The organism is Micromonospora okii (genome assembly GCF_020884795.1).
Taxonomy (GTDB): Bacteria; Actinomycetota; Actinomycetes; order Mycobacteriales; family Micromonosporaceae; genus Micromonospora; species Micromonospora okii.
On record NZ_BBZF01000027.1, the window covers coordinates 1 to 113,234 of the forward strand.

Here is a 113,234-nt window from a genome sequence, read left to right on the forward strand (position 1 = left end):
CCCCGTAGGCGTTAACGGGGGGCCCTTCCTTACACCTCAGCCGTCGCGCTTGGTGGTCCAGCGGAAGGTGGTCAGGCAGAGCACCAGGCCGATCACGCACCAGAGGGCGAGGACGAGAGCGACCCGGCCCAGCTCGAACGAGCCGCCGGGCTCCTGCGCACCGAAGCTCTCCGGCAGGAAGACCGCCCGCAGCCCCTGGCACATCCACTTCAGCGGGAACAGCGCCGCGACCTGCTGCATCCAGCTCGGCAGGCTGGTGAAGACGAAGAAGACGCCGGAGATGAACTGGAGGACCAGGGCGACCGGGGTGACCACGGCCGAGCCGCTGCGCGCCGTCCGGGCCAGCGAGGAGATCGCGATGCCGCAGAGGGTGCACGCGGTGACGCCCAGGACGGAGACCCAGCCGAAGGTGAGCCACCTGCCGGCCGTGCCGGGCAGTTCCAGGTCGAACAGGGCGACCGCGACGGCGAGCAGCAGGGCGGTCTCGGCGATGCCGATGGCCACCACCATCAGCACCTTCCCGGCGAACCACACCCACTTCGGCATCGGGGTGCCCCGGTACCGCTTGAGCACCCCCCGGTCCCGCTCGATCGGGATCCAGATGCCGAGGTTCTGGAAGCTGACCGTCATGAGGCCGGTGGCGATCATGCCGGTGATGAAGTACTGCGTGTAGCTCACGCCGGGGGCGATCTCGTCGCTGAAGATGGCCGCGAAGATCAGGATCATGATGATCGGGAAGCCCATCGTGAAGACGACGGACTCCCGGCTGCGCAGGAACTGGGTGATCTCCAACCGCCCCTGGCGCAGGGCGAGCGCGCCCGCCCCGAGCCGGCGGGCCGGTGCGGCGGCGACCGGGGCCGCCGGCCTCGTGGTGGTGGTCATGAGTGTCCGATCATCCGCAGGTAGACGTCTTCCAGGGTCGGCCGGGTCACCGTGAGGCCGGGGACCTCGCCGCCGTAGCGCGCGGCCAGCTCCGCCACAAGGGCCGTCGGGGTCGCGGTCTCCGCCGCCTCCGGGGCCCCCTCCGGGGTACGCCAGGAGACCGTCGCCAGGGACTCCTGCCGGTTGCCGAGCCGGTTCGGCGGGGCCACCTCGACCACCCGGCCGGCGGCGATCACCCCGACCCGGTCGGCGAGCGACTCGGCCTCGTCCAGGTAGTGCGTGGTGAGCACGATGGTGGTGCCGGCGGCGGAGAGGTCGCGGATCAGCTCCCAGAACTCGCGCCGGGCCTCGGGGTCGAAGCCGGTGGTCGGCTCGTCGAGGAAGAGCAGCTCGGGGCGGCCGATGATGCCCAGCGCCACGTCGAGGCGGCGCTTCTGCCCGCCGGAGAGGGTGTGGGTGCGGGCCTTCGCCTTGGCCCCGAGGCCGACCCGCTCGACCACCTTCGCCGGGTCGTCGGCGTCGGGGTAGAAGCCGGAGAAGTGGCGGACCACCTCGGCGACGGTCAGCTCGTCGAACTCGCCGGTGCCCTGGAGGACGATGCCGACCCGGGAGCGCCAGCCGGCGTCGGGGCGGGCCGGGTCGGAGCCGAGCACACGTACCTCACCGGCGTCGCGCTGCCGGTAGCCCTCCAGGATCTCCACCGTGGTGGTCTTGCCGGCGCCGTTCGGGCCGAGCAGGGCGAACACCTCGCCCCGGCGGACGTCCAGGTCCACGCCCGCCACCGCGACGTTGTCGCCGTACGCCTTGCGCAGCCCCCGGACGGAGATCGCGAGCTCGTCATCCATGCCGTCAAGTGTGCGCCGCGCGGGCGGGCCGGCGGCCCCCGGGGTGTCCGGCGCGACATGGGCCTGTGCGGTTTTTCACCCCCGCAGGTGACTTAACGGTAACTTAGACTCCCGTCCATGGACGAGAAGGCTCCCCCCGGCCGACTTCCCGAGCGCGACCGCCCCTGGGTGATGCGCACCTACGCCGGGCACTCCTCGGCCGCCGCCAGCAACGCGCTCTTCCGGCGGAACCTGGCCAAGGGGCAGACCGGCCTGTCCGTCGCCTTCGACCTGCCGACCCAGACCGGGTACGACCCGGACCACGAACTGGCCACCGGCGAGGTCGGCCGGGTCGGCGTGCCGGTGACCCACCTCGGCGACATGCGGGCCCTCTTCGACGGCATCCCGCTGGCCGACACGAACACCTCCATGACGATCAACGCGCCCGCGATGTGGCTGCTCGCCCTCTACGGCACCGTCGGCGCGGAGCAGGGCGCCGAGCTGGCGCGCTGCGCCGGCACCACGCAGAACGACATCATCAAGGAATACCTGTCCCGGGGCACGTACATCTTCCCGCCGGCGGCGTCGCTGCGGCTGACCGCCGACGTCATCGCGTACACGCTGCGCGAGATGCCGCGGTGGAACCCGGTGAACGTCTGCTCGTACCACCTCCAGGAGGCCGGCGCGACGCCGGTGCAGGAGGTCGGTTTCGCCCTCGCCACCGCCGTGGCCGTGCTCGACGCCGTGCGCGACGCCGGCCAGGTGCCGGCCGAGCGGATGGGCGACGTGGTGCAGCGCATCTCCTTCTTCGTCAACGCCGGGGTGCGCTTCGTCGAGGAGAGCGCCAAGATGCGCGCGTTCTGCGCGCTCTGGGACGAGATCACCCGCGACCGGTACGGCGTCGACGACCCCAGGCGGCGCCGGTTCCGCTACGGCGTGCAGGTCAACTCGCTCGGGCTGACCGAGGCCCAGCCGGAGAACAACATCCAGCGCATCGTGCTGGAGATGCTCGGCGTCACCCTGTCCCGCGACGCCCGCGCCCGCGCGGTGCAGCTCCCGGCCTGGAACGAGGCGCTCGGCCTGCCCCGCCCGTGGGACCAGCAGTGGTCGCTGCGGATGCAGCAGGTGCTCGCGTACGAGTCGGACCTGCTGGAGTACCCGGACCTCTTCGCCGGCTCGCACGTGATGACCGCCCTGGTCGACGAGATCGTCACCGGGGCCCGGGTCGAGCTGGACAGGGTGCTGGAGATAGGCGGCGTGGTGGCGGCCGTCGAGTCCGGGTACCTCAAGAGCGCGCTGGTCGCCTCGCTGGCCGAGCGCCGCCGCCGGATGGAGGCCGGCACCGACGTGGTGGTCGGCGTCAACCGGTTCACCGAGACCGAGCCGTCACCGCTGACGGCGGCCGGCGCGGAGGCGGTCGAGCAGGTGGACCCGGCGGTCGAGGCGGCGGCCGTGGACGCCGTACGCCGGTGGCGGGCCGACCGGGACGACGCGGCGGTCGGCGCGGCCCTCGACCGGCTGCGCGCGGACGCCGCGACCACCGCGAACCTGATGGCGGCCACGCTGGAGTGCGTGCGGGCCGGCGTGACCACCGGCGAGTGGGCCGGCGCGCTGCGCCAGGTCTTCGGCGAGTACCGGGCCCCCACCGGGCTGGCCGGCGGGGCCGGGGTGGGCGGCGACGCCGGCCTGGCCGGCGTGCGGGAGCGGGTCGCCGCCACCGCCCGCGAACTGGGCAGCGGGCGGCTGCGGCTGCTCGTCGGCAAGCCCGGCCTGGACGGGCACTCCAACGGCGCGGAGCAGATCGCGGTGCGTGCCCGCGACGCCGGGTTCGAGGTGATCTACCAGGGCATCCGGCTGACCGCCGGGCAGATCGTCGCCGCCGCCGTGGAGGAGGACGTCGACCTGGTCGGCCTGTCCGTGCTCTCCGGCTCGCACCTGGCCGCCGTGCCGGCGGTGCTGGACGGCCTGCGCGCCGCCGGTCGGGGCGACCTGCCGGTGGTGGTCGGCGGCATCATCCCGGCCGCCGACGCCGAGGCGCTGCGGGCCGCCGGGGTGGCCCGCGTCTTCACGCCGAAGGACTTCGCGCTCACCGGCATCGTCGACGACCTGGTGACCGTCATCCGCACCGCCAACGCCCTGGGGTAAGGAAGGGCCCCTTGTTAACGCATAACGTTGTACAAGGGCCCCTTCCTAACACCTCGGGCCAGCGTCCGGGCCCGGCGGCGGTCAGCGACCGTCGTACGTCAGGCAGTCGGCCATGTCGTTGTCCGGGCCGACCCGGATCGCCGGGGCGTGGCACTCCAGGCCCGAGTTGTGCCGGCAGTCCGCGCGCTTGCACGCGCCGACCTGAGCGGTCATGGCCTCGACCCCGCCGCGTACCGGCATCTCGACGAAGGTGTGGCAGTGCGCGTGATCGGCGCTGCCGATCGTGATGGCGAACGCGTGACAGTCGCCGGTGTGGTTGTACGCGCAGGTCGCGACCACGCATTCCTGGACGGGTGGCATCTCCATCGCCGTCGCCATGACGACCTCCTCCGGGACTCTCGCCGAATCTCCTTCCGATATTAGGCTTATGCCCGGTTCTAGGCGGGGGATCTGCCGAGCGGGTCGATCAGCCGGGCCGGGACGGGTCGAGCACCTCCGACAGCGGCGCCGGCGACAGGCCACGGGCCGCGAGCCCCGCCAGGATGTGCGGCAGGGCCTCGTCCGTCATCGCCGCGTTCGCCTCGGTGACGTGCAGGACGACGACGGAGCCGGGACGAACCCGGGACAGCACCGCGTCGACGATCGGCCGCCAGGACTTCGCGAACGGATCTCCGCTGATCACGTCGCCGTCCACGACCGTGACGCCCAGCGGGGCGAGCTCCGTCAGCGCGGCCCGGTCGTGGCAGAGCCCGGGGAAGCGGAAGTACCGCGTCTGTCGCCCGCCGTAGGGGGCGATCACGTCGAACGTCCGGGCCACGTCGTCCGCCATCCGCCGCCGGGGGATCGCCGGCAGGCCGTAGCAGGCCGAGGTGAAGGCGAGATGGCCGTACGTGTGGTTGGCCAGCTCGAAGCGCGGGTTGGCGGCCAGGCGGCGGGTCACGTCGGGGTACTCCTCGACCCACTTGCCCGTCAGGAAGAAGGTGGCCGGCACCCGCTCGCGCTCCAGTCGGTCCAGGATCGCCAGGTTCGCGTACGACCGGACGGCGCCACTGCGCAACTGGTGCCGCATCGCGTCGGTCATGTCCGCGTCGAAGGTGAGCGCCACCCTGTTGCCGGTGCGAGGCCCGTGGTCGACCACCGGCGGGCGTGTTCCGGGCCGGCTCGCCCCCGGCACCGCCGTCGTCCCGGGCCCGCTCGACCCCGCCCGGTCGGGCGTCGGTGACTGTTCCGTCCGCTCCGTCCGCGGCGGTTCCGTCTGTCCCCGGCTGTCCCGGGCCGGCGGATCGCCCGCGGTCTCCGAGGGGGTCGGCAATCCGGCGAGGGAGGCGTGGCGGTCGTCGCGCAACGGGGTCGGCACAGCGAGCAGGGCGACGACACCGGCGAGGGAGGCGAGGGCGGCGACCGCCGCCAGCAGGGGGGCGCGGGAGTTCTTCGCGGGCACCGGAAGATGATCTCAATCGAGTACGGATTGCGAGGCCCCGCCGCGACCCCGGCACCTGTCCCGCGTTTCCCCGACGTGCGTCGTATGGCCGATATGTCGGGAATCATGTCGTCCGGTTCTATCTCGTCTACGTCCCTCGGAAGGGGTTGGCCGGACGCTCGCTCAGGCGATGTGACCGGCGGCATCGTGGGGTCGGAATCGTGGCGGGCCCGGGGTGGTTACACATGGCGTACGACCGAGTAGCGCAGTGCCTCTGACCTGCGCCGACGCCCCCACCCCCCGGGTTGCCGCTTGGGAATGACGGTGGGTGGCCGGTCGTTACACATGGTCCCCGGGCCGCGAGTCGGCCGGGCGAAGACTTTCCCTCGTGATTTCTTGTTGGGCGCCGTGCGTGGTGCTCACACCCACCCTGTGCTGATCCCCTTTGGGGTGGGTGTCGATCCCCCGAATGGAGCTTTGTCATGAACACGATGCTGCGTAAGAGTGTGCTGGGTATCGCTGGTCTGGCCTTCGCCGGTGGTCTGGCCGCCGGTCCTCTGAACCACGACACCACCGCCCCCGCCGCTGCGGTGGATGCCCGGCCCGTCGCCGCCGCGGTGCAGGCCGACAAGCCGGCGGTGGAGACCGGGAAGCTGGTTCCGCACGGTGTGCAGGGTGAGCAGTCGCGTATCGACCTTGACGACGAGCAGACGGCGAACGTGAAGGCGATCATCGCCGCGACGAAGAAGGCCGGCATGGACGAGCGTGCCGCCGTGGTCTCGATCGGTACGGCGTTGCAGGAGTCGAAGCTGGAGAACCTGGGTCACCTGGGTGACCGCAACGACCACGACTCGCAGGGCCTGTTCCAGCAGCGCCCGTCGTCCGGCTGGGGCAGCGTGGAGCAGATCACCGACCCCGAGTACGCGACCATGGCGTTCCTGAAGGGCCTCAAGCAGGTCGACGGCTGGCAGGACATGCCCCTGACCGAGGCCGCCCAGACGGTGCAGGTGTCGGCGTACCCCGACCACTACGCCCAGTGGGAGCAGCAGGCCGCCGACCTCGTCGCCCAGCACTGGAACAGCTAAGACCCACCCGCACCACCCCGCCTACCGGCCGGACCCCGACCCACGGGGGCCCGGCCGGTTGGCGTGTTAGCAGGGGACCCTTCCTATACCGAAAGCGTTAACAAGGGGCCCTTCCTTACTAGGCGGCGCGGGCGGGGCGGCGGTCGCGGCGGCGGTCCCTGCGGCGTCGGACGAACCAGTACACGAAGAGGGCGAGGCCGACGAGGAACGCCAGCACCAGGGCGGGCAGGATGATCGCCACCACGGACATCACCACGCTGGTGGCGTCCTCGGCGGTGCTGGCCACGGGGGCGCCGAAGCCGGCGGTGGTCGCGTTGACCACCGGGCGGGCGGCGGACTTGAGCAGGTGCACGCCGAGGGCGATGAGCACGCCGGTGACCACCGGCACCCACTGGCTCGACGTGAAGAACTGGCCGGGGTCGCTGACGGTGACGGTCTCGGAGGCGGAGCCCGCGCCGAAGGCGAGGCCGCCGGCGGTGGGGCGCACCACGGTCTGGACGACGTCGTTGACGTGGTCGACCACGGGCACCTTGTCGGCGACGACCTCGACGGCGAGCAGCACCGCGAGGATGACGACGACCCACCCGTTGCCGAGCCACTGCCACCCGCTGGGCAGGTCGATCAGGTCGGTGTAGCGGGCCAGGAGCCCCATGGTGAGCAGGGGGATGTAGGCGTTCAGGCCCGCCGAGGCGGCCAGCCCGGTACCCGTCAACACTTCGAACACCGTCTCAGCATTGCACCGGCACGCCAGTGCCGCTCGTCGGCGGACGGCGGGCACTCCGCTACCCTCGTCGGGTGCGGCTGGTTATTGCGAAGTGCTCGGTGGACTACGTGGGACGGCTCTCGGCGCACCTGCCGCTGGCCACCCGTTTGCTCATGGTGAAGGCGGACGGCTCGGTGTCGATCCACGCCGACGACCGGGCGTACAAGCCGCTGAACTGGATGAGCCCACCCTGCCGGCTGGAGGAGGCCCCCGGCGTGTGGCGGGTGGTGAACAAGGCCGGCGAGGAGCTGCGGATCACCCTGGAGGAGGTCTTCCAGGACACGTCGTACGAGCTGGGCGTCGACCCGGGCCTGCGCAAGGACGGCGTCGAGGCGCACCTTCAGGAGCTGCTGGCCGCCAACCCGGCCGTGCTCGGCGAGGGGTACACGCTGGTCCGTCGGGAGTACATGACGGCGATCGGGCCGGTGGACCTGCTCTGCCGGGACGCCAACTCCGGCGCGGTCGCCGTCGAGGTGAAGCGGCGCGGCGAGATCGACGGGGTGGAGCAGCTCACCCGCTACCTCGAACTCATGAACCGCGACCCGCTGCTCGCCCCGGTCACCGGCGTCTTCGCCGCCCAGGAGATCAAGCCGCAGGCCCGGGTGCTGGCGACGGACCGGGGCATCCGGTGCGTCGTGGTCGACTACGACAAGCTGCGCGGGATCGAGCGCGACGAGCTGACCCTGTTCTGACCGGGCCCGCCCGCCCGTCGGTCAGCGGCCCCGGCCGTACAGGAGCTTGGCGACCTTGACCAGGCGGGCGACGTCGGCGGGGGTGCGCTCGAAGGTCATCGCCGGCAGCAGCGACCGGGCCCGGCGGCGGGTCGTGGCCTTGCTCCGGGCGAACTCGCGCAGCCCGTCGTCGCCGTGGATGCGGCCGAAGCCGGAGTCGCCGACCCCGCCGAACGGCAGGGTGGACATCCCGACGAAGGTCAGGGTGGAGTTCACCGCGGCCATCCCGGAGCGCAGCCGCCGCGCGATGGACACGGCCCGCCGGCGGCCGAAGACCGAACCACCCAGGCCGTACGGGAGGGCGTTGACCCGGGCGACCGCCTCGTCGGCGTCGCGGACCCGGTTGACGGTCAGCGTCGGGCCGAAGGTCTCCTCCCGGACGGCGGCCGAGTCCTCCGGCACGTCCACCAGGACGGTCGGGTGCACGTACGGCGGCTGCACCGCGTCCGCGCCGCCGAGCACCGCCCGCCCGCCCCGGGCCAGCGCGTCGTCGATGTGCCGGCGGATCACGTCGACCTGGGCGGGCATGGTGATCGGGCCGATGTCGCCGTCGGCGCCGACGGTCAGCCGGCCGGCCTTCTCCACCACCTTGCCGACGAAGGCGTCGAAGACGGGCTCGACGGCGTACACCCGCTCGATGCCGATGCAGGTCTGGCCCGCGTTGGTGAGCGCGCCCCAGACGCACGCCTCGGCGGCGGCGTCCAGGTCGGCGTCGCTGTCGACGATCATGGCGTCCTTGCCGCCGGCCTCCAGCAGCACCGGGGTCAGCGACCGGGCGCACTCCGCCATGACCTTCCGGGCGGTCGCCGTCGAGCCGGTGAAGGCCACCTTGTCGACCCCGGAGCGGCACAGCGCCGCGCCGACGTCGCCGAGACCGTGCACGGCCGTGAAGACGGGGTGCTCCGGCACGACCTCGGCGAAGGTGTCGACCAGCCACTGCCCGACGACGGGCGTGTACTCGCTGGGCTTGAGGACGACGGCGTTGCCGGCGGCCAGGGCGTACGCGCTGGAGCCGACCGGGGTCACGACGGGGTAGTTCCACGGGCCGATGACGCCCACCACCCCGTACGGCTGGTATTCGAGGTGGCCGGAGAACTCGGCCAGGATCAGGCGGGATCGCACCCGGCGCGGCCCGAGTACCCGGGGGGCGTTGCGGGCGGCCCAGTCGATGTGCTCGACGGCGGACAGGACCTCGACGATCGCGTCGGCGACGGGCTTGCCGCCCTCGGCGTGCATCAGCTCCGCCAGTTCCTCGATCCGGCGGGCGATGGCGCCGCGCCAGCGCAGCAACCGCTCCCGGCGGCGGGCGAAGCCGAGCCCGGCCCACCAGGCCGCCGCCTCCCGGGCCCGCGCGACCGCCCGCGCGACGTCCTCCGCCGACGCCGCCGCCGGCCGCCCGACCTCCGCGCCCGTGGCGGGGCTGGTCGAGATCAGCAGCCCGTCCTCGACGATCGGGGTACCCGCCACACGCGCAGCCGTCATGGCGGCAGTCTAGACCCGGAAGCTACTGATCGGTAGGCACTTGGCCGGCACCCCGGTGGAGGGGCGGGCGGCCCGCCCGGCGACGGCGGGGTGACCGAACCGGTTAACCGGAGTTGACCGGCCGGTGACGCGGCGGTGTCCGCGCGGCTCTGGGGGTCGTTACCACGGGATGGCAGGCTGACGCCGGATCTCGCTGGCTGGAGGCTGACCGTCCATGGAAGACCTTCCCGAACTGATGCCGCTGCTGACGGTGGTGGCCGGGCCGATGCGTGGGGCCAGCTTCCGGCTCAGCGTGGTGCCGCAGGTGATCGGCCGTTCGGCGCGGGTGGACATCGTCGTCGACGACCCGCACCTGAGTCGTCGGCACGCCAGCGTGCGGCTGGCCGGCGACGGGGTGGCCCTGGAGGACCTGGGGTCCACCAACGGCACCTGGCTCAACGACCGACGGGTCGACGGGACGGAGCAGCTCTGCGACGGGGACGTGGTCCGGCTGGGCCGCACCGAGCTGCGCTTCTTCGACCCGGGCCTGGCCCGCACCGAACCCGTCGGGCTGTGGCTGGGCACCGGCCGCCGGGACCGCCGCCCCACCCTGCCGCTGCCCATCGCTGCCCGGGTCTGACGCCCCGACGGGCCGCCCCACGCGGGCGGCCCGTGAAATATCCCACCGCACCTCGACAACGCAGCGTGGGGTGGCAGACTCGCGCGCAGAACCTAGGGACCGTTCAGGCGGTCCTGCCGACATCGGGGAGGCCGGTCGTGGCGCGCGAGTTCACCAGCGTGGGTGTCGTGGGGCTGGGCACCATGGGCGCGGGCATCGTGGAGGTCTTCGCCCGAAACGGCGTCGACGTCGTCGCGGTCGAGATCTCCGAGGCCGCCCTGGAGCGCGGCCGGGCCAACCTGACCGGCTCGACCGACCGGGCCGTCGCCCGGGGCAAGCTCGCCGAGGCCGACCGGGACGCCCTGCTGTCCCGGGTGAACTTCCAGGTCGGGCTGGACGCGCTGCACTCGGTGGACCTGGTGGTCGAGGCGGTTCCCGAGCACCTCGACCTCAAGCAGCGGCTCTTCGCGGAGCTGGACCGGGTCTGCCGGCCCGAGGCGATCCTGGCCACCAACACCTCGTCGCTGTCGGTCACCGAGATCTCGGTCGCCACCGGTCGGCCCAACCAGGTCATCGGCATCCACTTCTTCAACCCGGCCCCGGTCATGAAGCTGGTCGAGGTGGTCCGCACGGTGGTCACCTCCGCCGAGGTGGTCGCGGACGTCGAGGCGCTCTGCGCCCGGCTCGGCAAGGTCGACGTGACCATCAGCGACCGGGCCGGCTTCATCGCCAACGCGCTGCTCTTCGGCTACCTCAACCACGCCGTGTCGATGTTCGAGGCGCACTACGCCACCCGCGAGGACATCGACGCCGCCATGAAGCTCGGCTGCGGCCTGCCGATGGGCCCGCTCGCCCTGATGGACCTGATCGGCCTCGACACGGCGTACGAGATCCTGGACACCATGTACCGGCGGGGCGGGCGGGACCGCCGGCACGCCCCGGTGCCGCTGCTCAAGCAGATGGTCACGGCGGGGCTGCTCGGCCGCAAGTCCGGCCGGGGCTTCTACACGTACGAGCGGCCGGGCTCGCCGAAGGTCGTACCGGACGAGCGGACGCCCGTGGCCGCGCAGCCGGCGGCCACCGACGGCGCGCGCGCCATCACCAAGGTCGGGGGCGGGAGCGCGAGGAGTGAGCTTGCGAGCCCCGCAGTCGTGACCAAGGTCGGCATCGTCAGCGCGAGGAGTGAGCTTGCGAGCCCCGCAGTCGTGACCAAGGTCGGCATCGTCGGGTCCGGGACGATGGCCACCGGGATCATCGAGGTCTTCGCGAAGGCCGGCTACGAGGTCGTCTCGGTGACCCGGGGCGCGGAGAAGTCCGCGAGGGTCTGCGAGGCCGTCAAGACCTCGCTCAACAAGGGCGTGGTGCGGGGCAAGCTCAGCGAGGCCGACCGGGACGCCGCGCTGGGCCGCATCAACTGGTCGGCCACCCTCGACCACCTCGCCGACGTCGACCTGGTCGTCGAGGCGGTGGTCGAGGAGCTGAGCGTCAAGAAGGCCCTGTTCGCCAGCCTCGACGAGATCTGCAAGCCGGGCGTCGTGCTCGCCACCACCACCTCCTCGCTGCCGGTGATCGACGTGGCCATGGCCACCCAGCGGCCGGCCGACGTGGTGGGGCTGCACTTCTTCAACCCGGCCCCCGTCATGCCGCTGGTGGAGATCGTGCGGACCATCCGCACCTCCGACGAGACCGTCGCCACCGCCCGCGCCGTCTGCGACCGGCTCGGCAAGACCGGGGTGGCCTGCGCCGACCGGTCCGGCTTCATCGTGAACGCGCTGCTCTTCCCGTACCTGAACGACGCGGTGCGGATGCTGGAGGCCAGCTACTCCACGGCCGACGACATCGACCACGCGATGAAGCTGGGCTGCGGCTACCCGATGGGCCCGTTCGAGCTGCTCGACGTGGTAGGCCTGGACGTCGCCCTGGCCATCCAGCGCGAGCTGTACCTGGAGCTGCGCGAGCCCGGCTTCGCCCCCGCGCCGCTGCTGGAGCACCTGGTGACGGCTGGCTACCTGGGCCGCAAGAGCGGGCGCGGCTTCCGCGACCACACCCACCGCTGAGGCGAGCGGACGGCCTCCACCCACCGACCGTAGGCTTGACGGCCGTGAGCCCCCGCCGCAACCGACCCCGCCGGGACGAGCACGCCCACCTGGACTCCGACCGGGCCCGCCAGGGCGTGCCCACCGTGCAGCAGTGGCGTGACGGCGACTGGCAGGTGCGCGGGGTCAGCGGCGGGGCGTCGGTGAAGACGTACCGCTGCCCCGGCTGCGACCAGGAGATCCGCCCCGGGGTGGCGCACCTGGTGGCCTGGCCGGCCGACGACCGGGGCGACCTCACCGACCGCCGCCACTGGCACAGCGGCTGCTGGCGGGCCCGGGACCGGCGCGGGCCGACGGTCCAGCGCGGCCGGGGCGCGCCCCGGCACGGCTGAGTGACGCCCCGGCGGCCGGGGGCGCGGCGGACCGGGACGGCCGGGTGACGCCCCCGGTTGGGCGGAGCGGTCGGGGGCGCGGCAGACTGGGGCGGTGAGCACCCCGATCCGTGCGTCGTCGATCCTGCCCGGGCACCGCGAGGACATCGAGCTGCACACCGCGGACGGCCTGCGCCTCGTCGGTGAGCTGGCCCGCCCGGTCGACCGGGAACCGGTCGGCACGCTCGTCTGCCTGCACCCGCTGCCCACCCACGGCGGGATGATGGACAGCCACGTCTACCGCAAGGCGGCCTGGCGGCTGCCGGCGCTGGCCGGCCTGGCCGTGCTGCGGTTCAACACCCGGGGCACGAGCAGCCTGCGCGGCACCAGCGAGGGCGCGTTCGACAACGCGGTCGGCGAGCGCTTCGACGTGGCCGCCGCCATCGAGTACGCCGAGTTCGCCGAGCTGCCGAACGTCTGGCTGGTCGGCTGGTCGTTCGGCACCGACCTGGCGCTGAAGTACGGCTGCGACCCGGCGGTGGCCGGGGCGATCCTGCTCTCCCCGCCGCTGCGCTACTCCCACCCCGACGACCTCACCCGCTGGGCGGAGTCGGGCAAGCCGCTGACCGCCCTCGTGCCCGAGTTCGACGACTACCTGCGCCCCGACGAGGCCCGCGAGCGGTTCGCGGTGGTGCCGCAGGCCGAGGTGGTCGGGGTGCCCGGCGCGAAGCACCTGTGGGTCGGCGACGCCGAGACCGTGCTCGACGAGATCGTCCGCCGGGTCGACCCGGCCGCCTCGCTGCCCCTGCCGCGCACCTGGGACGGGCCGATGGAGACCGGCGATGCCAGCGCGTACGCCGACCGGACCGTGGCCGCGTTCGCCGACACCCCGAGGCCGGGTCCGAGCGTCGACTAGCGACCGGGGCCGGGTCAGCGGGAATTCTGGCGGGGCAGGACCACCTCGCGCAGGATCAACTGGAAGGCGGCCACCGTCGGGATCGCGATCAGCGCGCCCACCACGCCCAGCAGCGACGCGCCGAGCAGCGCGGCGAGCAGGGCGGCCACCTCGTTGACCTCGACCGCCCGGCGCATGATCTTCGGGTAGACCAGGTAGTTCTCCACCTGCTGGTAGATCACGAAGAACACGACGCAGGCGATGCCGACCGGCAGGGCCGTGGCGACGCCGACGAGGCTCACCACCACCGCGCCCAGCGTCGCGCCGATCTGCGGGATCAGGTCGGTCACCGCGACCACCACGGCCAGCGCGAACGGGTACGGCAGGCCGACGGCGAGGGCGAACAGGAAGGTCGCCGTGCCGGCCAGCACGGCGATGCTCAGCGCGCCGACCAGGTACGCGCCCACCCGGGTGAGGATCTCGTCGCCGATGAGCCGCACCCGCTCCCGGCGGGAGCGGGGGACCAGCGCGTACCCGAGGCGGCGCAGCCGGTCGAAGTACGCCAGGAAGTAGATCGTGAGCACCAGCACGGTCAGCACCCGGAAGAGGGTGCCGAAGACCAACTGGGCCCCGCCGAGCACGCCGCCCAGCGCCCGCCCGATCGTGTCGGCGTTCGCCGCGGCCTGGACCTTCTCCGCCACCTTGAACCGCACGACGAGGTCGTTGACGGTCTCGTTGCGCCGCAGCTCCTCCACGTAGCTGGGTAGGTGCGCGAGGAACTGCCCGGACTGGGTGACCACGGGCGGCACCAGCGCGACCAGCCCGCCGACGATCAGCAGCAGCACGGAGAGCGCCACGACCGCCACGGCCAGCCCGTTCGGCAGGCCCCACGAGCGCAGCCGGACCACCGCCGGGTTGAGCCCCACGGCCAGGAAGAGCGCGATGACCACCAGCACCAGGATGCCGGCCGCGTTGCGCACCCCCAGGAAGACGGCGTACGCCAGCAGCACGCCGAGCGCGCCGGTGAAGCCGACCAGGAAGCTGCTGCGGCGCAGGGGCCGCCCCGGCTCACCGAACCGCCCGCCGCTCCCCGCGTCGTCGGGCCGGTCGCCGTCGGCCCGTGCCTGGTCGGGCCGACCGCCGGTGGCCCGTCCTCCGCCGGACCGGTCGCCACTGGCCCGTGTCTCGTCGGGCGGCCGGTCGCCGGCCTCCGGCGCGTCGCCGGGGCCGTCGCCGGCCGCCGGCCCGTCCTGGGTCACCGGACCTCCTCCGCGGGTTCCGCCTCGCCGGCCGCCCGCCACCGCCCCCCGTGCGGGCGGCGGGCGTGGCCGGGGCCGGACGCCGGCCGAGGGGGAGTGGGCGGCCCGGACGGGCCGCCCGCCTCACTCGGACTCGACGCGCACCTTGCTCGGCTTCGCGCTGCGCTCGTCGGTGGTCGGCTTGCTCGGCCGCTTGCCGTTCTCGCCGGTACTGGTGATCTTCGTGGGGGTGGCCCCCCGGCCGCCCTCGCCCGGCACGGCCGCCACCGTGGGCTCGCCGTCCACCCCGGCGCTCGCCGCCGAACCGTCGACCGTGGTGACCGGCTCGGCCACGGGGCGGGCCGGGGCCGGCCCCGCGCCCTCGGCGGGCGTCACCTTCGCCGCCCCCTCGGCGGGCGCAATCTTCGCCGCGCCCGCGTCGGCCGTCGCCTTGACGGTCGCGGCCTTCACCGGCGCGACCCCGGGCTTCGCCGGCCTGCCGCCCGGCAGCCCCGGGCCGTCCCCGTCGGCGGCCGGGTCCGCCCCGTTGGTCGCCCTGATCGGGGCCACCCCGTTCGTGGCCTTGACCGGGACCGCGCCGCTGGCACCCTTGGCGGGGCCCGCCCCGTCGAGCGCCGGCGCAGAACCCGCGCCGTCCACCGCCTTCGCCGGGCCCGCGCCGTCGAGGGCCTTCGCGAGGCCCGCCCCGTCTGCGGTGGCGGCCGGGGTCGGGGCCGACAGGCGCGCGCCCGCGAGCTGCTGCCGCAGGTCGAGTAGTTGTCCCTGGAGTTCGTCGGACTCCTGCCGGGACTGCCAGGTCTCCTGCCGCAGGTCGGCGAGCTGCTGCTGGGCCTGGGCGATGTCCAGCATCACCTGGGCCAACTGTTGGCGGCCGGCGGCCACCTCCTGCTGGGTGGCCGCGAGGTGCTGCTGGGTCGTGGCGAGGTGCTGCTGGGTGGTGGCCGCGTACTCCTCGAACTGGCGGCGGGACGTGGCGACGTGCTCGTCGGCCCGGCGGCGCTTGTCGGTCGCGTCGGCCTCGGCCCGGCTCAGCAGCTCGGCGGCCTCCTCCTCGGCGCGGCGGCGCATCGTCAGGGCGTCCTGCTCGGCGGCGCGCCGGATCTCCGCCGCGCCCTCCTCGATCTCCGCCCGCCGGGCGGTGTACTGCTCCTCCAGTTCGGCCTGCCGGGCAATGTGCTGGGTGTCCAGCTCGTCGCGGCGCTCGGCGTACCCCCGCTCGGCGGCGGCCTTGCGCTGGGCCAGCTCCCGGTCGGCGGCCTCCCGCCGGTCGTTGACCTCCTTCTCCACGCCGGCCCGCCAGGCGCCCAGTTCCTGCTGGGTCTGCGCCCGCGACTGCTGCACGTACGCCTCGGTCTCGGCGCGCATCCGCTGCACGTACGCCTCGGTCTCGGCGCGCTGGCGCTTGCTGGACTCGGTGGCCTGCGTGGTGAGCCGCTCGGCCTCCTGCCGGGCCCGGTCGCGGGTGCCCTTCGCCGCCTCCTCGGCCTCGTCGGTGATCCGCTTGGCCTCCTGCAACGCCTTGGCGTGGGTGGCGCGGCCGGCCTCGGTGGCGGAGTCGGTGAGCCGCTTCGCCTCCTGCTGGGCCTTGGCGTGCACCTCCTTGGCGGCGTCCCGGAGCTGGGTGGCCTCCTGCTGGGCCTTGGCCAGGGCCTCCTTGGCCGCCTCGCGGAGCTTGGTCGCCTCCTGCTGAGCCCGCGTGTGGATCTCCTTGGCGGCGTCCCGGAGCTGGGTGGCCTCCTGCTGGGCCTTCGCGAGGGCCTCCTTGGCGGCCTCGCGGAGCCGCTCGGCCTCCTGCCGGGCGGCCTCGCGGAACCGGGCCGACTCCTCCTGGGCGGCCTTCAGCGTGGCGTCCGCCTCGGCACGGCGGGCGGCGGTGTGCCGCTCCTCCTCGGCGCGCCGGGCGGCCAGGGCGATCTCGAAGTCCTTGAGCGCGTGGGCGGCCTGCTCCTTGGCCTCGGCGACGATGTGCTCGGCGGCGGCCCGCCGGGCCTCTATCTCCTCGCTCGCGGCGGCCAGGATGTCGTCGGCCTGCTCCTCGGCGAGGGCGAGGATCTGCTCGACGCGCGGGCCGAGGTGCCGGAACGAGGCCCGGTCCACCACGCCGGCATGCTTGCGCACCTGGGCCAGGTCGCGTTGCAGCACCTCGACCTGGCCGGCCAGCTTGTGGATCTGTGTGTACGCCTGTTCCCGCTCGGCCGCCAGTGTCGCGATCTCGTGCTCGGCGCGAGCGACGTACCGGTCGACCTGTCGTTTCTCGTACCCCCGGAGCGCGGACTCGAAGCTGGGCTCCGTGGTCACGTCCCCCCCGAGCGCGAACAGTTCCTCGCCGTGCGACATGCCCTCATCCTCACACGCATCCGCTCCGGCTGGGGCGATACGGACGCCCCGGATGGGAGCTACTTCACGGGTGTCGCCGACCCCCGTGTCAGTGGGTGGGAAACGGATACGGCGCGGGGTCCCACCGGTCACCCGGTGTCACCCCGCGCCGTGTCCGTGCCCCGGCCGTCGGTGGGTCAGCCGGCGGGCTCCGCGGTCGCCCGCTCGTCCTTGGCGTCGGTCTTGGCCGGCTCCGGCTTGGCCTGGGCCGGCGCCGACGGCACGCCCGGCACGATGCCGGCGAGGCCGGAGAGCATCTGGCCGAGCTGCGAGGTGACGGCGTCCTTCTGGCGGGTCAGGTCCTCGACCTCGCGGCGGGCGGCCTGGGTGGTCAGGTCGGCCTCGGTGCGGGCCTCGGTGAGCAGCCGCTTCGCCTCGGCCTTGGCCTCGTTGAGGGTCTTCTCGGCCAGCGACTTGGCCTTCTCGACGGTCTCGTTGGCGGTGCGCTCGGACTCGACCCGGCGGGCCTCGGCGCGCTGCTCGATCTCCTTGGCCCGTTCCTGGGCGCCCCGGGCCCGCTGCTCGGCCTCGCCGACCAGCTTCTGGGTCTGCGCCACCTGGGCGGCGTGCCGCTCGGACTCCTCGCGCTCGGCCTTCTCGCGCCGCTCGGCGAGCTGGAGCTCCAGGGCCTGCAGGTCCTTGTCGCGCTTGTCGCGGGCGTCGGTGAGCAGCTTGGTCGCCTCGGCGCGCTTCTCCTCGGCCTCCCGCGCGGCCTTCGCCCGCTGCTGGGTGATCTCCCGCTCGGCGGTGGCGCGCAGCGTGGCGACCTCCCGCTCGACGGTCGACTTCAGCTCGGCGACCTCGTGCGCGGTGACGGTGCGGAGCTGCTTGGTCTCCCGCTCGGCGTCGGTGCGCAGGGTGTCGGCCTCCCGGCGGGCCTGCACGCGGACCTCGGCGGCCTCCCGCTCGGCGGCGGTGCGGACGCTGCCGGCCTCGCGCTCGGCGGTGGCCTTCATCGCGGCGGCCTCGGCGCGGGCCTTGTCGGTGATCTCGCGGGCCTCCAGGCGGGCCGCGGAGAGGATGCCCTCGGACTCGCGCTTGGCCTCGTTGCGGTGGTCGTTGGCCTGCTCCTCGGCCAGCCGCAGGATCTGCTCGACGCGCGTGCCGAGCCCGGAGAGGGTCGGCCGGCTGTTCTCCTCGAGCTGCTTGTTGGTCTCGGCGAGCTTCTGCTCCAGCGCGGTCTGGCGCTGCTCGGCCTGGCGGAGCCGACGCTGGGCGTCGTTCATCCGCTGCTCGGCCTCGGCGCGGGCCTGCTCGGACTGCGTCAGCGCTGCGGTCAGCCGGCCGATGAAGTCGTCGACCTGCCCGACGTTGTATCCGCGCAGGCCAACGGTGAAATCTGGCTGCGAGTTCGCGTTATCGAAGAACGCGAGAGGGGAGGGCTGCTGCTGGGGCATTGGGACATACTCGCAGACCCCCCGGGGTGCTTCGCAAGAGCGGTACGGGGCTTTCGTGTCCTCTTTACATGGTCAACAGGCCACCGTCACCCCGGCCGGACGGACAGCGATCTTGGCAGCTCCCGGGCGGGGTGATCCGGCCGCCGGACGGGCGGCGGGCCGGCGGGAAAAGTGCCTCGGGTGTGACCCGCGACCCTTTGTCGACCCGTAGCGGTATCGCGCGAAACGGCGGTCTGGCGGGCCGGTGGAAAGTGCAATGCGCCGACCACCGCAATGGCCGTGCGGGCCTGCCCCGGCCGCCGGGCCGCGCCGCCGTTCGGGTGACGCGGCCGGGCGGGACGGGTCACCGGCCCCGGAACCTGTTGATGGCGTCCTCGTGCCGGGAGCGCAGCTCGGCGTCGCGCACGCCGAGGCCGTCGGTGGGGGCGAGGCAGCGCACCCCGACCTTGCCCTGGTGCAGGTTGCGGTGCACCTCGTACGCGGCCTGGCCGGTCTGCTCCAGCGGGTAGGTCCGGGACACGGTCGGGTGGATCTGGCCGAGCGCCACGAGCCGGTTGGCCTGCCACGCCTCGTGGTAGTTGGCGAAGTGGCTGCCGACGATCCGCTTGAGGTGCATCCACAGGTAGCGGTTGTCGTACTGGTGCTGGAAACCGCTGGTCGAGGCGCAGGTGACGATCGTGCCGCCGCGCTTGGCGACGTAGACGCTCGCGCCGAAGGTCTCCCGGCCGGGGTGCTCGAAGACGATGTCCGGGTCCTCGCCGCCGGTCAGCTCCCGGATGCGCTCGCCGAAGCGCCGCCACTCGTCCGGGTCCTGGGTGTGCTCGTCGGACCAGAACCGGAACCCCTCGGCGGCCCGGTCGATGACCAGCTCCGCGCCCATGCGGCGGCACAGCTCGGCCTTGTCGGGAGAGGACACCACGCAGACCGGGATCGCGCCGCCGTTGAGCGCCATCTGGGTGGCGTATCCGCCGAGCCCGCCGGAGGCGCCCCAGATCAGCACCACGTCGCCCTGCTTCATGTTCGCCCCGTGGTGCGAGACGAGCTGCCGGTACGCGGTGGAGTTGACCAGCCCCGGGCTGGCCGCCTCCTCCCAGGACAGGTGGCGGGGCTTGGGCATGAGCTGGTTGGCCTTGACCACGGCCAGCTCGGCCAGCCCGCCGAAGTTGGTCTCGAAGCCCCAGATCCGCTGCTGCGGGTCGAGCATGGTGTCGTCGTGGCCGGGGGCGTCCTCCAGCTCCACCGACAGGCAGTGCGCCACGACCTCGTCGCCGGGGGACCACTTCGTCACCCCGGGCCCGGTGCGCAGCACCACGCCGGCCGCGTCCGAACCGACCACGTGGTACGGCAGGTCGTGCCGGGCGGTCAGCGCCGAGAGCCGGCCGTACCGCCGGAGGAACCGGAACGTCGACACCGGCTCGAAGATGCTGGTCCAGACGGTGTTGTAGTTGATCGCGCTGGCCATCACGGCGATCAGCGCCTCGCCGGGCCCCAGCTCGGGGGTCGGCACCTCCTGGACGTGCAGCGACGTGCGCGGGTCCTTGTCGCGGGCGGCCAGGCCCTCGAACATCCGGGTCTCCTCGGCCCGCACCACCACGCCCCGGTAGCTCTCGGGCACGGGCAGGCCGGCGAGGCCGGCGAGTTCCCGTCCGGGCTGCTCCGAGCCCTCCGCCGCCATGATCGCTTCGAGGATGTCCTGCACCATGTGCCCTCCCCTTCGTCCGCGCCACGCCGCGGCCCGGCGGGTGCGCCCGCCGAAGCGTCCGGTCACCCGCCCTCGCGGGCGCGGTACGCATCGACGGTCGTGCCGACGCGCGACGCGTCCGGCGCAGGCCGAGCCCTTGTTGGGGGCGGACGTTACTGAACGGTAGCTAGGGCGGGAAGGGCTCTGTGAAAAACCGCATCGGCCGATGCGTGGAGCTGCCCGTAGGGTCGCTCCACCGCGCAGCGGCGCGCTCGCCGTATCGATCGACGCCGTGTCGGCGACCCGGGGGTGTCCCGCCCGCTGGGTGCCGCGCTGTCGCCGACATCGGGTCGATCGTGCGTCGACGGAGGTCGTTCAGTCCCGGGCCGGCTCGACGAGTTCCACCAGCACGCCGCCGGCGTCCTTGGGGTGGACGAAGTTGATCCGGGAGTTCGCGGTGCCCCGCCGGGGGGTCTCGTAGAGCAGCCGCAGGCCGCGCTCGCGCAGGGCGGCGCAGGCGGCGTCCACGTCCGCGACGGTGTACGCCACCTGCTGGATTCCCGGCCCCCGGCGGTCGAGGAACTTGGCGATGGCCGACTCGGGGGTCAGCGGGGCGAGCAGTTGCACGCGACCGCCCTCGGCGGTCGGGCCGACGGCCAGCATCGCCTCCCGCACGCCCTGCTCGGTGTTGGTCTCGATGTGCACGCAGCGCATCCCGAAGGTGCGCTCGTGGAAGTCGATCGCCGCGTCCAGGTCGGTCACGGCGATCCCGACGTGGTCGATGCGGAGCAGGCCGACGTCTGTGAGAAAGTCGGCAGCGGCCTCGGCGGGGGAGTCGTCAGTCATGGAGTTAGTCTGACCGAACACCCCGGTAACCGAACAATCGTTAAGGTGTACAGCTCGGCATCCCCCCTCGGAGGCAGGCAATGGCTTCGGTGATCGTCAGCGGCGCGCGGACCCCGATGGGTCGCCTGCTCGGCAACCTCAAGGACCTCCCCGCGACCAGGCTCGGCGGCGTCGCCATCAAGGCCGCGCTGGAGCGCGCCGGGGTGGCGCCCGAGCAGGTGCAGTACGTGATCATGGGGCAGGTGCTCCAGGCCGGCGCCGGCCAGATCCCCGCCCGGCAGGCCGCCGTCGAGGCGGGCATCCCGATGTCCACCCCGGCGCTGACCATCAACAAGGTCTGCCTCTCCGGCCTGGACGCCATCGCCCTGGCCGACCAGCTCATCCGGGCCGGCGAGTTCGACATCGTGGTGGCCGGCGGCATGGAGTCGATGACCAACGCCCCGCACCTGCTGCTCGGCCAGCGCTCCGGCTACAAGTACGGCGACGTGACCGTGAAGGACCACATGGCGCTCGACGGGCTCACCGACGCCTGGGACTGCTGCTCCATGGGCGAGTCCACCGAGCGGCACGGCGCGCGGCACGGCATCACCCGCGAGGAGCAGGACGCGTTCGCCGCCGCCAGCCACCAGCGGGCCGCCGCCGCGCAGAAGGACGGCCGCTTCGCCGACGAGATCACCCCGGTGATCATCCCGCAGCGCAAGGGCGACCCGCTGGTGATCAGCGAGGACGAGGGCATCCGCCCAGACACCACGGTCGAGTCGCTGGGCCGGCTGCGCCCGGCGTTCGCGAAGGACGGCACCATCACCGCCGGCAGCGCCTCGCCGATCTCCGACGGCGCCGCCGCCGTGGTCGTGATGAGCAAGGCCAAGGCCAAGGAGCTGGGGCTGACCTGGCTGGCGGAGGTCGGCGCGCACGGCAACGTGGCGGGCCCGGACAACTCCCTGCACTCGCAGCCCTCGAACGCGATCAACCACGCCCTGAAGAAGGGCGGCCTCGGCGTCGAGGACCTGGACCTCATCGAGATCAACGAGGCGTTCGCCGCAGTCGGCATCCAGTCCACCCGCGACCTGGGCGTCAGCCCGGACAGGGTGAACGTCAACGGCGGCGCGATCGCGCTCGGCCACCCGATCGGCATGTCGGGCGCGCGGCTGGTGCTCACCCTCGCGCTGGAGCTCAAGCGGCGCGGCGGCGGCACCGGCGCGGCGGCGCTGTGCGGCGGCGGCGGCCAGGGCGACGCGTTGATCATCCACGTCCCCAGCGCGGGCGAGAACCAGTGAGCGCGAGGAGTGAGCGGGGTGTGCGAGCCCCGCAGTCGCGAACGAAGGTCGAAGAGTGAGCGAAGCCGTCGGGCCGGGCCCGGCCGGGGGCGCGCCGTCGGTGCGTCGCAGCCGGGACGTGCCGATGCTGGTGGAGCGGGCCCGCGCGGGTGACCCCCGCGCCGTGGCCCGGCTGATCACCCTGGTCGAGTCCGGCGACGAGGTGCTGCCGCGCGTCGCGGCGGCGCTGGCCCCGTACGCCGGTCGGGCGCAGGTGGTCGGGCTGACCGGCTCGCCCGGGGTGGGCAAGTCCACCACCACCAACGAGCTGGTCCGGGCGCTGCGCGCGCGTGGGCACCGGGTCGGGGTGCTGGCCGTCGACCCGTCCAGCCCGTTCACGGGCGGGGCGATCCTCGGCGACCGGGTGCGGATGCAGGACCACGCGACGGACCCGGGCGTCTACATCCGGTCGATGTCCAGCCGGGGCCACCTCGGCGGGCTGTCGGCGGCCACCCCGCAGGCGGTGCGGGTGCTGGAGGGCGCCGGCTGCGACGTGGTGCTGGTGGAGACCGTCGGCGTCGGGCAGGCCGAGGTGGAGGTCGCCTCGCTGGCCGACACCACGCTGGTGCTGCTCGCCCCCGGCATGGGCGACGCGATCCAGGCGGTCAAGGCCGGCATCCTGGAGATCGCCGACGTGTTCGTGGTCAACAAGGCCGACCGGGACGGCGTCGACGCCACCGTGCGCGACATCCAGGGCATGATCGCCCTGGGTGAGCGCGGCCCCGGCGAGTGGCGACCGCAGGTGGTCCGCTCCGTCGCCGCGCGGGGCGAGGGGATCGACGACGTCGCCGCCGCGATCGACAAGCACCGCGACTGGCTGGAGCGCCACGACGAGCTGCGCCGCCGCCGGGAGGCGCGGGCCGCCGCCGAGATCGAGGCGATCACCCTGGGCGTGCTGCGCGCCCGGATCGGTTCGCTGCGCGACGGTACGGAGCTGCCGGCGCTCGCCGCGAAGGTGGCCTCGGGGGCGCTCGACCCGTACGCCGCCTCCGCCGAGCTGCTGTCGCAGATCGGCTCCTGACCTGTCCAACCTGGATCTACGACGAGTACGCTCGCACCGCTTCACGGCAGCCGTGGGGCGGTGCTTGCGTACTGGGGGAGAGCGATGGGCGACGAGGCGACGCGCGAGCTGTCGGTGACGCCGGATGCGGTGGCGGGCGGGACCACCCACGTCTCGGACGAGGTGGTGGAGAAGATCGCGGTGGCCGCCGTGAAGTCGGTGCCCGGGGTGGCGGAGCTCGGCGGCGACGTGGCCCGGTTCTTCAATGCCGTGCTCGACAAGGTCGGGCTGGACCAGGTGGGCGACGCCCGGCGCGGCTGCTCGGCGCACGTTACCAATGGCGCGGCGGTGGTCAACCTGGTCCTCGTCATCGAGGCGGGCCGGCCGGTGCCGCAGGTGACCCAGGAGGTCCGGGCGGCGGTCACCAAGGCTGTCGAGGCGTACGGACTGCGGGTCGACGAGATCAATATCCGGGTGGACGACGTGGCGTTGGGCGATCCCGTCGTACCGGCCGGGCCGCTCGCCTGAGTCAGTGTTGGGCGGCTGGCAGCCGATCGTGATCGGCTGCATGCCGGCGACATGGGGTGGCCTGAGACGGGCCGAAGGTCCAATGTCGCCGACATTGCGTGGACCCCGGATCGACTGGGTGTTGCTACCCCTGAATCAGTGCTCCGGGCCCAGGTGACTGCGTTCGCCCTCGTGGTCGAGGATGCATAGGATCTCGGCCGGGCCGCCGTGCGCGCCGAACGCGTGCGGGACCAGGGTGGAGAACTCGGCCGCCTCGTTCGTGCCGACGAGGATCGTGCGCTCGCCGAGGCGCAGCTCGATCGTGCCGGAGAGCACGGTGAACCAGTCGCGCCCCGGATGCACCCGCAGGTCGGCCGGCACGCCTCGGGTGACCCGCATCTTGCTGACGGTCTGGTTGCTGTCGCGGGACAGCAGCCACGTGGTGATGCCGCGTTCGTCGTTGCGGTGCGGGCGGATCACCACGTCGTCGTCGGCGTCGGACTCGACCAGCCGGTCGAGCGTGGTGCCCAGCACCCGGGCGATCGTGGCGATCTGGTCCAGGGCGATGCGCCGGTGACCGGTCTCGATCCGGCTGAGCGTGGACGGGCTGATCAGACAGCGGCCGGCCAGCTCCTCCAACGACCAGCCGCGCGCCATGCGCAGGCTGCGGATTCGCCGCCGGACCAGGGCCTCCAGATCCGCGTCTTGCTTCATACGCAATATGCTATGCCGATCCAGCAAGAGCTGGCTACTGTCGCCGGTATGGCACACGACCACATGATCGAGTTGCTCGACCTGGACGCCGAGGTCCTCAGCGACTACTTCCGCGAGGTGATCGGCTGGGTCGGCCGCGAGGCTGTCGATCGTCCCCGCATCGTCGACCTGGGTGCCGGCAGCGGCACCGCCTCTCTGGCACTGGCCCGGCAACTACCCGGCGCCACGGTCACCGCGGTCGACATGTCCCCGGAGATGCTGGCCCACCTGCGCGGCCGGGCCGCCGCTGCCGGGCTGGGCGACCGGATCCAGACGGTCGAGGCCGACCTTGACCAGCCCTGGCCCGATTTCGGGCCGACCGACGTGATCTGGGCTGCCGCCTCGATGCACCACCTGGCCCACCCCGCGACGGCGCTCGCGTCGGCGTACGGGGCGCTGCGGCCGGGCGGGCTGCTGGTGATCGCCGAGCTGAAGTCGTTCCCGCGCTACCTCGCCGGCACAGCGGGCGAGGACGTGGAGCTGCGCGGCCATGCCGCAGCGGCGGAGCGCCGACACGAGGCGGGCATGCACATGCACGAGAACTGGGGTGACCGGGCGACCCGGGCCGGGTTCGCGTCGGTGATCGAGCGGCACTTCGACATCGACCTGCGCCCGCCGCTGCCCGCCGCCGCCACGCGCTACGCCCAGCTCTCGCTGGCTCGGATGCGGCACGGACTGACGGACCGGCTGTCGGAGGCCGACCTCGCCGCACTGGACGCGATCGTCGCGGGTCTGGCCGACCGCGACGACCTCGGCGTCCGCACCGAGCGAACGGTCTGGCTGGCCCGCCGCTGACCGCACGTCCCCGCTCTCTTCGGCCACCGAGGCCACCGTCTCCGGGCGCCCCTGCTGCCGGGTGCGCCCGGAGCCGGTTACCGGACGGTACAGGTTTCCTTATCGATCGTTCAGGATCGGGCTCTACACTCGGTCCTGATGACGAGGACCCGAGGAGGAGCCCCGCGCATGAACGCCGACGAGATCGCCGCCGGACGGGACCGCTGGCAGGCCCGCTACGACGCCGCGCGCAAGCGGGACGCCGACTTCACCACGCTCTCCGGGATGCCCGTCGACCCGGTCTACGGCCCGCCGGAGGGCGTCGCGTACCCCGGGTTCGAGCGGATCGGCTGGCCGGGCGAGTTCCCGTACACCCGGGGGTTGCACCCGACCGGCTACCGGGGGCGGACCTGGACCATCCGGCAGTTCGCCGGCTTCGGCAACGCCCGGCAGACCAACGAGCGCTACAAGATGATCCTCGGCGCGGGCGGCGGCGGGCTCTCCGTCGCGTTCGACATGCCCACCCTGATGGGCCGCGACTCCGACGACGCGCAGTCGCTCGGCGAGGTCGGTCACTGCGGCGTGGCGGTGGACTCGGCCGCCGACATGGAGGTGCTCTTCGACGGCATCGACCTGGCCGGCGTCACCACCTCGATGACCATCTCGGGCCCGGCCGTGCCGGTGTTCTGCATGTACCTGGTCGCCGCCGAGCGGCAGGGCGCCGACCTGTCCACCCTGGACGGCACCCTCCAGACGGACATCTTCAAGGAGTACATCGCGCAGAAGGAGTGGCTGTTCGACCCCGAGCCGCACCTGCGCCTGATCGGCGACCTGATGGAGTACTGCGCCCAGCAGATCCCCCGGTACAAGCCGCTGTCGGTCTCCGGGTACCACATCCGCGAGGCGGGCTCGACCGCCGCGCAGGAGCTGGCGTACACCCTCGCCGACGGCTTCGGCTACGTCGAGCTGGGGCTGTCGCGCGGCCTGGACGTGAACGTCTTCGCCCCCGGGCTCAGCTTCTTCTTCGACTCGCACGTGGACTTCTTCGAGGAGATCGCCAAGTTCCGGGCCGCCCGCCGGATCTGGGCCCGCTGGCTGCGCGACGTCTACGGCGCGACCAGCGAGAAGGCGCTCTGGCTGCGGTTCCACACCCAGACCGCCGGGGTGTCGCTGACCGCCCAGCAGCCGGTCAACAACGTGGTCCGCACCGCCGTCGAGGCGCTCGCGGCGGTGCTCGGCGGCACCAACTCGCTGCACACCAACGCCCTCGACGAGACCCTGGCCCTGCCCACCGACGAGTCCGCCGAGATCGCCCTGCGCACCCAGCAGGTGCTGATGGAGGAGACGGGCGTCGTCAACGTGGCCGACCCGCTCGGCGGCTCCTGGTACGTCGAGGCGCTCACCGACCGGATCGAGGCCGAGGCGGAGGAGATCTTCGCGCGGATCCGGCAGCTCGGCGGCGACGGCCCGCACAAGATCGGCCCGATGACCTCGGGCATCCTGCGCGGCATCGAGGACGGCTGGTTCACCGGCCACATCGCCGAGTCGGCCTTCGTCTACCAGCAGGCGCTGGAGAAGGGCGAGAAGAGGATCGTGGGGGTCAACTGCCACACCGGCACCGTCGCCAAGGACCTGGAGATCCTGCGTATCTCGCACGAGGTGGAGCTGGAACAGCGCCGGATGCTGGCCGAGCGCAAGGCGGCCCGGGACGACGCGGCGGTCACGGCGGCCGTGGCGCGGATGGTCGAGGTCAGCCGCACCGGGGAGAACATGATCCCGGCCATGCTCGACGCCGTGCGCGCCGAGGCCACCCTCGGCGAGATCTGCGACGCGCTGCGCGCCGAGTGGGGCGTCTACCGCGAGCCGGCCCGCTTCTGAACGGGTGGTCGCCGCACCCTCGGTGGGGGTGCGGCGACACGCCCGGTGACCAGCCGCGAGAGTCACATTTGTCGCCGTCGCGGTTGATCTGAGTTGGGCGGCGGGCGTGCGAGACTAGGTAACCATGAGCGACCCACGGATCACCTCGTCGATCTTCACCCGCGGCGCGGTCGACCTCAGCGCACTGCGCGGCACCGCACCGGCCTCCACCCGTTCCAGCACCCCGGCCCAGGCCGGTTCACCGTCCGGCCTGCCCGGTGGCGGCGCCCCCGGCGGCAGCGCCGCCGTGCTCGACGTGACAGAGGCGACCCTCCAGTCCGAGGTGCTCGAACGCTCCATGGCCATGCCCGTCGTGGTCTTCTTCGGCGCGGCCGGCTACCCGGAGAGCGACGAGTTCGCGCCGGTGCTGGAGCGGCTGGCGGTCGAGGGTGGCGGCGCGTGGGCGCTGGCCCGGGTCGACGTCCAGGACAACCCCCGCATCGCCCAGATGTTCCAGGTCCAGGGCATCCCCACCGTCTACGCGGTCGTCGGCGGGCGGCCGGTCGACGCGTTCTCCGGGGTGGTCCCCGAGGCCCAGTTGCGGCAGTGGATCGGCGCCGTGCTCAAGGCCGGCGGGGTCAGCGTCGCCGAGCCGGAGGACCCGCGCCTCGACGAGGCCGACGACGCCCTGATGAGCGGCGACCTGGACGCCGCCGAGCGCGCGTACCGGAAGATCCTGGCCGAGTCGCCGGCGGACGCCGCCGCCGAGGCCGGGCTGGCCCAGGTCGGCCTCGCCCGCCGGGTCGCCGGGGCTGACCCGGGCGCGGCGCTGGCCGCCGCCGACGCCGACCCCGACGACGTGGCCGCCCAGCTCCTCGCCGCCGACGTCGAGGTGCTCAGCGGCATGGCCGAGCAGGCGTACCAGCGCCTCGTCGGCCTGGTCCGCCGCACCTCCGGCGAGGACCGGGAGAGGGCACGCCAGCACCTCGTCGGCCTCTTCACCGTCGCCGGGCCGGACGACCCCGCCGTCGCCTCCGCCCGCCGGGCCCTGGCCAGCGCCCTGTTCTGAGTTCCGCCGCACGCCAGCGCGGGCCGGCGTTCGCCGGCCCGCCCGACCACGAGGACGGGAGCCCATGATGCGCCGGATCGCCGTCCTCGACGCGCCGTCCAACCTCGGGCTGCGCCCGCCCACCCCCACCGCCGTCCCCGGCTGCGCCAAGGCCCCGGGGGCGCTGCGCGACCAGGGCCTCGTGCCCCGGCTGCGGGCCCGCGACGCCGGCTGCCTCACCCCGCCCCGGTACGACCCGGGCGACTGGCGTCCCGGCGACGGGGTCTGCCACGCCCCCGAGATCGCCGGGTACTCGGCCGCGCTGGCCGACCGGATCGGGGCGGTCATCGACCGGGGGGAGTTCCCGCTGGTGCTCGGCGGGGACTGCTCGATCCTGCTCGGCTCCGCGCTGGCCATGCACCGCCTCGGCGAGGCGGTCGGCGGGCGGATCGGGCTCGTCTTCGTCGACGGCCACTCCGACTTCCGGCACCCCGGCAACGCCTCGTACGTGGGGGCGGCGGCGGGGGAGGACCTGGCCCTGGTGACCGGGCGCGGGCAGGCCGACCTGGCCGCGATCGAGGGGCGGCGGCCGTACTTCCGGGACGTCGACGTGGTGGTCCTCGGCATCCGCGCCCAGGACGAGTACCGCCTGGACCTCCAGGCCGCCGGGATCACGACCCGGCCGGTGCCGGCGCTGCGCGCCGAGGGGGCCGCCCGCACCGCCCAGTGGGCGCGGGAGGAGCTGGCCGACTGCGCCGGGTACTGGGTGCACATCGACGTGGACGTGCTCGACCCGGCGGTGATGCCGGCGGTGGACGCCCCGGACCCGGGCGGGATCGCCTTCGCCGAGCTGGAGATCCTGCTCGGCGGGCTGGTGGACACCCCGCACTGCCTCGGCGTCGAGCTGACCGTCTTCGACCCGGACTACGACCCCGACGGGGTGTACGCCGCCGAGATCGTCAACACGGTCGTGGCCGGGCTGGCCCCGGTGACCGCCCCGGCCGCGCCCCGGCCCCGCCTGTTCCCGGCCGCCCCCCTCGCGTCCGCGCCGCGCCCCGGGGGCGGGGCGTCGGGCGGCGGGGCCGCTCCGGACGGCGGGGGGCTTCCGCCCGGCCGGGCCGACGCGCCGGACGCCTCGCGGCCCGCCCCCGAGATCGCCTGACCCCCGAAATCGCCTGACCACCGGACCCGCCTGTCTTCGCGCGCCGGGGCCGGCGGCGGTCAGGCGAACAGGACCAAGGGCTGCGTCGCGGTGCGGACGCCGACGAAGCAGGCCGCGGTGACCCGGGCGCCCCGCTCCACCCGCCGGACGCCGTGCACCCGCGCCGCGTCGAACATCAGCAGGTCGCCCTGGCCCGGCCGGCAGGACCAGACGGGCTCGCCCAGGGCGTCCCGGTCGAGGCCGTAGTCGGCGCGCCGCTCGGCGTCGTACGACCGCTCGTCGCGGTACACGCCCCAGAAGTCGACGTGGCCGCCGTCCTCCGGCGGGGGCACCTCCAGGTACACGTTCGTGCCGATCCGCCGCCGCAGCCCGTACCCGGCCAGCAGGGGCACGTCCCGCTGGTCGATGTGCGGGTTCGCGTGCCCGCCCGCCGGCCACCGCCGGATGATCCCGGGCAGCAGCATCGCGCCCTCGTGGCGGGCCACGGTCGCGCCGGCCGGCCAGAGCTCGTCGAGGACCAGCCGCAGCCGGTCGAGCGGGGAGAGCCGGCCGGCGAAGATGCGGCCCCGGATCAGCTCGCAGGTGGCGGCGGCGGTGCGCAGGTAGCGCCGCCGGTTCTCCGCCGACTCCGCCGCCTCCCCCATCGAGGTGCCGATGCTCTGGAAGTCGTCGGTCAGCGTGTAGCTGGCCCGCTCGCACGCCTCGATGATCGGGGGCAGCGCGGCGCGGCACTCCTCAGCGGGGTGGAAGGCCCGGACCCAGATGGCGTCGACGACGCCCTCGGCCAGGTCGAGCAGGGTGGCCGTGGTCAGCTCGTCGGCGTGGCGCAGGCCGGCGACCGGCTCAGACCGCAAGGCGGCCCTCCCAGACCGTGACCGCCTGCCCGGCCAGCCGGACCCGGTCGCCCCGCCGGGAGAGGCGCAGCGTCCCGCCGCGCGGGGAGAGCTGCGCGGCGAGGAGGTCGTCGGCCTGTCGCCGGGCCGACCACCAGCTCGCCAGCGTGCAGTGGGCGGAGCCGGTGACCGGGTCCTCCGGCACGCCCACCGCCGGGTAGAAGCACCGGCTGACCACGCGGTCCCCGGCGTCGTCGTACGCGGTGACGATCACGCCGCGCACGGGTATCCGGGCGAGCGCCGCGAGGTCGGGGCGCACGCCGCGCACGTCGTCCGGGCCGGGCACCTCCACCAGCAGGTCGGACACGCCACGGGCCACCGCGACCACGGGCGTCCCGCCGAGCGCCGCCGCCAGCCCGTCCGGCGCGTCGACCGGGGTGGGCGGATCGGCCGGGAAGTCCATCTCGATCCAGCCGTCGTCTGTGACCGTGCACGTCAGCCGCCCGCTGCGGGTCTCGAACGAGCTGGTCCCGCCGAGCACGTGGGCGGTGGCGAGGGTGGCGTGCCCGCAGAGGTCCACCTCGACGGCGGGGGTGAACCAGCGCAGGTGCCAGCCGCCGTCCCCGGCGGGCCGGACGAACGCGGTCTCGGAGTGGCGCATCTCGGTCGCCACCGCCTGCATCCACTCCGCGTCCCGCTCCTCGTCGAGCAGGACCACCCCGGCGGGGTTGCCCCGGAACGGGGCGTCGGTGAAGGCGTCGACCACGAAGGCCCGCGCACCCGGGGCCGTCATCGGCCCGAGCCGCCCGGCCCGTCGACCGACGCCCAGCCGGCCGCCCGGGGCGCGCCGACCGCGTGCAGGCCCGGGTTCAGTTCCAGGGTCGACTCGTACGCGTCCGACATCTCCCGGGCGATCTGTCGGGCCAGCTCCGTCTCCCACCCGAGGTGCTCCGTCGGAACCGGGCCCGCGACGGGATTCGGAACGATCAGCAGCGGCGCATCGGTGAATGCCCCGTTCTCGCCTGTGGACATGGTGCCCCCCGGGTCGCGTCGACGTGGAAACGTGATACCAGCGTGGCGGTGCTCGATGACCGCGGGCAACGGTCGACTGGTCGGATTATGCGCCGACGGCGGTCGGTGGGATGGCATTCATCCGACACCGGCGGGTGCTTGCGCCATTCCCGCAGCGACCCGCGCGCCTTTCCTCAATCCTCATCCTCGTCGCCCGCCGCGACGCGCGGAGCGGGCAGCTTGCGCAGCGTCGCCTCGGTCTCCAGCGTCTCCGGGTGGGCCTCGCCGAGCACCCGGCGGCGGTCCTGCCAGAGCCGGGACAGCTCCGCGCGGGCCTGCGCGGTCCGCCCCTGGGCGAGCAGCACCTGGGTCCAGGTCCAGCGCAGCCACAGCACCTGGGTGCGGTCCCGGTCCCGCTGCTCCGGCCGCACCGTGTCGAGCGCGTTGCGCACCTCCCGGTCGGCCTCCTCCAGGCGGTCGAGTTCGTAGAGGCAGCGGCCCAGGCTCTGCCGCACGAAGAGGGTCTCCGGGTCGTCCGGCGCCCAGAGCCGCAGCCGCACCGCGAGCACCTCGCGCAGCATCGCCTCGGCCTCCTCCGTCCGCCGTTGCAGCAGGACGGCGCGGGCCAGGCTATGCCGGACGACCATCGTGTCGGAGTGCTCCGGCCCCCGCACCTCCCGCTCGGCCTCCACGATGGCCCGCAGCTCGGCCTCGGCCTCGGCCCAGCGGTTCTGCGCCATGATCGCCCGGGCCAGCTTGTGCCGGCTGGCCAGGGTGTCGGCGTCGTTCGCGCCGAGCACCGCCTCCCGCCCCTCGATGACCCCGCGCAGGAGCTTCTCGGCCTGGGCCGGGCGGTGCTGCTCCAGCGCGCTGCGGGCCAGCTCGTGCCGCAGCGCCAGCAACTCCCGCTCGCCGGGGTCGAAGCCGTACGACCCGCAGGCCGCGACCACCGGCGCGAGCAGCTCCTCGGCGATCACCGTCAGGCCGGTGGCGAGCAGGTAGCGGGCGGTCAACCGGCCCAGTTCGAGCGCCGCGCGGACGGCCCGGCGGTCGTAGCGGATGCCGCTGGCCAGCAGGTAGTCGCGCACTGCGCCGACGGTGTGCGGGGCCAGCAGGTCCCAGCCCTGCCAGGCGTCCGGAGCGTCCGGGTCGCGGCCCCGGACGGCGGCGGTCAGCATCTCCATGATCAGGCTGTAGTACTCCGGCCCGCGCCGGCGGATGTCCGGGTGGTTGCGCATCATGCCGTGCACCAGCGGGTGCAGCGTGAGCACATGGCGGAAGTCCCGGTTCTCCGCCCGGATGTCGGTCATCTCGTACGGCTCGATCATGGCCAGGCCGGCGAGCCCCTCCAGCACGGTCAGCCGCTGCTGGCCGGTCAGCTCGGTGAACAGCGGCGAGCGGACGAGCGCCTCCTGGTTCAGGACCACGTGGTACGGCACCGGGGCCACGTTGAGGCAGGCGAGGACCCGCAGCAGGTTGCCCGCCTGGGTGAGCCCGCGCCCGGCGAGGAGGTCCAGCGAGATGTCGAAGACCTGCCGGATCATCTCCAGCCCGCGCGGCTCGTCGAGGTCGGCACCCCGGTCGCCCGGGGGCAGCTCGAAGCGGTGGTGCAGCGCGGAGCGGTAGCTGCCGTAGTCCCGCAGCACGTGGTCGCCCTGCCACACCCGGGTGGTGTGCACCGACTTGAGGTAGTCGCCGACCGCGCGCAGGGCCAGCGGCAGCCCGCCGAGGGCGCGGGACAGCTCGCCCGCCTCGGCGGCGGTACCGGCCGCCGTGCCGGCCCGGTCGAGCAGGACCAGGGCGCCGTCCTCCGCGCCGAGCGGCTGCACCGCGTGCGGTGTCGTCCAGGACGGCCAGCGGGTGGGGTCGCCGTCGCGGGTGGTGACGACGACCATGTTCTCCGAACTGGCCGGTGGGCGCAGCCAGCCCGTGCCGTCGCCGACCTCCCCGGTGTCGGGCGCGAGCAGCCCGGGCTGGTCGACGTTGTCGATGATCAGCACCCAGCGCACGGTGGCGTCGTTGAGGAAGCGCCACACCAGGTCGGTCGCGCTCGCCCCGCCGGACCAGGCCCGGTCGATCAGGCTGGCCGGCGCGCCGAGCTGGCTGGCGACCTCCCGCATCCCCGAGCTGAGCCGCAGCGCCTGCACCCACCAGACCAGCCGGCCCGCGCGCTGGAAGCGACGGGCCACCTCCAGCGCGACGTGGCTCTTGCCGGAGCCGGCCAGCCCGTGCAGGACGTGCACCGGCGGCTGCCCGGTCAGGACGCCCCGGCCGGACATGATCTCGCCGATCAGCTCCTCCCGGCCGTAGAGCGGCGAGTCCAGCCGGCCGACGGGCGGCTCGACCGAGACCCCGGCGGCCCGCTCGGCCCGGTCGGCGGCCGGCTGCTCGGGCGCGCCGGGCGTCTCGCTCACCGCCAGGATCTCCGCCCTGAGCGCCTTGTACCGCGAGTCGTCGCGGTTCGCGGGCCGGATCACCGTGAAGTGGTCGCCGTCGAGCACCCCCGTCAGCGGGAACGTCCAGTTGGCCACCGCCGGGGGGACGATGTTGTCGGACATCCCCGCGTACGTGGAGAGCGGGATCGGCCACTCGTGCGGGCCCCGCCGGCGGGCCTCGACGACGCCCCGGGCCACGGCCCGGTGGGTCTCGATAATGGACTCCTGCAAGGGGCGCAGCTCGCGTTCCTGGGGGTTGCGCCAGCGCATGGTGAGCCGGCGCAGCGAGCCGAGGAACTCGGAGCCGGAGTTGGGGCAGGCGAACATCACCACCCGCCGGATCGGGGCCAGCTCCGCCCCGCCGCCCCGGGCCAGCGTCCGGGCCAGGAACCGCTGGACCACCAGGCCGCCCTGGCTGTGGGTCACCAGCACCACCCGGCTGTCGGCGTCGAACTCGCCCCGCAGGTAGGTGTGCAGCCGGTCGGCGATGTCGTTGAGGTGCGGGATGCGCCGGTCCGGCCGGAGCTGGATGACCCGGGAGTCGTACTCGAAGTGGTGGAGGGTCACGTGGGTCAGGGCCGGGTCGCCGGTCAGCAGCTCGGTCATCGGCGCCCACGCCCGGCGGGAGGAGAAGAGGCCGTGGACGAAGACGACGGAGACGCTCACCGTGGCCCGTCCCCGGCGGCCGGGTCGGGCGCGGCCCGTGGGGGCTGCGGTCGCGGCCCGGGGGCGGCCGGCGCGGCGGGTGCGTCGAGGCGCGCGGCGGTCGCGGCGGGCTCCGGGGGGTCGAGGCGTGCGGTGGCCGCGACGACGTCCACCACGATGCGGGTCAGCAGCGTGGCGAGGGCCAGCACCATGCAGCCGGTCAGCGCCGCGCGCACCGCCGGGGCGTCCGGCACCGCGCCGGCCAGCACGAGCACCGCCACGCCCGTCCCGCCGAGCAGCACGGCGGCGACCGAGATCGAATACGCGCGCACCCGGGGCCGGGTCCAGAATCGCACGCCGGCGATCGGGTCCTCCCGCCGCGACAGTCGTCGATCGTCACTCAGTTTTTCCAGGAAACGGGATTCCCATATCAGGGCGAGCATCAGGACCGGCAGCACCTGGGCCGTCGTCGAATAGAATTCGAGGGACACCGAAAACCCCTCCTCCGCGTGGGCCGGGCCCATTGTCCGGCGGTTATCGGACGCGCAGGCTCACACGAATGGATGCTAATGCATAGGCGCACGTCCCCCCGCGCGCCGATTTCCGGCGGGCGGGGGGACGTGCGCTGAAACAATCGGCGGACGGAACGCCGGACCGATCGGCCGTTCAGTCCTTCGCGGCGAGGGCGCGCAGGAAGCGCTCGCTGATCGGCACCGCGCTGGCCGTGCTCGACCCGCCCTGCTCCACGAAGACCGCGAACGCCACGTCGCCCTGCCAGCCGACGAACCAGGAGTGGGTGTGCGCGGGGTCGTTGTCGTACTCGGCGGTGCCGGTCTTGCCGTGCACCGGGCCGCCGGGGGCGTCCCTGAGCGCGCCGGCGGTGCCCTTCGTGACGACCTCGCGCATCATCGTGCGCAGCGGCTCGACCGACTCCGGCTTGAGCTGCGGCCCGGCGGGCGCGGCCTTCGCGGGGGCCGGGTCCGCGACCAGCTTCGGCTGCTCCCAGCGGCCCCGGGCCACGGCGGCGGTGGCGGCGGCCATGGCCAGCGGGCTGACCACGGTGGTGCCCTGCCCGAACGCGGCGGCGGCCTGCTCGGCCGGGGCACCGTTGGCGGCGACCTTGCCGGCGAACGCGTCGAGGCCGAGGTCCCACTCCGCCCCCAGGCCGAGCGACCGGCCGGCCTGGGCGAGGCCGTCGGGGCCGAGCTTCGGGGCGAGGGCGGCGAAGGCGGTGTTGCAGGACTTCGCGAAGTCGGTGCGGAACGGCACCGAGCCGAGGGCGAAGTTGTCCGAGTTCTTGAACGGGCGACCGTCCACCGTGAACGTCTTCGGGCAGGCGACCGGGCCGTCCAGGGTCACCGCGCCCCGGTCGAGCAGGCCGAGGGCGCTGACCATCTTGAACGTCGAGCCGGGCGGCACCTGGGCGGTGAAGGCCAGGTTCTCCCCGGCCGCGCCGGGCCCGTTGGCGGCGGCCAGCACCGCGCCGTCGGCGACCCGCACCGCCACCAGGGCGGAGCGGCGCTTCTCGCCGCGCAGCGCGGCGTCGGCCGCGTTCTGGGTGGCGACGTCCAGAGTGGTGCGCACCGCCTGGCCGGGCTTCGGCTCCTCGCGGAACAGCTCCGCCCCGGTCGGCACGAGGCTGCCGTCCGGGCCCGGCCGCTCGCTGAACACGGTCAGCCCCGGCGCGCCGCGCAGCCGCTCGTCGTACCGGCCCTGGAGGCCGCCGTGGCCGACCAGGTCGCCCCGCTGGTACCGGTCGGGGTGGGCGGCCAGGTCGTCGGCCTGGGCCTGGTCCACCGAGCCGAGCAGCGCGCGGGCGAACTCGCGGGTCGGGGCCAGGTCGAGCTTCTCGGACCGGAACTTGGTGCCGGGCAGCTCGTAGACCCGGGACCGGATCTGCCGGTACGCCTCCTCGCGCAGCGTCACCACCTCGACGAACGCACCCGGGTCCGCCTCGCGGAGGCGCTCGGGCAGGTCGGAGAGGTCCACCGGCGGGGTGATGGCCGGCCGGACCGCCCGGAACGCGGCGTCGAGCTGCCGCGACACCTTCTTCGCGTCGGTGACCTCGCTCGGTTGCAGCCCGACCCGGACCACCGGGCGGGGCGCCACGAGCGGCTGGCCCTTGCCGTCGAGCACCCCGGCGCGGGGCGCGGCGTCGCGGCGCACCGCGAGCCGGTCGCCCCGGGTGAGCTGCTCGTGCACCACCTGCGGCTCCCAGATCACCCGCCACCCGTCGCCGCCCCGGGTGAGCCGCACCGGCCGCTCGTACGCCCAGCGGGCTCCGCCCGGCAGCGCCCACTCCACCCGCACCCCGGCGGTCGCGGTGTCGGCGTCGACCTTCGGGTCGCCGACGCGGCGCAGCACCGGCGGGGTGGGCGCCAGCTCACCGGCCAGCTCCCTGATCTCCCGCGCCACGTCGGCGGCGGGGAGCTTCGCCCCGGTCGGGTCGACGAGGCCCACCGACTGGAGGTCGCCCGTCTTCCAGCCTGTCAGGAAGGCGTCGACGGTGGCTTCCGGACCGTCGTCGGCCGAGCAGGCGACCAGCGCGCTGGCGGCCAGCACGGTGGCCGCCAGCGCCGCCAGCGGCGGCCGGAAGCGGGCGTGACGAATGGGGTGCGGCAGGCGCATACGGGCGGTCCCTCCGGTCGCGAGCTGTCGCCACGGTAGTACGCCCCCGCTTCGCGCACCGCCCCGCTCCGCGCCGACGTGCGGAAAGTCGGCCTGCGGGGGTGTGATGAACGTCCCGCGTTCGGGGTACTCCTCTTCCGGTCGACCGTGAATGTGCAACGGGCGAAGGGGCACATGTCTCGAACCGGACGTCCAGCCTGTGGTCCACCGACCATGCGCCAGAAGAGGGCATAGGCTGGGCGGCAGAGTGATCCACAACGCAGTGGATCGAGGGGAGTGGCACCGATGGACCGGCGTCCGGCGATCAAACCGGGACCCGACTTCCGGCAGGATGACACCAGCCGGGATGACAGCTTCGACTCGGCGACCGACGGGGACGGCTTCGGCCGGCTCGACTCGGGCGCGACCGGGGTGACCGGTTCGAGTATCGACACGCTCTACGATCTCGGCCTGCCCGCCGAGGCACTGGCCGACGACGCCGAGGACGCCGAGCTCGACGAGCCGGTGCCGAACGCGGAGCGCCTCGTCGCCCAGGCGGTCACCGCCGCCGGTGACGACCACGACGCGGCGGCGCTGGTCAGCCGCTTCTGGCGGTTCGCGCCGGACGAGGAGTTGATCGGCTTCACCGCCGAGGAGATGCTGGAGGCGGCCCGGGCGCACCGGGACCTGGCCCAGCAGCGGGTGCCGGGCGAGCTGAAGCTGCGCATCCACGAGCCGGACGCCGACCAGCACCACACGGTCATCGAGATCGTCACCGACGACATGCCGTTCCTGGTCGACTCGGTGACCTCCCTGCTCAACTCCCACCACCTCGACGTGCACCTGCTGGTCCACCCGCTGGTGGTGGTGCGCCGGGAGCCGCTGGGCCGGCTGACCGGGGTCTCGGCCGACGTGGAGCCCGACGACGCGGTCGACGGGGACCTGGTCGAGAGCTGGATGCGGATCGAGATCGACCCGGTCCGCGACGCGGGGGAGCGGGAGAAGCTGCGCCGCGAGTTGCAGCGGGTGCTAACCGACGTGCGGGAGGCCGTCGAGGACTGGCCGAAGATGCGCCAGCGGGCGCTGGCCCTCGCCGAGGAGCTGGCCTCCGCGCGCACCTCCGAGCGCCGCCCGCCGGTGCCGGAGAAGGACATCACCGACTCGGTGGAGCTGCTGCGCTGGCTCGCCCACGACCACTTCACGTTCCTCGGCTACCGGGAGTACCGGCTGGTGGACGCCCCCGAGGGCGAGGGGCCGGCGCTGGAGGCGGTGCTCGGCACCGGGCTGGGCATCCTGCGCTCGGACTCCCCGGACACGCGGGCGCTGTCGTCGATGACCCACGAGGCGCACGAGAAGGTGATGGAGAAGCGCCTGCTGATCATCACCAAGGCGAACTCCCGGGCCACGGTGCACCGCTCGGCGTACCTGGACTACATCGGCTTCAAGGTCTTCGACGACGCCGGTCAGGTGGTCGGCGAGCGGCGCTTCCTCGGGCTGTTCTCCACGGCGGCGTACCGGACCAGCGTCCAGGAGCTGCCGGTGGTCCGCCGCAAGGTCGCCGAGGTGCTGGACCGCTCCGGCCTGAGCCAGCGCAGCCACTCCGGCAAGGACCTGTTGCAGATACTGGAGACGTACCCCCGCGACGAGCTGTTCCAGATCAAGACCGAAGACCTCTACCACGCGGCGGTCGGCGTGCTGCGGATGGCCGGCCGCCGGCAGTTGCGGGTGTTCCTGCGCCGCGACGCGTACGGGCGGTTCATCTCCTGCCTGATCTACCTGCCCCGGGACCGCTTCACCACGCAGAACCGGCTGCGGATGCAGGACATCCTGCTGCGCGAGCTGAACGGCATCGGGGTGGACTACACCACCCGGGTCACCGAGTCGATGCTCGCCCGGGTGCACTTCATCGTCCGTACCGACCCGACCCGCCCGCCGGGCGACATCGACGCGGACCTGCTCGCCGAGGAGCTGGCCGACGCCACCCGGCTGTGGGACGACGACTACCGCCTCGTGCTGGAGCGCAAGCTCGGCGACGAGCAGGCCAAGCACCTCTTCTCCCGGTACGCCGACGCGTTCCCGGAGGGCTACAAGGACGGGCACACGCCGTACGAGGCGATGAAGGACCTGGCCAAGCTGGAGCTGCTGGAGGAGCCCGGCCAGCTTGAGATGCACCTGTTCCGCAAGCAGCTCGCGCCCCGCGTCAACGCCGCCGGCCGCCCGGCCGACGCCGACGAGCCGATGGACGTCCGGTTCAAGGTCTACCGGTACGGCGAGCCGATGATGCTCTCGGCGGTGCTGCCGGTGCTGCACTCCCTCGGCGTGCGGGTGGTCGACGAGCACCCGTACGAGGTGGAGCGCGTCGACGGCCGGATCTGGCTGTACGACTTCGGCCTGCGGCTGCCCGAGGGCCACCAGGACCTGGCCGAGGTGCGCCCGCACGTGGAGAACGCCTTCGCGGCGGCGTGGCGGGGCGAGGCCGAGGTGGACGGCTTCAACGAGCTGGTGCTGCGCGGCGGCCTCACCTGGCGGCAGGTCGTGGTGCTGCGGGCGTACGCGAAGTACCTGCGGCAGACCGGGGCCGTCTTCTCCCAGGAGTACATGGAGCAGACGTTCATCGCCTACCCGCGCGTCGCCGCACTGCTGGTGGAGCTCTTCGAGGCCCGCTTCGAGCCCGGTGAGTGGACCGACGAGCAGCGCAAGGAGCGCAGCGGCGAGCTGGTGGCGGCGATCGGGTCGGCGCTGGACGACGTGACCAGCCTCGACCAGGACCGCATCCTGCGGTCGTACCTGACGCTGATCCAGGCCACCCTGCGGACCAGCTTCTACGCCAAGCCGGTCGGCGGCCGGCCGAGGTCGTACGTGGCGCTCAAGCTGGACCCGCAGGCCATCCCGGACCTGCCGGCCCCCCGGCCGAAGTTCGAGATCTTCGTCTACTCGCCCCGCTTCGAGGGCGTGCACCTGCGGTACGGGCCGGTGGCCCGGGGCGGGCTGCGCTGGTCCGACCGGCGGGAGGACTTCCGCACCGAGGTGCTCGGCCTGGTCAAGGCGCAGATGGTGAAGAACGCCGTGATCGTGCCGGTGGGCGCCAAGGGCGGCTTCGTGCTCAAGCAGAAGCCGGGGGACCGGGACGAGGCGGTGGCCTGCTACAAGGAGTTCGTCGGCGCGATGCTCGACGTCACCGACAACATCGTCTCCGGTGAGATCGTGCCGCCGGAGGACGTGGTCCGGCACGACCCGGACGACCCGTACCTGGTGGTGGCGGCGGACAAGGGCACCGCCACGTTCTCCGACATCGCCAACGAGATCTCCGAGTCGCACGACTTCTGGCTCGGCGACGCGTTCGCCTCCGGCGGCTCCGCCGGCTACGACCACAAGAAGATGGGCATCACCGCCCGGGGCGCGTGGGAGTCGGTGAAGCGGCACTTCCGGGAGCTGGGCCACGACACCCAGAGCCAGGACTTCACGGTGGTCGGCGTCGGCGACATGTCCGGCGACGTGTTCGGCAACGGGATGCTGCTGTCCGAGCACATCCGGCTGGTGGCCGCGTTCGACCACCGGCACATCTTCCTCGACCCGGACCCGGACGCCGCCACCTCGTACGCCGAGCGCCGGCGGCTGTTCGACCTGCCCCGCTCGTCGTGGGAGGACTACGACGAGAAGCTGATCTCGGAAGGCGGCGGGGTGTACCCGCGCGCGGCGAAGTCGGTGCCGATCTCGCCGCAGGTGCGGGCCGTGCTCGGGCTGGACGACGACGTCACCCAGCTCTCGCCGCAGGAGCTGATGAAGGCGATCCTCACCGCGCCGGTCGACCTGTTCTGGAACGGCGGCATCGGCACGTACGTCAAGGCGTCCTCGCAGACCAACGCGGAGGTGGGCGACAAGTCCAACGACGCGATCCGGGTCAACGGCAAGGACGTGCGCTGCCGGGTGGCCGGCGAGGGCGGCAACCTGGGCTGGACCCAGCACGGCCGCATCGAGTACGCCCGCGCGGGCGGCCGGATCTACACCGACTTCATCGACAACGCGGCCGGGGTGGACTGCTCCGACCACGAGGTGAACATCAAGATCCTGCTCAACACGGCGGTCGCCGACGGGGCGCTGACCCGGCCCGAGCGCGACGAGCTGCTGGCCGGGATGACCGACGAGGTCGCCGAGCTGGTGCTGCGGGACAACTACGACCAGGCCCGCGCGGTCAACAACTCCCAGGCGCAGGCGGCCTCGCTGCTCCCGGTGCACCGGCGGATGATCACCGACCTGGAGCGCTCGGGCGCGCTGGACCGGGCGCTGGAGGGGCTGCCGTCGGACGAGGAGCTGGCGACCCGCACCGAGTGCGGGCTGACCGCGCCGGAGTTCGCGGTGCTGCTCGCGTACACGAAGATCGTGCTGGAGCGGGAGATCCTGGCCGAGGGGCTCGCGGACGAGGACTGGACGACCGACGTCCTGGTCAACTACTTCCCGACCCCGATGCGCGAGCGGTTCGCCGACCGGATGGGCCAGCACCGGCTGCGCCGGGACATCGTCACGACGGTGCTGGTGAACGAGGCGATCAACCGGGGCGGCATCACGTTCGTCTTCCGGGTGGTCGAGGAGACCGCGGCGTCGGCGGCCGACGTGATCCGCGCGTACGTGGTGGTCCGCGAGGTGTTCGGGCTGCGCGAGCTGTGGGACGCCGTCGAGGCCCTGGACAACAAGGTCGCGCCGGAGTTGCAGACCGCCGTCTACCTGGACACCCGGCGGCTGCTCGACCGGGCGGTGCGCTGGCTGGTGACCAACCGGCGGTCGCCGATCGACGTGCCGGCGGAGATCGCCCGGCTGCGCGACGGGGTGGCCCGGCTGCTGCCCGGCCTGGAGAACCTGTTCCACGGCAGCGAGCGGGAGGCCATCGCCGCCCACGCCGACGAGATGGCCTCGCGCGGCCTGCCGCGCGGGCTGGCCGAGCAGGCGACCCGGCTGATGTACAGCTTCGGCCTGCTCGACATCGTGGAGACGGCGACGGGCGGCGGACGGGACGTCGGCGAGGTGGCCTCGGTCTACTTCGTGCTCTCCGACCGGTTCCGCGTCGACTCGCTGCTGTCGAAGATCTCCCTGCTGCCCCGGGAGGACCGCTGGCAGACGCTGGCCCGGATGGCGCTGCGCTACGACCTGTACGCCGCGCTGGCCGCGCTCACCGATGAGGTGCTCAACTCCACCCCGGCCGGGCTGCCGCCGCTGGAGCGGGTGCTCCAGTGGGAGCAGTCGAACACCACCTCGATCCACCGCGCGCAGCGGGCGATGGGGGAGTTCGACGACTCGCGGGGCGACCTGGCAGCGCTGTCGGTGCTGCTGCGCCAGATCCGCACGCTGGTGCGGACCTCCGCGGCCTGAGCGAGGCGGACGCGCCGCGGCCGACCGGCCGCGGCGCGTCCGCGCGGAGTCAGCCCGTCATGGTCGCGAAGACGACGACGTTGTCCACGTAGCTGCCCGCCTCCTCGTCGAACTGGCCGCCGCAGGTGACGACCCGCAGGCCCGCCCGGTCGCTGGGGCCGTAGACCAGCTCGCTGGGGAAGTCGTTCTTCGGGTACGACCGCACGTCGTCCACGGTGAACGTGAGGCGGCTGCCGTCGTCCCGGGAGACAGCGATCGTGTCGCCGGTGCGCAGCGCGCCGAGCTGGAAGAAGACGGCGGGCCCCCCGACCTTCGCCGAGTCGACGTGGCCGACGAGCACCGCGTTGCCGATCTCGCCGGGGCTCGCCCCCGGGGAGTACCAGCCGGCGCTCATGGCCTGCTCCAGCGGCGGCACCTGGACCGTGCCGTCCGGGTTGGTGCCCAGGGTCATGACCGGGGCGTCGACCCCGATCCGGGGGATCGAGACGGTGGTCGGGGCGGCCCGGCCCACCCCGACCGCCGGCTGCCCACCGCTCGTCACCGGCCGCTCCACCCCGGCCTGGGCCAGCGGCTGGGGCGGGCGGGGCGCGGGGACGTCGCGCAGGGAGACGCCGAGCGTCCCGACGCCGGCCAGGGCGAGCAGGACGACGACGGCCGCGCCGGCGGCGCGCCACGGTCTCCCGTGACGGCCGCCGGCCGGTGTCGCCGTCACGTCAGGCGAGGGACCCATTGGTCCGACGCCGCCGCATCAGCACGATCCCGCCGAGCGTCGCGGCGCCCAGCATGCCGGCCCCGGTGGTGGCCAGCCCGCGGTCGACGCCGCCGGTCGCGCCGCCGTCACCGCCGTCGACGCCCCCGCGCGGGAGCACGACCAGCTCGCCCTCGCCGCAGGAGCCGTGGATCTTGTAGCGGCCCGGCTCGGCGTCCGAGTCGACCCGGGCCTCGCCGTAGTAGACGAAGTCCTTCCCGTGCTCCCAGGAGTCCTCGTCCTCGCCGTGGCGGCCCGACTCGTCGTCGTTGTCGCCGTTGTCCTTGCCGTGGCGGTCGGACTCGCCGTTGTCCTTGCCGTGGCGGCCGGACTCGCCGTTGTCCTTGCCGTGGTGGTCCGACTTGTCGTCGTTGTTGCCGTGGCGGCCCGACTTGTCGTCGTTGTTGCCGTGGCCGCCGGACTCGCCGTTGTCCTTGCCGTGGCGGTCCGACTTGTCGTTGTTGTTGCCGTTCTCCTTGCCGTGGCGGTCGGACTCCTCGTCCTTCCCGTTGCGGTTCGACTCCTCGTTCTTGCCGTAGCCGGAGCCCCCGCTGGTGTTGCCGTACTCCTTCTCGGACTGCTGGTCGGACTCGTAGCCGCTCCACTCCTCCTCACCGTAGGAGTCGTCGGGGGCCCCGCCGCCCTTGCCGTCCTGCTTGCCGTTCTCGTTGTCCTTGCCCTGGTCCTCGCCGGGCTTGCCGTGCCCCTCGCCGGGCTTGCCCTGCTCGTTGCCCTTGCCCTGCTCGTCGCCGGGCTTGCCCTGCTCGTTGCCCTTGCCCTGCTCGTCGCCGGGCTTGCCGTTCTCGTTGTCCTTGCCCTGGTCCTCGCCGGGCTTGCCGTGCCCCTCGCCGGGCTTGCCCTGCTCGTTGCCCTTGCCCTGCTCGTCGCCCGGCTTGCCGTGCTCGTCGCCCCGGCCCTGGTCCTCGCCCGGCTTGCCGTGCTCGTTGTCCTTGCCCTGCTCGTCGCCGGGCTTGCCGTGCTCCTTGCCGTCCTCGCCCTGGTCCTCGCCGGGCTTGCCGTGCTCGTTGCCACCCCGGTCTTCGTCGCCCCGGTCACCCCGGTGGTCGCGGCCCTCGGCCGGGCGCAGGTCGACCTTGCCGGTCACCTTGGACCAGACGAAGACGTCCTCCTTGCGCTCCGTGCAGATCTCCAGGAGCGTGACCTTCTCGCCGGGCTTGACGACGTGCGGCTTGGCGTAGATCTTGCCCTCGCGGGCCTCGCCGTCCTGGTGCCCGTCCGCGAACGCGATCCCCGGCGTGAACACCAGCAGGGACGCGCCGCCGAGGGCCGCACCCGCGACAACCTTCCCGAGCATCTTGTTTGCCATGACCTGCGTCACTCCATCCCTCTTCGTCCTGAGCCCGACGTCAGTCGAGCTACTGACGACGTTAGACCTTTTCGCGAGCTATCAGGGGAAAGATTCGCGTTTTACGTTATGCGGGCATTGATCAGAAAGGAGTGTTAGGGGCGGTTCGCCCCTGCTGGTGGCCGTCGCATCCGGGCCGGCGGGTTGCCGACCGCCTGGGCGTGCCGCACTCTTTCGGGCACCGGGGGTGCAGCCGCGCGCGCCACCCCGTTCGACGGCTGGCCGGCCCCGCTCGGCGACACTGTCCGGTTCTCCAACCTGCGGACGCTCATAGAGCCATTGCTATGGAAGCGCTCCCATGCAAGAATTCCCCTACGCGGTACGGGGAGCCACACCGCGCGGCGCGGACGTCGAGGGCACCGGTCGCCACCGGACGACGTCGGCCTTCCGACCGGCCTGGAGCGCCGGTCGCGCACCACCACCACAACGCCCGTCCGGGTCGGGCAACCCGAACCCCCATTGGCACGCGTCGGCCGTCCGCAACCAGCGACGCACGCGCGCCGTTCCGCCGGGCCGCGAGTCCGGTCTCGCCCAAGGAGATCAGTGGCATGAGTATGAGGAAGAGGCTGTCCGGTAGTCGCCGGGCGCTCGCACTGTCCGGTGCGGGTGTCCTGGTCGCTGGCGGCATGGTGGCCATCCCGGTCACCGCGGCCCAGGCCGCGACCCAGTGCAGCGTCGACTACACCACCAACGAATGGCCCGGCGGAATGACCGGCAACCTCACGATCAGGAACCTGGGCGACGCCCTCAGCTCCTGGAACCTCGGGTTCACCTTCCCGAACAGCGGCCAGCGGGTCGTGCAGGGCTGGGCGGCGAAGTGGAACCAGAGCGGGCAGAACGTCACCGCCGCGAACGAGTCGTACAACGGCGCGCTTCCCAGCGGCGGGAGCGTCAGCATCGGCTTCAACGGCACGTGGAGCGGGAGCAACCCGAAGCCCACCTCGTTCACCCTGAACGGGGTGGTCTGCAACGGCGGCAACCCGAACCCCACCACGCCGCCGCCGACCACGCCCCCGCCGACGACCCCGCCGCCCACCACGCCACCGCCCACCACGCCGCCGCCGACGTCGCCCCCGCCGGGGCAGAAGGTGGACAACCCGTACCTGAACGCCAAGGGGTACGTGAACCCGGAGTGGAAGGCCAAGGCCGAGTCCGTGGCCGGCGGCAACCGGGTGTCGAACAACCCGACCGCCGTCTGGATCGACCGGATCGCCGCCATCAACGGCACCCCGGACAGCAGCTCCAACGGCGCGATGGGCGTGCGTAACCACCTGGACGAGGCGCTGAAGCAGGGCGCGAACTACATCCAGTTCGTCATCTACAACCTGCCCGGCCGGGACTGCTCCGCCCTCGCCTCCAACGGCGAGCTGGGCCCGAACGACCTGCCCCGGTACAAGGCCGAGTACATCGACCCGATCGCGGCGATCCAGCGCGACGCGAAGTACGCCAGCCTGCGGATCATCAACATCATCGAGATCGACTCCCTGCCGAACCTGGTGACCAACACCTCGGGCAACCCCGGCGGCACGGCGATGTGCGACACGGTCAAGGCCAACGGCGCGTACGTCAACGGGGTCGGCTACGCCCTGGCCAAGCTCGGCGCGATCGGCAACGTCTACAACTACATCGACGCCGGCCACCACGGCTGGCTGGGCTGGGACAGCAACTTCAGCCCGAGCGCCACGATCCTGCGGGAGGCCGCCGGCGCGTCCGGCAGCACCCCGGCCAACGTGCACGGCTTCATCGTCAACACCGCGAACTACTCGGCCCTCAAGGAGCCGCACTTCAAGGTCACCGACTCGGTGAACGGGACCACCGTGCGGCAGTCCAAGTGGGTCGACTGGAACTTCTACGTCGACGAGCTGTCGTTCGCCCAGGCGTTCCGCAACGAGCTGGTCTCCAAGGGCTTCGACTCGAAGATCGGCATGCTGATCGACACCTCCCGCAACGGCTGGGGCGGCTCCGCCCGGCCCACCGGCCCGGGCGCGACGACCAACGTGGACACCTACGTCAACGGCGGTCGGGTGGACCGGCGCATCCACGCCGGCAACTGGTGCAACCAGGCCGGCGCGGGCCTCGGCGAGCGTCCGAAGGCCGCTCCCGAGCCGGGCATCGACGCCTACGTCTGGGTGAAGCCCCCGGGTGAGTCGGACGGCTCCAGCAAGGAGATCCCGAACAACGAGGGCAAGGGCTTCGACCGGATGTGCGACCCGACCTACACCGGTAACCCCCGCAACGGCAACAACCCGAGCGGCGCCCTGCCGGACGCCCCGATCTCCGGCGCCTGGTTCGCGGCGCAGTTCGCCCAGCTCATGCAGAACGCCTACCCGCCGCTCTCCTGATCAGGCGGAAGGCCCGTCCGCCGTCGCGGGAGTGAGGCACCGCGGCGACGGGCACCCGGCCCCTGGTCCGACCGCACACCGGTCGGGCCAGGGGCCACCCCCTGTCCGCCGCCCCGCGTCCCCGGAAGACTGCGGGCGGGAGGAGGCAGGCGGACGGTCAGGGGACGGTCCGCTCCACCGCCTCCCGGCCGTGCTCGGCCAGGTCCCGGCGGGCCCGCTCGACGTTGCCCGGCGTCACGTCCTGGCCCCGGGCCCGCACCAGGTCCTCCGGCTCCCACGGCTGCTCCGCGCCGGTGCGGATGTTGTCCCCACCGGCACCCGTGCCCGCCCCGTACGGGTCGCCGATCAGGTCCTCGGTCGAGCCGGCGCCCTCCGGGGCGTCCCCCGGCTCGGCGAAGGACGGGGTGTCCCGGTCGGCCCCGCCGCCGGTGCGCAACTGCGGCACGGTGCTCTCGTCGTCCACCGCGGCGGCCACCTCGGGGCTCTCCTCCAGCGGCGGCCCGCTGTTCCGGTCGCGTCCGGTCATCCTGCTGCCCTCCTGTCCGCAGGCGTTGCCTGATCCCCCCGGCCTACCCTCCAGCGTCGCGAACATGCCGTCGGCGCGGCCCAGCGACCCGGACCCGGTGAGGGAGCGGCGGACGGCTCAGCCCCGGTCACCGGTCGACTCGGGCGGCTCGGCCGGCCGGAGCCACTGCCAGAGCAGGAAGAGCAGACCGAAGGCGAGCATCGCCAGCCCGGCCCACAGGTTGATCCGTACCCCCTGGGCCTTGTCGATCTCCGCCGGCCCGTCGAAGATCCCGACCACGCCCACGACCAGCCCGTACGCGACGAAGAGCCCACCGATCACCCGGCGGATGTCGAACAGCCGTGCGGCGGCCGACCTGCTCCGCTCCGCCTCGGTCTCCTCCACCAGCGGGTCGTTCGCCTCCTCGGCGTTCTCCGACACGGCTGGCCTCCCTTCTGATCGTTGCGCGACGGGCTAGAAGACCGGCAGGTAGAGCAGGGCGGCCAGTACCAGGGCGATGCCGCCGAGCAGCACCGGGGAGCGGTACCAGGCGGTGTCGCCGGCCAGCACGTCGCCCTTGAGGTCGACGCCGCCCATCCCGTACACGAGGCCGCGCAGCTCGTCGTCGCGCTTCGGCGCGGTCAGCGGGGTGAGGACCAGCGCGACGACGGCCGCCGTGACGAACGCGATCCCCGCGCCCCAGAAGCTCTCCTCCAGGTCCGAGTTGAAGTGGATCACCCCGCCCTTGTAGAGCAGGTACGTCGCCAGCGCGGCCAGGGTGCCCAGCAGCAGCGACCAGAAGCCGGCCACCGCGCTCATCCGCCGCCATAACATGCCGATGATGAACGTGGCGAAGAGGGGGGCGTTGAAGAGCGAGAACAGCGCCTGGATGTAGTTCATGATGTTGCTGAACCCGGCCGCGATGAAGGCGGTGCCGATGCCCACCACGACGCCGCCGACGGTGGCGTACCGGCCGATGCGCAGGTAGTACTCGTCGCTGCGGTCGCGCCGCACGTACGCCTGCCAGATGTCGTACGTGAAGACGGTGTTGAAGCCGCTCACGTTGGCCGCCATGCCGGCCATGAAGGAGGCGAGCAGGCCGGTCACCGCCACCCCGAGCACCCCGTTGGGGAGCAGGTCGCGCATCAGCAGCGGGATGGCGTTGTTGTAGACCAGGTCGCCGGACTCGGCCCCCAGCCCCTTCACCGTGACCAGGGCGATCAGGCCGGGGATCACCGTGACGGCCGGGATCACCAGCTTCGGGTACGCCGCGATGATCGGCGTGCGCCGGGCGGCGCTCATGTTCCGGGCCGACAGCGCCCGCTGCACCTCGGCGAAGTTGGTGGTCCAGTACCCGAAGGAGAGCACGAAGCCGAGGCCGAAGACGATGCCGATCCAGTGCGCGCCCAGCGGGTTGTCGGTGGTGCCGGTGCCCTGCCAGGCGTGCAGCCCCGCCTCGCCCAGCTTCGAGCCGCGCACCGCGTCCATCAGGCCGCCGACCCCGCCCACCTTCACCAGGCCGATCACGGTGATCGGGATGAGCCCGGCCAGGATCACGAAGAACTGGAGCACCTCGTTGTAGATCGCCCCGGACAGGCCGCCGATGGTGATGTACGCCAGCACGATGGCCGCCCCGACGATGATCGCGATCCACAGCGGCCAGCCGAGCAGCGCCTGCATCACCAGCGCCAGCGCGTACAGGTTGACCCCGGCGATGAGCACCTGGGCGACCGCGAAGCTGAGCGCGTTGAGCAGGTGGGTGGGGCGGTTGAACCGCAGCCGCAGGTACTCGGGGACGCTGCGGACCTTGGAACCGTAGTAGAAGGGCATCATCACGATGCCGAGGAAGACCATCGCCGGCACGGCGCCGATCCAGTAGTAGTGCACGGTCATCATGCCGTACTGCGCGCCGTTGGCGGCCATCCCGATGATCTCCAGCGCGCCCAGGTTGGCCGAGACGAAGGCCAGGCCGGTGACCCAGGCGGGCAGCGAGCGCCCGGAGAGGAAGAAGTCGACGCTCGTGCGGATAGCCCGGCGGGCGGCGAACCCGACGCCGAGGACGGTGACGAAGTACAGCGCCAGGATGCCGTAGTCCAGCGCGTTCATGCTCAGCCGCAGGCCGCCGCCGTCGCCCATGCCGTCACCCCTCGTGCCGCCGCTGGTTCGCGCCCTATTACCCAGGGTGCAAACTTTCATGCTCTGCGTCACGGTCGCGGCGTGGCTTCCTCAGGCCGCCCCGAGCGCGGCGGCGAGCTGGACGATCCTGGCCGGGGCGTGGGGGTCGCGCGTCAACCGGGCGAGCAGCTCCCGGGCGGCGGGGCGGTGGCGCACCTCGGCCGGCGCGGTGCGTTCGGCGTCGAGCACCGCCCGGCCCGCGCCCGCCGGGTCGTCGGCCGCGAGGTACGCGCGGGCCGCGTCGAGCAGGTGGGCCGCGCGGTGCTCGGCGGGCAGCCACCGCCAGGCGTCCCGCCGGACCGTCCTCTCGTGCCAGCCGACCGCCCCGCCCGCGTCGCCCAGGTCGAGCGCGGCGGCGACCCGGGCCAGGTCGACCGCCGTCGGCCCGAAGGCGGTCCGGTGGTGGTCGTGCCCCTCGCCCACCCGCCCCGCCAGCTCGGCGGCCTCGCCGAGCAGGTCGGCGGTGGAGTGCTCGTCGCCGTCCCGGGCCGCCGCCAGGGCCGCCTGGGCGAGCAGCGTCCCGCACAGCGACAGCTCCGCCGGGCCGGCGGCGTCCGGCACGGGCGGGGCGATCCGGTACGCGGCGGCCAACGCCGCCGACATGGCCGCCCGCGCCCGCCCCGACGCGCGCAGCGCCTGACCGAGCTGCACGGCGGCGGCGGCCACCAGCACCGGGTCGCCGGCCGCCACGGCCATCGCCCGGTCGGCGGCCAGCCAGCCCAACTCGGCCTCGCCGAGCTTCACCAGCAGCGCCGCGACGATCCGGTACGCCTCGACCAGCGGCGCGCGCCCCGCCCCCGGGACGTCGGCGTGGCAGCGCTGCGCGTCGGCCAGCACCCCTGGCACCAGCGCGACGACCTGCGGGTACCGGGCGTGCTGGAAGGTGGTCCAGGCGTGCGCGACCTCCTGCGCCAGCCGCTCGGGCGGCAACCGGGGCAGGTGGGCCGCCCCCGACACACCCACGACCGTCTCGTACGCCGACAGCGCCGCCCGGACGCGCTCGACGCCCTCGGCGCGCGTGGTCACGTCGGCGGGGCGGGCGTCCCGGCCGAGCAGCACCGCCGGGTCGATCCGCAGCACGGCGGCGATCTCGTGCAGGGTCGACACCTTGTCCAGGGCGCGGACCCCGCGCTCGACCTTGTCGACCCAGCTCTTCGACTTGCCGACCCGGTCGGCGAAGACCTGCTGCGACAACCTCCGCCGCGCCCGCCAGTACGCCACCCGCCGACCGACGGGGAGGTCACTTCTGTCCACGCCGCCACCGCCGGTCGGGCACCGCCCGGGTGGTCTCCTCGGCCGGTATCCGCTCGGCCTCGGCCAGGTCGAGGATCCGCCGCCGGGCCGCCTCCCGCTCCGCCTCCTGGATCTGCTCGCCCACGCTGCCCACGCTGCCCTCGCGGGGAGGCGCGTCGATCGTGCGGCGTCGCGCCTGCCGATCCCGCCAGGTCTCCAGCGTTCTGCGCGCCCACGCGAGCCTCGGGCATCCGTCGTCGGTGCACTTGGAGCAGGCGTTGCGGCTGTGGAAGTCGAGCGCGTAGCCGGCCAGGATGACGCTGAAGGGCTTCCCCGACGGGCTCCGGCTACCCACGCCGCCCCTTGCCCCGGTTGCGATCCGTGACGTCCGGGCACGCGCGCTCGACGGCGTTCGGTTCTTCGGGCTGTTGTGGGGGACCCGCTTCGCCGTACGCCCGGGACTTTCGGGAAGACGTCGAGCTTTCGACGACGTCGATTGGCTCGTCCTGACGCTGGAACCATTTGACCTTTGCCACCTGCGGCCTCCCGGAAAAGAGGGGCGCGGCGGCGGGATTCTCGGGGAAGGGAATGACGACCGCCGCGCCCGGCTGAGGGACGCGGTTGGCAGCCGTACCAGTTGGGAGATTCGTGCCAGTCGCGCCCGGAACTGGACGTTACGGGCGTCGACCAGGTGCGACGGTGATGATCCGTACCCCTGTGGTTACTACCAGTTGATGCCCATTGCCAGCGCCAGTTCTCGGGCATCCTCGCCGGTCGTGCCGCGTCGGCTCGTTAGTTCCAGGGTGGCGGCTCGCGCGAAGGGGTTGTACCGGACCGTGTCCGTGCTCTCGCGCAAGCCCCGCCCGAGCAGGTGCACGGCGGCAATCTCCTCACGGCGCGCCAGGTGTGCCCGGGCTGCGTCGATCAATGCGGCGGCTCGACGGGTCCGGGACGGCAAGGCCAGGTAGTCGATGGCTGCCGCGCGGCGGATGGACTCGCCTGGCCTGCACAGGTCCGCCTCCATCGTCGCTGCGGAGATCGCGCAGACGGTCTCCCCGAACATCAACCAGGGATGCGCGTAGCCGCTGCCGAGCCGTCTGGCGGATTCCTCGGCGAGGTCCCAGGCGCGCCATGCCTGTCCGGCTCGGCCAGCCTTGCTATGCCCGAGCGCCACCCCCAGGTGTAGCTGACCCCAGCGGGCGCGAGAGTCAGCGTCGGCGTCGGGATCAACGGCGGTCAGCGCCTCCCTCAGTACTTGCTCCGCTGCGTCAACCATGTTGGACGATCGGTAGACGTGGGCGTAGTACCAGGCGGCGACGGCGACCGCTCCCGGATCGTCGGCCTCCTGTGCCGCGGCCATTGCGCGGTCGGCTGCCAGCCACACCAACTCCGGGTACGGCTGGTGGGCGAGGTACAGCTGGGCGAGATGGTAGACACGGGCCAACTCGACCAGGGCGCGCCGCCGTTCGACACCCTCCAGCCGCCAGGTGCTACGACGCGCGTCGTCGAGCAGACTCGGCAACACCCCGGCGATGGCGGTCCTTTCCGTGGTGGATCCGTGCCAGATGCGCCATGCCTGGTCGACCAGGCCCGTCAATGTCTCCGCCGGGGCCGGGGTGCCCGCCGGGGCGGAGGGGCGCTGCATGGTGGTAGCGATCTGGGCGATGTCGGGATGCCCGGCCCTCGTGACCGACGCAACCGGAAGAGACTGCTCGCCGGTCAGGTCGGCCAGGTCGGAGATACCGAGCACTTCGGCGAGACGAAGAAGCATCGGCAGCCGAGGGACGAGCAGGCGGCCCGTCTCCAGCGCCTTGACCCACTCGCTGCTGCGTCCGACGAGCCCGCCGAGGACTGCTCTCGTCTTGCCGACTCGTTCGCGGTGGGCACGTAGACGAGCACCAAACGTCTCAGCATCGCTCATGACGTCGCTCCCAGGTAAGCGGGCTCGGCGGCGGCACCGCACATTTCCAGCGGGCCACCACTTCGGACGGTACACCGGATACGTCCGAGGTGGTGACACTGCGCACTCGGAGGGAAACAATGGGGTATGGGTCCACGTCGGCGTGGCGCGGCAGCCCTGATCGCGCTTCGCGCCGCCCAAAGGCCACACGTCGCGCGTGGTGCCTGGGGGATTGATCGAGAAGAGGTTGCGATGACTGATCTGGCCGGCGCGTCCTGGCGTAAGAGCAGCCGTAGCGGTAACGAGGGTGAATGCGTCGAGGTGGCCGACAACCTGTCCGGCGTTGTCGGCGTGCGGGACAGCAAGGACGCCAGCGGCCCTGCTCTCGTCTTCGCCCCCGCAGTCTGGTCGGCTTTCGTCAGGGGTGTGCGGGCAGACGCCCTGAGCTGAACGCCGACAACAGTCGAGCTGGCCGAGGGCGGGCCGGGCTCCGTCAGCGGGGTTCGGCCTGCCCTCGACTCGCGCTGCTCAGGGGCTGCGCAGGCGGCTTCGGGCTCGGAGTAGGGCGGGTCGCGGGTGCGGCAAGGGCATTTCGGGCGCGCTCTCATGTCGCGGCCCCTGGCTGACGCTGGATCGTCCCGCGTCAGCCCCTTGATCGACTCCGTGTCGGCGACATTGCGCCTTCATCCGTTTTTGATCGCCCCATGTCGGCGACACGGAGTCGATCAACGGAGTCGCTACGGCTTCCGGCCGCGCGGTGCGCCCCGGCCGCGCGGCCGGAGCGTACGGCGCGGCCGGTGCCGCCCCGTCAGGGCCGGGCGTCCTCGTCGTCGAACTCGGGCGGGAGGTCCCCGGAGAGCAGGTCCTCGGCGTGGCCCTCCACCATTGTGGCGAACTCGGCGGAGCGCGGCAGCATCGTGCTCTCGTAGGTCTGGACGGCCTCGTCGACGGTGGTGGAGCCGGCGAGCGCGAGCGCGAGTTCGCTGGCGTCGAGCATGGCGAGGTTGACCCCGAGGCCGAGCGGCGGCATGAGGTGGGCGGCGTCGCCGAGCAGCGTCACGGTGGGGTTGCGCTCCCAGGTGTGCGGGGCGGGGAGCGCGAAGATCGGCCGGTCGACGTACGCACCCTCGTTGTCGGTGATCATCTGCTTCGTCCGCGGTCCCCAGGCGGCGAACTCGGCGAGCAGGTGGGCGCGGATCCCGGCGGTGTCGTCGGGCCGGAGGCCCGCCCGGGTGATCCAGTCGACCGGGGCCTTGCGCAGGACGTAGACGCGGATGTGGTCGCCGCTGTTGCGCTGGCCCCAGAGGGCGCGCTCGCCGTCGGCCGCCGAGGCGCTGCCCGGGCCGACCAGCGCGGCGAGTTCCGGGTGCCGGTTCTCCACGTCGTGGAACCAGGCTTCGGTGAAGCTGATGCCGACGTACCGGGGGACGGCCGGCGAGACGGTCGGGCGAACCCGGGAGAACGCCCCGTCGGCGCCGATGACGAGGTCCGTCCCGACGGTCGTGCCGTCGGCGAAGTGCAGGGTGCGGGGGCCGGCGGCGGGGCCGCCGACGCTGCCCAGTTCGTGGCCCCACCGTACGGTGCCGGGCTCCAGGGAGTTGAGCAGCAGGTCGCGGAGCTGGCCCCGGTCGATCTCGGGCTTGAACAGCTCGCCGTCGTCGGGCACCAGGTGCGCCCGCAGCTCGCCGTGGACGTCCATGATGCGGTTCTCCTGGCCTTCGGGGCGGCACAGCCGGAAGAACTCGTCGAGCAGGCCGGCCTCGCGGAGCGCGATCTGGCCGTTGTCGGCGTGCAGGTCCAGGGTGCCGCCCTGATTGCGCGCGTCGGGGTCGGGGTCGCGGTCGTAGACGGTCACCGCGAGGCCGTGCCGTTGCAGGATGCGGGCGCAGGTGAGCCCGCCGGGCCCCGCGCCGACGATGCTGATCCTGGCCTGCCGGGGGTCTGGTGAGGTCATGCGCTGTCCTTCCGTGGGCCCGGACGTCGTCCCCTGACGGAGACGGCCGGGGAATCTGGGGCGCGCGCTCCCGCCGAGCGGCAGGTCGAGGTGGCTCGGGGTGTCGCGCCGATCCAGAAAACCATACTGAGTTCAAAAGTGCAACGAGTCAACTTATTGCCTCATGCCGCGATCGACTACACTCGGCTCATGACCCAGAACCCCGTCGGTCGGCGCGAACGCAAGAAGGCCGCCACCCGGCAGGCGATCGCCGACGCCGCCCTGCGCCTCTTCCTGGAGCGGGGCTACGACCAGGTCAGCATCCGTGACATCGCCGATGCGGCCGACGTCTCGACCACCACGCTGTTCAAGCACTTCACCGGCAAGGAGGCACTGGTCTTCGACCAGGACCAGGAGAACGAGGCGCAGTTGATCGCCGTCGTGCGGCAGCGCCCCGACGGGCAGGGCATCATCGACGCCCTCCGCGAGTACGTCCTGGGCGCGCACCTGTCGACCGCACTCCACCCGCAGATGGCGGAGTTCAATGAGCTGGTGGAGTCCGTGCCGGCGCTACGCGCGTACGCGGAACGCATGTGGACCCGGCACACCGACAGCCTCAGCACGGCCATCGCCGGCGAGCTCGGCGTCGCGCCGGACGACGTCGCCTGCGTCGCCCTGGCCCGGTTCGTGCTCCAGATCCCGAGCCTCACGCGCGGGCGGGCCGACCGCCGCGCCGCCGTCGAGACGGTCTTCGATCTCCTCGCCAACGGCTGGGCGTCCCTGAAGGGTCCGGCACCCGCCTCCCCGCCGCCCGCCGGTCCACCGGCAGGCAGCAAGTTCACTGAAAGTGGGTCCTGAACGGCGGAGATGGCAGCACTTACCGTGAACTTGCGGGGATCGTGCCGGGCACGGCGGGACGCGCGCCGAAGGAGGGCGGGTACGGCCCGGCCATGCCCTGAGCAGAACCGCGTCCGAGGCGTGCGAAAAGCTGCGCGCCGTCGCTGTGCCGGTCGGTCGGCCGCAGCCGACACTTTCACTGAAACTGTGCCCTCAAGCGGCGGAGATGACGACACTTTCCCTGAAGTTGTGCGGATCTTGACCTGTCGCGGGGGTGCTCGTGGGGAGAGTGGGGCGGCGCGGGGTGCGGACGCGCACACGCCCCGGCCAACGTTGGCCGGGGCGTGTGATCGCGCCCAACGCGAGCACTGCTCGGTGAGGTCGAAGGAGTCGACCTCACCGACCGCGCGGTGCGACGGTGACCTGGGCGGCGACGGCCGCGACCTGCTCCTCGGTCAACAGCGCCGGCGCCTGAAGGTGGAAGGCGGTCCCGTCGGGCAGCGGAACCTGGAGGAACCACCCGTCGAGCGTCTGCACCAGATCGCTGTCCCTGCCGTTGACCTGCACCGTGCCGACCCGCTTCGCGCCACTCACCAGGCTCATCGGATCTTCCGCGGGAGCCTCGACGAGATTGACGCTGAGTTCCTCGCCGGACGCGGGATCACGGAGGGTCACGGTCTTGTTGTCCTTGAAGGCCGCCAACTGCCAGCCGACCGGAGCGAGACGCACCTGCAACGGCACCGGCTGGCTGTCGTCCACCACGGTCGAGGCGAGCGCCCGCACCGCCGTTTCGCTGCCGAAGCGACCATTGCCGGTGAGCGTGACCCACTGACCGGGCCGGCGCTCCCAACTCAGCACCACCGACCTGCCGGACTGCGCCTGACGCTCGACCACGAAGCCGGGCTCGTCGCCCTTCACCGAGACGGGCCGGACCCGCTCAGCCGCGTCCGGGGGCACGTACCGATCGCCGACGGCGAGGTATACGTCGCTGACGCCATCAGTCGCCAGGAAGACCGCCGTCATCACCGGCCGTTCGTTTCCCTGCTCGTCGCGGGCGACACCGCCACTGAAGGTCGGCGCGGCCAGGCCACCGGGGCGAGCCTGCAAGCCGATGGGATACACCGGCGCGTCGAACGCCACGAGCTGCACGGCCGTCGACCGGTCCGCCGGCGCACGATGCTCCGACAACACGAACAGACCGCCGGCCGCCGCGGCGACCACGACAGCAGCGGCGAAGCCGAGGCCGACCCGCCGATGGTGAAGCCCTCCACCCGCACGTCCCCAGCCCCACCGACGGCGGGCCGACGCGGCCGGGGCCACCTCGGCCATCAGTCGGCGGCGAGCACCGGACAGGGCCGCCGAAGACGCCTCCGGCGCGTCCGGACCATAGTCGCGCAGCAGTTCGAGATCGTTCACAGCAACTCCTCATTGATCATCGCCGAGCTGAGGGATTCACGGGTCAGGCGTCGCGCCCGGTTGAGTCGGGACCGGACGGTGCCGACAGGTATGGCGAGCGCCGCGGCAATCTCGACGTAGGACAACCCGGCCCACGCCGTCAGCAACAACACGTCCCGGTCCCCGCGTTTCAACCGCGCGAGAGCCGCAGCCAACTGCTGGCGCAGGGACTGCGCATCGACGCGTTCGACCGCCTCGTCGTCGTTCGACATCGCATCGTCGGTGGCAACGGTCAACCGGGCCAACATGCGGTAGCGGCGCTCCTCCTGCCGCCTATGCCGATGCAGCACGTTCGTCGCAATGCCGTACAACCAGGCCCGCGGATCGGCGCCCTGCGATCGATAGGTCGCTCTCCGCCTGAAGGCGATCAGGAACGTCTCGGCCAGCAGATCGTCGGCCGCGCTACCGACCCGCCGCGCCAGATATCGGTGTACGGCCACAGCATGCCGGTCGAACAGCGTCGCGAACCGCTCCGGACACCCGACCGACTCGCGCATCAACACGTCGTCGTCCACGAGCTGCGACGGTGCCACGAGCTGCGACGGTGCTACGAGCTGCGACGGTGGAGGTCGCTCCGACCGAGGGCCGAGCGGCTCACCCAAAGAAAGATCCCTCACCTCGTACGTTGCGCTCACACCTGTTCATGCCCGCAGAGCCCGACCGGGTTCACGACGGCGGCTGGCAACGCCGCACGCCCCGGCCGTCAGGGGGCCGGGGCGTGCGTGGAGCGGTGTCGGGAGGCGGTCAGCGGCCGAGCACCCGGTCGAGGAAGTCGCGGTACCGGCGTACCGCGATCCGGAGCTGCTCCGTGTCGTCGCCGTCGCCCTGCTGCCAGTCGCCCAGCTTGTTCTTCTGGGCGGCGAGCGCGTCGGCGAGCGCCGCGATGGCCTCCTCGACCAGCGACTCGGCCTGCCCGGCGGCGGCCTTCGGGTCGTCGACGAAGCGGAGCTGGACGTCGCGCCAGCGGTCCCGGAAGCCCTGGGCGGCGTCCGGCTCGAAGAGGGTGGTGGCGTCCGCCGGCACCGCGCCGGGCGTCGACCGGGCCGCCTCCGTGACCCCGGCCGCACCCGTGCCGACCTGGCCCGCACCCGTGCCGACCTGGCCCGCACCCGTACCGAGCCGGCCCGCACCTGTGGCGACCCGGCCCGCGCCGGGCGCGTCGGTGCCCGTCGCGCCCGCCCCGGCCACGCCCGCACCGGCGGCGGCGGAGGCGCTGTCCGGGTCGACCATGCCCGACTCGGCCTGGCCGTAGCCGGCCGCGCCGGAGGCGACGGCGGCCCGGGTGTCCCGGTCCGCACGGTCGTGCCCCGCCGTGTGGCGGACGTGCTCGGGCCCGCGACCGGCGTGCTCGTGCCCCTCGCGTACCTGGCTGTGCTCGCCGTGCTCCCGCAGCCCCTCGCCGTGTTCGCGTCCCTCGCCGTGCTCCCGCAGCCCCTGGCCGTGTTCGCGCCCCTGGCCGTGCTCGCGCCCCTCGGCGGCGTGGCGGGCCCCGGCGTGCTCGCCGGCCTCCCAGCGGTCGCGGTCGTGCAGGCGGTCGGCGGCGGTCGGGTCGGCCCGCTCGGCGTCGAACGCGTCGGTGCGCCCCGGCGCGCCGTCGCCCGGCCGGGCGGTGTCCTCGTTGCGGGGGTCGCGCTTGTCCTCCGGCCGGCCGCCGGCCATCGCCGAGGCGGCCACCGCGTCCCCCACGGTCGTCGCGCCGAACGCGGTCGGCAGCGGGGCCGGCTCGTGGAACTCGGGCGTGCCGTCGCGGTCGGCGTCCCGCACGTCGTACGGGCGGGTGTCGTCGCGGTCGTCCCGGCCGCGCTCGCCGGGCACGACCGGGCTGTCGAAGGTGCCCCGGTCGTCCAGCACGTCCTCGGGGACCTCGCTCCGGCCGTCGGCGTCGCGGCCCCGGCGGGCCGCCGCGTCGCCCGGGGGCGGCACGGGCACCGGCGCGGACCGGACGGCCTCGGGGTGGTCGCTGCTCACCTGCTGCTCCTGGCGCATCGTGGCTCTCCTCAACGGCTCGTGGCGTCGTGCGGGCGGGCGGTCGGGGCGTCCTCCGGCCGGTGCGCGGAGGTCTCCTGCGGCCGGTGCGCCGGGGCGTCCTCCAGCCGGTGCGCCGGGGTCTCCTGCGGCCGGTGCCCGCCGGTCTCCTCCGGTCGGCGCGTCTCCTCCGGTCGGCGCGGCTGCGGCGCGGTGGGCACCGGGTCGTCGCCGAGCAGGTCGGCGAAGAGCGCCCGGTAGTGGACGACCGCCTGGCGCAGCTCCTCGGTGCCGGCCTCGCCCCGCTCGTTGCGCAGCCGGATCTCGTGGGCGTCGCGGTAGTGGGACAGCGTGCGGGCGTGCTCGACCGAGAGGTGGGCGACCTGGTCGGAGAACTCCCCGGTCGGGTACCCGCGCTCGGCGATCAGCCGGCCGACCAGCTCGTCGGCGTCGCTGACCGTCTCGGCGGGGGAGTCGACGAACCGGACCTGGAGCTCCTCCCACGCGGCGGCGTACCGGGCCCGGGACTCGGGGGTGAGCGGGGTGAGCGTCAGCTCGGCGTGCCGGCGTTCCCGGTCGCGCAGCTCCCGCTCAGCGGCGGAACGGCTCTCCCGCTCCGCGACCACCCGGTCGTACTCGGGGCCGAACCGGTCCCGCAGCGCGCGGCGGCGGGCGGCCTGCCGGAGGACGACCGCGAGGGCGGCGACCACCACGAGTACGACGAGAACGATGACGATTACCTGCGTGGGCGACATGGCTCCTCCTTCGCACTCCGGTATTCCCTCAGGCCACTGATCGCCAATCCCGATCCGGTCGATTTTCCCGGTCGATCCCGGGTGGCGGGGGCGATTTGGGCGGATGCTGCCCCGCCGCGCCGGTTGATCGACACCTTGTCGGCGACATGGCGGCATCCCAGCGGCGGGGAAGCCGCCATGTCGCCGACATCGCGCCCGCAGTCGATCAAGGCCGGGCAGCGAGGCCGGGCAGCGAAGCCGGGCGGCAGGGCTGGGCGGGCCGGCGGAGCGGGCCGGCGAGGCCGGGGCATGACGCGAGGCACACCCCGAAAACTTGACTCGTTCCAGAAAGCGAGCCAGGGTTGGGGCATGCCGGTCGAATCAGACGTCGAGCGCCTCCGGGCGGCCGGGCTGCGGGTCACGCGGCCCCGCCTCGCGGTGCTCGCGACGGTGCGCGACCGGCCGCACCTGGACGCCGACACGATCACCCGTCTCGCCCGCAGCAGCCTCGGGCGGCTCTCCGGGCAGGCGGTCTACGACGTCCTGCACGCCCTCACCGGGGCGGGCCTGCTGCGCCGGTTCGCCCCGGCCGGCGGCCCCGCCCGGTACGAGGTGAGCGGGGCGGACCACGACCACCTGGTCTGCCGGGAGTGCGGCGCGATCAGCGACACCGGCCGCGGCCCCGAACCCGGGCCCTGCCTCGACCCCTCGGTGGCGGCCACCTTCGCGGTGGAGACGACCGAGGTCACGTACTGGGGGCGATGCCCCGACTGCCAGCAGCGACAGCGAACCGGAGGAGAGCGATGAGCGACCCGCAGGCCAGCAAGCCGATCCTCACGACCCGTCAGGGTCACCCCGTGCACAACAACCAGCAGCAGCGGACGGTCGGCTCACGCGGCCCGGCCACGCTGGAGAACTACCACTTCCTGGAGAAGATCAGCCACTTCGACCGGGAGCGCATCCCCGAGCGCGTGGTGCACGCCCGCGGCTTCGTCGCGCACGGCGAGTTCGAGGCGTACGGGACGATCGGCGACGAGCCGGCCTCGAAGTACACCCGCGCCAAGCTGTTCCAGACCAAGGGCGAGAAGACCCCGGTCACCATCCGGTTCTCCACCGTCATCGGCGGCCGGGACTCCTCCGAGGCGGCCCGCGACCCGCGCGGCTTCGCGGTCAAGTTCCGCACCGAGGACGGCAACTGGGACATGGTGGGCAACAACCTCCAGGTCTTCTTCATCCGCGACGCGATCAAGTTCCCCGACGTGATCCACTCGCTGAAGCCGGACCCGGTGACCTTCCGCCAGGAGCCGAACCGGATCTTCGACTTCATGTCGAACACGCCCGAGTCGATGCACATGCTGACCTGGCTCTTCTCGCCGTACGGCATCCCGAAGAACTACCGGACCATGCGCGGCTCCGGGGTCAACACGTACCGGCTGGTCAACGCCGAGGGCGAGGCCGTGCTGGTCAAGTTCCACTGGATGAGCCAGCAGGGCGAGCACAACCTCACCGAGGCCCAGGCCGCCGAGATCCAGGCCAAGGACCTCGGCCACGCCTCGAAGGACCTCTACGAGGCCATCGAGCGCGGCGACTTCCCGAAGTGGGAGCTCAACGTGCAGGTCATGAGCGACGACGAGCACCCGGAGCTGGACTTCGACCCGCTGGACGACACCAAGATCTGGCCGGAGGAGGACTTCCCGTACCTCCCGGTCGGCATGATGACGCTCAACCGCAACATCACCGACCACCACAACGAGAACGAGCAGATCGCCTTCGGCACCGGCGTGCTGGTCGACGGCATCGACTTCTCCGACGACAAGATGCTGGTCGGCCGGACGTTCTCCTACTCGGACACCCAGCGGTACCGGGTCGGCCCGAACTATCTCCAGCTCCCGGTCAACCGCCCCCGCGAGGACGTGCAGGTCAGCACCAACCAGACCGGCGGCCAGATGTCGTACGGGGTGGACAACCGGGGCGGCAACCCGCACATCAACTTCGAGCCGTCCTCGGTGGCCGGCCTCCAGGAGGCCGACGAGTCCTACCGGGAGTACCGCCCGTTCGTCTCCGGCCACGTGGTGAAGGCCCCGATCGAGCGGGAGAACAACTACTCGCAGGCGGGCCGGCGCTACCGCGAGATGGCCGACTGGGAGCGGGACGACCTGATCCTCAACCTGGTCACCAACCTGGCCCAGTGCGACAAGCACATCCAGGAGAAGATGGTGTGGCACTTCAGCCAGTGCGACGCCGACTACGGCCGTCGCGTCGCCGAGGGCCTCGGCCTCCCCGTCGACGCCTGACGGAGCCGGCCACCTGCCCGACGACGCCGGCCCACCCGAGACCGGCGCCCACGAGCGCCCCGCCCGCACCGGGCGGGGCGCTCGCGTCGTCGGCGGGGCTCGCGTCGTCCGGACGGTCCACGGCGGAGACCGGCGGGGGTGGCGTGGCCCGGCGCAAGGGCCGGTACCGCAACCGGCGACGATTACGTATCCTGCCCAAGGCGCCCGTGCCGGTGCCCCGGTGCCGTGGCCGGCGAAGCCCGGTCGACGCCGGTGCCACCCGCTGCCACACCTTCCGGGCGAGGTCTGATGAACACCCGCGACTGGCCGATTCGCTGGAAGCTGACCGCGTTGGTCGTCGCCCCGGTGAGCGCGCTCCTGGCGCTCTGGATCTTCGCCACGTCGCTCACCCTCGGACCGGCGCTGGACCTGCTCTCCGCCCGCACCCTCCTGACCGACCTCGGCCGCCCCGGCGAGGCGGTCGTCGCCGAGCTGCAACGCGAGCGCCGGCTGACCGTGGTGCAGCTCGCCGGCACCGGGGAGCTGCTGGCCCTGACCGAGCAGCGGCGGCGCACCGACACCGCCATCGCCGAGCTGCGCGGCCGGGTCTCCCACGAACGGCTCCGCGACGCGACCGGCGACGTCCTCGACGCCCGCATCGACCTGCTCCTGGGCGAGCTGGGCTCGCTGCCCGTCGGCCGGGGGTTCATCGACCGGCGCGCGGTCGACCGGGCCGGCGCCATCGGTCTCTACAGCGGCATGGTGGGCGCGGCCTTCCAGGCGTTCACCGAGCTGGCCGCGCTGCCCGACGACGACCTCAACCGGCAGGCCCGCGCGTTGACGGCGCTCGGCCGGTCCCGGGAGCTGCTCTCGCAGGCGGACACGCTGCTCGCCGGGGTGCTGGCCGCCGACCGCCTCACCAGGGGCGAGCACGCCCAGCTCGTGCAGATCATCGGCAACCAGCGGTTCCTGACCGAGATGGCGGTGGCCGACCTGCCGGCGGATGCCCGCACGGCGTACCAGCGGCTGGCCGGCGGCGGCGGCTTCGCCCGGCTGCGGGCCCTCCAGGACTCGCTGGTGCGGGCCGAGCCGGGCCGCGCCCCCGACCTGGACGTCCCGGACTGGCAGGCCAGTCAGGAGGCGGTCCAGAAGGGCCTGCGCGAGTTCGAGATGGCCCAGGCCGACGGGATCGCCGACCGCACGGTGCCGGTGGCCACCGGCATCCTGGTCCGGCTCGGCGCGGCCGGCGTGCTCGGGCTCGCCGCCGTCCTGGTGTCCGTGGTGGTCGCGCTGCGGGTCGGCCGGTCGCTGGCGCGGCGGCTCTCCGGCGTACGGACCGACGCGCTGGAGATGGCCGAGCGCCGGCTGCCGGACCTGGTCGCCCGGCTGCGCCGGGGCGAGGAGGTCGACGCCGAAGAGGAGGCACCCCCGCTGGAGTACGGCGCGGACGAAATCGGCCAGGTCGGCCACGCCTTCAACGAGGTGCGCCGCACGGCCGTGCGGGCCGCCGTCGACGAGGTCACCCTGCGGCGCGGGCTCAACGAGGTCTTCCTCAACATCGCCCGGCGCAGCCAGGGGCTCGTGCACCGGCAGCTCGCCCTGCTCGACCGGATGGAACGGAAGGTGGAGGACCCGGACGAGCTGGCCGAGCTGTTCCGGGTGGACCACCTGGCCACCCGGCTCCGCCGGCACGCCGAGGACCTGGTCATCCTCGCCGGGGCCGCCCCCGGCCGGGGCTGGCGCAACCCGGTCGCGATGTTCGACCTGGTCCGGGGCGCGATCTCCGAGGTGGAGTCGTACGACCGGGTGGACATCGCCGACGTGCAGCCCGCCGCCACCGCGGGCCGGGCCGTCGGCGACGTCATCCACCTGCTCGCCGAGCTGATCGAGAACGCCACCGCCTACTCCCCGCCGGGCACCCGCGTGACCGTGCGCGGGCAGAACCTCCCCAACGGGTACGCCATCGAGATCATCGACCGGGGGCTGGGTATGCCCGAGGCGGCGATGGAGGAGGCCAACGGCCGGCTGGCGACGCCGCCGGAGTTCGACCCGGCCGACAGCGCCCGGCTCGGGCTGTTCGTGGTGGCCCGCCTCGCCGCCCGGCACGGCGTCCGGGTCCGGCTGCGGCCCGCCGCCGAGGGCGGCGTCAAGGCCGTGGCGCTGATCCCGCCGGACCTGGTGACCACCGAGCCGCCGCTCCCGAAGCCCGGGGCGGGGCCGCGCGACTCCGCCGACGACCGGCGGATGGCCAAGGTCACCCGGCTCAGCACCGTGCCCCGGCCCCGGGGCGGCCGGACCGGCCGGGAGCGCGTCGAGGCGCAGACGGCGGTGGTGCCGCTGGTGCCCAGCCGATCCTCGGTAACCGACGCCGACGGCCTGCCCCGCCGGGTGCGCCGGCGCGGCCCCGCCGCCCGGTCCTGGCCGGTCGCCCAGGACGCCCCGACCCCGCGCAGCCCGGAGGAGGCCCGCCGGCTGATGTCCGCGCTCCAGTCCGGCACCGCCCGGGGCCGGCGGGACGGCGCCGCCGCCGGCCCGCCGCCGTCCGCCGGGACCGCCGCCGCGACCCCCGCCCCGGAGACCCCGGCGGCGCTTCCGCAACCCCCGACCGCAGATGAGAGGGATGCCTAGTGCGGCACACGACGAAGCCGAACATCGACCTCGGCTGGCTGCTCGACGAGCTGGTGGAGCGGGTGCCGAGCGCCCGCCAGGCGGTGGTGCTCTCGGCGGACGGGCTCCTGCTCGGGGCCTCCGCCGACTTCGACCGCACGGAGGCCGAGCACCTCTGCGCGCTGGCCTCCGGCTTCTCCAGCCTCGCCAAGGGCGCGAGCCGGCACCTCGCCGCCGGAGGCGTCCGGCAGACCGTGGTGGAGATGGAGTCCGCGTACCTCTTCGTCACCGCCGCCGGGCAGGGCGCGTGCCTGGCGGTGGTCGCCGAGGCCGACGCGGACATCGGCCTGGTGGCGTACGAGATGGCGATGCTGGTGGTTCGGGTGGGCGAGAACCTCAGCGCCCCGGCCCGGTCCGGGGCGGGTGCCGCCGATGCGGGCTGAGCCACCCGGGCCTCGGCACGAGTGGCTGGACGCGGACGCGGGGCCGGTCGCGCGCCCGTATACCCTCACCGGCGGCCGGGTTCGGCCGTCGGTCGGCCTCGACCTGGTCGCGTTCGTGCTCGCGGCCAGGGGCGCGGACCCGGCGGGGCAGTCGCGGCTGCACCCGGAGCACGTCCGCCTGGTCGAGCTGGCCCGGCGGCCGGTGCCGGTCGCCGAGTTGGCCGCCGAGCTGGACCTCGCGGTGGGCGTGGTCCGGGTGCTGGTCGGCGACCTGCTCGCCCGGGGCCTGGTCTCCGTGCACCAACCGGCCGGCACCACGTTCCTACCCGACGACAACATCCTCAAGGCGGTGGTCAGTGGACTCCGTGCGTTATGACCGTGACGGTTCCGGGGTGCGGATTCCGCTGGCCCTCAAGATCCTGATCGCCGGCGGTTTCGGGGCCGGCAAGACGACGCTGGTGAGCGCGCTGAGCGAGGTCCGGCCGTTGCAGACCGAGGAGATCCTCACCGGGGCGGGGATCGGCGTTGACGACCTCTCCGGCGTGGAGGGGAAGTCGACCACCACGGTGGCGATGGACTTCGGCCGGATCACGATCAACGAGGATCTCCAGGTCTACCTCTTCGGTACCCCGGGGCAGGACCGCTTCTGGTTCCTCTGGGACGAGCTGGCCTTCGGGGCGCTCGGGGCGGTGGTGCTCGCCGACACCCGCCGGCTGGCCGACTGCTTCCCGTCGATCGACTACTTCGAGCAGCGGGGCATCCCGTTCGTGGTCGGGGTGAACTGCTTCGACGACGGCCGGCGGTTCAGCCTGGACGCCGTACGGCACGCCCTTGACCTGGACCCGGAGGTGCCGCTGGTGTTCTGCGACGCCCGGGACCGGCAGTCCGCGAAGATGGTGCTGATCTCCCTGGTCGAGCACGTCGCCCGCCAGCGCGGCGAGCCGGTGCCGGCCTGACCGACCCGGCCTCGGCCCAGGGGCGGGGCGGGTCGCGGGCATCAGGGCCGCCCCGGTGGGTATCGGGAAGCTAACGCAGGCACCGACGGGAAGGCGGATCGGGTGAGCGGGCAGCAGGAGATCGTCCACATCGGGGGCTACACGGCGGACGGCGGGGGGCGTGGCGAGGGGATCGTCGCGGCCCGCCGCGACCCGGCGACCGGGGCGCTGACCCCGCTCGGCACCGCCGCGGCGACGCCGTCGCCGTCCTTCCTCACCCGGCATCCCGCCCTGCCGGTCCTCTACGCGGTCAACGAGCTGCCCGCGGGCGGGATCAGCGCGTTCCGGGTCGGCCCGGACGGCGGGCTGACCCCGCTCGGGACCCGGGGCACCGGCGGCGCGGGGCCCTGCCACCTCGCCGTCACCCCCGACGGCGGGCACCTCGTCGTCGCCAACTACGGCGGCGGGAGCGTGACCGTCCTCCCGCTCGACCCGGCGGGCGTCCCCGGTGAGCGCAGCGACCTCGTGGTCCACTCCGGGCACGGCCCCGACCCGGAGCGCCAGGAGAAGGCGCACTGCCACATGGTCTCCCCGACGCCGGACGCCGGGCCGCTGCTCGCCGTCGACCTCGGCACGGACTCGATCTACCGGTACGACCTCGACGCGGCCACCGGGCGGCTGGTGCCCCGGGCCCCCCGGGTCCACACGCCGGCCGGCACCGGCCCCCGGCACCTGGCCCGGCACCCCGACGGGCGGCGCTGCTGGGTCACGGGCGAGCTGGACGGCACGGTGACCGCGTACGAGCTGACCCCGGACGGGGCGCTGCACCAGCGCGGCCGGGTCGACGCCAGCGCCCGCGCCGGGCACGTCCAGCCCTCCGAGATCGCCGTCGGGTCGGACGGCCGCTTCCTCTACGTCGGCAACCGGGGGGTCGGCACGGTGTCGGTCTTCGCCGTCGCGGGGGAGCTGCCCGAGCTGGTCGCCGAGGTGGAGACCGGCGGGGAGTGGCCCCGGCACTTCGCCCTGGCCGGCGCGCACCTCTACGTCGCCGACGAGCGCGCCGACATGGTCCGGGTGTTCCGGGTGGACCCGGCGACGGGCGTGCCGGAGCCGGTCGGCGAGCCCGTCCCCGTGCCCAGCCCGACCTGCGTCCTGCCCTGAGCGTGAGCCCCGCCCGGTGACCCTGGCCGGCCCTGCCCGGCCTGGCAGGCGGCGGACAGCACGCTCCGCCCCTGGTCAGGGCCGTTTGCGTGACGATCGAGGGTGTTCCCGTCACGGATCGTGGCGGGAACGCTCCGTAGATGTTCCTCGTCGGTAACTTTCGTCCGAACGGCCGTGGCAACCTGTGCGACCAGGTACGCAAGATGGTCGCGTGTCGGGCCGTCATCGCATGCGTTCACGTCTTCGGGGGGCCGGTGCCGTCGCATCGGCGACGGCGCTCGTCGCCGTCGTCGCGGGCACCTGGCTGGGCTACCGGGAGCTGGCCCGGCCGGCCTGCTCGGGGAGGCTCTCGCTCTCGGTCGCGGTGGCCCCCGAGCTGGCTCCGGCGGTGCGGTCGGCGGCCGAGCAGTGGGCGGCCGACGGCGCCGCCGTCGACGGGACCTGCGTCGCCGTGAGCGTCTCGGACGCCGACCCGGTGGACGTCGCCGCCGCCGTGGCGGGCAAGCACGGGGTGCAGCTCGCCGGGGTCGGCCAGGCCGGCGGCGCGGCGGTCACCCCGGACGTCTGGGTGCCGGACTCCTCGACCTGGCTCCAGCGGCTCAAAAGCGCGGGGGCCACCGCGTTCGCCCCGGGCAACGGCGCGTCCGTCGCCCGCAGCCCGGTGGTGGTGGCGGTGCCCGAGCCGGTGGCCGAGTCCCGGTTCGGCTGGCCCGAACGGAAGCTGACCTGGTCGGACCTGCTGCGCCAGGTCGGCGACAGCAAGCCGCTGCGCACCGGGATCGTCGAGCCGACGCGGGACGCGGCCGGCCTCTCCGGGCTGCTCGCGCTGACCGCCGCCGCCGGCTCGTCCGGGGGCGACGCGCAGGAGTCCACGACCGCCGCGCTGCGGGCGCTGGCCACCGGCCGCTCCGCGCTGCGCGAGGACCTGCTGGCCCGCTTCCCCCGCTCCGCCGACCCGTCGACGGTGGCCGCCGGCCTCGGCGCGGCCACGCTGTCGGAGGAGGACGTGATGGCGTACAACGCGCGCAGGCCGCCGGTCCCGCTCGCGGCGCTCTACCTCGAACCGACCCCGGTCCCGCTCGACTACCCGTACGCGGTGCTGCCCGGGATCGAGCCGGCGAAGCAGTCCGCCGCGAAGGGGCTGTTCGAGGTGCTCGCCACGCCGGGCTTCCGCAACCGGCTGGCCGAGCGGTCGCTGCGCGCCCCGGACGGCAACTGGGGCGACGGCTTCCAGGCGTTGCGGGGCGCGCCGAGCCCGGGCGGCGGCGGTGCCGCCTCCCCGGCCCCGGGCGGCGGCGCCCCCGCGACCGTGGACCCGGCCGTGACGGAGCGCGCCGTCTCGACCTGGTCGATCGCCACCCAGTCCGGCCGGATGCTCTGCGTCATCGACGTCTCCGGCTCGATGAAGCAGCCGGTGCCGAGGGCCGGCGGCGCCACCCGCGAGCAGGTCACGGTGGCGGCGGCCAAGCGGGGTCTGAACCTTTTCGACGACTCCTGGTCGATCGGGCTCTGGACGTTCTCCACCGAGCTGGTCGGTGCCCGGGACTACCGGGAGCTGGTCCCGATCGGCCCGCTCTCCGGCAACCGCGCCCGGCTGGAGCGGGGGCTGGGCACGATCCGGCCTTCCAGCGGCGGCACCGGCCTGTACGACACGATGCTCGCCGCCTACCGCACGGTCCAGGAGGACTGGGAGCCGGGGCGGGTCAACTCGGTCGTGCTCTTCACCGACGGCAGGAACGAGGACGCGAACGGCATCTCCCAGCGGAAGCTGCTCGCCGAGCTGAAGCGGATCGCGGACCCGGACCGGCCGGTCCAGGTCGTGATCATCGGGATCGGCGGCGACGTGAGCAAGGCCGAGCTGGAGTCGATCACCAAGGTCACCGGGGGCGGCAACTTCGTCACCGAGGACCCGACCCGCATCGGTGACATCTTCCTCAAGGCGATCTCGCTCCGCCCGACCGCACCCCGCTGAGTCACGAGTCAGTCACGCTCGATAATCCCGCAGGTGGGGGCCGGTGTGCCGGGTCGGCCCGACCTCGCCGGGAAACTGACGGCAATACGTCCGAACTATTCGGCGACCCCACTCGTCAGGCAAGATGTCGGGGTGCTCCGGCGTCGCCGGTCCCGTGTGGGGAGACCGGCCGCCGACCGGGGCCGGCTCGGCAGAGTGGGGAGGGCCGGTGACGTCGGCGACGTTGTTGACCGCTACCAGGACGCCGCCGGGGCGGCCTGGTCCTGACCGGACGGGGCCCGTGCCCCGGGTCGACGAGCGCGCGTACGTGCGGATGCTGGTGGTGCTCGACACCGCCGTGCTGGCCGTCGCCGTGCTCGTCGCCTACGTCGTCCGCTTCGGCGACGAGGAGCCGATCGGGTCGAAGATCCCGTACGTGCTGGTCGCCCCCGCGCTGGTCTGCACCTGGCTGCTCTCGCTCAAGGTGCTGCGCTGCTACGACGACCGGGTGCTCGGCTACGGCGCCGACGAGTACCGCCGGGTCGGCACCGCCAGCCTGCGGCTCGCCGGCGGCACCGCCATCGCCGGCTACATCGCCGACGTCGGCGTCTCCCGGGGCTTCCTGGCGCTGTCGTTCGCGCTCGGCATGCTGGGCCTGGAGGTGGCCCGGTTCGCCGCCCGCAAGCGGCTGCACCACGCCCGCTCCCGGGGGCGCGGCTGGTCGCGCAAGGTTCTCGTCGTCGGCGACACCGCGCACGTGCTGGAGCTGGTGCACCAGCTCCGCCGCGAGCCGTACGCCGGGTACCACGTCGTGGGCGCCTGCATCCCGGACGCGCTGCTGGCCCCGGTGCCGCAGCGGCTGGGCGACGTCCCCGTGGTCGGCTCGTTCCGGGGCATCCCGGAGGCGGTCACCGCGATCGGCGCGGACACCGTGGCGGTCACCGCCTCCGGCGAGCTGACCGCCACCCGGCTGCGCCGGCTCGGCTGGCAGCTTGAGGGCACCGGCGTCGACCTGGTCGTCGCGCCCGCCCTGACCGACGTGGCCGGCCCCCGCATCCACACCCGGCCGGTCGCCGGGCTGCCCCTGATCCACGTCGAGGCCCCCGAGTTCCGGGGGGCCCGCAAGCTGGTCAAGGGCTTCGTCGACCAGGCCGTGTCGTTCGTGGCGCTGGCCCTGCTGCTGCCGCTGCTGGCGGCGATCGCGCTCGCCGTCAAGATCGATAGCAGGGGGCCGGTGCTGTTCCGGCAGACCCGGGTCGGCCAGGGCGGCCGGGAGTTCGGGGTGTTCAAGTTCCGCACCATGGTGGTCAACGCCGACGCCCTGCTCGCCGAGCTGACCGCCCGCAACGAGACCGACGGCCTGATGTTCAAGATGCGCGACGACCCCCGGGTGACCCGGGTGGGGCGGGTGCTGCGCAAGTGGTCGCTGGACGAGCTGCCGCAGCTCGCGAACGTGCTGCTCGGGCACATGAGCCTGGTCGGGCCGCGCCCGCCGCTGCCCTCCGAGGTGGCCCGCTACGACGGCGACGTGGCCCGCCGGCTGCTGGTCAAGCCCGGCATGACCGGCCTGTGGCAGGTCAGCGGCCGATCCGACCTGAGCTGGGAGGACGGCATCCGGCTCGACCTGTACTACGTGGAGAACTGGTCGCTCGCCGCCGACCTGACCATCATGTGGAAGACCTTCGGCGCGGTGCTGCGCAGCCGGGGCGCGTACTGAACCGGCGCGCGTACTGAACGGGCGCGCCCCGGGGCCGACCCGGGGCGCGCGGTGCCGGCCCCGGGCCGGTCAGGGGCGCGGGCCCGTCCAGTCCAGACAGACCACCACCGCGTCGTCGATCAGGTCGCCGGCGACGAACGCCCGCAGGTCGCCGATCAGCGACCGGACCGCGTCCAGCGGCTCCATCGGGCCGGTGCGGCGCAGGAACCGCTCCAGCGCCGTCTCGCCGTACCGGGCGTGCTGGCCGGTGGCGTCCACGACGCCGTCGCTGAGCACGAAGAGGCGGTCACCGGGGCGCAGCGTGACGTGCTGCTCCCGGTAGTCGGTGCCGTCGAACATGCCGAGCGGGAACTGCGCCTCCAGCGGCTGCTCGACCACCTGGCCGTCGCGCAGCAGCACCAGCCGGGGCGACCCGGCGTCGACCACCGTCAGCTCCCCGCCGGCCAGGTCCAGCTCCAACAGCAGCGCCGAGACGTGCTGCTCGCCCCGGTGCAGCGCGTACACGGCCTGATCGGCGAGGGCGGCCTGGTCGGCCAGGGCCAAACCCGCCCGGCGGGCGTTGCGCAGCGCGTGGGTGGCCAGGGCGGTGAGCACGGAGGCGACGACACCCTCGCCCATCCCGTTGATCGTGGACAGCCACAGCCGGCTCCCGTCGTCGGACCAGTCGAAGCTGTCGCCCCGCACCGCGTACGCCGGTTCGAGCTGGCCGGCCAGGCTGAACGACGGGCGCACCCGGCTGCGGCCGGGCAGCAGCTCCCACTGCATCTCGGCGGCGAGGGTGAGCCGGCGGCTGCGGCGGGCGGTGCGGTAGATGTCCGTGCCCTCGTTCACCGTGACCAGCTCGTGGCCGAGCGCGGTGGCGATCCCGAGCAGCTCGGCCAGGGCCGCCGGGTCGCCGGGGACCGGGGTTACCCGGAGCACCCCCCGGCGCTCGCCGCGCATGCTGACCGGGAGGTAGCCGGTGCGGTCGACGACGATCGGCTCCTGGTGGTCGAAGCACCGCCAGGCGGGGTGCCCCGGCCCGGAGACCGGCTCACCTCCCGAGAGGGGCAGCAGCGCCGCGAGACGGTAGTCGACCTGGAGGAGTTCGACGGCCGTGATGCCGTACGACCCTTCGAGTTCCGCCGCGAGCCGCTCGACCAGCAGGTCGGCGGGAGCCTCGGTGAGGGCACGGCGGGCGCGGTCCTCCGCACCGATCATCGTCACTCCTGTAGTTCGGACGGGCCGGCGACCAGGGGTGCCGGTAGTCTCTTGGTCAACATGGCCGAGGAACACGGCCCACGCGGGCCAGAAGCGAGTATGGCCGCCGCCCTCGACGCGGCGGCCGGCACCCTGCTCACGGTCTTCGAGGCGGCGCGCGAGCGCACCACCAGCCGCATCTCCGGCGCCCAACTGCGCGTGGTCATGATGGTCGAGCGGCACGACGGCATCAACCTGCGGCGGCTGGCGACGCAGCTCGACATGCTGCTCTCCTCGGCCAGCCGGCTCTGCGACCGGCTGGTGGCCGCGGGCATGTTGGAACGCGAGCCGGGTCGGTCCGACCGGCGGGAGATCTCCCTGCACCTCACCCCGGAGGCCGAGCGCCTCCTCGCCGAGATGCGGGCCGACCGCCGACAGCGGCTGGCCGGCATCCTGGCCGGGATGACCCCCGAGGGGCGGCAGGCCCTCCTCGCCGGGGTCCAGGAGTTCGACGAGGTCGCCCGCCTGCGGAACGCGGAGCCGCCGGAGACCGGGCCGACCGCCGAGACCCGGGCGGACGGGTGGGGGCCGCAGGTCGCCCGGGGTGACTGGCGCGACGAGACGACCACGGGTGGAGGCTGGCCCGGCGAGGGCGTCGCGGGCGAGGGCTGGTCGACCGGCAGGGCCGCCCGCTCGGCCTGACCGCGCCACACACCGCTCCCAGGGCGGGGCGGGGCCCAGGGCAAGGGCCGGGGGCGCGGGGCGCGGGGCGCGCCCGACGGTCAGCGGCCAGCCGCGTGCACGACCAGCATCGCGATGTCGTCGTGGGCCTTCCCGCCGAGCCACTCGTCGACGCGCCGGAGCACCCAGTCGACCAGGGCGGCGGGCGGCAGCCCGGCACCCGACGCCACCGCCCGGCGCAGCCGCCGGTCGCCGAACGCCTCCATGCCGCCCGCGCCGCCCCGGGCCCCGGTGACCCCGTCGGTGTAGGCGAGCAGCAGCTCGCCCGGGGCGAGGTGGACCTCCACCTCGGCGAACCGGGGTGCGGCGAGCGCGCCGACCGGCGTGCCGCCGACCCGCAGCGGTGCGACCCGGCCGTCGGCCCGGACGACCAGCGGCGACGGGTGCCCCCCGCCGGCCACCCGGACCAGCAGCCCGCCGTCGGGCCCGGGGGCCAGGGTGCCGAGCAGCAGGGTGGTGAACTGGCTGCGCCGCGCGGCGTCGGGGGCGTCGAGGAGCGCCCGGTCGAGCAGGCTCAGCAGCTCCGTCGGCCGCCGCTCGACCATCCGCAGCGTCTGGAGGGACTGGCGGACCCGGTTGGTGAGCACCGCCGCGCCCACGCCCCGGCCGCACACGTCGCCGAGGGCGAACAACGCGCCACCGGGGGTGGGGAGGACGTCGTAGAAGTCGCCGCCGATGCGCAGGCTGTCCCCGGCCGCCCGGTAGCCGCCGGCCAGGGCGACCCCCGGGATCTCGGGCAGCTCGGGGGGGAGCAGGCTGTGTTGCAACACCCGGGCCAGGTGGGCCTGCTCGCCGTAGAGCTCGGCGGTGGTGAGGGCGGCCCCGGCCCGCGCCGCGAACTCCCGGGCCAGCTCGACGTCGCGCTGCTCGAAGCCGGGACGGTCGGCCCGCCGGACCAGCACCAGGGCACCGGCCCGGCCGCCCGCGTCGGGCATCGGGCTGACCAGCAGGGCCCCGGGCCGGCCGAAGCCCGCCGGCAGCACCGTGCCCAGCTCGACGGGCCCGCCGGCCGGCTCGGGGCCGAATCCGTCCGCTTCGCCCCCGAGCACCTCGGGGCCGAAGCCGCCCGCGTCGCCGCTGAGCACCTCGGCCAGGCCGGGCACCACGGCGCACAGGTTCGCCGGGCCGGGCTCGGGCGTCACGCCGGGGTCGCCCTCGGCGTACCGGAGCCAGCGCGGGGCGTCCTCGGCCGGGGCCGGCGGCCGGTGCACGACGAGCGCGGCGTCGGCCAGGTACGGCACCGGCAGGGTGGCGGCGGCGCGCAGCGCCTGGTCGCGGTGCAGGGCGAGCCCGAGCCGGTTGCCGGCCCGGGCCAGGAAGGCGGTGCGCGACCGCTCGACGAGCAGGGCGTCGGCGCGCGCCCGCTCCTCGGTGACGTCCCGCACGTACCAGGCGCACCGTCCGCCGCGCAGCGGGCGGCGGACGCCGCGCAGCCGCCGGCCGCGGTGCTCGGTGTCGAAGGCGTCCGCCCCGGCGGCCGTGGCCCGGGCCAGCGCGCCGACCGCGCACCGGGCGAGGTCGGCGCCCGGGGCGAGCTCCGGCAGCAGCTCACCCGCCGTCGCGTTGAGGAGGGTCACCACCCCGGCGTGGTCCGTGGTGATGACGGCGTCGGCGAGCCCGTCCAGCAGCTCCCGGGCCAACCGGAGGTCGGCGGACGGCGGGGGCCCGGGGCCGGCGGACGGTTCGGGGCCGGGGCTGGGCGGCAACGCGGGCCCGGGGACGGCCGGCAACGCGGGCCCGGGGATGGCCGACGGCGCGGACGCCGGGGAGCGGCGGCGCGGTGGGCGGGACACCGGCTCGGCGTCGACCGGCCCGGCGAGACCGTCGCGGCGGACGGACGTCACCGCGGACCGCCGGTCGGTCGACCTGTGTGCATGCTGGTGGTGCGCTCCTCCGCATCGGTGCCCCTGACCTCCGGCAAAGCGTACCGATCCGCTCCGGCGCGCGCCCATCGAGGAAACGGCGGGGTCAGCCGGCATCGCGTCGGCGGATCAGCCGGGGCGGCCGAGCCAGCCGGCCGGGTCGGCAACGATCCGCCGGACGACCGAGCCGGCCGCCCCGACGACGGCGGCCTCCGGGCCGAGCGCCGACGGGCGTACGGTGACCGGCGACCACCCGGCGGTGATCACCCGCCGGGACACCTCGGCGAGCACGGGGGGTCGCAGCCACGGCGTGAGCAGGGCGTATCCGCCGCCGAGGACCACGGTGTCCAGGTCGAGCAGGTTCACCACGGCGGCCACGGCCACCCCGAGCGCCCGCCCGGCCTCGGCCAGCGCCGCCCGGGCGGCGGGGTCTCCGACGGCGGCGAGGTCGGCCAGCCGGGCGGCGGCGGTGTCCGCCGGCAGGTCCGCCCCCGCCAGCCCGGCGGCGGCGAGCACGGCCTCCTGGCCGGCGTACCGCTCCAGGCAGCCGCGACCGCCGCACCGGCAGGGCCGCCCCTGCGGGTCGACGGGAAGGTGGCCGATCTCGCCGCTCCAGCCCCGCACGCCCCGGAACAGCGCCCCGTCCAGCACGATGCCCGCGCCGATGCCCACCTCCCCGGAGACGTGCAGGAAGCTGGCCGGGCCGGTGGGGTCGGCGTGCAGCTCGCCGAGGGCGGCGAGGTTCGCCTCGTTGTCGACGACCAGGGGCGGGATCCCGGGGACCGGGTCGACCAGCGGGGGGTGGGCGGCCAACAGGTCGCCGACGGCCACGTCACGCCAACCGAGGTTCGGGGCGAGCCGGACCAGCCCGGCGGCGTCGACCAGCCCGGGGACCGCGAGGGCGGCCCCGGCCAGGGTGAGGCCCTGCCGCTGCGCGTCGGCGCGGGCGGCGGCGGCGAGCGCGGCGAGCCGGGCGAGCGCGTCGGCGGGGGAGAGCGGACGCAGGTCGGCCCGGCGCACGGTGTGGTGCCGGACCCGGCCGGTCAGGTCGACCACGCAGGCGGCCAGGTAGTCGACGTTGACCTCCAGGCCCAGCCCGGCGGGGCCGGTGCCGGCCAGCACCAGCCCCCGGGCCGGGCGGCCCGCGCCGGCGCGCGGGGCGGGCTCCGACTCGGCCACCAGCCGGCCGGCGATGAGGTCGTCGACGACGGCGGAGACGGTGGCCCGGGTCAGGCCGGTCGCGGCGGCCACGTCGGCCCGTGACGGCGGGCGGGGCGCGGCGGCGATCCGGCCGAGCACCACGGCGAGGTTCAGCTCGCGCAGGGTGCCCTGACGGACCGCCCCGGAGGCGGCGGCGGGGCGGGTCACCCCTTGACACTGCCACAGGGCGACAAAATAATTCAACCAATGAACAAATAGCGACCGGAGGTCCGCATGGCACCCCGCCCCACCCCCGCCGACAAGTTCTCCTTCGGCCTCTGGACGGTGGGCTGGCAGGCCCGCGACCCGTTCGGCGACGCCACCCGCCCCGAGCTGGACGCCGTCGAGGCCGTGCACCGGCTCGCCGAGCTGGGCGCGTACGGGATCACCTTCCACGACGACGACCTGGTCCCCTTCGGCGCCGACGCCGCCACCCGCGACGCCCGCCTCGCCCGGTTCCGCAAGGCGCTCGACGAGACCGGGCTGGTCGTGCCGATGGTCACCACCAACCTCTTCAACCACCCCGTGTTCAAGGACGGCGGCTTCACCAGCAACGACCGCGACGTGCGCCGCTACGCGCTGCGCAAGGTGCTGCGCAACCTCGACCTCGCCGCCGAGCTGGGCGCGAGGACCTTCGTCATGTGGGGCGGCCGGGAGGGCGCCGAGTACGACCTGGCCAAGGACGTCCGCGCCGCGCTGGAGCGCTACCGCGAGGCCGTCGACCTGCTCTGCCAGTACGTCCTCGACCGCGGCTACGACCTGCGCTTCGCGCTGGAGCCCAAGCCGAACGAGCCGCGCGGCGACATTCTGCTGCCCACCGTCGGGCACGCGCTGGGGTTCATCTCCACCCTGGCCCACCCGGAGCTGGTCGGCCTCAACCCCGAGGTCGGCCACGAGCAGATGGCCGGGCTCAACTTCGCCCACGGCATCGCCCAGGCGCTCTGGCAGGGCAAGCTGTTCCACATCGACCTCAACGGCCAGCGCGGCATCAAGTACGACCAGGACCTGGTTTTCGGCCACGGCGACCTGCTCAACGCGTTCGCCCTGGTGGACCTGCTGGAGCACGGCGGCCCCGACGGCGGCCGGGCGTACGACGGTCCCCGGCACTTCGACTACAAGCCCTCCCGCACGGAGGACGTCGCGGGCGTGTGGGCCTCGGCCGAGGCGAACATGCGCACCTACCTCCTGCTCAGGGAGCGGGCGGCGGCGTTCCGGGCCGACCCGGAGGTCGCCGAGGCCCTCGCGGCGAGCCGGGTGGCGGACCTGGCCACCCCGACGCTCGCCCCGGGCGAGGGCTACGCCGACCTGCTCGCCGACCGCTCCGCCTTCGAGGAGTACGACGTCGACGCGGCCGGCGCGCGGGGCTTCGGCTTCGTCCGGCTCAACCAGTTGGCCGTCGAGCACCTGCTCGGCGCCCGCTGAGGCCGCCGCCATGCCGCTGGTGGCGGGGGTCGACTCGTCCACGCAGTCCTGCAAGATCGTGATTCGCGACGCGGAGACCGGCGCGTTGGCCCGCGAGGGGCGGGCCGCCCACCCCGACGGCACCGAGGTCGACCCGGCCGCCTGGTGGGCCGCCCTGGGGTCGGCCGCCGAGGCGGCGGGCGGGCTGGCCGACGTGGCCGCGATCTCGGTCGCCGGCCAGCAGCACGGCATGGTCTGCCTCGACGAGGCGGGCCGGGTGGTCCGGCCGGCGCTGCTGTGGAACGACACCCGGTCGGCCGGGGCCGCCGCCGACCTCGTCGCGGAGGCCGGCGGCGGCGAGACCGGCCGCCGGTTCTGGGCCGAGGCGGTCGGCTCGGTCCCGGTGGCCAGCTTCACCGTCACGAAGCTGCGCTGGCTGGCCCGGCACGAGCCGGCCAACGCCGAGCGCACAGCGGCGGTCTGCCTGCCGCACGACTGGCTGACCTGGCGGCTGGCCGGCGCGCCGGGTCTGGACGCGTTGCGCACCGACCGCAGCGACGCCAGCGGCACCGGCTACTGGTCGCCGGCCACCGGCGGGTACCGCCTGGACCTGCTGGAGCGCGCCTTCGGCCGACGGCTGCGGGTGCCGGTCGTGCTCGGGCCGGCGGAGCCCGCCGGCGGTCTCGACCCGGCGGCGCTGCCCGGTGCGCGGGGCGGGGCGGGCGGTGCGCTCGGCGGCGGGGACGGTGCGCTCGGCGGCGCGGGCGATGCCTACGAGGGCGGGGCGCTCGGGGGCGTCGGCGGGGGCCTCGGCGGGGTGCCGCTCGGCCCCGGGGCGGGGGACAACGCCGCCGCCGGGCTCGGCGTCGGGGCCCGCCCCGGCGACGTGGTCGTCTCGATCGGCACCTCCGGCACCGTGTTCAGCGTCGCCGACGCCCCGGCAGCCGACCCGGACGGCGCGGTCGCCGGGTTCGCCGACGCCACCGGCCGGTACCTGCCGCTGGTCTGCACGCTCAACGCGGCCCGGGTGCTCGACGCCGCCGCCGGCCTGCTCCGGGTCGGCCTGGACGAGCTGTCCGACCTCGCGCTGGCCGCGCCGCCCGGCGCGGACGGGCTGGTCGTGGTCCCCTACCTGGAGGGCGAGCGGACCCCGAACCGGCCGTCGGCGACCGGCGCGGTGCACGGGCTGACCCTGCGCACCTCGACTCCCGCCCACCTGGCGCGGGCGGCCGTGGAGGGGATGCTCTGCGCCCTCGCCGACGGCCTCGACGCGCTCGTCGCGCAGGGCGCCCGCGCCGACCGGGTGATCCTCGTCGGCGGCGGGGCCCGCTCGGCGGCGGTGCGCCGGATCGCGCCGCAGGTCTTCGGCCGCCCGGTCGTCGTCCCGCCGCCGGGGGAGTACGTCGCCGACGGCGCGGCCCGCCAGGCCGCCTGGCTCACCCTCGGCGGCGACGCGCCGCCCGAGTGGGCCCCGGCCGGTGCGCGGGAGTACGCGGCCGACCCCGTGCCCGCCGTCCGCGACCGCTACGCCGCCGCCCGCGACCGGGTGCTCGACCGGCCGACCTGAGGGCTGGTTCCGGCTCCAGGTCGGCGACAGGGCGCCTTCACCCGCGCCCGGACACCCCCATGTCGCCGACATGGCGCTGCACACTCCAGGTCGGCGACATCGCGCCTTCGTCCGCGCCCGGATACCCCCATGTCGCCGACATGGAGCCGACGTCCGCGCCCGGACACCCCAGGTTGCCGGCATCGCGCTCGGACACGCCGGGTCGCCGGCGTGGAGCCGGCTGCCGGGCGGCGGTTGTCGCCCTGACCGGGGCAGCGGGCATGCTGGGGCGGTGAACGATCGGGCGGCGGTGCGGCGGGCGTGGGGCGGTGGCCCGGCCCACCGGGCGTACAGCGTGGTGGTCTTCGTGCTGCTCGCCTCGCTGGACAACGTGGCGATCGGCCTCGTCCCGCCGCTGTACGGGTCGATCTCCGGGGCGCTCGGCGTGCCGCAGCGGCTGCTCGGCCTGGTCACCGCCGTCAGCTTCCTGGTCAGCGCCGCCGCAGCGGTCGGCTGGGCGTACGTCGGTGACCGGACCGACCGGAAACCGCTGCTGATGGTCGGCACCCTGATCTGGGCGGCCGGCACCGGCGGCAGCGCCCTGGCCCAGAGCTACCCGACGTTCCTGGTCGCCCAGCTCGTCGCGGCGGTCGGCCTCGGCGCGGTCGGTTCGGTCGGCTTCTCCGTGGTCACCGACCTGATCTCGCCGCGTCGCCGTGGGCTGGTGATGAGCTTCTGGGGGCTGTCCCAGGGCGTCGGCACCCTCGCCGGGACGCTGGCCGGCGGCCTGCTCGGCGCGACCGACTGGCGGCGGCCGTTCGCTGTGCTCGCCGTCGCCGGCCTGGCCGCCACGGTCGCGTACCTGCTCACCCACGACATCCGGCGCGGGCAGAGCGAGCCGGAGCTGGCCGGGGCGCTGGCCGCCGGGGCCGAGTACGACTACCAGATCACCCGGGCCGACCTGCCCCGCATCCTGGCCCGGCGGACGAACCGCTGGCTGGTGTTGCAGGGCCTGACCGCGCAGGCCGCCTTCGGGTCGCTGGTCTGGTTGCCGCTGCTCTTCGCCGAGCGGGCGCGGTCGCAGGGCTACTCGCCGGCCACCGCCGTCGTGGTGGGCAGCGTCTTCGCCACCCTGTTCCAGCTCGGCGGGGTGCTCTCCATCGTCGGCGGGCTGGTCGGCGACGCCCTGCAACGGCGTACGCCCCGGGGCCGGGCCCTGGTCGCGGCGGTGGGCATCCTCGCCGCCGTGCCGTTCTACCTGGTCCTGTTCTTCGTGCCCATCCGCATCGACGTGCCCGACGGCGGCGGCACCGGCGCGGTGGTCGGCGCGGTGCTGGCCAGCGTCGTCACCGAGCCGACGGTCGGGCTGAGCCTGCTCACCGCCGTCGTCGCCCTGGCGCTGACCTCGGCGAACTCGCCCAACTGGTTCGCCCTGATCGCCGACGTCAACCCGCCGGAGCACCGGGGCACCGTCTACAGCCTGGGCAACCTCGTCAACGGCGTCGGCCGGGCGGCCGGCAACGGGCTGGTCGGGGTGGCGTTCCACGGCCTGCGGGCGGCCTTCCCGCCGCCGCTGAACTACGCCGTCGGGCTGGCCGCGTTCCAGCTCTTCTTCGTCCCGACCGGGATCATGTACTGGCTCGCCTCCCGCACCTCGCCCCGGGACATCGACGCCGTGGCCGACCTGCTGCACACCCGCGCGGAACGCCTGTGAGGAGGGGCCCCTTGTCAACGCATAGCGTTAACAGGGGGCCCCTCCTTACACACAGGTCAGGCGGCGCGGAACCAGACCGTGACGTCGGCCGGGACCGCGCCCTCGTCGGTCAGCGGGGCGCTGGCGTGCAGCAGCTCCGCGCCGGCCGGCAGTGGCGCCGCCGCGTCGCCGAAGTTGGTCAGCACGCTCACTTCGCCGTTGCGGAAGCTCAGCACCTCGTCGCCGGAGGAGAGCCAGTACAGGGTGCCCCGGCCCAGCCCGTGCTCGCGGCGCAGCCGCAGCGCCGTGCGGTACAGCTCGTACGTCGAGCCGGGCACCTCGCGCTGCCGGTCCACGGCGTACTCGGCCCACATCGGCGGCTGCGGCAGCCAGCTCGCGTCGGTCGGCCCGAAGCCGTACGAGGGGGCGTCGGCCTCCCACGGTATCGGCACCCGGCAGCCGTCCCGGCCGCGCTCGGCGTGCCCGCTGCGCTCCCAGGTCGGGTCCTGCCGCGCCTCGTCGGGCAGCGTCATGTGTTCCGGCAGGCCCAGCTCCTCGCCCTGGAACAGGTAGGCGGAGCCGGGCAGGGCCAGCATCAGCAGGCTGGCCGCCCGGGCCCGGCGCAGGCCCAGCGCGGCGTCCGGCTGCGGGTCGCCGATGCCGATGCCGTTCGGCCGGGGGGTGCCGACGGGCAGGCCGAGCCGGGAGGCGTGCCGGACCACGTCGTGGTTGGAGAGCACCCAGGTGGTGGGCGCGCCGACGGAGTCGGTCGCCTCCAGCGAGCGGGTGATCACCGCGTACTGGGCGGGGGCGGTCCAGGACGCCTGGAGGTACTCGAAGTTGAACGCCTGGTGCATCTCGTCGGGGCGGACGTACCGGGCCAGCCGCTCGGCCGGCTCCACCCAAGCCTCGGCGACCAGGACGCGCCCCCCGTCGTAGGAGTCGAGGAGGCGACGCCACTCGCGGTAGATCTCGTGGACGCCGTCCTGGTCCCACATCGGCGGGCGCGGCCGGTCGGCCTCGTTGCCGGAGAGGATCTCCTGCGGCTCCCGCCAGTTCGCCAGGTCGGCCTGCTTGATCAGCCCGTGCGCCACGTCCACCCGGAAGCCGTCCACCCCGCGGTCCAGCCAGAACCGGAGCACGTCCAGGAACTCGGCGCGGATATCCGGGTTGTCCCAGTTCAGGTCGGGCTGGCCGGGGTCGAACAGGTGCAGGTACCACTGCCCCGGGCTGCCGTCGGGCCCGGTGACGCGGGTCCAGGCGGGGCCGCCGAAGACGCTGGTCCAGTCGTTCGGCGGCTCGTCGCCGTCCGGGCCGCCGCCGTCGCGGAAGACGTACCGGGCGCGCTCGGGGCTGCCCGGGGCGGCGGCGAGGGCCTCGCGGAACCAGCGGTGCGCCGACGAGGTGTGGTTGGGCACCAGGTCGACGATGACCCGCAGGCCCCGGTCGTGGGCCTCGGCGATCAGCCGGTCGGCGTCGGCGAGCGTGCCGAACAGCGGGTCGACGTCCCGGTAGTCGGCCACGTCGTAGCCGGCGTCGGCCTGGGGGGAGGGGTAGAACGGCGACAGCCAGACCGCGTCCACCCCCAGCTCCACGAGGTGGTCGAGGCGGGCGGTGATGCCGGGCAGGTCGCCGATGCCGTCGCCGTTCGCGTCGGCGAACGAGCGGGGATAGATCTGGTAGATCACGGCCTCGGTCCACCAGGCGGTGGCCGAGGCGGCGAGCTGTTCCTGCGGGATCGCGTTGGTGTTCAGGGCCTTCTCCCGTGTGTCGAAGCCGTCCCGGTCACATGTTCCCCGCCGGCCGGGGGACGAACCCGTTCAGTCTGCCCGGGGCGGGGCGGTCGAGTCCCGTACGACCAGCCGGGTGGGCAGGATCACCGGCGTGACGTGCGGGTCCGTGCCGGCGTCGCGGGGGGCGGGGCCGCCGGCCGGCAGGGGGAGCAGGGCCCGCCCGCCGAGGGGGTCGAGCAGGATGTGGGCCGCCAGCCGGCCCTGCTCCGCCGCCGGCTGGGCGACGGTGCTCAGCCCGAGCACGCCCGAGAGGTCGTGGTCGTCGATGCCGATGACGCTGACGTCCTGCGGCACCCGCAGGCCGGCCCCGCGCAGGGCGCGCAGCGCGCCCATCGCCAACTCGTCGGAGGCCGCGAAGATCGCCGTGGGCGGCTCGCCCCGGGCGAGCAGCTCGACCGTGGCCTGGTTGCCGCCGTCGGTGGTGAACTGCGACTCGACGTCCAGGCTGGGGTCGGGGACGATGCCGGCGGAGCGCAGCGCCTCCTGGTAGCCCCGGCGCCGCTCCCGATGGGCGGTGAAGGTCAGCTCGTGGGGGTCGCCGGAGATGTGCGCGATCCGGCGGTGGCCCAGGTCGAGCAGGTGCCGGGTGGCGGTCCGCGCGGCGGCCAGGTCGTCGATGCGGACGCAGGGCCAGCCGGGCACCCGGCTGCCCGAGCTGACGGTCACCCCGGGCAGGCCCAGCGCGGCGAGGAAGGTCAGCTCGGCGGGCCCCAGCGGGGTGCCGACCAGCATGACCGCGTCCACCCGCTTGTGCAGGCTCGCGGTGCGCAGCACCCGCTGGCGGGTGTGCTCCCGGCCGCCGAGGTTGTAGAGCAGCAGGTCGTAGCCGCGCTGGTGCAGGGTCTCCTCGACCGCCTCGACGACGGTGCCGAAGAACCAGCGGGTGATCCGGGGGACCACCACCGCGACGGTGGCGGTCCGGCCGCCGGCCAGCCGCGACGCGCTGGGCGAGACCGCGTACTGGAGTTGCTCGGCGGCGGCGAGCACCCGGCGACGGGTGGCCGCGGAGACCGTCGGCAGGCCGCGCAGCGCCCGCGAGACGGTCGCGGTGGAGACCCCGGCCAGGCGGGCGACATCATCGATCTTGGTCACGCTTTCCCCGCTCCGCGCCCGCCCGCCGCCGCCCGGTGACGGGCGGCGGCGGGCGTCCAGGTCAGCCCTTGACGCTACCGGCGAGCAGGCCGCGCACGAAGTACCGCTGGAGCGACAGGAACACGATCAACGGTACGACCATCGAGACGAACGCGCCGGCGGTCAGCCGTTGCCACTCGTTGCCCCGGCTGCCGGCCATCTCGGCCAGCCGGACGGTCAGCGGGGCGGTCTCGTTGCCGCCCCCGGCGAAGATCAGCGCGACCAGCAGATCGTTCCAGACCCAGAGGAACTGGAAGATGCCGAAGGCCGCGAGGGCCGGGGTGATCAGCGGCAGGACGATGGTGCGGAAGATCTTCGGGTGGGTGGCCCCGTCGACCCGGGCCGCCTCCATCAGGTCCTTGGGCAGTTGCGAGATGAAGTTGTGCAGCAGGAAGACGGCGAACGGAAGCGCGAAGCAGGTGTGCGCGAACCACACCTGCGCGAACTTCTGCTCGTCGACCAGGTCCCAGGCGGGCATGAGGGTGACCCCGCCGAGGGTGACGCCGGTGGAGAAGAACTTCAGCAGCGGCACCAGGGCCATCTGCAACGGGACGATCTGCAACGCGAAGATCGCGATGTACATCCAGTCCCGGCCGCGGAAGTTGATCCACGCCAGGGCGTACGCGGCGAGCGACGCGAACGCGAGCGGGAACAGCACCGACGGGATGGTGATCGCCAGCGAGTTGATGAAGTAGCTGGCGAGCTGCCCCGAGGAGGAGGACGTGCCGAACAGCACCTCCTGGTAGTTCTCCACGGTGAACTGCGGATCGCTGAAGAACGTCCACCAGCCGGTGGTCTTGATCTGGTCCTCCGGCCGGAACGAGGAGACGAGCAGGCCGAAGGTCGGAACCGTCCAGAGCAGCGCCACGATGATCGAGACCACCGTCGCGGTGCGGCTGTTCAGCCGCGTCCGTACCCGCCCGGCGGCGGTGGACCTCTTCGTGGTGGCCTGGGCCCCGGCGGGCATCGCGGGCGTCGTGGTGGTCATCTCAGCCCTCCCGCTGCTGACGCAGGTTGCGGATCTGGTAGATCACGAGCGGGATCACCAGCACGAACAGGAAGACCGCCAGCGCCGAGCCCTGCCCGTTCTGGCCGTACCGGAACGACTGGTTGTACATCTCGTTCGCGATGACGCTCGTGTCGTAGTTGCCGTTGGTGCCGGTGCGGACGATGTCGAAGACCTTCAGGGTGGCGATCGAGATCGTCACCACCACGACGATCAACGCCGGGCGGATGCTCGGCATGGTGATCTGCCAGAACATCTGCCACGGGGTGACCCCGTCCAGCCGCGCGGCCTCGACGATGTCGGCCGGGATGGCCTTGATCGCGGCGGAGAGCACCACCATCGCGAAGCCGGCCTGGATCCAGACCATGATCACGATGAGCAGCAGGGTGTTCAGGGGCGAGTCGAGCAGCCACTGCTTCGGCTCGCCGCCGAAGCTCACCACGATCTGGTTGAGCAGACCGATCTGCTCCTGCCCCTCGCCCCGGTACGCGTAGACGAACTTCCAGATGATCGCCGCGCCGACGAACGAGATCGCCATCGGCATGAAGATCAGCGACTTGGCCACCGACTCGAACCGGGCCTTGTCCACCATGATCGCGTAGAGCAGCCCGAACGTGGTCGCCAGCAGCGGCACCAGCAGCACCCAGACGAGCGTGTTGATCAGCACCCGGACGATCGAGTCCTCGGAGAACATCCAGGTGTAGTTGCGCAGGCCGACCCAGTTGTCGCTGCCACCGTCCATGAACGACAGCAGCGTCGTGCGGATGGCCGGGAAGACCAGGCCGATCAGGAGCAGCAGCACCGCCGGCAGCATGAAGAAGAACGCGAACCCGCTCTCGCCCCGCTTCGGCCGCCGGATCGGCGGAGCCCCGTTCGCCGAGGCGGCGACCAGCTGCGCCTCGCGGCGTCGGGCGAACCACGACGGCACGGCGTCGAGGAGCAGCAGCAGGCCCCCGACGACCGCGACGAACGCGATCAGCCCGTACATCAGCATGAGGAGCTTCGGCTGCTCTTCGGCGAAGTCGAACTCCATCAACCCTCCTTCGGGTTCGGATCTGTTCGGCGTGGTCCGGCCCGCGCGGCGACTCCGGCGCAACCGTCGTCGCCGGTGCGGACGACGTCGGCGCGCGGGGTGCCGCCGGGCCGGACCACCGCCTCAGATCACTTCGGCCAGCTGCTCTCGATGCCCTGGAGCACCGTGGCGGTGTCCTTGCCGTTGATCCAGTCGACCATGCCCTTCCAGAAGGTGCCCGCGCCGACGGCGGCCGGCATCAGGTCGGACCCGTCGAACCGGAAGACGGTCTTCTGGTCGAGCAGGATCTGGACGGAGAGCTTGTCGACCGGGTTCGGCACGTTGGCCAGGTCGAGCTTCTTGTTGGCCGAAACCCAGTCGCCGATCTTGGCGCGGCTGTTGGCGTACTCGCCGGAGGCCAGGTAGGTCTGCACCGCCTGGACCTCGGGGCGGTCGGCGAAGGCCGCGACGAACTCGCCGCCGCCGAGGACCGGCTTGCCCTTGGCCGGGTCGATGGCCGGGAAGTAGAACGCGAAGACGTCGCCGTCCTCGGCCACCTTGGTGCCCTTCGGCCACTGGTTGGCGTAGAAGGACGCCTGGCGGTGCAGGCCGCACTTGCCGGTGGTGATCGGCGTGCCCGCCTCCTGGAAGGAGGTGGTGGCGATGCTCTTCACGCCGCCGAAGCCGCCGTTGACGTACTTCTCGTTCTTGAGGATCGTGCCGGCCTTGTCGAGGGCCTCGGCGACCTTGGGGTCGTTGAACGGGATGCCGTGGGTGGTCCACTGGTCGTAGACCTCGGGGGTCTGCGTCCGCAGCATCAGGTCCTCGATCCAGTCCGTGGCCGGCCAGCCGGTCGCGTCCTGGGACTCGATGCCGGCGCACCACGGCTTGGTGCCGCTCGCCGCGATCTGGTCGCTGAGCTTGATCAGCTCGTCCCACGTGGTGGGGACGGTCCAGCCCTTCTCCTTGAACGTCTTCGGCGAGTACCAGACGAAGGACTTGACGTTCGAGCCGAGCGGGGCGCCGTAGAACTGGCCGTTGACGGTGCTGTACTTCAGCCAGTCGGCCGAGTAGTTCTGCTCGGCCATGGCCTTGGTGTCTGCGCCGGCCGGCTTCAGCTTGCCGGAGTCGGCGAACCGCTTGAGCAGGCCCGGCTGCGGGATGAAGGCGATGTCGGGGGCGTTGCCGCCGTCGACCTGGACGCCGAGCTGGGCCTCGAACTCGCCGCTGCCCTCGTGGTCGATGTCGATGCCGGTGCAGTCCTCGAACTGCTTCCAGGACTGGTCGAGGCGGTCGGCCTCGATGTCCCGGATCGAGGAGTAGATCTTGACCTTCTTGCCGTCGTGCCCCTCGTATGCGCTGTAGCCCGCGCACTCCGCGGAGCCCGCCTTGTCGCTCTTCTTGTCGTCGCCGGTGCCGCAGGCAGCGACGCCGAGCGCCAGCCCCAGTACGCCGGCGACCGCGAGAGCCTGGCGTGGTCTGGCAGAGACCGCCATGCCGTTCTCCTTCCTTGCCGGCGCGGCCGTGCTCGATCCGGCGCCGGACCATTGGACATCACCACATGTAAGCGCTTGCAATTGTGGCCAGTCCAGCCCCATCCGGACACGGACGAGTAACAATCCGGAAATCTGCTCACCCTTCGTGGGCGCGCTCCCACGGAATAGGGGTAGGTGGGGTGCCGTCACCCCTTTCCGCGCCTGGCGGTTTCTGTCACCCTGGGGTCAGCCGATCGAAGGTTATGAACCTTAGGGGGTACGGGATGCGTAAGCGGTGGTTCAGCCTCGCGGCGGCCGGTGTGCTGGTCGCGGCGACCCTGGTGCCGGCGGCCCCGGCCATGGCCGCGCCGACCTTCAAGGTGCCGTTCCCCTGCGGCCAGTCCTGGTCCGGGCAGACCCGCTCCGGCCACAGCCCCGCGTACGCGGTCGACTTCAACCGCACCGACGACCAGGGCGACCCGGTGGTGGCCAGCGCGCCCGGCACCGTCGACCGGGTGACCGACCTCGGCGGCACCAGCTACGGCAAGTACGTCCGGATCGACCACGGCGGCGGCTACAGCACGTACTACGCCCACCTCAGCGGCTTCAACGTCTCCGTGGGCCAGAGCGTCGGCTACGGCAAGGTGATCGGCTGGGTCGGCAGCACCGGCGGTTCCACCGGCCCGCACCTGCACTACGAGCAGCGGCTCAACGGCAACGACATCCAGGTCCGCTTCAACGGCACGCTGGCGCTGTACTGGGGCACCAAGTCCTACACCAGCAACAACAACTGCTCCTCCGGCGCGGGGTCGGGCACGGTCGACACCGCCGGCACGCCGCTGACCGTCCGCTCCGGGCCCGGCACCGGGTACGCCTCGGTGGGCACGGTCGCCGACGGGGCCAAGGTCACGATCCAGTGCCAGACCAGCGGCACCTCCGTCACCGGGACCTACGGCACCAGCTCGATCTGGGACCGGATCGGCAGCGGCCGGTTCATCGCCGACGCCTACGTCTACACCGGGCACGACGGCTACATCCCCAACGTCCCGCGCTGCTGACCCGCGCCCCCTACTTGTTAGGAAGGGACCCCTATACAACGGAATCCGTTGGTAGGGGGCCCTTCCTTGCACCTCAGTTGAGGCGCCAGATGGTGTAGTTCAGCGCGCCGGCGAAGGTGACCCAACCCCAGTACGGCAGGAGCAGCGCCGTCGCCGGGCGGGAGATCCGCGCGAAGAGCGCCACGTTCGCCCCGATCGCCAGCCACATCAGCGCCAGCTCGGCGAACGCCAGGCCGTAGCGGCCGGCACCGAAGAACAGCGGGGTCCAGAGCGCGTTGAGCACGAGTTGGGCGGTCCACGCCCAGAGCGCCGGCCCGAAGCCGGCCCGCTGCCAGGCCAGCCAGCCGGCGACGGCGACCATCGCGTAGAGCACGGTCCAGACCGGACCGAAGAGCCAGGCCGGCGGGGCCCAGTCCGGCTGGTCCAGGCGCGCGTACTTCTCGGCGCTGCCCCGGACACCGAGCCCGCCGACGGCCGCGGCCACCGTCACCGCCGCGCCGAAGCCGAGCAGCGCCCCCCACCTGCGTCCCCCGGTCCTGCGCCGGACCATGCCCGAAAACGTCATGTCGGACAGGTGCCCGGCGGTCGGCCGGGCAAACCCGGGCGCTCGGCCCGGCACCCACGAAGACGCCGGGGTCGTCGTGTCCGGCGCGCCCCTGTCTGGGAGGACGGAGCTCCGGTCACGACGACCCCGGCGGGTCGGTGGTGGTTGGGAAAGTCAGAGGTCAACTGAAGATGCTGACGCCGCCCGGGCCGACCAACAGCCCGACGACGATGAGGACGACGCCCCACAGGATCTGCCGGCGGAACAGCGCCAGGATGCCGGCCACAACGAGTACGACTGCGAGAATCCAGAGAATCAGCTCCATGACTGCTGAATACCCGAGTGACCGATACCGGAAACCTCGCTCGCGTCCAGGTGATCACCCAGATGGAAGATGGAGTACGCCTGCTTGATCACCGGATGGGCCACGTTGCGGACCCGGACGCCGCCCGGGGTGGTGCCCCGCTCGCTGCCGGCGTGGGCGTGCCCGTGCAGCGCCAGCGCGGTCGGCGTGGAGTCGATCGCCTGGCCGAGCTGGTACGACCCGAGGAACGGGTAGATCTCCAGCGGCTCGCCGGCCAGGGTGTCCGGGACGGGGGAGTAGTGGGTCAGCGCCACCAGCAGGTCGCAGTCCAGCCCCCGCAGCGCCGCCTCCAGCGCCCGAGCGCTCTCGTTGGTGGTGCGGACGAACGCCTTCATCTCCGGCTCGCCGAAGTCGCTGGCGCACCGGCCCGCGAAGCCGCCGCCGAAGCCCTTCACCCCGGCCACGCCGAGCCGCCCGCCCGGGAACTCCAACACGGTCCCCTCGCCCTCCAGCACCCGGATGCCCGCGTCCTCCAGCACCTTGACCACCTGCGGCACCTGGTCGGACTGGTGGTCGTGGTTGCCGAGCACCGTCAGCACCGGCACGCCCAACCCGCCGAACTCGCGCGCCACGCAGCGCGCCTCGGCCTCGGTGCCGTGCCGGGTCAGGTCGCCGGCGAGCAGCAGCACGTCGGCGCAGTCGGGCAGCTCGTCCAGGGCGGGTCGGAACCGGCCCACCACGTCCTCGTCCATGTGCACGTCGCCGACGGCGGCGATCCGGATCACCTCTCGACCTCCCTCACGGCAACTGTTCGACTTCGGTGGGCGCCTGCGCGCGGATCACCCCGATGTCGCTGGTGACCGGCACGTCGGGAAAGCGCTCGGCCACCCGGCGCAGGATCTCCTCGCGCCGGTGCGGGCTCTCCACCTCGCCGTAGAGCACGAGGCCGCGCTCCCGGCGGACCACGGTGATCCCCTGTTCGGCCACGGCCGGGTCCTCGGCGAGCAGCCGGTGGATCTCGGCCTCGACGTACTCGTCGGGCGGCGCGCCGGTGGCGCTGTCGCGGAACTCGCTCACACGCCCTCCCTCTCCTCGGTGACGCCGACCTCCGGCGCCACGTCCAGGCGGTCGAGCAGCACCAGGAACGCCTCCGCGTACGGCGAGTGCTGCGTCTCCTTCCGTACCCGTTCCCAGTCGATCTGTTCCCGCAGCGACCGGGCCAGGGGCAGCGCCCGGGCGAAGTCGCAGTAGTGCTGGGAGAAGCTGAGCAGCTTGTGCACCATGAGCTGGGAGGCCGACAGCACCGGCATGTGGATCGCGTCCACCGGCCGCACGATCGTGTCGGCGAACGTCTCCTCGGTCACCGGCGTCTCGATCGGGCGGTGGATCAGGTCCACCATCCGCCCGTCGTCGTAGACCTTCACCAGCCAGTCCTCCGGCGGACGCTCGGCGGTGAAGCCCGCCTCGACGAGGGCCTCCAGCGCCCGGTCGACGTCCTGCTGCCGGATGAGGAAGTCGACGTCGTGGTCGCTGGAGTGGCCGCCGTGGGCGTACACCGCGAAGCTGCCGCCGAGGGCGAACGGAACCTCGGACTGCTTGAGCACGGCGGCGACCTTCTTCAGTGTGTGTACCAGGGTCTCGTCCCCGCGCTCGGCCATCGGGCCCTCCCGGTCGTCTTCGAGGTGGACAGGTGGATTGGAGTTGCGTACCCGGCATTCCGTTCGCCCACACCTGAGCGTTGCCCGATCGGGTGGCAAGTGGCCGGGAACGGACAAATCCCCGGAGGCGAGCGCGGGTCCGATAACCTGGGGAGAGTGGCCAGATCACTGCGGGCGCGGCGCGGCGGGGCCCGGCTGCGCGCCGTCGCCCTGATCGGCATCGACGGCTCGGGCAAGACCACCCAGGCCCACCGGCTCGCCGAGGCGCTCACCGCCGCGGGCCGGCCGGCCACCTACCATCGCAACGCCGGCGGTCGCCGCTGGCTCGGCCGGCTCGCCCACCGGGTCGGCCGCCCGGACGCCGAGCGGCTGGTCGGCCGGCGCGGCCTGCTCGCCGTCGAGTCCGTGCTGCGCTGGCTGGCGATCGCGGCGGCGTTGCTGAGCTGCCTGGTCACCGGCCGCACGGCCGTCATGGACCGCTACTCGGCCTGCCAGTACGCCAGCATCCGGGCGCACGGCGGGCAGCGCTGGGAACGCCTGGCCCGGGCGGGCTACCGGTTCTTCCCGCCGCCGCAGGTCACCTTCCTGCTCGCCGTCGACCCGGCCGAGGCGTACCGGCGCATCGAGCGGCGCGGCACCGACCACGAGAGCATGGGCTGGCTGACCTCCGCCGACACCGCCTACCGCACGTTGCCGGAGTACCCGACCTTCGTCGTGGTCGACGCGGGCCGGCCGCCGGAGGAGGTGTCCCGGCAGATCCGGGCCCACCTGGCGCCCTGGCTGCCGGCGGGGCCGCCCGCGGTCGACCGGGACGCCCCGCGCGCCGCCGCCCCGGGCCCGGCGGATCGTCCCGTCCGGTGGGCCGGACGGTGGCCCCGTCCGGCAGGTCGACCGGCCCCGTCGGGGGAGGCGTCGAACGCTGCGGGAATGGCAATCTTTTCGCAACACCGATGAACGGACGGAGTAGTTTTTCCCGATTGCGGGGACGTGGTTGACGCCTCACACCCTGTGAAAGTAAGTTTCATCCGTGGCGAAGAAACCGAAGATTTCTGCGAGCCAGGAGCCGGGTGGGCTGATCGTCCACATCAGCGGCCTGCTCCCCTCGCTGTCGCCCGCCGAGCAGCGGGTGGCCCGGCTGGTCGTCGCCGACCCGGCGGACGCCGCCCGGCGCACCATCACGGACCTCGCCACCGCCGCCGAGACATCGGAGGCGACGGTCATCCGGTTCTGCCGCTCGGTCGGCATGGACGGCTATCCCCAGCTCCGCATCCGGCTCGCGGCCGAGGCGGCCCGCCGGGTCGAGCCACCGGACGCCCGGGTCGTCGGCGGCGACATCCCGCCCGGCGCCGACCTGGCCCAGATCATCGCCACCATCGCGTTCAACGACGCGCGGGCGGTCGAGGAGACGGCCGAGCAGCTCGACCCGGCCGTCTGCGAGCAGGTCGTCGAGGCGATCGTCGGCGCGAGCCGGATCGAGGTCTACGGCGCGGGCGCCAGCGGCTTCGTCGCCTCCGACTTCCAGCAGAAGCTGCACCGCATCGGCCGCACGGCCTTCTACTTCCCCGACGTGCACACCGCGCTCACCTCCGCCGCGCTGCTGGGGAGGGGGGACGTCGCGGTGGGCATCTCGCACACCGGCGCCACCGCCGACGCGATCGAGGTGCTGGAGCAGGCCCGTGCCCGGGGCGCGGCCACGGTGGCGCTGACCAACTTCCCCCGCTCGCCGATCACCGAGGTCGCCGACTTCGTGCTCACCACGGCGGCCCGGGAGACCACCTACCGCTCCGGGGCGATGGCCAGCCGGCTCGCCCAGCTCACCGTGATCGACTGCCTCTTCGTCGGGGTGGCGGCCCGGAACCGGATGCGGGCCCGCAAGGCGCTGGAGGTCACCGCCGAGGCGGTGCAGACCCACCGGGTGGGGCCCGGCCGGAGGCGGGCATGACCCCCGGCCGGGTGGAGCCCGGCGAGGTCGCCGGGGTCCCGGCGCGGCCGGTCGTGCGCGTCGGCGCGCCCACCGAGCGGCGCAACCCCCTCAGTCTGGACCTCGACCTGATGTCCACCCGGGACGTGCTCACCGTGATCAACGAGGCGGACCGGCGGGTGCCGGCCGCCGTCGCGGCGGTCCTCGACGAGGTCGCCGCCACCGTCGACCTCGCGGTCGACGCGCTGCGCGGCGGGTGCCGGGTGCACTACTTCGGCGCCGGCACCTCGGGGCGGCTCGGCGTGCTGGACGCCGCCGAGCTGGCCCCCACCTTCAACTCGCCCCGGCACTGGTTCTGCTCCCACATCGCCGGCGGCCCCGAGGCGATGTGGCGGGCGGTCGAGGACGCCGAGGACGACCACGGCGGCGGCGCGGCCGACGCGACCGGGTGCGTGCGCGCCGGTGACCTGGTCGTCGGGCTGGCCGCCAGCGGGCGCACCCCGTACGTCCTCGGGGCGCTCGCCGCGTCCCGGGCGCGGGGGGCCTCGACGGTGCTGCTCTGCGCGAACCCGGAGGCCGAGGCCGCCCCCTTGGTGGACGTCTTCATCGGCCTGGACACCGGCCCCGAGGTGGTCACCGGGTCGACCCGGATGAAGGCGGGCACCGCGCAGAAGCTGGTGCTCAACACCTTCTCCACGGCCGTCATGGTGCGGCTGGGTCGGGTCTACTCGAACCTGATGATCGACATGGTGGCCACCAACGCCAAGCTGCGCGGCCGGATGATCTCGATCCTGATGGAGGCCACGGGCTGCCCCGAGGAGGTCTGCCGGCAGGCGCTGAACGAGGCCGACGGCGACGTGAAGACCGCCCTGGTCTCCCTGGTCTCCGGCGCCGGGGTCACCGCCGCCCGCGCCGCGCTGGCCCGCTCCGCCCACCAGGTACGCGGCGCCCTCGCCCTGCTCGCTCCCTGAGGCCCGACGCCCGCGCTCCCTTCAGGCCCGACGCCCGCCGTCGGGGCCCGCACCCGACCGCCACACCGGCGGCCGGTCGTGCCGGCCCTGCGGCAGGGTGACGGTGGTCACGGTGGCGCGGTGATGGTGGTCACGACCAGTCGCCGGTGGGACTGCGCACCGGGCGCGGATTGTTCCATCGGTGCGAGGGTATTCCGTGTCCGTGGATTGAACCGACCGGTTCGTGAGCGCGTGTCCGTCGGTGACCGGTGTGGGGTCGCCAAGCCGCCTCGCCGACGAGCCGCCCTGCCGGGCGCTGACAGCAAACGTGGACCGGGCTCCCAGCTACTACTCAGGCATTCGTGACACTTTCGACTCACGACATGGAATCCCTGACGCGTCTCCACTGTTGTGCAGGTGTCAGGTCAGCACCAGAGGGCACAGCGGAGGTTACGGGGGAGGGCTGATGGACGTGGGGATGGCAAGGAACCGGGCAACCGGCGCGAGCGAGGGGACCGTGGGCAACGTGGACAGGAACATCGGCATGCGAACCGACGAGGTGGCCGAGGAGCGCGACCTGGTCGGAGTCTACCTTCACGAGATCTCCCGGACGCCCCTGTTGGACGCCGCCACCGAGGTCTCTCTCTCGAAGACGATCGAGGCCGGCGTCTACGCCGACCACCTGCTCGACAACGACCGCGTGCCCGAGGGCGTCGACCGGGACGACCTGGAGCGGGTCGTCGCGGAGGGGGAGCGGGCGAAGGACCTCTTCATCCGCGCCAACCTGCGGCTGGTCGTCTCCATCGCCCGCCGCTACGTGCGCTCGGGGATGCCGATGCTCGACCTGATCCAGGAGGGCAACACCGGTCTGGTCCGCGCGGTCGAGAAGTTCGACTACGAGAAGGGCTTCAAGTTCTCCACCTACGCGACGTGGTGGATCCGCCAGGCGATCAGCCGGGCCATCGCCCAGCAGGAGCGCACCGTGCGGCTGCCCGTGCACCTGGTGGAGGACGTCAACCGGATGCGCAACGTGGCCCGGCAGCTCACCCGCGAGCTGGGCACCGACCCGGAGCCGGAGCAGATCGCGGCGGCGCTGGGCGTCACCGTCGAGCGGGTCCGCGAGCTGGTCCGCTGGTCGCAGGACACCGTCTCCCTGGACACGCCGGTCGGCGACGACGGCGACACCAACCTCGGTGACCTGGTCGCGGACAGCGACGCCCCGTCGCCGGAGGACATCGTGCTCACCGGGCTGGAGCGGCAGCGCATCGAGGGGCTGCTCAACCACCTCGACGACCGTTCGGCCGGCATCATGCGGGCCCGCTACGGCCTCGAGGACGGGCGCGAGCACTCGCTGACCGAGGTCGCGTCGCGCTTCTCGCTGTCGCGGGAGCGCATCCGGCAGCTCGAGATCCAGGCCCTCGGCCGGCTGCGCGAGCTGGCCCGGGCGGAGGGGCTGCGGGCCGCCTGAGCCCGCGTGACGATCGACGACGAACGGCCGGCGACCCCGACAGGGGCCGCCGGCCGTTCGCCGTCGTGCGGGCGTCAGCGCACCCGGCCGTATCCGTAGGGCTTCATCAGGTCGATGCCCCGCTTCTCCACGTTGCGGCCGAAGGTCGGCGAGTGGATCACCTGGCCGTCCCCGACGTAGATGGAGATGTGGCCGAGGTTGTTGTAGAACACCAGGTCGCCGGGGCGCAGCTCGCTGCGGCTGATGTGGCTCACCACGCCCCACTGCATCCGGGTGTTGTGCGGCAGGGACTTGCCGGCGGCCCGCCAGGCGGCCAGGGTGAGGCCCGAGCAGTCGTACCCGTTCGGGCCGTCGGCGGCCCAGACGTACGGCTTGCCGAGGGCGCCGTAGGCGTACCGGACCGCCACGCCGGCCCGGCCGGAGACGGCGGGCACCTCCTCGCCGGACTTCTTGCCGGACTTCCCTCCGGCCTTCGTGCCGGACTTCGGCTTCGGCCTGGGCGCGGGCGGCTCGGTGGCCCGGCCGTACGCCTGCCGGCGCATCTCGTACAGCTCGGCCAGGTCCTTCTCGATCTTCTTCTTGCCGGCGGCGAGCTGGCGCGCCTGCGCGTCCTGCTTCGTCAGGGTCGCGTCGAGCCGCTTCTTCTGGTCGACCAGCCGCCGCTGGTCGGCCGTGGCCCCCGCGATGCGCTCCTGGCGCTGCCGGCTGAGCTGGTCCAGCGTGTCCAGCCGGTCGAGCAGGTTGCTCGGCCCGCCCGGGCTCAGCAGCGCGTTGGCCGTGCCCAGCCGGCCCGACTTGTACGCGGTGACGGCGATCTGGCCGACGTCGGCCCGGCTCTGCGCGGCCTGCGCCTCCAGCGGCCCGATCCGGGCCGCCAGCTTCGCCGCGGCGGCCTTGTTCGCCTTGATGTCCTCGGTGAGCTTGTTGTAGGACTCGACGACCCGTTCCAGCTCGGTCGAGGACTTCTCGATCCGCCGCGTCAGCTCGGCGGGGGTCGGCTCGGCCCGAGCCGCCGACGCCGGGGCGATGAGCACGGCCGCGAGGCCGGCAGCCGCCAGTGCGCGCAGCGAATTCCTGAGGTACGACAAGAGCGGAGGGCTCCTCTCCCACCGGCCGCCGGGCAGTGCCTACGCCACGACGACACCGGCCCGGGGCAGTCCGGGTGGACGGCGGTCGACCGGTCCGGCCTGCCCAACGTAACCCGGGACGGAAGTTACCCGCAGGTGAAGCCGGGGCGAAAGTTAATAAAAGCCCCGGGTGTTACGTGAGTGACAGTCGCGTACCGTAGTGGCCCTGCGGCGGTCGGTTGACGTCGCCCTCGGTCGGGGGGACGCGCCGCTTTTGTCCCTCTGGGCGGATGTCGCGGCGAGCCTCGCCTGGTATGGCGGGACAAGTCGGAATCGCTGGCCGGTTGTCGGCGACACCGGGGCCGGCAGCCCCCGTCACGGGACGCAAAAACGACTGCCGACCTGGGAAGACGCCAACCAGAATGGGGCGGAAGCCGGGAATCCCGCCGCCCCGCTCCGGCGCATCGCGGAACCGCGCCCGGCGCACAGCCGTGGGAGAACGCCGTGACCCGAGATGGCTCCGCCGCCCGCCCGCACCGCCCGACCGCGACGATGACCACCGCCCCGCCGGCCCTGCTCTACGCCCGGCCCGGCATCGTCGTCACCGCCGACCGGTTCACCGTCGGCCGCACCACCTGGGAGATCGTCGACCTGACCCACCTGCACACCACCCGGGGCCCGCACGACCGGCTGGCCGTCCGGGCCGTCGCGCTCACCGCCGCCATGATCGCCGCGCTGGGGCTGCTGCTCGGCTTCGCCGGCGGCCTGCAACGGCTCACCGCCGGGGCGTACCTGACGTTCGGGGTGCTGGTGCCGCTGCCGGTGCTGCTCGCGGCGGCCGGGGACCGCTGGCGACCGCCGCCGTACGAGCTGTGGGGCTGGCACCTGGGCGTCGAGGTGCTGCTGTTCAGCAGCGACGACGAGCGGCAGTTCGACGAGGTCCGCCGCGCCGTCCGGCGGGCCCGCGAGGGCGCGCGGCGCGGCCCGGGACACGGCGAGTGGGCCGGCGCGCGGCCCGACGGGTGGGGCCCCGGCGAGCCGTGGCGCCCGGCCCGCTGACCGGCCGGTGGGCCGAGACCGCTAGACCGGCCGGTGGGCCGAGACCGCTAGACCGGACGATCGGGGTCGGGCCACTGATCGGGCGGCGAGGTCGGGCCCCTGTCCGGCCGGCGGGTCAGCCGGCGACCGGCTCGGGGGTCGGGGTGCGCTCCGGGGCCAGCCACCGGCTGACCCGCCGCTCGGCGTAGAAGGACACGAACGGCACGGTGCCGGCGAGCATCACCAGCACCATCCGCTTCAGCGGCCAGTCCGCCCGGCGGGACAGGTCGAACGCCGCCGCCAGGTACAGCATGTACAGCCAGCCGTGCGCGGTGCCGACCACCGCGACCACGCCCGACTCGTCGAACCCGTACTTCAGCGGCATCCCGATCAGGACCAGCACGACCAGCGCCACGCCCACGATCCAGGCGATCACGCGGTACCGGGTAAGGGCTCCGCCCACCTTCGTCCGTCCTTCCGAAGCCGGCACCTCGGCCGGGTAGTCGTGAACCGGCCTCAGCCGGGATAGTCGCCGGGCCCCGCGCCCGGATTGGCGTTCAACCATGCCAGGTAGCGGTTGTAGGCGACCAGGTCGTCGTCCTCCGGGCCGTCGGCGGGCGCCCCCGGGGCCCGGACCACCCGCACGGGCCGGCGGATCCCCGCCGGGGTGGCGCTTCCCGCCGTGACCCTCTCACCGGGCGCGGCTACGTCGGCGGCCGGGTCCGCCTCGCCCGGGGCCGGGTCGGCCCCGACCGGGGACCGCAGCGCGTGCCGCAGCTCACGCCACCAGACGAAGATCACGAACCCGGCGAAGACCGGCCACTCGATCGCGTAACCCCAGCTTATCGAGTTGCCCTCGGCGGCCCGGGTGACCTGCCACCAGCCCAGCCCGAGGCAGCCGCCGGCCAGCACGACCATGGCCACGTGGCGGACGATCCACGCCGGTGTCCAGAGCCGTTTCATGGCGTCGAGCGTACCGGGCCGCCGGGCGCTCTCCGACGCGGCGTCGTAGCCACGGAGGGGGTTTGGTGGGGGCGGGCGTGGGCATCCGTCTAGACGCGAGCCCGAACGAGACGAGGGGGGCGACGATGACCGAATCACTGCGGCAGAGCGGCGGCCCGGCGGAGGCCAGCCCGGAACAGCGGATGCCCGAGTGGGACGGCGACCACGTCCACGACGTGTCTACCCACACCGACACCGACACCGACATTGACGGCGAGCTGGGGATCGACCCCGCCGAGCTGGCCGACGACGACCTGATGCGCGAGATGCACAGCCTGCACCGCACGCGGCTCGACACGCTGCGGCACGCCTCGGACTCCGCCCTCGCGCACCACCTGCGCCGCACGGCGGAGCTGGAGACCGAGTACCTGGCCCGCAACCCCGGCCGCGAGGTGGACCCGGCCCGGCTGCGGGACGAGTGATGGCGGCGCACGCCGAGCGCGGCATGTCCGCGCCGCCCGAGGTGGTGTTCAACACCGCGACCGACCCGGACCGGGCTGCGGCCTGGCTGCCCGAACCGCTGCGCACCGACGGCGACAGCCGCCCCGACGTCAGCGCCGGGCAGCTCCGGGCCCGGTGGGGCAGCGACTCCGCCCCGGGCTGGTCGGCCGAGATCCAGGTCGAGCCGGCCGACGCCGGGGGCGCCCGGGTCCGGCTCGACCTGGCCGGAGCGTCCGGCCAGCCGGACCCCGGGCTCGCCGACCAGACCCTGGCCAGCCTCGCCCGCGAGGTGGCCGACAACCTGACCGCCGGCTGACCCGCCGGCCGGAACCCCAGCGGCCACCGGGGCGACGCCGCCGGGGCCCGCGAGCCGGAGACGACAGGAGACCCGGGTTGAGCGACAGCACCCTGAAGCAGAAGGTGGCGCGGCTGCGCCAGGCGTACGCGCCGCACGAACACCGGCCGCTCGGCGGCTACCTGGCGGCGATGGGCACGTACGCGGGCGTGACCGCCGCCATCGCCGGCCTCGTCAAGGCGACCGGCCGCCCGGTGCCGGAGCGGCCCGCACCCGCCGACGTGGTGCTGCTCTCCATCGCCACGCACAAGCTCAGCCGGCTGCTGTCCAAGGACGCGGTCACCAGCCCCCTGCGGGCCCCGTTCACCCGCTACGACCGCCCGATCGGCAGCGGTGAGGTGATGGAGCAGGTCCGGGACCAGGGCAGCTCCACCCGGCATGCCATCGGCGAGTTGCTGAGCTGCCCGTTCTGCCTGGCCGTCTGGGTGGCCACCGGGCTGACCGGCGGCCTCGTCCTGGCCCCCCGCTTGACCCGGCTGGTGGCCACCGCGCTGACGGCGGTCGCCGCCTCCGACTTCCTCCAGATGGGCTACGCCGTGGCCCAGCAGGCGGCCGAGGGCGACGACGACTGACCGACCCGCACACGGGGAAGGGGCCGGTCCACCCGGCCCCTTCCCCGTATCGTCGTCCGCCCGCGTACGCGGGGCATCAGCTCTGCATGCCGGACCAGCCGTGCGGCGACTCCGGCTCGCGCTCCTCCGCGTCCTCGTCGCCGGTGATGATGTCCCGGTCGACGGCCGTGCGGTCGTGCTCGCCGGCGAAGTCCGGGTCGGGCGTGGTGTCCAGGCCCTCCGGCGGCTGGCCGAGCGCCGTCACGTGCTCGTGCCCCTGCTCCTCGCGGTCGCTCATCTCGCTGTCCTCTCCGTGCTCGGGGGTCGGTGCGGGTCGGGGCCGGGCGTCAGGGCGCCGAGCCGCCCAGCAGGTCGGCCGCCTCGTCCACCGCGTACTCGCCCTGGGGGAGGGCGGCGATCCGGGTCAGCAGGACGGCGGGAAGCTCGGCGGCGACCGCCCGGCGGTAGATGTCCACCTGGCTGATCCGCTCCTGGCCCCGGTAGAGGTCGTCGAGCAGCTCGTCGAGCGGCCGGATGTCCGGCTCCTCGATCTCGACCTCAACCTCGACCCCGGCCTCGAGGTCGACGTCGACCCCGGCCTCGGCCCCCGCCTCGCCCCTGTTCACCGCTGCGTCACTCACCCCGCCCCCCTACCCGCCCCGCACCCCCCCAAACCGGCCCTCACCCGGGTCGATCATGGAGTTGACGCGACGACACGCCGGCGAAAGCGGCGACAACTCCATGATCGACGGGCTGGGAGGCGGGGCCAGGGGCCGAGGGCCGGGGGTGGGGCGGGTCAGGCCGGGGTGGGGGAGAGGGCGCGGCGGTCGCGGACGGCGGTGGCCAGGGTCGCGAGGACCTCCTCCGTGGCGTCCCAGCCCAGGCAGGCGTCGGTGACCGAGCGGCCGTACTCCAGCTCGCGCGTCGGGTCGAGGTCCTGGCGGCCCGGGAGCAGGAAGCTCTCCAGCATGACGCCGACGATGCCGCGCTGGCCGGCGGCGAGCTGGGCCGCCACGTCGGCGGCGACGACCGGCTGGCGGTTGTGGTCCTTGCCGCTGTTGGCGTGGCTCGCGTCGATCACCACCCGCTCCGGCAGGCCGGCCGCCCGGAGCTGCGCCAGCGCCGCGCCGACGGAGGCGGCGTCGTAGTTCGGGCCGTCGTTGCCGCCGCGCAGCACCAGGTGCCCGTCGGCGTTGCCCCGCGTGTGCATGATCGCCGGGGTGCCGGAGACGTCGATGCCGGGGAAGACGTGCGGTACGCCGGCCGCCCGGATCGCGTCCACCGCCGTGCCGATGCTGCCGTCGGGGCGGTTCTTCATCCCGATCGGCATGGACAGGCCGGAGGCGAGCTGCCGGTGCACCTGGCTCTCCACGGTGCGCGCGCCGATCGCGCCCCAGGCCACGGTGTCGGCGATGTACTGCGGGGTGATCGGGTCGAGGAACTCGCAGCCCACCGGCAGGCCGAGCCGCAGCACGTCCAGCAGCAGCGCGCGGGCGGTGCGCAGGCCGGTGTTCACGTCGCCGGAGCCGTCCAGCCCCGGGTCGTTGATCAGGCCCTTCCAGCCGACCGTGGAGCGCGGCTTCTCGAAGTACACCCGCATCACGATTAGCAGGTCGTCGGCGAGCCGGTCGGCGGCGGTGCGCAGCCGGGCCGCGTAGTCGAGGGCGGCGGCCGGGTCGTGCACCGAGCACGGGCCCACCACCACGAGCAGCCGGTCGTCGGCGCGGTCCAGCACCCGGGCGACCGCGCGCCGGCCGTCGAGCACGGCCTCGGCGAGCGTGGCGTCCAGGGGCAGGTGGTGGTGCAGCAGGGCCGGGGTGGTCAGCGGCACGACGCGGTCGATCCGCTGGTCGATGACGCGATGGGGGGTCATCACGGTGGGTTCCTTCCGCCGACCGTGCCCGGGGCCGGTGCCCGGGGTCGAGCCGGCTGCTCGTACGCAAAAGGGCAGGAACGAAACGTTCCTGCCCGGCCGGCTCGAAGAGAGAGTGACGTCAGATCATGGTGAAGTCACCGGCTCCTCCAGCCGGCTGCCTAAACCATCGATACGACCGCGTCACGCCGAGCAGCCTACCCGACGGCGGCGCGAAAGGCTCACCCCGTCGTCGGCCCGCCGTCGCCCGACGTTCATCTGAATCGATGTCTCCGTCGCTAGTTTTCGGTGCCACACCACGCGTCACCGGGAGGTTCCGATGGATCGTCGTACGTTGCTGCGCGCCACCGTCGCGGGCGGGACAGCCGCCTTCGCCGGCAGCCTCTGGTCCTCCGCCGCGCTGGCCGCCCCGGCCCAGCCCGGCACCGGCCCCTACGGGGCGCTGCGGGCCGCCGACGCCAACGGCGTCCAGCTCCCCACCGGGTTCACCAGCCGGATCGTCGCCCGCTCCCGGCAGGTCGTCCCCGGCACCTCGTACACCTGGCACGACGCGCCCGACGGCGGCGCCTGCTTCCCGGCCGGAACCGGCTGGATCTACGTCTCGAACTCCGAGATCACCCCGGGCGGCGGGGCCTCGGCGGTGCGGTTCGCCGCCGACGGGAGCGTCGCGGCGGCGTACCGGATCCTCTCCGGCACCAACCAGAACTGCGCCGGCGGGGCGACCCCCTGGGGCACCTGGCTCTCCTGCGAGGAGGTCAGCCGGGGGTACGTCTACGAGACGTACCCGCAGGGCGGCACGGCGGCGGCGCTGCGGCCGGCGCTGGGCCGGTTCAAGCACGAGGCGGCGGCGGCCGACCCCGTCCGGCGGGTCGTCTACCTGACCGAGGACGAGAGCAACGGGTGCTTCTACCGCTTCCGGCCGACCACCTGGGGCGACCTCTCCGCCGGCACCCTGGAGGTGCTCGTCGCCGGCACCGCCACCAGCGGCCCGGTGAGCTGGGCCCCGGTGCCGGACCCGGACGGCTCACCGACCCTCACCCGGGACCAGGTCTCCGGCGCGAAGCGGTTCAACGGCGGCGAGGGCTGCTGGTACGCCGACGGGACCTGCTGGTTCACCACCAAGGGCGACAACCGGGTCTGGGCGTACGACGCCGTGAACCAGCGCCTCGACCTGGCGTACGACGACTCGCTGGTGACCGGCGGCAGCGCCCCGCTGACCGGGGTGGACAACATCACCGGCGCCCGCTCCGGGGACCTGTACGTCGCCGAGGACGGCGGGAACATGGAGATCAACATGATCACGCCGGCCGGGATCGTCACCCCGTTCCTGCGCCTCACCGGCCAGGGGTCGTCGGAGATCACCGGGCCGGCGTTCTCCCCGGACGGCACCCGGCTCTACTTCTCCTCCCAGCGCGGCACCTCCGGCTCGTCCTCCGGCGGGATCACCTACGAGGTGCGCGGCCCGTTCCGCTGAGCCGCCGACGGGGTACAGGGTCCGGCATGAGCCACCACGAAAGCGACCAGGACCGGATCGAGTCCCGCGCACACCTGCTGCCCGAGGAGGCGGCGGTCGGCAGCGACGACCCGCAGGCGCAGGCCGACGCCATCCTCGCCGAGTCGGACGTGCGGGAGGCCGACCAGAACGCCGCCCCCGACACCGTGCTGGAGCACCGCACCTCCGACGAGACGGTGACCGCGATCGAGCCCCCCGACTGAGCCCCCCCCGACTGAGCCGACCGACCGCGCTCGACCGCCCGACCGCATCCGGCCGGGCGGTCGGGCGCGTCAGCGGGCGGGGGACGCGCCGCGCGTGCGGCGGGAGCCCCGGTAGGTGGCGTCGCGCAGCCGGGCCAGCGGTCCCGCCGCCCGCAGCCCGGCCGGCAGGTTGCCGACCGGGTCGAAGGCCAGCGCGGCGTCCCGCTCGGCCGGACACTCCGCGCCGAGGGCCACCTGCCCGAACGGCCGCCACGGGCCCACGGCGGACGCGACCGCCAGCACCAGCCGGGGCGCGCCGGCCGCCGGGGACGCCTTGCCCGCCCGGCCGGCCGCCGCGGCCACCCCGGCCAGGCTGCGCCCCAGGTCGGGCGAGTCCGGGTCGGCCAGCGCCGCGAACCACAGCCGCCGGCCCCCCGACCGGTACGACATGATCGAGCTGTACGTCCCCGCGAAACGCCGCCGGGGCAGCGGCAGGTGGCGCAGCACCGGAGCCGCCGCGCTGGAGCTGACCAGCAGGTCGAACGGGCGCTCCCCGACGCCGTGCAGGCGCACCGCCAGCCCCAGCACGTCCGGCCAGCCGCCCGGGGTCGGCGTCCCCTTGGACAGCCGCACCGTCGCCGCGTACCGGCCGGGCTCGTCGAGCAGGGCCAGCCCGGTCGGCGGGCCGCCCGTACCCCAGGTGGTCACCTCCCCGGCGAAGGTGCGGCCGGCGGGGTGCAGCAGCCGCCCGCCGCGCCGCAGCCGGGTGAGCGCGGCGGCGGCCCGCTCGGCGAGGGCGAGCGCGAGGGCGGCGGTCGTCGCGGCGGCGGAACGGTCGCGGCCGGCGGCGGGGCGGGTGCGCGTGGACATGCCCCTGCGGTACCCCGGCCGGGGCCGTCGATGCCTCGGCGCGCCGCCCACGGGTGCCGTCCCGGCGGGCGGGATCGGATAGCGTCGGGCCATGCCCGACAGCGGTTACCCCTGGCCGATCGAAACGACCCGACTGGACAACGGCCTGCGCGTGGTGGTGAGCGAGGACCGCGCCGCCCCCGCGGTCGCGGTGAACCTCTGGTACGACGTGGGCTCCCGACACGAGCCGGACGGGCAGACCGGGTTCGCCCACCTCTTCGAGCACCTGATGTTCGAGGGCTCGCTCAACGTGGCGAAGACCGAGCACATGAAGCTCGTCCAGGGCGCGGGCGGCAACCTGAACGCCACCACCAACCCGGACCGGACGAACTACTTCGAGACCGTCCCGCCCGAGCACCTGGAGCTGGCGCTGTGGCTGGAGGCCGACCGGATGGGCGGCCTGGTGCCGGCGCTGACCCAGGAGACGCTGGACAACCAGCGTGAGGTGGTCAAGAACGAGCGCCGCCAGCGCTACGAGAACGTCCCGTACGGCGACTCGTGGCTGCGGCTGCTGCCGCTGCTCTACCCGCCGGGGCACCCGTACCACCACGCCACGATCGGCTCGATGGCCGACCTGAACGCCGCCGACCTGGCCACCTTCCAGCACTTCCACCGCACCTACTACGCGCCGAACAACGCCGTGCTGACCGTGGTCGGCGACACCACCGCCACCGAGGTCTTCGCGCTGGCCGACAAGTACTTCGGCGCGATCCCGGCCCGGCCGGAGATCCCCGCCGCGCCGGACGGGCGGCACGTTCCGGCGGCCGGCTCGCCGGTGGCGGAGGTCGTCACCGGCCCGGTGCCCGCCCCCCGGGTCTACGTCGCGCACCGCACCCACCCCTTCGGCACCCCGGGGTACGACGTGCTCACCGTCCTCGCCACCGTGCTGGGCAGCGGCCGGGGCAGCCGCCTCTACCAGCGCCTCGCCGACGGCGAGCGGATCGCCCAGCCCGACCTCGTCGGCGCGTACGGGGTGGACCTCGCGCACGCCCCCGCCCCGCTGATCGCCACCGCCACCGCCCGCCCCGGGGTGACCGGCGAGCGGCTGGCCGCCGGGGTGGCCGAGGTGGTCGACGAGCTGGCCACCGTGCCCGTGACGGCCACCGAGCTGGACCGGGCGAAGGCGCTGCTGAGCACCGGGTGGTGGCGGCAGATGTCCACCGTCGACGGTCGGGCCGACACCCTCGGCCGCTACGCCACCCAGTTCGGCGACCCGGCGCTGGTCGCCCGGCGGCTGCCGGCGTGGCTCGCGGTGACCGCCGACCAGATCGCCGAGCTGGCCGCCGAGGTGCTGCGCGCCTCCGACCGGGTGACCCTGACCTACCTCCCCGAGGAGACCGCATGAGCCTGATCGCCGACCGTCCCGTGCCGGGGCTGGCCCGGCCGTACCGGTTCCCTCAGGTGACCCGCCGCGCCGTGGCCGGCGGCCAGGTCGTCGCCGCGCACCTGCCCGGGCAGAACCTGGCCGTGGCGCTGCTGCTGCTCGACGCGGGCGCGGCCCGGGAGCCGGCCGGCAAGGAGGGGCTCGGCGCGGTGCTGGCCAATGCCCTGGAGGAGGGCACCGCGCGGCGGGACGCCACCGCGTACGCGCTGGCCGTGGAGGGGCTCGGCACCGAGCTGGTGACCGGGCTGGACTGGGACTCGTTCCAGGTCAGCGTCCAGGTGCCGGTGGACCGGCTGACCGCCGCCGTGGAGCTGCTCGGCGAGGCCGTCCGCACGCCCCGGCTCGACCCCGACGACGTGCGCCGGGTCCGCGACGACGAGGCGACCGCGCTGCTGATGGACTGGGCCAACCCGGGCCCCCGGGCGGATGCGGTGCTGCGGGCCGACCTGTTCGGCGCGGAGAACCGCTGGGGCCGGCCCATGTACGGCGACCCGGACTCGGTGGCCGCACTCGACGTCGAGGACGTGGCCGTCTTCCACTCCGAGTGGTTCCTCCGCCCCGGCACCCTGGTCGTCGCCGGTGACCTGGAGCGGATCGACCTGGACGCGCTGGGGGCGGCGGCGTTCGCCGGCACCGGCGGCGGCCCGGCCGACCGGGGCGGCCCGATCGACGTGCCGCCGCGCCCCGGGCGGCGGATCATCCTGGTCGACCGGCCCGGGTCGGTGCAGTCCACGCTGCGGCTGGGCCACCCGGCCCCGCACCGGGCCCACCCCGATCACGTGCCGATGACGCTGGCCGGCACGGTGCTCGGTGGGGCGTTCACCTCCCGGCTGAACCACCTGATCCGCGAGGTGCGCGGCTACACGTACGGCATCCGGGGCGACTTCGCCTCGTCCCGCCGGTTCGGCCGGTTCGCGGTCAGCTCCGGGGTGCAGACGGCGGTCACCGCGCCGGCCCTGGTGGAGGCGGTCGGGGAGATCACCCGTACCCAGGCCACGGGGGTGACCGCCGACGAGCTGGCGGTGGCCCGCTCCTGGCGGGCCGGGCAGCTCTCGGTCGAGCTGCAGAGCCCCCGGGCCATCGCCGCGGCGCTGACCACCCTGGTCGTGTACGACCTGCCGGACGACTACCACGCCCGGCTGCGCCAGTCGCTGCTAGACGCCGACGTCGACGAGGTCTCGGCCGCCGCCGCGAACCACCTGCACCCGGAGTCGCTGACCCTGGTGGTCGAGGGCGACGCCGCAGCCGTCCGCGACGAGCTGGCGGCCACCGGGCTGGGCGAGATCGTCGACGCCCGTCCCTGACGGCCCCGCCCGCCGCCCGGGCCGGCCCCGGCGGGTGTGATTCCCGTCGCGTGCCGGTGCCGGGCGGGGTGGGGATGTTGCGGCCGGGGGCGGGCGGCGCACCGGATCTTCCGGACACCCCGCCCCGACCCGGGGTGTCGTTGCGGCCCGACGCCCCGGCGCGGGCCGCCGGGGCGGCCTCGGCGGTGGGAAAGCATTCCCGGCCGGGTCGCCGACCTGGGTAGCCTCGCGGGCATGAGGATCGGCATTGTGGGTGCCACCGGCCAGGTCGGTGGCGTGATGCGGCAGGTGCTGGCGGAGCGCGAGTTCCCGGCGGAGCAGGTGCGGTTGTTCGCCTCCGCACGGTCGGCGGGGCGCGCCCTGCCGTGGCGGGGCGGCGAGGTGACCGTCGAGGACGCGGCCACCGCCGACTACTCCGGCCTCGACATCGTGCTCTTCTCGGCCGGCAAGGGCACCGCGAAGGAGCTGGCCCCCCGGGTCGCCGGGACCGGCGCCGTGGTGATCGACAACTCCTCGGCGTTCCGGACGGACCCGGACGTGCCGCTCGTGGTCGCCGAGGTCAACCCGCACGCCGCCGCGAACCGCCCGAAGGGCATCATCGCCAACCCGAACTGCACCACGATGGCCGCGATGCCGGTACTGCGCCCGCTGCACGAAGAGGCGGAGCTGGTCGGCCTGGTCGTCTCGACGTACCAGGCGGTCTCCGGAGCCGGCCTGGCCGGCGTGGCCGAGCTGGACGAGCAGGTCCGCAAGGTCGCCGAGCAGGCCACCGGGCTGGCCTTCGACGGCGCGGCCGTCGAGTTCCCCGCCCCCCGCGTCTTCGCCCGGCCCATCGCGTTCAACGTGCTGCCGCTCGCCGGCTCGATCGTCGACGACGGCTCCGAGGAGACCGACGAGGAGCAGAAGCTGCGCAACGAGAGCCGCAAGATCCTGGAGATCCCCGGGCTGCGGGTCTCCGGCACCTGCGTGCGGGTCCCGGTCTTCACCGGCCACTCGTTGCAGATCAACGCCCGGTTCGCCCGGCCGCTCACCCCGCAGCGGGCCCGCGAGCTGCTCGACGGCGCGCCCGGCGTGGCCCTGTCCGACGTGCCCACCCCGTTGCAGGCCGCCGGCCAGGACCCGACGTACGTGGGGCGGATCAGGGCCGACGAGACCGTGGAGCACGGCCTCGCCCTGTTCTGCGCGAACGACAACCTGCGCAAGGGCGCCGCGCTGAACGCGGTGCAGATCGCCGAGCTGGTCGCCGCCGAACTCCGCTGACCCCGCCCCGCCGGCCGACCGTCGTGTCGGCCGGCGGGCCGCGCGTCGGGTGGAACGGCGGGCGGGCTGCGCGTCGGCCGGCGGGCGGGCCGCGCGTCGGGTTGGATGGACCCGAGGCACGACGACGTGGAGGCTGCCGTGGCGGACGACGAGAAGACCCGGGACGCCCTCACCGGGCTGATCGCGGGCCGGTGGCTGGGCGTGCTGGCGACCATCAGGCGGGACGGCCGCCCACAGTTGTCGAACGTGGTCTACTCCTTCGACCGGGCGGCGGGGCTGATCCGGGTCTCGGTCACCGACGGGCGGGCCAAGACCGCCAACCTGCGCCGGGATCCCCGGGCCAGCTTCCACGTCAGCGCCGACGACGGCTGGGCGTACGCGGTGGCCGAGGCGCGCGCCGAGCTGACCCCGGTGGCGCGGCGGCCGGACGACGCGACGGTGGAGGAGCTGATCGGGCTCTACCGGGCCGTGCAGGGGGAGCACCCGGACTGGGACGACTTCCGGGCCGCGATGGTCGCCGAGGGGCGGCTGGTGCTGCGCCTGCACGTCGAGCGGGTCTACGGCGTGCCGCCGCGCGGCTGAGCCCTGCGCCGATGGACAGCGACCCCGACCGCCCGGAGAACGTGGTCGACGAGGTCGGTGACCTGCGGTCGGACACCGGCCGGGCGCTCAGCTTCAGCGACGCGGTCTTCGCGATCATCATCACGATCCTGGTGCTCGACCTCCGTACCCCCGAGGTGCCGCCCGGCGGGCTGCTGCACAGCCTGCTCGACGGGTGGCCGGTCTACCTGGCGTACGTCACGTCCTACCTGTACGTGGCCGTGAACTGGCTCAACCACAAGGGGACCTTCCACCGGGTCCGCTGCATGGACCGGGGGCTCCAGTGGGCCAACCTCGGGGTGCTCTTCGGCATCGCCCTGCTGCCGTTCGCCACGGCGGTGCTCTCCAGCGCGGTCCAGCACGGCGACCGCTCCGACGAGCGGGTCGCGGCGGCCCTGTACGCCCTGGTGGGGGTGGCGCTCTCCGTGGCCTGGCTCGCCCTGTACCACCATCTCAGCCGGCACCGCGAACTGCTCGGGCCGCGCATCACGCCCCGGTTCTTCGCCGTCGAGCGCCTGCGCGCCGTGCTCGGGATCGCGTCGTACGCCGCCGCCGGGCTGGTCGGCTGGCTGGTCTCGGTGCCGGCGGCGCTCGTGGTGTTCCTGCTGCTGCCGCTCTTCTACGGCCTGTCCAGCAACGGCTCCTACGACCTGCGCCGGTGGGCCCGGCGGCACCGGCCGGGCGCCCGGCCCTGACGGCCGGCGCGGCCGGGCCCTAGAGCCGGGTCGCCGCCCGGACCAGGCCGGCGAGGGCGCGGGACCGGCTCTGCGGTGGCCAGGCGATCACCGTGGTCACCGTCGGCGCGTCCAGCACGGGCACGGCGGCGACGTCGCGCGGCAGGTGGGCCCGGCACTCCTCCGGCAGGACCGCCGAGGCCCGGCCGAGCGCGATGAGCTGGTAGAGCTGCTCGTGGGACCGGAACGGCGGCCCCGAGCCGTCCACGTACGTGCCGTCCGGGGCGAGCACGTACGGCATCGGCAGCCCGGGCAGCGCGGTGACGTCGGCCAGGCGCAGGTGGGCCCGGGCGGTGAGAGGGTGCCCGGCCGGCAGGAGCGCGACCTGGCCTTCCGTGCGCAGCTCCTCGGTGTCGAGCCCGGCCGTCGAGTCGAACGGCCGGTGCAGCAGCGCCACGTCGGCGCGCCCGTCGCGGAGCAGCTTCTCCTGCTCGCCGGGGCCGCACAGGAGCACGTCGACGGTGACCGCGCCGGCCTCGGCGGCGTACGCGTCGAGCAGCTTGGACAGCAGTTCCCCGGCGGTGCCGGCCTTCGTGACGAGGACCAGGTCGGGGCCGCCGGTCGCGGCGTGGGCGGCGCGGCGGGTGCGCCGGCCGGCGGCGTCGACCGCGTCGAGGGCCGCCCGGCCCTCGCGCAGCAGCACCGCCCCGGCGTCGGTCAGCGCCACGGCGCGGCTCGTGCGTTCCAGCAGCGCCACGCCGAGCCGCCGTTCGAGTTGCTGGATCGCCCGGGACAGCGGCGGCTGCGCGATCCCGAGCCGCTGTGCCGCCCGCCCGAAGTGCAGCTCCTCGGCGACGGCGACGAAGTACCGCAGCTCCCGCGTCTCCATGCGCCAACGGTACCGACGGGATGCCGCGGGCCGGATCGATACCCGAGAGGTATCGCTGCCCACCCGATCGGTGTTGGAGCCGCCTCCGGGGCGCGGACAGGATCGACCCATGAGCGAGAAGAAGACCGCGCTGGTCACCGGCGCGAACAAGGGCATCGGGTACGAGATCGCGGCCGGCCTGGGCGCGCTCGGCTGGAGCGTCGGCGTGGGCGCCCGGGACGACCAGCGACGTGCGGCCGCCGTGGAGAAGCTGCGCGCGGCCGGCGTCGACGCGTTCGGCGTGCCGCTGGACGTGACCGACGAGGCGAGCGTGGCCGCCGCCGCCCGGCTGGTCACCGAGCGCGCCGGCCGCCTCGACGCCCTGGTCAACAACGCGGGCGTGACCGGCGGCATGCCGCAGCACCCCACCTCCGACGGCGTGGTCGAGACCGTCCGCGCGGCCGTGGAGACCAACGTGATCGGCGTCATCCGGGTCACCAACGCGATGCTGCCGCTGCTGCGCCGCTCGGCGTCGCCACGGATCGTCAACGTCTCCAGCGGCGTCGGCTCCCTCGCCCGCCAGGTCGCCTCCGACGACCCGGCGATGACGGGCCCGCTCTCCGTGGCGTACGCGCCGTCGAAGACGTTCCTCAACGCCGTCACGATCCAGTACGCCAAGGAGCTGCGAGGCACCAACATCAAGATCAACGCCGCCTGCCCCGGCTTCGTCGCCACGGACCTCAACGGCTTCCGTGGCGTCCGTACCCCCGAACAGGGCGCGGCGACCGCGATCCGCCTCGCGACCCTGCCCGACGACGGCCCCACCGGCGGCTTCTTCGAGGACGCCGGGGTGGTGCCCTGGTGATCCGCCCCCGCTGAGCGCGGCCCGCGCGGTGGCGGCTGCCGCGCCCGCCCCGGCCGGGCCGCGTTACCCGGCCGGGCCGGCGGGTAGACCGCGGGGCCGACACCGAGAGGGGAGCACCATGACAACGGTCGGAGAGTTCATGACGACCCGGTTGGTGACGATGGACGGCGGCCGGACGCTCACCGACGCGGCGCGCGAGATGCGCGACAGCGCCATCGGCGACGTGGTGGTCACGTCCGGCGACGACGTGGTCGGCATCGTCACGGACCGGGACATCACGGTCCGGGGCGTCGCGGAGAGCATGGACCCCGCCACGACCCGGCTCGACCAGATCACCAGCCGCGACGTGATCACCGTGAGCCAGCACGACGACGCGGTGGCCGCCGCCGACCTGATGCGCACCTACGCCGTACGCCGGCTGCCGGTCATCGACGACGGCCGGCTGGTCGGCCTGATCTCGATGGGCGACCTCGCGGTCGAGCGGGAGCCGCAGTCGGTGCTGGCGGACATCAGCGCCGACGACCCCAACAACTGACCCGTCCGCCGCGGCACGCCGGCCCCCTGCGCGGGGGGCCGGCGTCGCGGCGTCGCGGGCGTCCCGCCCCCGCTCACCCCATGCGGGTGAGGTTGGCCCCGCACCGCGCGGGGACCCTCCGGCGGGACATCGGACGCCGGGGACCGGCGGGGGAGGGGGAACCGATGCTGGACGCGACTGCCAGGTTCTTCGAGGACCTGGACCGGCGGGGGTACGAGCCGCTGCTGGCCCGGACCTCCGGAACCATCCGCTTCGACCTGAACGAGGGGCCACGGACCACGCACTGGCTGCTGACGGTCGACCGGGGGCGGCTGCGGTCGAGCCAGGAGGACCGCGAGGCCGACGTGGTCGTCGGCACCAGCCCCGCGCTCTTCGAGGGCCTCGTCACCGGGCGGGAGCACGGCATCGCGGCCCTCCTGCGCGGGGACATGACGATGACCGGCAACGCCCGGCTCGTGGTGCAGGTGGAGCGGATCCTCCCCGGGCCGCCGGAGAGCCACGGGCCGCGACAGCGGCCCCGTCGGGGGGTGCGCTGATGGCGTCGGACAACACGATCCGGATCCTCGACGGCAACACCTTCGTGGTGTCCGAGGACACCGGGGACATCGAGGCCACGCCGAGCGAGCCGACCGGCCTGTTCTCCCTCGACACCCGGTTCCTGTCTCGCTGGGTGCTGACCGTCAACGGCGAGCGGCTCAACGCCCTGTCCTACGACGACCTCCAGTACTACGAGGCGCGGTTCTTCCTGGTGCCGGGGCTGGCCACCCACTACATCGACGCCAAGCTGTCGATCGTGCGGGAGCGGGCGGTCGGGGGCAGCTTCCGCGAGCAGCTCACCATCCTCAACCACGACGAGAACCCCGTCGACCTGGAGATCCGGATGGACGCCGGCTCCGACTTCGCCGACCTCTTCCAGGTCAAGGACGAGATCGTGAACAAGAAGGGCGAGCTGTACGCCGAGGCGGAGGCCGACCGGCTGCGGTTGGGCTACCGGCGCGGCAACTTCCGGCGGGAGACGGTCATCACCACCTCGGGCCCCGCCCGGTACGACCGCAACGGCTTCGCGTTCACCGTCCACCTGGAGCCGAACAGCCGGTGGAGCACCGACATCGAGGTGCGGACGTACGCGCTCGGGCCGGGCGGGCGGGACCTGCGGATGGGGCTGCGGGTGCACGGCGGCGAGCGGCTGGCCCTCCAGCACGACCTCCGGGAGTGGATCGCCGCCGCGCCGAAGGTGAACAGCGAGTGCGAGCACCTGGCCCGGACGTACCAGCGGTGCCTGGTCGACCTGGCGGCGCTGCGCTTCTCGCCGCTGTCGCTCGGCGGGACGCTCCCCGCCGCCGGCCTGCCCTGGTTCATGACGATGTTCGGCCGGGACAGCATCCTGACCTGCCTTCAGGTGCTGCCGTTCGCCCCCGGCCTGTCCCGGACCACGCTGCGCATCCTGGCGGCCCTCCAGGGCACCCGGTTCGACGACTTCCGGGAGGAGGACCCGGGGCGCATCCTGCACGAGATGCGCTACGGCGAGACGGCGGCGTTCGAGGAGCAGCCGCACTCGCCGTACTACGGGTCCGTGGACGCGACGCCGCTGTTCGTGGTCCTGCTCGACGAGTACGAACGGTGGAGCGGGGACGCCGCGCTCGTGCGGGAACTGGAGCAGGAGTGCCGGGCCGCCCTGCGCTGGATCGACGAGTACGCGGACCTGGTCGGCGACGGCTACGTCTGGTACGAGCGGCGCAACACGGACACCGGCCTGGAGAACCAGTGCTGGAAGGACTCCTGGGACTCGATCTCGTACCGCGACGGCCGGCTGCCCGGCTTCCCCCGCGCCACCTGCGAGGTGCAGGGGTACGCGTACGACGCGAGGGTCCGCGCCGCCCGGATGGCCCGCGAGTTCTGGGACGACCCGGCCTTCGCCGACCGGCTGGAGCGGGACGCCGCGCGGCTCAAGGAGCGGTTCAACCGGGACTGGTGGGTCCCCGACGGCGAGTTCTACGCCCTCGCGCTGGACGCCGACGGCCGGCAGGCCGACGTGCTCAGCTCCAACATCGGCCACCTGCTGTGGAGCGGCATCGTCGACCACGACCGGGCGGAGAAGATCGCCCACCACCTGGTCGGGCCGCGCCTCTTCTCCGGCTGGGGCGTGCGGACGCTCGCCGAGGGGGAGGTCCGCTACAACCCGATCGGCTACCACAACGGGACGATCTGGCCGTTCGACAACTCCTTCATCGCCTGGGGGCTGCGCAGGTACGGCTTCGCCGAGGAGGCCGCCACCATCGCCGACGGCATCCTCGACGCCGCCCGCTACTTCGAGGGGCGGCTGCCGGAGGCCTTCGGCGGCTACCCGCGTGAGCTGACCAAGTTTCCCGTCGAGTACCCGACGGCGTGCAGCCCGCAGGCGTGGTCGACCGGCACCCCGATGCTGCTGCTGCGCACCATGCTCGGGCTGGAGCCGCACGAGGGGCACCTGTCCGTTGAGCCGCGCCTG

At 73.7% G+C, this 113,234-nt stretch carries 103 protein-coding genes (1 of these 103 running past the window's edge); 51 read left to right on the forward strand and 52 right to left on the reverse strand.

What is annotated here, in order from left to right; genetic code table 11:
• Positions 1-36: 36 nt before the first annotated feature.
• A complete protein-coding gene (locus LPU43_RS25605) occupies positions 37-882 on the reverse strand; it encodes an ABC transporter permease (RefSeq protein ID WP_229403089.1) in 846 nt (281 codons plus the stop codon).
• The gene (locus LPU43_RS25610) at positions 879-1,727 is read right to left on the reverse strand and encodes an ABC transporter ATP-binding protein (protein ID WP_229403090.1); all 849 of its coding nucleotides are present in this window, start codon (positions 1,725-1,727) and stop codon (positions 879-881) included. The genes LPU43_RS25605 and LPU43_RS25610 overlap by 4 nt, the downstream gene beginning before the upstream one ends.
• A gap of 117 nt (positions 1,728-1,844) precedes the next feature.
• Between LPU43_RS25610 and LPU43_RS25615 the strand changes: the two genes are divergently transcribed.
• Positions 1,845-3,851 (forward strand): ethylmalonyl-CoA mutase, encoded by a 2,007-nt coding sequence (locus LPU43_RS25615; RefSeq protein WP_229403091.1) that lies wholly within the window; start codon positions 1,845-1,847, stop codon positions 3,849-3,851.
• An 81-nt stretch (positions 3,852-3,932) separates the two neighbouring features.
• On the opposite strand, the gene LPU43_RS25620 is transcribed toward LPU43_RS25615, so the two are convergent.
• Positions 3,933-4,229 carry a DUF1540 domain-containing protein gene (locus LPU43_RS25620; protein ID WP_229403092.1) on the reverse strand — a complete coding sequence of 99 codons (297 nt, stop codon included), beginning with the start codon at positions 4,227-4,229 and terminating at the stop codon, positions 3,933-3,935.
• A gap of 88 nt (positions 4,230-4,317) precedes the next feature.
• Positions 4,318-5,292 (reverse strand): polysaccharide deacetylase family protein, encoded by a 975-nt coding sequence (locus tag LPU43_RS25625; RefSeq protein ID WP_229403093.1) that lies wholly within the window; start codon positions 5,290-5,292, stop codon positions 4,318-4,320.
• Between the two features lie 461 nt (positions 5,293-5,753).
• On the opposite strand from LPU43_RS25625, the gene LPU43_RS25630 reads away from it, so the two are divergent.
• Positions 5,754-6,356 carry a hypothetical protein gene (locus tag LPU43_RS25630; protein ID WP_229403094.1) on the forward strand — a complete coding sequence of 201 codons (603 nt, stop codon included), beginning with the start codon at positions 5,754-5,756 and terminating at the stop codon, positions 6,354-6,356.
• A 118-nt stretch (positions 6,357-6,474) separates the two neighbouring features.
• Here the strand turns inward: LPU43_RS25630 and LPU43_RS25635 are convergent, their stop codons facing one another.
• Positions 6,475-7,080, reverse strand: a complete 606-nt coding sequence (locus LPU43_RS25635) for a DUF4126 domain-containing protein (protein ID WP_229403095.1) — start codon at positions 7,078-7,080, stop codon at positions 6,475-6,477.
• 71 nt (positions 7,081-7,151) lie between these two features.
• Here LPU43_RS25635 and nucS point away from each other — a divergent pair, with 71 nt between their 5' ends.
• Entirely contained in the window at positions 7,152-7,811 is a 660-nt protein-coding gene (gene nucS / locus LPU43_RS25640) for an endonuclease NucS (protein WP_229403096.1), read from the forward strand.
• A gap of 21 nt (positions 7,812-7,832) precedes the next feature.
• On the opposite strand, the gene LPU43_RS25645 is transcribed toward nucS, so the two are convergent.
• Positions 7,833-9,332 (reverse strand): aldehyde dehydrogenase family protein, encoded by a 1,500-nt coding sequence (locus LPU43_RS25645; protein WP_229403097.1) that lies wholly within the window; start codon positions 9,330-9,332, stop codon positions 7,833-7,835.
• Between the two features lie 214 nt (positions 9,333-9,546).
• On the opposite strand from LPU43_RS25645, the gene LPU43_RS25650 reads away from it, so the two are divergent.
• The 4 genes from LPU43_RS25650 to LPU43_RS25665 all read left to right on the forward strand — a co-directional run bounded on the left by LPU43_RS25650 (position 9,547) and on the right by LPU43_RS25665 (position 13,253).
• Complete coding sequence (locus LPU43_RS25650) at positions 9,547-9,951, forward strand: FHA domain-containing protein (protein ID WP_229403098.1); 405 nt, start codon at positions 9,547-9,549, stop codon at positions 9,949-9,951.
• Positions 9,952-10,088: 137 nt separating this feature from the next.
• Positions 10,089-11,987 (forward strand): 3-hydroxyacyl-CoA dehydrogenase family protein, encoded by a 1,899-nt coding sequence (locus LPU43_RS25655; RefSeq protein ID WP_229403099.1) that lies wholly within the window; start codon positions 10,089-10,091, stop codon positions 11,985-11,987.
• Between the two features lie 44 nt (positions 11,988-12,031).
• Complete coding sequence (locus LPU43_RS25660) at positions 12,032-12,358, forward strand: Rv1322 family protein (RefSeq protein ID WP_229403100.1); 327 nt, start codon at positions 12,032-12,034, stop codon at positions 12,356-12,358.
• 94 nt (positions 12,359-12,452) lie between these two features.
• Positions 12,453-13,253, forward strand: a complete 801-nt coding sequence (locus tag LPU43_RS25665) for an alpha/beta hydrolase (RefSeq protein WP_229403101.1) — start codon at positions 12,453-12,455, stop codon at positions 13,251-13,253.
• Positions 13,254-13,267: 14 nt separating this feature from the next.
• Here LPU43_RS25665 and LPU43_RS25670 read toward each other — a convergent pair whose 3' ends face one another.
• The 5 genes from LPU43_RS25670 to mce form a co-directional block, all read right to left on the reverse strand.
• Positions 13,268-14,491, reverse strand: coding sequence for an AI-2E family transporter (locus LPU43_RS25670; RefSeq protein ID WP_229403102.1), 1,224 nt, complete (start codon positions 14,489-14,491; stop codon positions 13,268-13,270).
• A 123-nt stretch (positions 14,492-14,614) separates the two neighbouring features.
• Positions 14,615-16,828, reverse strand: a complete 2,214-nt coding sequence (locus LPU43_RS25675; protein WP_229403103.1) for a hypothetical protein — start codon at positions 16,826-16,828, stop codon at positions 14,615-14,617.
• Positions 16,829-17,004: 176 nt separating this feature from the next.
• Entirely contained in the window at positions 17,005-18,264 is a 1,260-nt protein-coding gene (locus tag LPU43_RS25680) for a coiled-coil domain-containing protein (protein WP_229403104.1), read from the reverse strand.
• A gap of 343 nt (positions 18,265-18,607) precedes the next feature.
• Entirely contained in the window at positions 18,608-19,963 is a 1,356-nt protein-coding gene (gene ccrA, locus LPU43_RS25685; protein ID WP_229403189.1) for a crotonyl-CoA carboxylase/reductase, read from the reverse strand.
• 357 nt (positions 19,964-20,320) lie between these two features.
• A complete protein-coding gene (mce, locus tag LPU43_RS25690; RefSeq protein ID WP_229403105.1) occupies positions 20,321-20,791 on the reverse strand; it encodes a methylmalonyl-CoA epimerase in 471 nt (156 codons plus the stop codon).
• Positions 20,792-20,871: 80 nt separating this feature from the next.
• On the opposite strand from mce, the gene LPU43_RS25695 reads away from it, so the two are divergent.
• The 3 genes from LPU43_RS25695 (at position 20,872) to LPU43_RS25705 (ending at position 23,635) form a co-directional block, all read left to right on the forward strand.
• Positions 20,872-22,068 carry an acetyl-CoA C-acetyltransferase gene (locus LPU43_RS25695; RefSeq protein ID WP_229403106.1) on the forward strand — a complete coding sequence of 399 codons (1,197 nt, stop codon included), beginning with the start codon at positions 20,872-20,874 and terminating at the stop codon, positions 22,066-22,068.
• A gap of 124 nt (positions 22,069-22,192) precedes the next feature.
• Positions 22,193-23,128, forward strand: a complete 936-nt coding sequence (gene meaB / locus LPU43_RS25700; protein ID WP_373321824.1) for a methylmalonyl Co-A mutase-associated GTPase MeaB — start codon at positions 22,193-22,195, stop codon at positions 23,126-23,128.
• Positions 23,129-23,212: 84 nt separating this feature from the next.
• On the forward strand, positions 23,213-23,635 hold the full coding sequence (locus LPU43_RS25705) for an Asp23/Gls24 family envelope stress response protein (RefSeq protein WP_229403108.1): 423 nt from the start codon (positions 23,213-23,215) through the stop codon (positions 23,633-23,635).
• A 135-nt stretch (positions 23,636-23,770) separates the two neighbouring features.
• Here the strand turns inward: LPU43_RS25705 and LPU43_RS25710 are convergent, their stop codons facing one another.
• Positions 23,771-24,328, reverse strand: a complete 558-nt coding sequence (locus LPU43_RS25710) for a helix-turn-helix transcriptional regulator (protein WP_229403109.1) — start codon at positions 24,326-24,328, stop codon at positions 23,771-23,773.
• 48 nt (positions 24,329-24,376) lie between these two features.
• Between LPU43_RS25710 and LPU43_RS25715 the strand changes: the two genes are divergently transcribed.
• The 4 genes from LPU43_RS25715 to LPU43_RS25730 all read left to right on the forward strand — a co-directional run bounded on the left by LPU43_RS25715 (position 24,377) and on the right by LPU43_RS25730 (position 29,208).
• Positions 24,377-25,162 (forward strand): class I SAM-dependent methyltransferase, encoded by a 786-nt coding sequence (locus LPU43_RS25715; protein WP_229403110.1) that lies wholly within the window; start codon positions 24,377-24,379, stop codon positions 25,160-25,162.
• A gap of 168 nt (positions 25,163-25,330) precedes the next feature.
• Positions 25,331-27,019 (forward strand): coenzyme B12-dependent isobutyryl-CoA mutase large subunit, encoded by a 1,689-nt coding sequence (gene icmA / locus LPU43_RS25720; protein ID WP_229403111.1) that lies wholly within the window; start codon positions 25,331-25,333, stop codon positions 27,017-27,019.
• 124 nt (positions 27,020-27,143) lie between these two features.
• Positions 27,144-28,067: a tetratricopeptide repeat protein gene (locus tag LPU43_RS25725; protein ID WP_229403112.1), complete on the forward strand. Its 924-nt coding sequence runs from the start codon at positions 27,144-27,146 to the stop codon at positions 28,065-28,067.
• Between the two features lie 64 nt (positions 28,068-28,131).
• Complete coding sequence (locus tag LPU43_RS25730; RefSeq protein WP_306416176.1) at positions 28,132-29,208, forward strand: arginase family protein; 1,077 nt, start codon at positions 28,132-28,134, stop codon at positions 29,206-29,208.
• 59 nt (positions 29,209-29,267) lie between these two features.
• Here the strand turns inward: LPU43_RS25730 and LPU43_RS25735 are convergent, their stop codons facing one another.
• The 6 genes from LPU43_RS25735 to LPU43_RS25760 form a co-directional block, all read right to left on the reverse strand.
• On the reverse strand, positions 29,268-30,062 hold the full coding sequence (locus LPU43_RS25735; protein ID WP_229403113.1) for a 2OG-Fe(II) oxygenase: 795 nt from the start codon (positions 30,060-30,062) through the stop codon (positions 29,268-29,270).
• A complete protein-coding gene (locus tag LPU43_RS25740; protein WP_229403114.1) occupies positions 30,052-30,834 on the reverse strand; it encodes a PhzF family phenazine biosynthesis protein in 783 nt (260 codons plus the stop codon). Before LPU43_RS25740 ends, LPU43_RS25735 begins: the two co-directional genes overlap by 11 nt.
• On the reverse strand, positions 30,831-31,073 hold the full coding sequence (locus tag LPU43_RS25745) for a hypothetical protein (protein ID WP_229403115.1): 243 nt from the start codon (positions 31,071-31,073) through the stop codon (positions 30,831-30,833). The genes LPU43_RS25740 and LPU43_RS25745 overlap by 4 nt, the downstream gene beginning before the upstream one ends.
• Before the next feature lie 173 nt (positions 31,074-31,246).
• Complete coding sequence (locus tag LPU43_RS25750) at positions 31,247-34,153, reverse strand: alpha/beta hydrolase (RefSeq protein WP_229403116.1); 2,907 nt, start codon at positions 34,151-34,153, stop codon at positions 31,247-31,249.
• Positions 34,150-34,623 (reverse strand): hypothetical protein, encoded by a 474-nt coding sequence (locus tag LPU43_RS25755; RefSeq protein WP_229403117.1) that lies wholly within the window; start codon positions 34,621-34,623, stop codon positions 34,150-34,152. The genes LPU43_RS25750 and LPU43_RS25755 overlap by 4 nt, the downstream gene beginning before the upstream one ends.
• A gap of 175 nt (positions 34,624-34,798) precedes the next feature.
• The gene (locus LPU43_RS25760; protein WP_229403118.1) at positions 34,799-36,760 is read right to left on the reverse strand and encodes a penicillin-binding transpeptidase domain-containing protein; all 1,962 of its coding nucleotides are present in this window, start codon (positions 36,758-36,760) and stop codon (positions 34,799-34,801) included.
• A gap of 285 nt (positions 36,761-37,045) precedes the next feature.
• On the opposite strand from LPU43_RS25760, the gene LPU43_RS25765 reads away from it, so the two are divergent.
• Entirely contained in the window at positions 37,046-42,103 is a 5,058-nt protein-coding gene (locus LPU43_RS25765) for an NAD-glutamate dehydrogenase (RefSeq protein WP_229403119.1), read from the forward strand.
• A gap of 49 nt (positions 42,104-42,152) precedes the next feature.
• Here the strand turns inward: LPU43_RS25765 and LPU43_RS25770 are convergent, their stop codons facing one another.
• Complete coding sequence (locus tag LPU43_RS25770) at positions 42,153-42,815, reverse strand: class F sortase (protein WP_229403120.1); 663 nt, start codon at positions 42,813-42,815, stop codon at positions 42,153-42,155.
• A 1-nt stretch (position 42,816) separates the two neighbouring features.
• Complete coding sequence (locus LPU43_RS25775; RefSeq protein WP_229403121.1) at positions 42,817-44,178, reverse strand: hypothetical protein; 1,362 nt, start codon at positions 44,176-44,178, stop codon at positions 42,817-42,819.
• 587 nt (positions 44,179-44,765) lie between these two features.
• Here LPU43_RS25775 and LPU43_RS25780 point away from each other — a divergent pair.
• Positions 44,766-46,559, forward strand: a complete 1,794-nt coding sequence (locus tag LPU43_RS25780; RefSeq protein ID WP_305075118.1) for a glycoside hydrolase family 6 protein — start codon at positions 44,766-44,768, stop codon at positions 46,557-46,559.
• Positions 46,560-46,716: 157 nt separating this feature from the next.
• On the opposite strand, the gene LPU43_RS25785 is transcribed toward LPU43_RS25780, so the two are convergent.
• The 6 genes from LPU43_RS25785 to LPU43_RS25810 all read right to left on the reverse strand — a co-directional run bounded on the left by LPU43_RS25785 (position 46,717) and on the right by LPU43_RS25810 (position 52,393).
• Entirely contained in the window at positions 46,717-47,085 is a 369-nt protein-coding gene (locus LPU43_RS25785) for a hypothetical protein (protein WP_229403122.1), read from the reverse strand.
• Between the two features lie 117 nt (positions 47,086-47,202).
• Complete coding sequence (locus LPU43_RS25790; protein WP_229403123.1) at positions 47,203-47,505, reverse strand: hypothetical protein; 303 nt, start codon at positions 47,503-47,505, stop codon at positions 47,203-47,205.
• A 33-nt stretch (positions 47,506-47,538) separates the two neighbouring features.
• Positions 47,539-49,200 (reverse strand): sodium:solute symporter family protein, encoded by a 1,662-nt coding sequence (locus LPU43_RS25795; RefSeq protein ID WP_229403124.1) that lies wholly within the window; start codon positions 49,198-49,200, stop codon positions 47,539-47,541.
• A gap of 90 nt (positions 49,201-49,290) precedes the next feature.
• Positions 49,291-50,493, reverse strand: a complete 1,203-nt coding sequence (locus LPU43_RS25800; protein ID WP_229403125.1) for a helix-turn-helix domain-containing protein — start codon at positions 50,491-50,493, stop codon at positions 49,291-49,293.
• Positions 50,480-50,827 (reverse strand): hypothetical protein, encoded by a 348-nt coding sequence (locus tag LPU43_RS25805; protein WP_229403126.1) that lies wholly within the window; start codon positions 50,825-50,827, stop codon positions 50,480-50,482. The genes LPU43_RS25800 and LPU43_RS25805 overlap by 14 nt, the downstream gene beginning before the upstream one ends.
• Before the next feature lie 369 nt (positions 50,828-51,196).
• Positions 51,197-52,393: a helix-turn-helix domain-containing protein gene (locus tag LPU43_RS25810; RefSeq protein ID WP_229403127.1), complete on the reverse strand. Its 1,197-nt coding sequence runs from the start codon at positions 52,391-52,393 to the stop codon at positions 51,197-51,199.
• A 231-nt stretch (positions 52,394-52,624) separates the two neighbouring features.
• Between LPU43_RS25810 and LPU43_RS25815 the strand changes: the two genes are divergently transcribed.
• Complete coding sequence (locus LPU43_RS25815; protein ID WP_229403128.1) at positions 52,625-52,822, forward strand: DUF397 domain-containing protein; 198 nt, start codon at positions 52,625-52,627, stop codon at positions 52,820-52,822.
• A gap of 358 nt (positions 52,823-53,180) precedes the next feature.
• Here the strand turns inward: LPU43_RS25815 and LPU43_RS25820 are convergent, their stop codons facing one another.
• Entirely contained in the window at positions 53,181-54,326 is a 1,146-nt protein-coding gene (locus tag LPU43_RS25820; protein WP_229403129.1) for an FAD-dependent oxidoreductase, read from the reverse strand.
• Between the two features lie 189 nt (positions 54,327-54,515).
• On the opposite strand from LPU43_RS25820, the gene LPU43_RS25825 reads away from it, so the two are divergent.
• Positions 54,516-55,163, forward strand: a complete 648-nt coding sequence (locus LPU43_RS25825; RefSeq protein WP_229403130.1) for a TetR/AcrR family transcriptional regulator — start codon at positions 54,516-54,518, stop codon at positions 55,161-55,163.
• 375 nt (positions 55,164-55,538) lie between these two features.
• Here LPU43_RS25825 and LPU43_RS25830 read toward each other — a convergent pair whose 3' ends face one another.
• The 4 genes from LPU43_RS25830 to LPU43_RS25845 all read right to left on the reverse strand — a co-directional run bounded on the left by LPU43_RS25830 (position 55,539) and on the right by LPU43_RS25845 (position 59,317).
• Positions 55,539-56,363: a hypothetical protein gene (locus LPU43_RS25830; protein WP_229403131.1), complete on the reverse strand. Its 825-nt coding sequence runs from the start codon at positions 56,361-56,363 to the stop codon at positions 55,539-55,541.
• A gap of 191 nt (positions 56,364-56,554) precedes the next feature.
• On the reverse strand, positions 56,555-57,094 hold the full coding sequence (locus LPU43_RS25835; RefSeq protein WP_229403191.1) for an RNA polymerase sigma factor: 540 nt from the start codon (positions 57,092-57,094) through the stop codon (positions 56,555-56,557).
• Between the two features lie 247 nt (positions 57,095-57,341).
• Positions 57,342-58,583 (reverse strand): hypothetical protein, encoded by a 1,242-nt coding sequence (locus tag LPU43_RS29005; RefSeq protein ID WP_229403132.1) that lies wholly within the window; start codon positions 58,581-58,583, stop codon positions 57,342-57,344.
• An 11-nt stretch (positions 58,584-58,594) separates the two neighbouring features.
• Complete coding sequence (locus tag LPU43_RS25845) at positions 58,595-59,317, reverse strand: hypothetical protein (protein WP_229403133.1); 723 nt, start codon at positions 59,315-59,317, stop codon at positions 58,595-58,597.
• 348 nt (positions 59,318-59,665) lie between these two features.
• On the opposite strand from LPU43_RS25845, the gene LPU43_RS25850 reads away from it, so the two are divergent.
• The 9 genes from LPU43_RS25850 to LPU43_RS25890 all read left to right on the forward strand — a co-directional run bounded on the left by LPU43_RS25850 (position 59,666) and on the right by LPU43_RS25890 (position 70,383).
• A complete protein-coding gene (locus LPU43_RS25850; protein WP_229403134.1) occupies positions 59,666-60,103 on the forward strand; it encodes a Fur family transcriptional regulator in 438 nt (145 codons plus the stop codon).
• Positions 60,100-61,590, forward strand: coding sequence for a catalase (locus tag LPU43_RS25855; RefSeq protein ID WP_229403135.1), 1,491 nt, complete (start codon positions 60,100-60,102; stop codon positions 61,588-61,590). Before LPU43_RS25850 ends, LPU43_RS25855 begins: the two co-directional genes overlap by 4 nt.
• A gap of 288 nt (positions 61,591-61,878) precedes the next feature.
• Positions 61,879-64,197, forward strand: coding sequence for a sensor histidine kinase (locus LPU43_RS25860; RefSeq protein WP_229403136.1), 2,319 nt, complete (start codon positions 61,879-61,881; stop codon positions 64,195-64,197).
• Positions 64,197-64,619 carry a roadblock/LC7 domain-containing protein gene (locus tag LPU43_RS25865; RefSeq protein ID WP_229403137.1) on the forward strand — a complete coding sequence of 141 codons (423 nt, stop codon included), beginning with the start codon at positions 64,197-64,199 and terminating at the stop codon, positions 64,617-64,619. Before LPU43_RS25860 ends, LPU43_RS25865 begins: the two co-directional genes overlap by 1 nt.
• Entirely contained in the window at positions 64,609-64,995 is a 387-nt protein-coding gene (locus LPU43_RS25870) for a DUF742 domain-containing protein (protein WP_229403138.1), read from the forward strand. The genes LPU43_RS25865 and LPU43_RS25870 overlap by 11 nt, the downstream gene beginning before the upstream one ends.
• Entirely contained in the window at positions 64,976-65,575 is a 600-nt protein-coding gene (locus LPU43_RS25875) for a GTP-binding protein (protein ID WP_229403139.1), read from the forward strand. Before LPU43_RS25870 ends, LPU43_RS25875 begins: the two co-directional genes overlap by 20 nt.
• 102 nt (positions 65,576-65,677) lie before the next feature.
• Positions 65,678-66,715, forward strand: coding sequence for a lactonase family protein (locus LPU43_RS25880; protein WP_229403140.1), 1,038 nt, complete (start codon positions 65,678-65,680; stop codon positions 66,713-66,715).
• A gap of 229 nt (positions 66,716-66,944) precedes the next feature.
• The gene (locus tag LPU43_RS25885) at positions 66,945-68,687 is read left to right on the forward strand and encodes a substrate-binding domain-containing protein (RefSeq protein ID WP_229403141.1); all 1,743 of its coding nucleotides are present in this window, start codon (positions 66,945-66,947) and stop codon (positions 68,685-68,687) included.
• A 313-nt stretch (positions 68,688-69,000) separates the two neighbouring features.
• Positions 69,001-70,383, forward strand: coding sequence for a sugar transferase (locus LPU43_RS25890; protein WP_505846321.1), 1,383 nt, complete (start codon positions 69,001-69,003; stop codon positions 70,381-70,383).
• A gap of 69 nt (positions 70,384-70,452) precedes the next feature.
• Here the strand turns inward: LPU43_RS25890 and LPU43_RS25895 are convergent, their stop codons facing one another.
• Positions 70,453-71,583 (reverse strand): PP2C family protein-serine/threonine phosphatase, encoded by a 1,131-nt coding sequence (locus LPU43_RS25895; protein WP_229403143.1) that lies wholly within the window; start codon positions 71,581-71,583, stop codon positions 70,453-70,455.
• A 99-nt stretch (positions 71,584-71,682) separates the two neighbouring features.
• On the opposite strand from LPU43_RS25895, the gene LPU43_RS25900 reads away from it, so the two are divergent.
• Positions 71,683-72,264 carry a MarR family winged helix-turn-helix transcriptional regulator gene (locus tag LPU43_RS25900; protein ID WP_229403144.1) on the forward strand — a complete coding sequence of 194 codons (582 nt, stop codon included), beginning with the start codon at positions 71,683-71,685 and terminating at the stop codon, positions 72,262-72,264.
• A gap of 80 nt (positions 72,265-72,344) precedes the next feature.
• Here LPU43_RS25900 and LPU43_RS25905 read toward each other — a convergent pair whose 3' ends face one another.
• Both LPU43_RS25905 and LPU43_RS25910 read right to left on the reverse strand, forming a co-directional pair.
• Complete coding sequence (locus LPU43_RS25905) at positions 72,345-74,147, reverse strand: PP2C family protein-serine/threonine phosphatase (protein WP_229403145.1); 1,803 nt, start codon at positions 74,145-74,147, stop codon at positions 72,345-72,347.
• Between the two features lie 147 nt (positions 74,148-74,294).
• The gene (locus LPU43_RS25910) at positions 74,295-75,533 is read right to left on the reverse strand and encodes an ROK family transcriptional regulator (protein ID WP_229403146.1); all 1,239 of its coding nucleotides are present in this window, start codon (positions 75,531-75,533) and stop codon (positions 74,295-74,297) included.
• 66 nt (positions 75,534-75,599) lie between these two features.
• On the opposite strand from LPU43_RS25910, the gene xylA reads away from it, so the two are divergent.
• The 3 genes from xylA to LPU43_RS25925 all read left to right on the forward strand — a co-directional run bounded on the left by xylA (position 75,600) and on the right by LPU43_RS25925 (position 80,026).
• Positions 75,600-76,787, forward strand: coding sequence for a xylose isomerase (xylA, locus tag LPU43_RS25915; RefSeq protein WP_229403147.1), 1,188 nt, complete (start codon positions 75,600-75,602; stop codon positions 76,785-76,787).
• 10 nt (positions 76,788-76,797) lie between these two features.
• Positions 76,798-78,333, forward strand: a complete 1,536-nt coding sequence (locus LPU43_RS25920; RefSeq protein ID WP_229403148.1) for a xylulokinase — start codon at positions 76,798-76,800, stop codon at positions 78,331-78,333.
• A 271-nt stretch (positions 78,334-78,604) separates the two neighbouring features.
• Positions 78,605-80,026: an MFS transporter gene (locus LPU43_RS25925; protein WP_229403149.1), complete on the forward strand. Its 1,422-nt coding sequence runs from the start codon at positions 78,605-78,607 to the stop codon at positions 80,024-80,026.
• 56 nt (positions 80,027-80,082) lie between these two features.
• Here the strand turns inward: LPU43_RS25925 and LPU43_RS25930 are convergent, their stop codons facing one another.
• The 5 genes from LPU43_RS25930 to LPU43_RS25950 all read right to left on the reverse strand — a co-directional run bounded on the left by LPU43_RS25930 (position 80,083) and on the right by LPU43_RS25950 (position 86,443).
• Positions 80,083-81,759, reverse strand: coding sequence for a glycoside hydrolase family 13 protein (locus tag LPU43_RS25930; protein WP_229403192.1), 1,677 nt, complete (start codon positions 81,757-81,759; stop codon positions 80,083-80,085).
• Positions 81,760-81,825: 66 nt separating this feature from the next.
• Entirely contained in the window at positions 81,826-82,890 is a 1,065-nt protein-coding gene (locus tag LPU43_RS25935) for a LacI family DNA-binding transcriptional regulator (protein ID WP_229403150.1), read from the reverse strand.
• Positions 82,891-82,951: 61 nt separating this feature from the next.
• Positions 82,952-83,917 (reverse strand): carbohydrate ABC transporter permease, encoded by a 966-nt coding sequence (locus LPU43_RS25940; protein WP_229403151.1) that lies wholly within the window; start codon positions 83,915-83,917, stop codon positions 82,952-82,954.
• A 1-nt stretch (position 83,918) separates the two neighbouring features.
• Positions 83,919-84,968: a carbohydrate ABC transporter permease gene (locus LPU43_RS25945; protein WP_229403152.1), complete on the reverse strand. Its 1,050-nt coding sequence runs from the start codon at positions 84,966-84,968 to the stop codon at positions 83,919-83,921.
• Between the two features lie 128 nt (positions 84,969-85,096).
• Entirely contained in the window at positions 85,097-86,443 is a 1,347-nt protein-coding gene (locus tag LPU43_RS25950; protein WP_229403153.1) for an ABC transporter substrate-binding protein, read from the reverse strand.
• Between the two features lie 263 nt (positions 86,444-86,706).
• Between LPU43_RS25950 and LPU43_RS25955 the strand changes: the two genes are divergently transcribed.
• Complete coding sequence (locus tag LPU43_RS25955) at positions 86,707-87,480, forward strand: M23 family metallopeptidase (protein ID WP_229403154.1); 774 nt, start codon at positions 86,707-86,709, stop codon at positions 87,478-87,480.
• A gap of 73 nt (positions 87,481-87,553) precedes the next feature.
• On the opposite strand, the gene LPU43_RS25960 is transcribed toward LPU43_RS25955, so the two are convergent.
• From LPU43_RS25960 to LPU43_RS25980, 5 genes are all read right to left on the reverse strand, one after another.
• The gene (locus LPU43_RS25960) at positions 87,554-88,045 is read right to left on the reverse strand and encodes a TspO/MBR family protein (RefSeq protein WP_229403155.1); all 492 of its coding nucleotides are present in this window, start codon (positions 88,043-88,045) and stop codon (positions 87,554-87,556) included.
• 160 nt (positions 88,046-88,205) lie between these two features.
• Positions 88,206-88,349: a GPGG-motif small membrane protein gene (locus tag LPU43_RS25965; RefSeq protein ID WP_167179460.1), complete on the reverse strand. Its 144-nt coding sequence runs from the start codon at positions 88,347-88,349 to the stop codon at positions 88,206-88,208.
• Entirely contained in the window at positions 88,340-89,113 is a 774-nt protein-coding gene (locus tag LPU43_RS25970; protein WP_255686644.1) for a metallophosphoesterase family protein, read from the reverse strand. The genes LPU43_RS25965 and LPU43_RS25970 overlap by 10 nt, the downstream gene beginning before the upstream one ends.
• A 13-nt stretch (positions 89,114-89,126) precedes the next feature.
• A complete protein-coding gene (locus LPU43_RS25975; RefSeq protein WP_229403156.1) occupies positions 89,127-89,405 on the reverse strand; it encodes a hypothetical protein in 279 nt (92 codons plus the stop codon).
• On the reverse strand, positions 89,402-89,986 hold the full coding sequence (locus LPU43_RS25980) for a nucleotidyltransferase (protein WP_229403157.1): 585 nt from the start codon (positions 89,984-89,986) through the stop codon (positions 89,402-89,404). The genes LPU43_RS25975 and LPU43_RS25980 overlap by 4 nt, the downstream gene beginning before the upstream one ends.
• 156 nt (positions 89,987-90,142) lie before the next feature.
• On the opposite strand from LPU43_RS25980, the gene LPU43_RS25985 reads away from it, so the two are divergent.
• From LPU43_RS25985 to LPU43_RS26000, 4 genes are all read left to right on the forward strand, one after another.
• Positions 90,143-90,940, forward strand: a complete 798-nt coding sequence (locus tag LPU43_RS25985; RefSeq protein WP_229403158.1) for a dTMP kinase — start codon at positions 90,143-90,145, stop codon at positions 90,938-90,940.
• Positions 90,941-91,013: 73 nt separating this feature from the next.
• On the forward strand, positions 91,014-91,928 hold the full coding sequence (locus LPU43_RS25990; protein WP_229403159.1) for a MurR/RpiR family transcriptional regulator: 915 nt from the start codon (positions 91,014-91,016) through the stop codon (positions 91,926-91,928).
• The gene (gene murQ, locus LPU43_RS25995) at positions 91,925-92,878 is read left to right on the forward strand and encodes an N-acetylmuramic acid 6-phosphate etherase (protein WP_229403160.1); all 954 of its coding nucleotides are present in this window, start codon (positions 91,925-91,927) and stop codon (positions 92,876-92,878) included. The genes LPU43_RS25990 and murQ overlap by 4 nt, the downstream gene beginning before the upstream one ends.
• Before the next feature lie 457 nt (positions 92,879-93,335).
• The gene (locus LPU43_RS26000; protein WP_229403194.1) at positions 93,336-94,325 is read left to right on the forward strand and encodes a sigma-70 family RNA polymerase sigma factor; all 990 of its coding nucleotides are present in this window, start codon (positions 93,336-93,338) and stop codon (positions 94,323-94,325) included.
• Positions 94,326-94,399: 74 nt separating this feature from the next.
• Here the strand turns inward: LPU43_RS26000 and LPU43_RS26005 are convergent, their stop codons facing one another.
• The gene (locus LPU43_RS26005; RefSeq protein ID WP_229403161.1) at positions 94,400-95,413 is read right to left on the reverse strand and encodes a C40 family peptidase; all 1,014 of its coding nucleotides are present in this window, start codon (positions 95,411-95,413) and stop codon (positions 94,400-94,402) included.
• A gap of 483 nt (positions 95,414-95,896) precedes the next feature.
• On the opposite strand from LPU43_RS26005, the gene LPU43_RS26010 reads away from it, so the two are divergent.
• Entirely contained in the window at positions 95,897-96,451 is a 555-nt protein-coding gene (locus tag LPU43_RS26010) for a DUF6232 family protein (RefSeq protein WP_229403162.1), read from the forward strand.
• Between the two features lie 115 nt (positions 96,452-96,566).
• On the opposite strand, the gene LPU43_RS26015 is transcribed toward LPU43_RS26010, so the two are convergent.
• Both LPU43_RS26015 and LPU43_RS26020 read right to left on the reverse strand, forming a co-directional pair.
• The gene (locus LPU43_RS26015) at positions 96,567-96,893 is read right to left on the reverse strand and encodes a DUF3817 domain-containing protein (protein WP_229403163.1); all 327 of its coding nucleotides are present in this window, start codon (positions 96,891-96,893) and stop codon (positions 96,567-96,569) included.
• Positions 96,894-96,946: 53 nt separating this feature from the next.
• On the reverse strand, positions 96,947-97,393 hold the full coding sequence (locus LPU43_RS26020; RefSeq protein ID WP_229403164.1) for a hypothetical protein: 447 nt from the start codon (positions 97,391-97,393) through the stop codon (positions 96,947-96,949).
• Positions 97,394-97,518: 125 nt separating this feature from the next.
• Between LPU43_RS26020 and LPU43_RS26025 the strand changes: the two genes are divergently transcribed.
• From LPU43_RS26025 to LPU43_RS26035, 3 genes are all read left to right on the forward strand, one after another.
• A complete protein-coding gene (locus LPU43_RS26025; RefSeq protein ID WP_229403165.1) occupies positions 97,519-97,854 on the forward strand; it encodes a DUF6158 family protein in 336 nt (111 codons plus the stop codon).
• Complete coding sequence (locus tag LPU43_RS26030; RefSeq protein ID WP_229403166.1) at positions 97,854-98,189, forward strand: SRPBCC family protein; 336 nt, start codon at positions 97,854-97,856, stop codon at positions 98,187-98,189. The genes LPU43_RS26025 and LPU43_RS26030 overlap by 1 nt, the downstream gene beginning before the upstream one ends.
• 77 nt (positions 98,190-98,266) lie before the next feature.
• Entirely contained in the window at positions 98,267-98,800 is a 534-nt protein-coding gene (locus LPU43_RS26035; protein WP_229403167.1) for a DUF1360 domain-containing protein, read from the forward strand.
• Between the two features lie 76 nt (positions 98,801-98,876).
• On the opposite strand, the gene LPU43_RS26040 is transcribed toward LPU43_RS26035, so the two are convergent.
• The 3 genes from LPU43_RS26040 to LPU43_RS26050 form a co-directional block, all read right to left on the reverse strand.
• On the reverse strand, positions 98,877-99,077 hold the full coding sequence (locus LPU43_RS26040; protein ID WP_229403168.1) for a hypothetical protein: 201 nt from the start codon (positions 99,075-99,077) through the stop codon (positions 98,877-98,879).
• A 49-nt stretch (positions 99,078-99,126) separates the two neighbouring features.
• On the reverse strand, positions 99,127-99,330 hold the full coding sequence (locus LPU43_RS26045) for a hypothetical protein (RefSeq protein WP_229403195.1): 204 nt from the start codon (positions 99,328-99,330) through the stop codon (positions 99,127-99,129).
• Positions 99,331-99,575: 245 nt separating this feature from the next.
• Entirely contained in the window at positions 99,576-100,652 is a 1,077-nt protein-coding gene (locus LPU43_RS26050; RefSeq protein ID WP_229403169.1) for a 3-deoxy-7-phosphoheptulonate synthase, read from the reverse strand.
• A gap of 319 nt (positions 100,653-100,971) precedes the next feature.
• Here LPU43_RS26050 and LPU43_RS26055 point away from each other — a divergent pair, with 319 nt between their 5' ends.
• Both LPU43_RS26055 and LPU43_RS26060 read left to right on the forward strand, forming a co-directional pair.
• Complete coding sequence (locus LPU43_RS26055; RefSeq protein ID WP_229403170.1) at positions 100,972-102,126, forward strand: alkaline phosphatase PhoX; 1,155 nt, start codon at positions 100,972-100,974, stop codon at positions 102,124-102,126.
• Between the two features lie 26 nt (positions 102,127-102,152).
• Complete coding sequence (locus LPU43_RS26060) at positions 102,153-102,368, forward strand: hypothetical protein (RefSeq protein ID WP_229403171.1); 216 nt, start codon at positions 102,153-102,155, stop codon at positions 102,366-102,368.
• Between the two features lie 69 nt (positions 102,369-102,437).
• On the opposite strand, the gene LPU43_RS26065 is transcribed toward LPU43_RS26060, so the two are convergent.
• The gene (locus LPU43_RS26065; protein WP_229403172.1) at positions 102,438-103,217 is read right to left on the reverse strand and encodes a phosphodiesterase; all 780 of its coding nucleotides are present in this window, start codon (positions 103,215-103,217) and stop codon (positions 102,438-102,440) included.
• Between the two features lie 91 nt (positions 103,218-103,308).
• Between LPU43_RS26065 and LPU43_RS26070 the strand changes: the two genes are divergently transcribed.
• From LPU43_RS26070 to LPU43_RS26090, 5 genes are all read left to right on the forward strand, one after another.
• Positions 103,309-104,601: a M16 family metallopeptidase gene (locus tag LPU43_RS26070; RefSeq protein WP_229403173.1), complete on the forward strand. Its 1,293-nt coding sequence runs from the start codon at positions 103,309-103,311 to the stop codon at positions 104,599-104,601.
• Complete coding sequence (locus LPU43_RS26075; RefSeq protein ID WP_229403174.1) at positions 104,598-105,944, forward strand: M16 family metallopeptidase; 1,347 nt, start codon at positions 104,598-104,600, stop codon at positions 105,942-105,944. The genes LPU43_RS26070 and LPU43_RS26075 overlap by 4 nt, the downstream gene beginning before the upstream one ends.
• 234 nt (positions 105,945-106,178) lie before the next feature.
• Complete coding sequence (locus tag LPU43_RS26080) at positions 106,179-107,204, forward strand: aspartate-semialdehyde dehydrogenase (RefSeq protein ID WP_229403175.1); 1,026 nt, start codon at positions 106,179-106,181, stop codon at positions 107,202-107,204.
• A gap of 105 nt (positions 107,205-107,309) precedes the next feature.
• Positions 107,310-107,786 carry a PPOX class F420-dependent oxidoreductase gene (locus LPU43_RS26085; RefSeq protein WP_229403176.1) on the forward strand — a complete coding sequence of 159 codons (477 nt, stop codon included), beginning with the start codon at positions 107,310-107,312 and terminating at the stop codon, positions 107,784-107,786.
• A gap of 11 nt (positions 107,787-107,797) precedes the next feature.
• On the forward strand, positions 107,798-108,499 hold the full coding sequence (locus tag LPU43_RS26090; RefSeq protein WP_229403177.1) for a TMEM175 family protein: 702 nt from the start codon (positions 107,798-107,800) through the stop codon (positions 108,497-108,499).
• A 19-nt stretch (positions 108,500-108,518) separates the two neighbouring features.
• Here LPU43_RS26090 and LPU43_RS26095 read toward each other — a convergent pair whose 3' ends face one another.
• The gene (locus LPU43_RS26095; RefSeq protein WP_229403178.1) at positions 108,519-109,367 is read right to left on the reverse strand and encodes a LysR family transcriptional regulator; all 849 of its coding nucleotides are present in this window, start codon (positions 109,365-109,367) and stop codon (positions 108,519-108,521) included.
• A gap of 109 nt (positions 109,368-109,476) precedes the next feature.
• On the opposite strand from LPU43_RS26095, the gene LPU43_RS26100 reads away from it, so the two are divergent.
• The 4 genes from LPU43_RS26100 to LPU43_RS26115 all read left to right on the forward strand — a co-directional run.
• Positions 109,477-110,211, forward strand: a complete 735-nt coding sequence (locus LPU43_RS26100; protein WP_229403179.1) for an SDR family oxidoreductase — start codon at positions 109,477-109,479, stop codon at positions 110,209-110,211.
• Positions 110,212-110,329: 118 nt separating this feature from the next.
• Positions 110,330-110,746: a CBS domain-containing protein gene (locus LPU43_RS26105; protein WP_229403180.1), complete on the forward strand. Its 417-nt coding sequence runs from the start codon at positions 110,330-110,332 to the stop codon at positions 110,744-110,746.
• Positions 110,747-110,910: 164 nt separating this feature from the next.
• Positions 110,911-111,282 (forward strand): SCP2 sterol-binding domain-containing protein, encoded by a 372-nt coding sequence (locus LPU43_RS26110; protein ID WP_229403181.1) that lies wholly within the window; start codon positions 110,911-110,913, stop codon positions 111,280-111,282.
• Positions 111,282-113,234, forward strand: partial view of an amylo-alpha-1,6-glucosidase gene (locus LPU43_RS26115; protein WP_229403182.1) — the 5' portion only. The gene runs 102 nt beyond the window's last position; only the first 1,953 of its 2,055 coding nucleotides appear in the window; it begins with the start codon at positions 111,282-111,284; the stop codon falls past the right edge of the window. Before LPU43_RS26110 ends, LPU43_RS26115 begins: the two co-directional genes overlap by 1 nt.

Excerpts from the sequence above, each read along its gene's own strand:
- LPU43_RS25605 (WP_229403089.1), bottom strand. The coding sequence starts at position 882 with ATGACCACCACCACGAGGCCGGCGGCCCCGGTCGCCGCCGCACCGGCC.
- LPU43_RS25610 (WP_229403090.1), bottom strand. The coding sequence starts at position 1,727 with ATGGATGACGAGCTCGCGATCTCCGTCCGGGGGCTGCGCAAGGCGTAC.
- LPU43_RS25615 (WP_229403091.1), top strand. The coding sequence starts at position 1,845 with ATGGACGAGAAGGCTCCCCCCGGCCGACTTCCCGAGCGCGACCGCCCC.
- LPU43_RS25620 (WP_229403092.1), bottom strand. The coding sequence starts at position 4,229 with ATGGCGACGGCGATGGAGATGCCACCCGTCCAGGAATGCGTGGTCGCG.
- LPU43_RS25630 (WP_229403094.1), top strand. The coding sequence starts at position 5,754 with ATGAACACGATGCTGCGTAAGAGTGTGCTGGGTATCGCTGGTCTGGCC.
- LPU43_RS25645 (WP_229403097.1), bottom strand. The coding sequence starts at position 9,332 with ATGACGGCTGCGCGTGTGGCGGGTACCCCGATCGTCGAGGACGGGCTG.
- LPU43_RS25650 (WP_229403098.1), top strand. The coding sequence starts at position 9,547 with ATGGAAGACCTTCCCGAACTGATGCCGCTGCTGACGGTGGTGGCCGGG.
- LPU43_RS25675 (WP_229403103.1), bottom strand. The coding sequence starts at position 16,828 with ATGTCGCACGGCGAGGAACTGTTCGCGCTCGGGGGGGACGTGACCACG.
- LPU43_RS25680 (WP_229403104.1), bottom strand. The coding sequence starts at position 18,264 with ATGCCCCAGCAGCAGCCCTCCCCTCTCGCGTTCTTCGATAACGCGAAC.
- mce (WP_229403105.1), bottom strand. The coding sequence starts at position 20,791 with ATGACTGACGACTCCCCCGCCGAGGCCGCTGCCGACTTTCTCACAGAC.
- LPU43_RS25695 (WP_229403106.1), top strand. The coding sequence starts at position 20,872 with ATGGCTTCGGTGATCGTCAGCGGCGCGCGGACCCCGATGGGTCGCCTG.
- meaB (WP_373321824.1), top strand. The coding sequence starts at position 22,193 with ATGCTGGTGGAGCGGGCCCGCGCGGGTGACCCCCGCGCCGTGGCCCGG.
- LPU43_RS25705 (WP_229403108.1), top strand. The coding sequence starts at position 23,213 with ATGGGCGACGAGGCGACGCGCGAGCTGTCGGTGACGCCGGATGCGGTG.
- LPU43_RS25710 (WP_229403109.1), bottom strand. The coding sequence starts at position 24,328 with ATGAAGCAAGACGCGGATCTGGAGGCCCTGGTCCGGCGGCGAATCCGC.
- LPU43_RS25715 (WP_229403110.1), top strand. The coding sequence starts at position 24,377 with ATGGCACACGACCACATGATCGAGTTGCTCGACCTGGACGCCGAGGTC.
- icmA (WP_229403111.1), top strand. The coding sequence starts at position 25,331 with ATGAACGCCGACGAGATCGCCGCCGGACGGGACCGCTGGCAGGCCCGC.
- LPU43_RS25725 (WP_229403112.1), top strand. The coding sequence starts at position 27,144 with ATGAGCGACCCACGGATCACCTCGTCGATCTTCACCCGCGGCGCGGTC.
- LPU43_RS25730 (WP_306416176.1), top strand. The coding sequence starts at position 28,132 with ATGATGCGCCGGATCGCCGTCCTCGACGCGCCGTCCAACCTCGGGCTG.
- LPU43_RS25740 (WP_229403114.1), bottom strand. The coding sequence starts at position 30,834 with ATGACGGCCCCGGGTGCGCGGGCCTTCGTGGTCGACGCCTTCACCGAC.
- LPU43_RS25745 (WP_229403115.1), bottom strand. The coding sequence starts at position 31,073 with ATGTCCACAGGCGAGAACGGGGCATTCACCGATGCGCCGCTGCTGATC.
- LPU43_RS25760 (WP_229403118.1), bottom strand. The coding sequence starts at position 36,760 with ATGCGCCTGCCGCACCCCATTCGTCACGCCCGCTTCCGGCCGCCGCTG.
- LPU43_RS25765 (WP_229403119.1), top strand. The coding sequence starts at position 37,046 with ATGGACCGGCGTCCGGCGATCAAACCGGGACCCGACTTCCGGCAGGAT.
- LPU43_RS25775 (WP_229403121.1), bottom strand. The coding sequence starts at position 44,178 with ATGGCAAACAAGATGCTCGGGAAGGTTGTCGCGGGTGCGGCCCTCGGC.
- LPU43_RS25780 (WP_305075118.1), top strand. The coding sequence starts at position 44,766 with ATGAGTATGAGGAAGAGGCTGTCCGGTAGTCGCCGGGCGCTCGCACTG.
- LPU43_RS25785 (WP_229403122.1), bottom strand. The coding sequence starts at position 47,085 with ATGACCGGACGCGACCGGAACAGCGGGCCGCCGCTGGAGGAGAGCCCC.
- LPU43_RS25795 (WP_229403124.1), bottom strand. The coding sequence starts at position 49,200 with ATGGGCGACGGCGGCGGCCTGCGGCTGAGCATGAACGCGCTGGACTAC.
- LPU43_RS25810 (WP_229403127.1), bottom strand. The coding sequence starts at position 52,393 with ATGAGCGATGCTGAGACGTTTGGTGCTCGTCTACGTGCCCACCGCGAA.
- LPU43_RS25815 (WP_229403128.1), top strand. The coding sequence starts at position 52,625 with ATGACTGATCTGGCCGGCGCGTCCTGGCGTAAGAGCAGCCGTAGCGGT.
- LPU43_RS25820 (WP_229403129.1), bottom strand. The coding sequence starts at position 54,326 with ATGACCTCACCAGACCCCCGGCAGGCCAGGATCAGCATCGTCGGCGCG.
- LPU43_RS25825 (WP_229403130.1), top strand. The coding sequence starts at position 54,516 with ATGACCCAGAACCCCGTCGGTCGGCGCGAACGCAAGAAGGCCGCCACC.
- LPU43_RS25835 (WP_229403191.1), bottom strand. The coding sequence starts at position 57,094 with ATGCGCGAGTCGGTCGGGTGTCCGGAGCGGTTCGCGACGCTGTTCGAC.
- LPU43_RS29005 (WP_229403132.1), bottom strand. The coding sequence starts at position 58,583 with ATGCGCCAGGAGCAGCAGGTGAGCAGCGACCACCCCGAGGCCGTCCGG.
- LPU43_RS25845 (WP_229403133.1), bottom strand. The coding sequence starts at position 59,317 with ATGTCGCCCACGCAGGTAATCGTCATCGTTCTCGTCGTACTCGTGGTG.
- LPU43_RS25850 (WP_229403134.1), top strand. The coding sequence starts at position 59,666 with ATGCCGGTCGAATCAGACGTCGAGCGCCTCCGGGCGGCCGGGCTGCGG.
- LPU43_RS25855 (WP_229403135.1), top strand. The coding sequence starts at position 60,100 with ATGAGCGACCCGCAGGCCAGCAAGCCGATCCTCACGACCCGTCAGGGT.
- LPU43_RS25860 (WP_229403136.1), top strand. The coding sequence starts at position 61,879 with ATGAACACCCGCGACTGGCCGATTCGCTGGAAGCTGACCGCGTTGGTC.
- LPU43_RS25870 (WP_229403138.1), top strand. The coding sequence starts at position 64,609 with ATGCGGGCTGAGCCACCCGGGCCTCGGCACGAGTGGCTGGACGCGGAC.
- LPU43_RS25885 (WP_229403141.1), top strand. The coding sequence starts at position 66,945 with ATGCGTTCACGTCTTCGGGGGGCCGGTGCCGTCGCATCGGCGACGGCG.
- LPU43_RS25890 (WP_505846321.1), top strand. The coding sequence starts at position 69,001 with ATGCTGGTGGTGCTCGACACCGCCGTGCTGGCCGTCGCCGTGCTCGTC.
- LPU43_RS25895 (WP_229403143.1), bottom strand. The coding sequence starts at position 71,583 with ATGATCGGTGCGGAGGACCGCGCCCGCCGTGCCCTCACCGAGGCTCCC.
- LPU43_RS25900 (WP_229403144.1), top strand. The coding sequence starts at position 71,683 with ATGGCCGCCGCCCTCGACGCGGCGGCCGGCACCCTGCTCACGGTCTTC.
- xylA (WP_229403147.1), top strand. The coding sequence starts at position 75,600 with ATGGCACCCCGCCCCACCCCCGCCGACAAGTTCTCCTTCGGCCTCTGG.
- LPU43_RS25920 (WP_229403148.1), top strand. The coding sequence starts at position 76,798 with ATGCCGCTGGTGGCGGGGGTCGACTCGTCCACGCAGTCCTGCAAGATC.
- LPU43_RS25940 (WP_229403151.1), bottom strand. The coding sequence starts at position 83,917 with ATGACCACCACGACGCCCGCGATGCCCGCCGGGGCCCAGGCCACCACG.
- LPU43_RS25945 (WP_229403152.1), bottom strand. The coding sequence starts at position 84,968 with ATGGAGTTCGACTTCGCCGAAGAGCAGCCGAAGCTCCTCATGCTGATG.
- LPU43_RS25950 (WP_229403153.1), bottom strand. The coding sequence starts at position 86,443 with ATGGCGGTCTCTGCCAGACCACGCCAGGCTCTCGCGGTCGCCGGCGTA.
- LPU43_RS25955 (WP_229403154.1), top strand. The coding sequence starts at position 86,707 with ATGCGTAAGCGGTGGTTCAGCCTCGCGGCGGCCGGTGTGCTGGTCGCG.
- LPU43_RS25960 (WP_229403155.1), bottom strand. The coding sequence starts at position 88,045 with ATGACGTTTTCGGGCATGGTCCGGCGCAGGACCGGGGGACGCAGGTGG.
- LPU43_RS25965 (WP_167179460.1), bottom strand. The coding sequence starts at position 88,349 with ATGGAGCTGATTCTCTGGATTCTCGCAGTCGTACTCGTTGTGGCCGGC.
- LPU43_RS25980 (WP_229403157.1), bottom strand. The coding sequence starts at position 89,986 with ATGGCCGAGCGCGGGGACGAGACCCTGGTACACACACTGAAGAAGGTC.
- murQ (WP_229403160.1), top strand. The coding sequence starts at position 91,925 with ATGACCCCCGGCCGGGTGGAGCCCGGCGAGGTCGCCGGGGTCCCGGCG.
- LPU43_RS26000 (WP_229403194.1), top strand. The coding sequence starts at position 93,336 with ATGGCAAGGAACCGGGCAACCGGCGCGAGCGAGGGGACCGTGGGCAAC.
- LPU43_RS26020 (WP_229403164.1), bottom strand. The coding sequence starts at position 97,393 with ATGAAACGGCTCTGGACACCGGCGTGGATCGTCCGCCACGTGGCCATG.
- LPU43_RS26025 (WP_229403165.1), top strand. The coding sequence starts at position 97,519 with ATGACCGAATCACTGCGGCAGAGCGGCGGCCCGGCGGAGGCCAGCCCG.
- LPU43_RS26030 (WP_229403166.1), top strand. The coding sequence starts at position 97,854 with ATGGCGGCGCACGCCGAGCGCGGCATGTCCGCGCCGCCCGAGGTGGTG.
- LPU43_RS26040 (WP_229403168.1), bottom strand. The coding sequence starts at position 99,077 with ATGAGCGACCGCGAGGAGCAGGGGCACGAGCACGTGACGGCGCTCGGC.
- LPU43_RS26050 (WP_229403169.1), bottom strand. The coding sequence starts at position 100,652 with ATGACCCCCCATCGCGTCATCGACCAGCGGATCGACCGCGTCGTGCCG.
- LPU43_RS26055 (WP_229403170.1), top strand. The coding sequence starts at position 100,972 with ATGGATCGTCGTACGTTGCTGCGCGCCACCGTCGCGGGCGGGACAGCC.
- LPU43_RS26060 (WP_229403171.1), top strand. The coding sequence starts at position 102,153 with ATGAGCCACCACGAAAGCGACCAGGACCGGATCGAGTCCCGCGCACAC.
- LPU43_RS26065 (WP_229403172.1), bottom strand. The coding sequence starts at position 103,217 with ATGTCCACGCGCACCCGCCCCGCCGCCGGCCGCGACCGTTCCGCCGCC.
- LPU43_RS26070 (WP_229403173.1), top strand. The coding sequence starts at position 103,309 with ATGCCCGACAGCGGTTACCCCTGGCCGATCGAAACGACCCGACTGGAC.
- LPU43_RS26075 (WP_229403174.1), top strand. The coding sequence starts at position 104,598 with ATGAGCCTGATCGCCGACCGTCCCGTGCCGGGGCTGGCCCGGCCGTAC.
- LPU43_RS26080 (WP_229403175.1), top strand. The coding sequence starts at position 106,179 with ATGAGGATCGGCATTGTGGGTGCCACCGGCCAGGTCGGTGGCGTGATG.
- LPU43_RS26085 (WP_229403176.1), top strand. The coding sequence starts at position 107,310 with ATGGACCCGAGGCACGACGACGTGGAGGCTGCCGTGGCGGACGACGAG.
- LPU43_RS26090 (WP_229403177.1), top strand. The coding sequence starts at position 107,798 with ATGGACAGCGACCCCGACCGCCCGGAGAACGTGGTCGACGAGGTCGGT.
- LPU43_RS26095 (WP_229403178.1), bottom strand. The coding sequence starts at position 109,367 with ATGGAGACGCGGGAGCTGCGGTACTTCGTCGCCGTCGCCGAGGAGCTG.
- LPU43_RS26100 (WP_229403179.1), top strand. The coding sequence starts at position 109,477 with ATGAGCGAGAAGAAGACCGCGCTGGTCACCGGCGCGAACAAGGGCATC.
- LPU43_RS26105 (WP_229403180.1), top strand. The coding sequence starts at position 110,330 with ATGACAACGGTCGGAGAGTTCATGACGACCCGGTTGGTGACGATGGAC.
- LPU43_RS26110 (WP_229403181.1), top strand. The coding sequence starts at position 110,911 with ATGCTGGACGCGACTGCCAGGTTCTTCGAGGACCTGGACCGGCGGGGG.